Here is a 115,343-nt window from a genome sequence, read left to right as displayed (position 1 = left end):
AATTCACGTTGAAGTGCGGCCTTGTTGTCGTCGTCGCCAAAATCCCGACTGACGCGAAAAGCAGTTGCCGCCTGCTGCGCCGCTTCGGCATCCGCCTCCAGACTTTGCAGGCGCGCCGGAAGATCACCATCAGACCCATTCAGTTCCGCGCCACCCTGCAGATGATCGCGAAATGCCTGCACAACGGCATTGGCCAAAAGTGCTGCCATTTCTGGCCTGTCAGCCATAGCCTCGACATTGACCGTGCCGCTGTCGAGTGCCTGTGTAAAATCAAGACGCTGGCGCAGCAATTGCGCACCCGACATCTTTTTGTGTCCGTCCAGGGCCGGAGATTGCTGGTCTTCGGGCAACAATAGGGTCAAGCGAAAGTGCAATTCCTCCAGAAATGAAGGGGCGCCCAGATCGGCTGCACGTTCAATGCGCGCCATCTGTGCGGCGCGCTCAAGCACAGCATTCGAGGCAATTTCACTCCGCCGCTCCGGCGGGAAAACCTGCAAGGATGCTGTCGCGCTATATTGGGGCGGCTCCAGAACAGCATATGCGGTTCCGATAATTCCGCCCAGCATTGTGAAACCCGCCAGAAGCCCCCAGCGACGCCTGCGGCGTGGCAATTGTAGCGGCTTTTCAAGTTTCGGGACGATGGTTGATGTGGGGGCAGCTGGCGCGGGTTGCGTCTTGATCGGTGCACCGTCGAGATTGGCTTGCAGCGCCTCCCGCACGGCATTCATCCGGCCCTGCATATCCGCCTTCGGATCAACTCGCTCGCTCGCTTCAGCGTCTAACAAATCCTGTTTGCGGCGGAGCAACTCCTCGCGGCGCCTTTGATGTTCGCGCTCTTCGTCATTGTCTTCGGTCGCGCGAGCGGATGGCACAGGCACAAGGAATTCCGGCGCATAGGCCAGAAGTGGGCGCGCAGCAGCACGTCTCCTTTCTCCGTCCCTTTCCACCATCGCTCCGTCCCGTTTTTCACCCGTGGCTATTAATCCAGATTAGTATTCATCATGGCAAATAAATCGTTAAAATTGCAATTATATGTATTGATTCATACAGATAAATCAGGAGGCCGTTGTGAGCACCGAAACGGAATACCCGATCGATCCAGAGCGGCTGAGTAGCATAATCCAGTTTATCCAGAATGCAGAGCGGCTGAAAAGCACTTTGCGATCCGGTCATACCTCACAGGGCCGACCGGAAAGCACCGCCGAACATAGCGGCGGCTATGCCTTCTGGTTACGCTGTTTGACCGTGAGCTGGGCGATTGCGACCGGCTGAAACTCATCAAGATGTGCATCGTCCACGATCTGGGCGAGGCGATTTCCGGCGATGTGCCCGCAATCCACCAATCTGCCGATGACGGGCGAGCCGAGCGCGAAAAAGCGGACCTCATGACGCTGTGTGCCCCGCTGCCGGACGATCTGCGCGCAGAAATCATGGAGCTTTGGGCGGATTACAGCGAAGGCAAATCGACGGAAGCTATTTTTGCCAAGGGCTTCGACAAGCTCGAAACCATGATGCAGCATAATATCGGGCTCAATCCGCCGGATTTCGATTATGCATTCAATCTCGACTACGGCGTCAAGCAGACGGCGCGCCACCCGCTGCTACGCCAGTTCCGCGAAATCGTGGACGCGGAAACCCGGAGCAATGCTGAAAAGCGTTAGAGCATTTCCTGTTTTGATTGCACCATCGGAAATACTTTATCTCTTTGTTTCTACGCATGTCTTTATCCTATCGTTGCGGGATAAAGACATGCCCTAACTCAACGTCGCGAAGTGGCGCAGTGTGAAGGTGATCTGGTAAATCAGCGCGGCGGCGGCGAAAATCGCATGATAGCGCCGGTTATCCCAGAACACCGCAATCAGACTGAACAGGATAAAGCCTGCAACCTGAATCGGATATTCAGTGCCATAGAGCCGGTAGTGATCGGCTCCCTTCAACAACGTATCGATGAAATCGGCCACATAGACCAGCGCCAGAATGCCGAAAAACCACTTGCGCCGGGAAATGAAGTAATCGCGGTAGCCGGTATATTCTTCCATACTGTCGGGGAAGAGCAGCGTGCAGAGCAGGAAATACAATCCGGCATAAAAGATTACGAACAGATACTTCTCGAAAGTCCAGAGCGGAATGGTTCGCAAGTTGAACTCGAACCACCAGAAATGGATCACCGAAAGCAGGATGAAACCCACCCAAGCCAGATGGACCGGGTAAATTTTCTGCTTGCCGGGATGCTGGATAAAGCGTGCCAATCCAGTCAAAAGGCGTGAAACACACAGGCCGAGGATCATGCCTATGATGATGCGGACATGGCCAAAGGCTTCGGCTGGCGGCACACCCGTTGTCAAAGCCGGATCCATTCTTCCCCTCCGAAGCTTCACTCAACTTTGGTTCATATTGGTCGATATATTTTGGGCGATCAATGATTTAACCTCAGAAATTCGTGGATACGCCACATATACTTGCGGAGTGTAATAAGGCGGGGCTATACCATCGCGGGCCATGTCCAAATGAAATCCAAAGGTGGAACAATCAATATGCATGACACGGTAATTCTGGTCGGTTGCGGCAATATGGGCTTCGCCATGCTGAAAGGCTGGCTCGATAGCGGTATTCTCAAGGCAAAAGACGTTTATGTCGTGGAGCCCACCGAAGCACTTCGCGATCGCGCCACTGGTGCTGGCGTCCATGCCTTTGCCGATGCTGAAGCCCTGCCCGGCGATCTGAAGCCGCGCATGGTTCTCGTGGCGGTCAAGCCGCAGGTCATGGCACAGGTTCTGCCAGCCTATAAGCGCTTCGCACCCGCTGCCACTTTCGTCAGCGTTGCAGCCGGTATTCCGGTCGCCCTTTTTGAAAGCAAGCTTGGTCACGATGCAGCCGTGCTACGCTGCATGCCGAACACGCCTGCCGCCATCGGCAAGGGGATGCTCGTCACCTACAAGAACGCCAATGTGACCGACGAAAACGCAGCCTTCGTTGCCCGTCTGCTTAAGACATCCGGCAAGGTCGCAAGTGTGGACGATGAAGCGCTGATGGACGTTGTAACCGCCGTTTCGGGTTCTGGGCCTGCCTATGTGTTCCACTTCATCGAGGCGCTGACCGATGCCGGTGTGACCGCCGGTCTGCCGCAGGAAACGGCAGCTTTGCTGGCCATGCAGACGGTGATGGGCGCAGGCGCGCTGGCCGATGCCAGCACGGACACGCCGTCAAAGCTGCGCGAACAAGTGACAAGCCCGAACGGCACCACCGCTGCCGCGCTCGAAGTTCTGATGGGCGGCGACCGCCTCAAGACGCTGGTGGCTGAAGCGGTGGAAGCGGCTCGCAAGCGTTCCGTCGAGCTTGGCAAAGCCTAAACTATCAATCTCGGCACAGCCTCGATGAGCGCTTTGGTAACAGGCGCTTGCGGTGCCGTTATCAGCTCCCGCGTCGGGCGGCATTCGACAATCCGCCCACGCTCCATCACCGCGATACGATCCGCCATTTGCGCTGCCACTGCGAGATCATGCGTGATGAAAAGATAGGCCGTCTGTTCGGCTTTCTGTATATCCCGCAAAAGGTTGAGAATGGCGCCGCGCACGGTGACGTCGAGCGCCGAAACAGCCTCGTCCAGCACGATCAGCGACGGAGCAGTTGCAAGCGCCCGCGCAATCGCGACGCGCTGGCGCTGCCCACCGGAAATCTCATGGACGCCGCGCCGGGCCAGTGCTGGATCAAGCCCGACCGTTTGCAGAAGGCTGGCAACATCGCGTTTCAGCCCATGAATGCGTAGCGGTTCGCGTAAGAGATCATAGACGCTCGCACGTGGATTGAAGGCCGAGAGCGGGTCCTGAAACACCATCTGCATGCGCGCACGCTGCTTGCGGAGAACGGCTCCTTTGAGCGCCAGCCAGTCCTCGCCCTCAAAACGGATTGTACCGCTTGCAAGCGAGTGAAGCCGCAAAAGTGCCCGCGCCAGCGTGGACTTGCCGCTGCCAGACGGACCGACCAGCGCCAACGTCTCGCCCGGCTGGATCGTGAGGCTGACACCGTCGAGCGCAAGGGCGTCGCCATAGCGCAAAATGAGATTGTCGGCCTTCAAAAGCGGATCAGCCATGGGCCGCCTCCAGCACCGGCACGGCGGTGATCAGCGCTTTCGTGTAATCTGTTTGTGGGTCTGAAATGATCGTTCGAGCGGGTCCAAACTCCACTAGTTCACCCCGCCGGAAAACCGCGATGCGATCAGCCAGTCCCGATGCCAGTGCGATGTCATGGGTGATGAAGATCAGCGTCATTCTGTCTGCGCGCACCAGTTCCTGCAGAAGAGAGACAATCTCCTTCTGCACAATGGTGTCGAGTGCGCTTGTCGGCTCATCCGCAATCAGCAGGCGCGGACCGGCGGCAATGGCGAGCGCAATCGCGATGCGCTGTTTCTGCCCGCCCGAAAACTGGTGCGGATAGCGCGAAAAACTTGCTTCCGGTTGCGGAATGTGAACCCGCTGTAAAAGGCTGACTGCTTTGGCTTTCGCTGCTGTTTTGTCGATTTTCGCATGGGCGCGAATGGTCTCGACAAGTTGTGCGCCCACCGTCATCAGCGGGTCGAAGCTCGATGCCGGGTCCTGAAACACGCAGCCAATGTCGCGTCCCGGCAGCAGCCTACCGTCTGCCCATTCCATATTGCCCGAAATGCGAGCATTGCCCGGCAGGAGCGAGGCCAGCGCCAGCGCCAGCGTGCTTTTGCCCGAACCGCTTTCGCCGATGATTGCCAGAGTTTCACCGCGACGAACATCAAGAGCGATATTCTGAAGCGCTGTTTCACGGCCATAGCGCACGCAAAGCTGTTCCAGCCGGACAATCACCGTCATGACTGCACCTCGCGCCGGGACAAGGCGTTCGTCAGTCCCTCGCCCGCCAGATATACGCCCACAACAGTCAATGCCAGCGCCAGTCCCGGCAGGATCGAAAGCCAGGGTGCGGAACGCAGGACCGTACGCCCCTCGGCGATCATACCGCCCCAGGTGACGCGGTTCGGATCGCCCAGCCCCAGAAAGGACAGAGCCGCTTCAATCAATATGGCGGAAGCGACGATCACCGGCACCAGCGCCAGAACCGGCGGCAGGGCGTTGGGCAGTATCTGGCGGAAAGCGATTTCCATCGGATGCATGCCGATGACGCGAGCCGACGCCACGTAATCGCTTTCGCGGATTGTGAGCACCTGCCCGCGTGTGAGACGCGCAGCCTGCGTCCAGCTTGAAAGCGCAATCGCGGCAATCAGCACCGGCAGTGTCGGCCCGGCAATGCTAACCAGCGCCAGCGCCAGCAGAAAGCCCGGTACGGTCTGGAAGGCTTCGGTAATTCGCATCAGGACTTCATCGACGATACCGCCCGCAAAACCGGCCAGCGTCCCGATGATGCTGCCAAGGATAATTGAGGCCAAGGCAGCAGCCAGCCCAACGCCAAGCGATGTGCGCGCACCATAGAAAAGCTCGGCCAGAACATTGCGTCCCAGCCGGTCAGTTCCGAAAATAAAATCTGTATTGTCAAAGGGTTGCAGCAGCGGCGTTGAGACGATGCTTAAAGGATCGGCGGGAAAGAGCAACGGTGCGACAAGTGCCGCCAGCACGAGCAGCGCCAGCAGAACTGTGCCTGTTATACCTTCACCCGTTCTGAAATAACGTTTCATCCCGTTCATACCCCGTCGCCCCCGGTCGCGATACGCGGATCAAGCCAGAGATAGATCAGGTCGATCAGGAAATTGACCACGATTACCATGACGGCGCTGACCAGAATGACGCCGAGCAGAAGCGGCGTATCGCGGCTTGCGACGGCCTCCTGTGCAAGCCGCCCCAGCCCCGGCACGGCGAAAACGCTTTCGATCACCACGCTGCCGCCGAGCATGGATGCGGCCTGCAAGCCCAGCACGGTAACGAGCGGCAGCAATGCATTCCGCGCCACGTGACGCAGGACAATGCGCGAATGCGAAATGCCCCTCGCCCGCAAGGCACGCACGAAATCCATGCGCCAAATGTCGGCCATGGCGGCGCGCATGACCCGCAGGTAAAGCGCCAGATAAATCACCGCCAGCGAGACAACCGGCAACACCAGATGGACCGCAATGTCGCCTGCCCGCGCCAACCCGTGCTTGCCGGAAGCGATTGTTTCAATGCCGCTCGACGGCAACCAGCGCAGCCTGATCGAAAACAGGATGACCAGCACGAGCGCCAGCCAAAAACCGGGGATCGCATAAAGAACCAGCGACGCCACGGAAAGAAACCGGTCGCGAAAGCTTCCGGGCTTCGCCCCTGCCACGATGCCAAGGAGCGACCCCACGGCAAAAGACAAGGCAGTCGCCGCCCCCATCAAGAGAAGCGTGTTGGGCAGGCGCTCCAGAATAACGTCAAGAATGGGCCGGTTGAAACTGACGGACCAGCCGAGATTACCCTGCACAAGGGTTGCCAGATAGGCCCCGAGCCGATGCCAGACCGACTGATCCAGCCCCCAGCGCGCCCGCATTTCTGCAATCGTTGCCGCATCACCGCCGAATGTTACGGCATAAGCGTCGACGGCATCGCCCGGCGCGCTTTCCAACATAAAAAAGCAGCCGACAATGACAATCACCAGCACCATAATGCTGCCGACCAATCGTTTGCGGAAAAGGGCCAGAATCTGTTTCACGGTGGCAGGATACAATCAATCCACGAGGTTCGTCACTGTTCCAGCCACGTATCCGCCCAGTTGGAAACTGCCCAGCGCGGATTGCTGGAAACATTCTTCACGCGGTCGCTGGCGACGGTGATGAACCCCCATTCCGCAACATTGATGAGCGGCAAATCTGCGTCCACCATCTGCTGGAACTGATGATAGAGCGCCGTGCGCTTTTTCTCATCGATTTCGCGTGCGGCTTTGGCGATCAGCGCATCCAGTTCAGCATTGGCATAGCCGCCCTGATTGGAAAACGGCACGCCTGCCGGGATACCGCCCTCAACCAGAATTGTCGTGGATATGGCCGGATCACCACGATAAACCGTCGGCGCAATGGCCAGATCAAAATCGTGGTCAGTGTAAACTGCCTTCTGGTGCGCGGCGGAATCGTTGTTGACGATGCGCGCATCGATGCCGACTGCAGCGAGCGCCTGCCGCAGATAATCACCGAACTGTTTCGTTTCGTTGAAATAGGGCGCCGGAAGAAGCTTGAGCGTGAAGCGCGTTCCGTCCTTGCCCCGCTCGTAACCAGCCTCGTCCAGAAGCGCATTCGCTTTCGCGACGTCGAACGGATAGGACGGCACGTCATCGGTATAGAACTGGCTGTCATAACGCGGCACAGGACCCGTCGAGGTCTTGGCGTAACCGAGGAAAATTGTCTTCACCACGAAATCGCGATCGATAGCATGGGCGATTGCCTGCCGAACCTTCAGGTTCGCCAGTTCCTTGCGGCGATGGTTGATCTCCACCACGAGCTGGTAGGTCAGCGCCTCATAACCCTTGGAGATGACCGTCAGGCCCGAAACCTTCGAAATGCGGTCCAGATCGGCGAGCGGCACGGCGGAGAAAGCAGCCAGATCGACTTCTTCGGCCTCCAGCGCGCCAGCCGCTGCGGCGCGATCCGGCAGCACGCGATAGACAATCTCGTCCAGATAAGGCTCACCCTTGCCCCAATAATCGTCGTTGCGTGTCAGCCGGTAATATTCGCCGGTCTTATGTTCGGCATATTTGAACGGGCCGGTGCCTACGAGCTTTTCATTGGCCGGGTTGGCCATGATGTCACTACCCGCGAAGACATGCTTCGGCAGCACTGCCGTCAGCGCCGGCAGGGCATTGCGGATAAGCTGGAAGGGCGTCGGCTCGGAGAAATGGAAAACGGCAGTGAGGTCGTCTGGCGTTTCAACCTTTTCCAGCGCCTTGAACACAACACGGCCCAGGTTTTGCAGCGGTTTCCAGATTTCCATGGCCGAGAACGCAACATCCGCCGATGTGAACGGCTTGCCGTCATGCCATTTGACGCCTTCGCGCAGACGGAACCTCACCGTCAGCCCGTCGGCGGAGCCTTCCCAGCCTGTCGCAAGCCGTGGCGCGAGACCATTTCCGCCCTCGAAGGACGCTTCCGCCAGAGGTTCGATCACCTTGCTTGCGACAAAGAAAACGCCATTGGAGGCCACGATGGCCGGGTTCAGATTGCGTGGCTCTGAATCTGCGGCCACAACCAGCCGCCCGCCTTTCTGCGCTTCATCAGCCGCATTCGACCGTTGCGGCCAGACGGCGACAGCGGCCAAAGCGGTCGATCCCGCCAGAAAAACCCTACGTGACAGAACCAGTTGAGCCATATCCATTGCCCCGCAATCACATTTTCATTTGACGACTTTTTATACCAGTCACCCGTAAATGACAGGATCAAAACCTGTTACCGGAACAATAAATATCGAAAAACACTTCGCTTTCCGGCATCTTTAACCGTCAAGTAAAAATAATATTTCAATTATTTGCTAGCTTATTAATGAAGTATTTCAACCTATGCGTTTGAATTATTTTTTCGATTAAACCCAATTTAAAGAAAATCCCCTCTTGCCAAACAGGGCTTCTTCCGTAGATCATGGTTAATTATGTGTTGTCGTATTTCGTGAGCTTCATTTCGACACGGCACGCATAGACCACTGAAGAGCAATTCATGGCTCTTATTTGAATGCATTTGTGCGCCCCATTTCATTCATCTGGCGGCAAATGCCCCCTGAAAGCTGAACCCATTGGAAGAGAGGAAACAGAAATGTCTAGTTTGCTGCCCCCGCTTCATGACGGTCACGCACCGATCTATCTGCATCATGCATTCCAGGATGCGGTCGATGCTTATGAAGATTGGGCTCTGGAAACGACCGAACCGTCCGTTCAGGTCAACGGCAAGGTCACACGGATCAGTGTCATCTTCCGCCGCCTATGGAACTGCACCGACATGGTGCCGCGCCACACGCTGGAAGCGCTGAGGGATATCGTCCCGACCGGCATCATCCATGCTGAACACTGGAAGGAAACGCCCACATTTGCAGAAGCTGCCCGCATCATGCGTGCCGCTCTGGAAGGGCGCAAGGCACGACGGCTCCCGGTCGTGTGCTGATTTCCTGAAACCCATAAAGGAAACGGGCGGATTTTCCGCCCGTTTTGCATTCAACTGCTGATCCTTCGACAAGCTCAGGAAGAAGTTCGACGGTTCTGGATGAGGGAAGCCGAGCCTATGCAGCCACCAGCGCTTGAGAGCCTGAATCAAAAAGCTGCATGATCACCGGAACGCAGACAAATTGCCATTTGCAGCCACACAGGATGGCTTTTGGAACAGGTTCTAAACAACAGGATCAAGTTTGCGGAAGCGCACGCGGGCGCTGCGTTCGATGGCGGCAACGGTCAGTTCATCCAGTGTCCAGCGGTCACGCAGCATCTGGAGAAATTCCAGTTCTTCCTGCTCCACATGGAGATCGGCAGCAGCGACTTCGACAGCCAGCGCATAGGCCGTATCGTAGAGACGTTCCGGCAGTGCTTCATGAGCAAGGTCGAGAATTTTTTCCAGGCCGTCTTCATCGGCAAGAAGCGCATAGCAATCATTGGCAATCTGCGGCAGGCGCCCGGTATCGAAACCGCGGAAAACCGGCAGGCGCGTCACCACATTGCCGATGGATTCCAGCTCGGCATCGGTCATGGTGGTGTCGGCGGCAGACGTCGTAATCATAATATAGACGAGTGCATCCTGCTGGGTGATCTTTTTCATCGGGTACTCCTGCACAACAATAGCCGGAATCAACTTCAACGGCCCAAATTGTTTTGAAAGTTAGGAAGCCGCATCCCGTTGCGCAAGGAAATTCGGTCGCAACCGTTGACGGACAGTGGTTGCCGCGCCATAGAGCAGTATGCGCCTCCCTTGCGCGCAAGTTTTCAATGAATAAACTTTCTTCACAGGATTAAACCATGACCTCGCACCGCCTTCCCGAAATCACGCTGACCCCGGAACTGACCGCGGCGGCTGCGGAAGCGAAAGCATGGCCTTTTGAAGAAGCGAAGAAAATCCTCAAGCGTTATGCAAAGACCGGCCTGCCGGAAACGGTGATTTTCGAGACCGGTTATGGCCCTTCCGGCCTGCCGCATATCGGCACGTTCGGCGAAGTGGCGCGTACCTCTATGGTGCGCCACGCCTTTCGCATCCTGACCGAAGACAAGGTCAAGACACGCCTGATCTGCTTCTCCGACGATCTCGACGGCATGCGCAAAATCCCGGACAATGTGCCGGACAAGGCAGCCCTTGAACCCTATCTGCAGATGCCGCTTTCCGCCGTTCCGAACCCGTTCGGTGGCGACTACAAGAGCTTTGCGGACCATAACAACGCCATGCTGTGCCGCTTCCTCGACACTTTCGGCTTCGATTATGAATTCGCCAGCGCGACGGAATATTACCAGTCCGGCAAGTTCGACGCCGTGCTTCTCAAGGCTGTCGAGCGCTATGACGACATCATGAAGGTGATGCTGCCGACGCTCGGCGAAGAGCGTCAGGCGACCTACAGCCCATTCCTGCCGATCTCGCCGAAGTCTGGCCGCGTGCTTTACGTGCCGATGAAGAAGGTGGATGCCAAGGCTGGCACCATCACATTCGATGATGAGGACGGCGTTGAAACCACGCTGTCCGTCACAGGCGGCAAGGTGAAGCTGCAATGGAAGCCGGATTTCGGCATGCGCTGGGCAGCGCTCGGCGTCGATTTCGAAATGTTCGGCAAGGACCACCAGACCAATGCGGGTGTTTATGACCGCATCTGCGAAATCCTCGGCGGTCGCGCGCCGGAACATTTCGTCTACGAACTGTTCCTCGACGAGCTGGGCCAGAAGATTTCCAAGTCCAAGGGCAACGGCATTTCCATCGATGAATGGCTGGCCTATGCGCCGACTGAAAGCCTTGCGCTTTACAATTTTCAGAAGCCGAAGACCGCCAAGCGGCTTTACTTCGATGTCATCCCGAAGGCGGTGGACGAATATTTCACCTATCTCTCGGCCTATGAGCGTCAGGAATGGAAGGACCGGCTGAACAATCCGGTCTGGCACATTCATTACGGCAACCCGCCGAAGGTGAACCTGCCAGTCACTTTCGCGCTGATGCTCAATCTGGTCAGCGCATCGAATGCCGAAAATCCGGCTGTGCTGTGGGGTTTCATCTCGCGCCACGTGCCGGGCGTTACGCCGGAAAACAATCCGGAACTCGATGCGCTCGTCGGCTATGCGATCCGCTACTTCAACGATTTCGTGAAGCCGACCAAACAGTTCCGCGCGCCGGATGATGTGGAACGGGCAGCCCTTGAAGCATTGGATGCGAAGCTCGCAACGCTGCCTGCCGGCACTGATGGCAACGACATCCAGAACGCCATTCTTGACGTCGCCCGTGCCATTGAGCGTTATCAGGACCACACCAAGAAAAGCCCGGAAGGCGGTCCCGGCGTTTCGGTTTCCTTCTTCCAGATGCTCTATGAAGTGCTGATCGGTCAGGAACGCGGACCGCGTTTCGGCTCCTTCGTCGCGCTTTACGGCATCGACGAAACCCGCGCGCTGATCAAAAAGGCGCTGGCTGGCGAACTGGCCTAAGTGCCCAGACACGACAGGAAACAGCCCCGGTCTTCCGGGGCTTTTTTCATTGGATGACCGACGTTGCCCTGGGCCACATACCCATGCGCTGAACAAGTTCTTGCTGACAGCGCCTGATCTGTGGGCTCTGCGCGGTTTCAATACCCTCCGCCGCCTAGCTGCTATCTATCACTCGACCCCAATATGCCTGGGATGATGAGCCATGTTGGCACTCCCGGTCACCTATTCACTTCTGCGCTCCGGCGCCGGAGTATTTCAAAGTAAGTTTAAATATACTCTTGATTGTCATTTTCGACTTTTCTTGTATTAACATATGTTAATCTGGAATAATCTCTATTAAATAATGACACCGGAATATAAACCAAAGATTATTTGGTAATCCCACCATCATCTGTGATAGGATGTATGGATAGTATCCAATCTTCACACACAGTGCGAGCATCCCTTTACTCCATCGAATGCTAGATTCGATGGACATTCGGAACTGTCGAGAAGACCTCCGGCGATTGAAGAAACGGAGCCTGCAGTGTCAACCGAGTTTGAAAAGATACGGCGCACAGTGCGCAGACGTCGGACCATGATCATCGTGGCCAAACATACGCTCGTGCGGACATCCATTGTGAAATTCCTGGAATACGAACTTGCCGATTGTAATGTCGTTGGCATGGCCTCTTTAACAGAACTGGTCAAAGCCAGCAGACGTGACATAGCTCTCATTGCGTTGGATCTGGGAGGCAGGGCGATGGATAGCTCCGCACTGCGGGAAGAGCTCCTCACCGTTGAGAGCCACTTTCAAGCGGCGTCGATTGCCCTTTTTTCTGACAAGGACGATGTTCTGCTGGAGTCGCAAGCGATTAAAATGGGCGTGCGAGGGTTCTTTACGTCGTCCCTTCCGGTAGAGATCGCTCTGGCTGGCATTCGGCTGGTGCTTGCGGGAGGCATATTCTGTCCGCATCCGCAGGGCGCTCAGAGTACGATTCAAACAACGATCTCCCTCAAGGACAGATCAACGACTGAATTGACCGACGATGGAACCGATAGTGTGAACTACAGCTGGTGCCAGCCAGCCATTACCGGTTTCACACCACGGGAAGTTGACGTTCTGACGGAGTTGCAGCGCGGTCATTCAAACAAGGTCATTGCTGAGAAGCTCAATCTTTCCGGCAATACCGTGAAGATGCACTTGCAGCATATTATGCGTAAACTACATGTTCAGAACAGAACCGAAGTCGTTCTGTTGCTTGGTGCCAAAGCGACTGCCAATGGGAGCGCCATTCAATAGGCGCAGATAATTCAGTTTTCGCGGAAAGCCCGGTGAAAACTGTCCAGCAATGGCCTGACAGCATAAAGTGCGACACTGCTTTCCCCGGTTTCTATCAGGGCCTGCACAGGCATTCCAGGGATCATTTCCACGTCTCCGGCCTGCATCAGTTCATCGTCGGTCACGCGGATCGTCGCAGCATAATAGGGCTGCCCGGTCTGTTTATCGATAAGCCGGTCGGCAGAAACATACGTCACTTGTCCTTCCAGAAGAGGCACGCGTCGCTGATCATAGGGCAAAAGATGCACCTGAGCGTTCAAGCCGGGACGCACAAGGTTGATATCCTCGGGCCGAACATGCGCTGACACGATCATATTGCCATCCTGCGGCACCAGATCCAGCAACGGCTCTCCTGCCCCGATAACGCCGCCCGTCGTGTGGATGCGCAAATCCATGACAATCCCGTTTTCGGGCGCCTTGATATCCGTCCGGATCAGTTGATCGTTGATTGCGCGGTATCGTTCGCTTAACAGGAAAAGCTGATTTTCGGTCTCACGCAGTTCCTTTGCGATCTCGTTTTGGCGATCACTCTCCAGCTTCACGAGATTGGCCTGTGCTTCATTGATCACCTGATAAGCGCGGGACATCTGAGCTATGGTCTCTCCCAGCTGTCCGTCCAGATCAGCTTTCTCGCGTGCGAGATTCAATACGCTCGTTTTGCGCTCGAGCCCCTTTTTCACAAGCGGATTTATCATGTCCAGTTGCTGGCGCGTGATCTCGATGCGGGACGACAAGGCCATTTTTTGCGCTGCCAATCCGGTTATCTCTTCCTTCACCTGCCCCATTTTCTCGTGCGTTATGGCAATTTCAGATCGATAGACGTCGCGACGGGCTTCAAATATTCTTCGTTGTCCGACGACAATGGCGTTGACGGCCGGGTTATGCGGCGCGAGTTGTTCCAGCTCCGGTGGAAACAAAAGTTGCATCTCGTTCGCCTGTTCAGCGACCAGCCGAGCCCGGCTCGCCTGTGCGTCCCACAGCTGTCCTTGAATACCGACCAGCTCCGTCCTGGGCTTTGTATCGTCCAGCTTGATCAGAATCTGACCGTTGGAAACCAAATCGCCATTGTGGACATAGATCTGCTGAACAATACCGCCTTCCAGATGCTGAATGGTCTTGCGGCTGGATTCCGCTTCGACAATACCCACAGCGACCGCCGCACTTTTAAGCGGTGCGAAAACTGCCCATATTCCGAAGCCTGCAACGAATATCAATACGAGCAGGTTTCCTGTCCAGGCCACGCCGCGCAGCCTTGGCCGTGATGTAAGCGGCGTTGGCAAAGTATTTTTCCCAGGCAGCAACAGCGGTAAAGACGGGAGCTTCAGCTGTATTGCCCGCAAACGAGCCAGCAGCAGCGAATACTTCAACGCATTTGCTACCTTCACCGGGAGTTCGATGGGAACGAGGGTCATGACGAGGCATCCCTTACGGTCCAGTTTTCGCGGGGACGCGAAGGAAAGCATCGAAGATTTTCTCGCTATCTCCAAAAGCGCTCACCATACCGTCGCGCATCACAGCGATTTTGTCGGTCACGGGCAGAATGCCCATTCGATGCGTGATGATCACAATTGTAATTTGCCTGCACTTCATGCGCTCTATGGCGTCGAACAACAGCCGCTCACCCTCATAGTCGAGACTGGAATTCGGATCATCAAGGACCACAAGAGGAGGGTTGCCATAGGCTGCGCGCGCCAGTCCCAATTGCTGGCGTTGCGCCCGCAGAAGCAAGGCGCCACCTTCGCCGATATCGGTTTCGTATCCCTGCGGCAATCGCATGATCGTCTCATGCAGTCCGACGAGCTTGGCAGCTTCGATAACCTTACGCGGATCCGAGCTGTCGAGCCGACCGATGACGTCTTTGATCGCACCGCCGAAAAGTTCAATATCCTGCGGGAGATAGCCGATATGGCGGGCATTGTCGCAATGGCGAAGCAGTGAAATATCAATGCCACCCAGAAGAGCACACCCACACGTGGGCCGTGAAACGCCGGCCAGAATTCGTCCGAGCGTGGATTTTCCCGATCCTGAAGGGCCGATCAAGGCAACACAATCGCCAGGAGCGACCTGAAACGACACGCCTCGCAGAATGAACCGATCTGATGAGGGGAACCGATAGCCGACATTGTCGAGAACGAGCTGGCCTTTGGGCTCCGGTAGCAGAATGGTTCGCTTGTTGTCTCCGGGTGCAACCAGAGTGAGCATCTTGTTCAGGCGGTTGAATGCGCCGCGCACGAAAGCCAGTGCCCGCCACGCGCCTATGGCGCCTTCTACAGGTGCCAGTCCACGCCCCAGTAACAGACTGGCAACAAAAATAATCCCGGGGTTGCTGTTGTTCTGGAGGACGAGCCATGTCGCGGCTCCCATCATCAAAATTTGCGTCAACGCACGCACCGATTTCGAGAATGCCTGAAGCACCTCTGTTCGACGCGCCACACCGTCCTGAGCCGCCCTGACAGCCTCGGCATCCCGGTAAATGAGGTGAGCTGCGCCATGTTGCATCCCCATCGCGCGGATTACACCGATATATTTGAGAGCCATTGTGAAGCGGGAATAGCTTCGTGCCTGCGCAATATTTGCCTGTTCATTCAATTCGCGCGTCGTGAATTCATTCAACAAGGCCAAAAGCAGCAGGCACAATGCACTGCTCAAGCCGATAAACCCGAGGAGCGGGTGAACCAGAAAAAGCAGTACAAGAAAAACTGGGGCCCAGGGAATATCGAACAATAGCGCACATGATGGGGAATCCAGAAACTGGCGCAAAACGGAAAGGTCACGATAATTTTCAGCGGCTGTTCCGGCATCAGTGCGCGCCGCATATTCGAAGGATGCATTCATGACGACAGGACGCAATTGACGATCGAGCCAGCTACCGATCCGGGAAAGCGCGGCGCGGCGTACGATATCGAGCAGAGACCCGACAATAACGGCTATCGCGATGATGATCGTCAGCATCAGCAAAGTATCAACACTGCGGCTCGACAGAACACGATCATAGATCTGAAGAAGATAGAGGGAGGGAGCAAGCAGAAAAATATTATAGCCGCAACTATAGGCGAAGACCAAACCGAAGGCACCGGCACACCGACGCAAGGCAGCGACCAATGGGGTCACCGTATAGCGCGCTTGCGTAAATGCCGCTGTCATGTGTCGTCTCCGTCGAGATCTCCATTGTTATCGTAGGTTCACAATACCCATTGGCCTGTGAGGCAATGTCAGCGTATCGGCAATTCCGGGTAAAATGGGGAGCAACGATTTCAACCGTCGCTCCCAAGTCGGATTTCTCGACTACCCAGCAAAAGCCAATTGCCGATCACAGCGGCAAGTGGCTCAGATCGATATCGTGAAAATTGTCGTTAAAGCTGTCGATAAAGTTCGCTATATCGTTGGTCGTCGTAGTGGTTGTTGTGGTCGTCGTTTCCGGATTGGAGTGCACGAGCGCAGAGGAAATATCACCGCCGCGAGCCATGTTCCCATCGCCGCCGTTACCACCGACCCCTGCAAGGATCGTTGCGTGCTGGTCGGCCAGAAGTTCGGTATATTGAACGGCACTGGTGTCCGCCTGACCGGCTGCTACATTGCCGCCGCTCGAAGAACCCAGACTGCCGTTGGAATTCGCGTCGCCGCCAGCACCGCCTGCACCATTGTTGGTGATGTTGGCGAGAAAGCCATTCGCTGCATCGGCTCCGCCGCCATCTCCGGCATGGCCTGCGTCCCAGCTGGCGTTTAACCACGGGGAATCGCCACTATGCACATCAACGGCTGCGCCTGTTACGTTTTGCGTATTGGCCACGACTGCACTTGGATTGTAATTGATATTCCCAAAATTATAGCCATCAGCACCGTTACCGGCATTAGCGTCGCCTGCATAAACGTCACTGAGATGGATTGTGTCGGAAACTCTCGGAATAGGCATCGTTTAATTCCTCCCTGTTGAGCCCCAGCCCTGTTTCGGATTGAACATCAGTCTTGGTGGTCGGCATTCCCAGATAAGAGATTGGTAAAATCGCGTTACCGACCGCGTTCCAAAGAGTGCGCGTGTTGATGTTGCGGGACTAGCTAGAAATTCGGGTACCTACTTTAGGGTGGGCCAGACCGGAATGTATCAAGCGTGAAGAAGGCCAAGAATGTCGTTTGCAAGAAGCGCATCATGGCTTGTGTCGGTCAGATTATCGTAGCCGCCTGAACCACCGATACCGGCAATCTGTAAAGCATGCTGATCGACAAGCAGATGGTCTATCTGCTGGGCATCAGCGGTTCCGCCAGCGGGAACTGCAATATTGATCGGGTGGAAATACCCGATATTCACGTCCACCATACTGCCCAGGGAAACACCGTCACCACCGCTTCCTGCAGCTGTATTGCCGGTGAAAATTGTGTCCGAGGCCATGTTGAAGCCGCCGCCATTGCCGCCGATCCCGGCAATCTGCGTGCCGCCCTGATCGAAAATCACGTTGTTTGTCTGGTGCGCCTCTGCATTGCCGCCAGCGGCAGCGACAGCGATATTGATGGGGGAGAAGATCGCCACGTTCACATCGATCATGGTGCCGGCAAAAACACCCGCACCACCATGACCTGCATAACTATCACCGGTGAAATAATAGGAATTTCCAGCGTCTGTATGTATCGGAGAGGCTGAAACGGACCCGGCGGCATTATGGTCTCCACCCGAGCCTCCAATACCCGCCATCTGGTCCGCGCCTTGCAGGAAGGCAGCGTTGTTGGTCTGGTTGGCAGACGCTACGGAATTGGATCCGCCTGCAACCGCAGCATTGACGGGAGCAAAAACCGCGACGTCAGAGCTGACAAGTCCCCCGAAGAAAACCCCGTCGCCACCGCTTCCTGCATGATTGGAGGTCGCGCCTTCTGTACCTCCGATCACGGCGTTGCCGTTTCCGCCGTCTCCGCCCATTCCAGCCATTTCAACGACATGCTGATTAATCAATGCATTGTTGAACTGGTCCGCGCCCGCCCCGGCTCCCGGACCGGCAATTGCCGTGTTGGACGGAACGAACACAGCGGATGCGTCGCTGCTTATCACACCGACGCTCAGTCCCATTCCACCGCTTCCGGCGGAATTGCCAGTTGTGCCTGAAGCGACACCGAAAGGGAGCCATGTCGGCACGAGCGCCAGATGTCCGGCTGCGGTAGTCAAAGACGTACCTTGAACACCACCTGCAGTGAGGGTCTCGTTGGATATGGGACGTAGTTCATTCATCACCATTTCTCCTCGCCGGGCCCAATTCCCAATGGTGTTGAGAAATATTCGGCTCCATGGCTATTGTGCCGTCAAATGACGCAAAAGAAGAGCCGGTAATTTGTCTACATCTGTTTGGGTGTAATGCACCCTTCGGGTTCCGTGCGGGTAACTTGAGCTTATATGGATCCGCTGCTGGAAACGTGCTCTGCACGGACCATGGCTATACCGACAGCCACCATTTCACATGGCGCGCGACGGTCTGCCCACATTTCGCAAGTGAAACAATTATCTTCATTTGACTTTCTTTTTGTTTTCGATTTTCATTGTTTGGCTTTCACACTCGCAATGGCCGAACGTGTGAACAGGGGGAGGAACATGTCAGTTACGAGTGCGCATGCCCTCTTCTCGGACAGTGGCGATAACGGTGTTCGGCACCATCGCCAAAGCGACAAGCTGCGTGCTTGTCGAAGTCATCCAAACCAAGTTTGTTCAAGCGTTAAAGATCACGGTCGCGCCGCCGCATCTGCTGGCTCGCGCTCATTGAGCGCCGGGTTCGGTGTTGTGTTAAGCTGGATGAAATCCGTTGGGAAACATCCTGTTAACAGCGCCCGGATTGTCGTTGGAACTTGCATGTTTCCTGAGAAAGTGTGGAAGCGGTCCGCAGAACACGGATTGCTCATAAGGGATAAGGCACAGTCCCTGGAAGTTCATATTGAGAGGAATTGCCAATAAGCGCAATAATTCCGACGGTTGGAGGAGGCCTCGGGACATATGCTGGAATTGCGAAATATCTCGAAGACGGTTGGTGGAGCCACCCATATCCATCCGACAAGTCTGGTACTGCCTCGCGGGAGCCTGAATGTCCTGCTCGGACCGACCTTGTCCGGGAAGACCTCGCTCATGCGCCTCATGGCGGGCCTGGACAAGCCAAGTGAAGGCTCGATCCTGTTCGACGGACAGGATGTTACAGGCATGCCCGTGCAGAAGCGCAATGTGGCGATGGTCTACCAGCAGTTTATCAATTACCCGGCTCTGACGGTCTATGAAAACATTGCTTCGCCGATGCGCATCGCTGGCAAGGCACAGTCGGAGATCGACAGCGAGGTTCGCAAGGCGGCGGACCTTCTCAAGCTGACGCCTTATCTGGACCGCACACCGCTTAATCTCTCCGGCGGGCAGCAACAGCGCACTGCAATTGCCCGGGCCATTGTGAAAAAGGCCAATCTCGTCCTCCTCGATGAACCGCTGGCCAATCTCGACTACAAGCTGCGCGAGGAACTCCGTGAAGAACTGCCGCGCATCTTTGCCGAATCCGGTGCGATCTTTGTTTACGCAACAACCGAACCTTCGGAAGCCCTGCTGCTCGGCGGCAATACGGCGGCACTTTCGGAAGGCCGCATCACGCAGTTCGGGCGCACAATCGATGTCTATCGCCGCCCGCTCGACCTCATCACGGCACGAACATTTGCCGACCCGCCCCTGAACACAGCACGCATGGTCAAGTCAGGGGATCGTTTCCTGCGCGCCGACCGCCCGGCCATTGCCGTACCAAGCCAATTGGCTGATATAAGCGACGGTCCGCTGACGATCGCGTTTCAGCCGCATCATCTGCTGGTCCGTCCGGCGGAAAACGCTACGGTTCCCATTCGGGCCCGCACACTGGTATCCGAGATCGCCGGATCGGAAAGCTTCATCCATCTCGATTACGAAGGCGACCGCTGGGTCATGCTGGCGCACGGTATCCAGATCGTCGAGCCTGACCGCGAAATCGAGGTCTACCTCGACACGCGACACCTGATGGCATTCGATGAAACTGGCCGCGCGGTTGGCCGCACGGTTGGTTTGGCGGCATAGGAGGGCGACGATGGCACGTATCACTCTCGATCATATCCGCCACGCTTATAATGCGAAGGCGCAAGCCGCAGGCGAATACGCTCTCAACATGGTCAATTACGAGTGGGAGGACGGCAGCGCCTACGCGCTGCTCGGCCCGTCCGGTTGCGGCAAGACAACCCTGCTCAACATCATTTCCGGCCTTCTGCAACCGACTGAGGGGCGCATCCTTTTCGACGGGCAGGACGTAACCGGCCTTGCCACCGAAGACCGCAACATTGCGCAGGTCTTTCAGTTTCCCGTCGTCTACGACACGATGACCGTGTTCGACAATCTCGCCTTTCCGTTGCGCAACCGACGGATGCCGGAAGCGGAAGTGGAACGTCGCGTCAAGGACATTCTGGAAATGACCGACCTCGGCGGCATTGCCGGGCGACGCGCACGCGGACTGACGGCAGATCAGAAACAGAAGATTTCGCTCGGTCGGGGACTGGTACGCGCGAATGTGAACGCAATCCTGTTCGATGAACCCCTGACGGTTATCGATCCGCACATGAAATGGGTGCTGCGCTCACAGCTGAAACGCTTGCACCGCCAATCGGGTTTCACGATGGTCTATGTCACGCATGACCAGACGGAGGCGCTGACATTCGCCGACAAGGTCGTGGTGATGCATAACGGAGAAATCGTGCAGATCGGCACGCCTGCCGAACTGTTCGAGCGCCCGAGGCATACATTCGTTGGCTATTTCATCGGCTCGCCGGGTATGAACCTCATGCCCGCACGGATCGACGGCCAGACTGCCACAGTCGGCGCGCAGGCCATTCCACTGCCCGGCATACCGCAGATTGGCGATGCAAAAAGCATCGAACTGGGCATCCGGCCGGAATTTGTCAGGCTCGGTCGCGAAGGCCTGCCAATCCGCATCGACAAGATCGAGGATATCGGGCGCTACCGCATCGTGCGGGCAGGCTTCGAGGGGCAGAAACTCGCCGTCGTGATCGGCGAGGACGACGAGATACCAGCCGAACCGCGCGTGACCTTCGATCCGAAGGCAATCGGCATATTCGCGGATTCCTGGCGCGTGGGAATGGAGGGCTGACCATGGAAAAAAGCTGGAATAACAAAGCCTGGTTCCTGGTCCTGCCGGTGCTGGTGCTGGTCGCCTTTTCCGCCGTCATTCCGCTGATGACGGTGGTGAACTATTCGGTGCAGGATACGTTCGGCAACAACCAGTTCTTCTGGGCCGGGACGGACTGGTTCGAGCAAATTCTTCACTCCGGTCGTTTCTGGGATGCGCTCTGGCGCAATCTCATTTTCTCGTTCATCGTGCTGGCGATCCAGATACCGCTCGGCATCCTGATTGCGCTCAACATGCCGAAAAAGGGCTTCTGGGTCCCCGTCTGTCTGGTCACCATGGCATTGCCCCTGCTGATCCCGTGGAACGTGGTCGGCACGATCTGGCAGGTTTTCGGACGCAGCGACATCGGCCTGCTCGGCTACTACGCCAACTGGCTGGGGCTGGACTACAACTACGTCAACGATCCGTTCGACGCCTGGGTGACGATCATCATCATGGACGTGTGGCACTGGACCAGCCTCGTGGTGCTGTTGTGCTATGCAAGTCTCGTATCCATTCCGGATGCCTATTATCAGGCAGCCAGAATCGACGGAGCTTCGCGATTTTCAGTGTTCCGTTACATCCAGCTGCCGAAGATGAAGCGCGTTTTGCTGATCGCCGTCCTGCTCCGTTTCATGGACAGTTTCATGATCTATACCGAGCCCTTCGTGGTGACTGGCGGTGGACCGGGCAATTCGACAACATTTCTGTCGATCGATCTGGTCAAGATGGCGCTGGGTCAGTTCGATCTTGGACCGGCGGCGGCGATGTCGTTGATCTACTTCCTCATCATCCTGCTGCTGTCATGGGTGTTCTACACCGTCATGACCAGCCACGATCAGGAGGTGTGAGATGAACGCCATACAGGGAACTTCCGTGGGCAGTGCACCTGCAATTGCACCGGTCTCAAACGCAGTCCGACAAAAATCGAGCAGACGTGAGAGGTCGCGGTTCGGCTGGCTGATACCGACAATCTATATCGTTCTGCTTCTGATACCGATCTATTGGCTCATCAATATGAGCTTCAAGACCAATCAGGAAATCCTGACGTCGCTGACGCTCTTTCCGCATGAGCCAACATTGCAGAACTATCGCGCCATCTTCACCGACTCCGCCTGGTATTCGGGTTATATCAACTCGATCATTTATGTGGTCATGAACATGGTGATTTCGGTTTCGGTGGCGCTGCCTGCAGCCTATGCCTTCTCGCGCTACCGGTTTCTGGGCGACAAACACCTGTTCTTCTGGCTCCTGACCAACCGCATGGCGCCTCCGGCGGTGTTCGCCCTGCCGTTCTTCCAGCTCTATTCGGCATTCGGGCTCATCGATACGCATATCGCGGTCGCACTGGCGCATTGTCTGTTCAATGTGCCGCTGGCGGTGTGGATTCTGGAAGGCTTCATGTCGGGCGTACCGAAGGAAATCGACGAGACAGCCTATATCGACGGCTATTCGTTTCCAAAGTTCTTCGTGAAGATCTTCATGCCCCTGATCGCATCCGGCATCGGCGTGGCAGCCTTCTTCTGCTTCATGTTCTCATGGGTGGAATTGCTCATCGCCCGCACGCTCACGACGACAGACGCGAAACCCATTGCAGCCACGATGACACGCACCGTTTCTGCTGCCGGTATGGACTGGGGGCTGCTCGCTGCGGCGGGTGTTCTGACGCTGATACCCGGTGCGTTGGTGATCTGGTTTGTCCGCAATTACATCGCCAAGGGCTTTGCCCTGGGGAGGGTATGACGATGTTTCATATGCCCGACTTCTCATGGATGGCCTGGACCTGGCAGACGGCGGCGTTTTTCTGCGCCATAGCATTTCTGCTGCTGGGCATGGGCGTGTGGGAATATATCTCGCCCGGCGGCTCGCCGCGCAACGGTATCCTGCGCTTCGAGACAACACGCGGCGACCGCCTGTTTATCTCGCTGCTCGGCAGCGCATTCATCAATCTGGCATGGCTCGGGCTGGTTGGTCCGAACCTCTGGTGGGCTCTTGCCATTTCAGTGGTCTACGCCATCGGCGTATTCCGCTTTGTGTGAGAAATCCGGAGCGGAAACCTTCCGCTCCGCGCAAAATGGGCTCGGGGGACAAACCGCGCCCGGAAGTCGATATGCAATGCACTCGCAAGCTTTGGGAGGATCAACATGCGACGGCATCTAATGACGACTACAGCACTTATCGTGCTGGCAATGACAGGGGCAGCTTCAGCGGGAATGGATGAGGCGAAGCAATTTCTCGACAAGGAAATTGGCGACCTTTCATCCCTGTCGCGCGCCGATCAGGAAAAGGAAATGCAGTGGTTCATCGATGCGGCCAAGCCTTTCCAGGGCATGGATATCAAGGTCGTTTCGGAATCGCTGACCACCCATGATTATGAATCGAAGGTGCTGGCGCCCGCATTTACCGCCATCACCGGCATCAAGGTCACGCATGACCTTATTCAGGAAGGCGACGTCGTCGAAAAAATTCAGACCCAGATGCAGACCGGCCAGAATCTTTATGACGGCTGGGTCAACGACTCCGATCTGATCGGCACGCACTGGCGCTATCAGCAGGTCCGCAACCTCACCGACTTCATGGCCAATGAAGGTAAGGATGTCACCAATCCGGGCCTCGATCTGGACGATTTCATCGGCAGCAAGTTCACGACGGCTCCGGACAAGAAGCTCTACCAGCTTCCCGACCAGCAGTTCGCAAACCTCTACTGGTTCCGCTACGACTGGTTCAACGACGAGAAGAACAAGGCCGACTTCAAGGCCAAGTACGGCTACGATCTTGGCGTACCAGTCAACTGGTCTGCCTATGAAGACATCGCCGAGTTCTTCACCGGTCGCGATGTCGACGGCAAAAAGGTCTACGGCCATATGGACTATGGCAAGAAGGACCCGTCTCTCGGCTGGCGCTTTACCGATGCGTGGCTTTCCATGGCTGGCAACGGTGACAAGGGACTGCCAAACGGTCTGCCGGTCGATGAATGGGGTATCAAGGTTGATGATCAGTCGCGTCCGGTCGGCTCATGCGTAGCCCGCGGCGGCGACACCAATGGACCAGCTTCGGTCTACGCCATCCAGAAATATCTCGACTGGATCAAGGCCTATGCTCCGGCAGAAGCTCAAGGCATGACCTTCTCCGAATCCGGCCCGGTTCCGTCGCAGGGCAACATCGCCCAGCAGATTTTCTGGTACACGGCTTTCACCGCCGATATGGCCAAGCCCGGCCTGCCGGTCGTGAACGAGGATGGCACGCCGAAATGGCGTGTTGCCCCCTCCCCGCATGGCGTCTACTGGAAGGACGGCATGAAGCTTGGCTATCAGGACGTGGGTTCCTGGACCCTCATGAAGTCCACCCCGGATGACCGGGCCAAGGCTGCCTGGCTCTATGCGCAGTTCGTGACGTCCAAGACGGTCGATGTGAAAAAGAGCCATGTGGGTCTGACCTTCATCCGCGACTCGTCCATCCATCATCAGAGCTTCACGGATCGGGCACCGAAGCTCGGCGGTCTGGTCGAGTTCTATCGGTCGCCGGCCCGCGTCCAGTGGTCGCCAACCGGCACCAACGTGCCTGACTATCCAAAGCTGGCTCAGCTCTGGTGGCAGGCGATCGGCGATGCATCGTCGGGTGCAAAAACGGCACAGGAAGCGATGGATTCACTTTGCGCCGAACAGGAAAAAGTTCTCTCGCGTCTGGAACGTGCGGGGGTACAGGGCGACATCGGACCGAAGCTCGCCGAGGAACATGACATCGAGTACTGGAACAAGGATGCCGTTTCCAAGGGTAACCTCGCTCCTCAGCTGAAGATCGAGAACGAAAAAGAAAAGCCGGTTACGGTCAATTACGATGAACTGGTCAAGAGCTGGCAGAAGTAAGCCTTGCGCATAAACACTGTCGGGAAATCCGTGGGATGACACGACAGGCTGAACATTGAACCGCATTGCGTACATTCATTGCGCAATGCGGTTTTCATATCAACTTGAGGACAAGAAGAAGGGCGGCAGGTAATGCCGCCCTTTTGTATTTTGGTCACAATCAGCCACGCTGTGAATCGAGCTGTTCGTGGTTCTTTTCGACGTCCTGCGCCTTCAAGTAGCTTTCGATGAGAAGCTGGTAGGGAGGGAAAATCTTGGTGTAGACATTGGCCCATTCCTGCGCATCGTCACGATGCCATGTCTTCTGGAGTTCCGAAGCCACCGCAGCCGTATCCATCGGCACGACACCGGCCTGAACAACACGAGCGAGCGTAATTTCCTGCGCCATCTTGGAATAGGTTCCGGATGCGTCCACCACGGCGAAAACCTTATAACCGTCCTGAACGGCACTGATTGCCGGGAAGGCCATGCAAACGCTGGTGATGGTGCCTGCGATGATCAGGGTCTTGCGGCCCGTGGCCTTCACGGCAGCAACGAAATCCGGATTGTCCCATGCGTTGATCTCGCCACGGCGCGCTACATATTTGGCATGAGGGGCGTTCTCATGAATCTCGGGGATCAGCGGACCATTGGGGCCCTGCGGCACGGATGCCGTGGTTATGACCGGCATCTTGGTCAGCGTGGCCATCTTGGCAAGCGCGGTCGCATGATTGCGCAAAACAGGCATCGGCATGTCTGCGACGGTCTGAAACAGGCCGCTCTGATGGTCGATCAGAAGCATGACGGCGTCGTTGGGGTCGATAACCGGACGCTGGCCGTTAAAGTTAGCTGGGCTGCTCATTTTAAGTCTCCTTCTTCAGGCTTGGACGTATTCAGGGCCGAAAGCATTTCCGGTCCGGGGATACCCGTGGTTCATACTGACACCACGGGAATGGATCAGGCAGGAATGGCGCCGAATTTCCCTGTTCGGAAATCCGCGAAAGCATCCTGCAATTCTTCATTTGTGTTCATGACGAAAGGGCCACGCATGGCGACAGGCTCTTCAAGCGGTTCGCCGCTCAGCAGAAGAACGGTTGCGTCGCTGTCAGCCGTAACCTCGAAACTGCCACCTTTTCGGTCGAGCAGAACGAATTGCGCATCCCGTGCCGATCTGTTGCCGTTGACGGTGATCGTTCCGCGCAAGATTGCCAGGCCGGTCGTATGTTGATCGGGAAGATCAAACACAACGCTTCCGCCCTGTTTCAGGCGCAGGTCCCATAGATCAATCGGCGTGAAGGTGCGTGCCGGTCCGGCATGTCCGGCATAGTTCCCGGCTATGACACGGACAATTCCAGCTTCATCCGGCAGGGCCACGGTCGGAATATCCCGATCGAGCACCGTCTGGTAAGCGGCGGGCGCGGACTTGTCCCTGGCAGGCAGGTTGACCCAGAGCTGCACCATTTCCAGCGTGCCTCCCTGTTCGGTAAACGCCTTCGAATGGCGCTCCTCGTGCAAAATCCCGGCGGCAGCAGTCATCCATTGTACATCACCGGGACCGATCATGCCTCCGCTTCCAGTGGAATCGCGATGTTCAACTTCGCCCTGATAGACAATGGTCACGGTTTCAAAACCGCGATGGGGATGGCTGCCAACCCCGCGCGGGGTTGCCGTGGGTGCAAACTGTTCCGGCCCGGCATAATCAAGATGCAAGAAGGGGCTGATGTGTTCGCCCATTGTCGCATGGGAAACCATGGAGCGAACCGGAAATCCATCACCCACCCAATGGGGCGATGAGCTGCTGTAAATGCCGATAACCTGTCTCATCTCGATCTTCCCGATTTATTTCGTTGCCTTGCAGACACTGAATTGACTGTCTGGGAGCAAAATAAATCTGGAACAAATTGACCGGTAGATCGAAGTTCAGGCTATACTGTCCTGAAAACAGGACAATGAAAGGCCCGGCCATGGCTGATCTCAACGATATGCGGCTTTATGTGGAAGTCGTGGAGCAAGGCGGCTTTTCCGCTGCGTCACGAAAACTGGATATGCCGCGCTCCAGGCTGAGCCGCCGGATCGCCCTGCTCGAAGATAATCTCGGTGTCAGGCTTATCCAGCGCACCACCCGACAATTTGCCGTGACGGATATCGGCCAGGAATTTTATCGCCATTGTCTGGCGATGATGGTTGAGGCCGATGCCGCACTGGATGTGATCGACAGAATGCGCACAGAACCGCAAGGCACGGTGCGGGTGAGTTGCCCGGCATCGGTCATTTATTTCCAGGTCGGTGAAATGATCGCCCGTTTCATGGCGCGATACCCAAAGGTGAAAATACATCTGGAAAGCACAAACCGGCGCGTGGATGTTATCCGCGAAGGCTTCGATCTCGCTATCCGCGTCCGCTTTCCACCGCTCGAGGATAGCGATCTCGTCATCCGCAAGCTGGCGGAAAGCGAGCAACGACTGGTGGCAAGCCCTGTATTCGTCAAGGAGGGATGCAACGCCGTCCCCGCCGACCTCGTCGACATGCCCGGCCTTGCCTGGGGATCATCCCACAACAGTTTTGAATGGAACCTGCTTGGTCCGAACGGCACCACGGCTGAAATTCCCTATCAACCGCTGCTGATCACGGAAGATATGGTTGCGCTGCGGCTGGCCGCTCTTCAAGGCATCGGCGTTTGCCAGTTTCCCACAATGGTTGTCCGGGATGATATAAAGACTGGGCGGTTGGTTGATCTTCTGCCCGACTGGGCACCCCGCAGCGGCATCATCCATGCTGCTTTTCCCTCGCGGCGTGGCCTGCTGCCTTCAGTGCGCGCACTTCTTGATTTTTTGGTCGAAGAGTACGCGGCTCTATCCGCAAGCGAAAACAAAAGAGATGGATTTTGAAACGTAACGGCTTGGTCACACGTTGTATTCGACTGCAATGACGAACTGCTACCGCAGTGTACGAAAGATGACAGGACATTCAAGAAATGTTGCCGCTAACAATCCGATTGCCATACAGGAGACAGACCCCTTTCATGCCCTGAGTAGTTGCGAGGGATGTCGCCATAATGGAGCGGTTGTCGTGACCCACCTCCTATTCCCGATAAGCGGATGACATGACATCGCGTATAACGAGACCGGTGAACTTCTCATCCAGTGGCGCCCTGCGTACAAAGGTTCGGAACCAAATGGGTGAGATTATTGCTTCAAGAACTCTTTCCCGCTCTATGGTAGGCTTTACCTCTCGCCGCTCTATCGCACGGTCGATCATGATGTAAGCGTTGGTAAAGCGCTCGTTCCAGATTTCAGACAAGCTGGTTCGGATATCCTGATCGCCCTCCATCGATGCAGCAAAGAGTGCCTGCAGTAAAGGCATTACCGCAGGATCAGCCAGCATTGCGATGATACGTGCCATATACGCCTGCAAATCGCCGTCGAGGGTACCGGTGTCCGGTACTGGAACGAAACCGTCGGCAACATCAAGCACCATATCGACCACAAGACGGGCCCGTGTCGGCCATCGACGATAAACCGTTACATGATCGACTTCGGCGGCAGCTGCGACTCCCCGGTGCGAGATTCCATTGTAGCCCTTGATTTCCAATTCTTTTTTCACGGCTTCCATCACGGCTTCGCGTACGCGGCCACTGCGTCCCCCACGCCTCGATTTTACCTGATCAAATTCAGCCACTTTTGGTCGAGTTGACATTGCGTCCCTTTACTTGTAATCGTTAATGCAACAAATGTTGCAATAAGAGCGATATCATGAACATCCACTACATTCAAACAGGTGATGTGCAAATCAAGAGTTTGCACGCAGTGTCGCGCAAAATTGCGCGCCCAGCCCGCACGTGGGACGTTTTCAAAGACAAAGACTGGACTCCTCTCCTCCCGATTGGTTGCTGGCTGATCGAGCATCCAGAGGGCTTGATCATGGTAGATACAGGTGAAAGTTCTCACGCCAACTACTACCACTATCAACCTTGGTGGCATCCATTCATGCAGACCTGTGAACGCCGCTGGGTACGACCAGAGGAAGAAGCCGGAGCAAAGGTGCGTGCACTTGGCTTTGATCCGGCCGACGTGCGCTGGGTCGTGATGACCCACATGCACGGCGATCATGCGGGTGGCATTCCAAATTTCCCTAACAGCGAGTTTGTTCTAAGTGCGCCCGAGGCTGCGGCATCTCTCGCCTGGTCTGGCCCGATAAGCGGATTCTTGAACATGCATTATCCCAAGGGCTTCAATCCAACCCGGGTTGAACACAAGGATGGTCCATGGGAGAGCTTTGACCGCAGTACGAAGCTCACAAGGGATGGCCGGGTGCGCATCGTTCCGACCCCCGGACACACTGAAGGCCATCAGTCTGTTGTCATCGAGCAGGACGACCACTTGGTTATGATCGCAGGTGATGCAGCCTATAATGAGCGTGCCCTTATCGACGGTATCGTTGATGGCGTGGCAGCGAGCTATGATGTGCACAAGGATACCACGCGACGTCTCCGCGAACTCTGCAAAAGGCATCCTGTCATCACGCAATTCGCACATGATCAGCAATGTGAAACGCGGTTAAACGGGAAAACTTTCACCGTCATAGATTAATTTTGAATGATGACCGGTTGGGGCAATTCCACGGCAGGACGCCGTCAACCGGATGCGAGCTCGGACTTGTGATGCCGGGTATAAATCGGATAGCGATAGACCTTCCAGCCTGTGGTGATGGACCAGAGCCTTGCACAGGAAGCACTTCGCAGTTCGAGACGACAGCCATTGGGTCATTGTCGGCCCAAACCCCGCTTCATCAGATATCGACTGTCTGAACCTAACAGATGGTCGAAACCTCTTTAATGAGCCAGTCGTGGAAGAGCTGCAATGCCGGATTAGACGCAATGTTTTCGTGACTGCATATAAACTTATAGGATTTTTTGGGCTCAAAATATCGTTCGGACACGATACTGAGGCTTCCGCGCAGCACGTCGTTTTCGACCAATGGTCGATGAGAAAACCCAATGCCTTGTCCCGCACGCACGGCTGTCAACAATGTGTGCTGGTCATCAAAGAACAGGTTCGAATTTGCGGCTATCTCATCCAAATTGTGATGCGACAACCACCTTTTCCAGTCACTGACGTCCCTATAGTGTAGGCGGGGAACTTCGGGATTAAAGAGAAGCTCTTCTGGATTCGCCAATAAGCGAGCTTTGCTTGTCGGTTGGAGCATTGCAAGAGAACGCCGGGTTATAGCCCGGCGTTTTTGTCATTTCTGATGAGTCAGGCTTGGGAAGCTGTTATCGCTTCGCGCAGAACAGAGCGCAGCCAGGCAACAGCCGGATGCGCCCCGAAAGTATTGTGCGACAGCATGTTGATCTGTGTGGCTGGCAACGGATAGGGCGCTTCATGCAGAACAAGACCGTAAGTATCTTTGTATGTTTCCGCGACACTGCGCGGTAACAGGGCGATCATATTGGTCGCCGCGACAAGCGGCGGCACCGCAAGAATGAGGGAAACCGTTGCGCCAATACGGCGTGACAGCCCGACCTCCCGTAGCAGCCCCTCAAGAAATGGCGGATTGCTGGTTACAAACGCTCGCTCAAGGCCTTCCTGCTCTTGCATGCCGGCAGCTTCCATTGCCGCGCGGCCTGACAACAAGACATCAATGTGCGGATACTGCCCGAGTGTTTCAATTGTCAGCGGGCCGGAAGAAGCCGGATGGCCCTTGCGCATGATCCAGACATTATCGACGGATACCAGTGGCTCCCGCCTGAAACGGCTGGGAACGCGTCCGAAAGCACCGACAACGAGATGCAGGGTTCCGCGATCCAGCTCTTCGACCAGATTGAGATCATTGAACAATCGAAGCCAAAGCCGGATGCCCGGCGCTTCCTTTTCGAGCCGTTCCATGACGGCAGGAAAGAGCGTGCCGATATAGAAATCGGAAGTGGCGACCACAAAGCTTATATCCGCCGTGGCGGGATCGAACTGAACTGATGAAAGTGCTGCCGATATGTCGGCAAGAGCCGAACGCAGCGGCTGCGACAGCTCTTCGGCGCGTGGTGTTGGATGCATACCCTGTGGGCCGCGCACGAACAGTTCATCTGACAGCAGCTGACGCAATTTTCCAAGAGCATGACTGACCGCCGACTGGGTGAGATTGAGCCTCTCCCCGGCCTTGGTCACGTTCCGCTCTTCCATCAGAGCGTTGAAGACACGGATCAGATTGAGGTCGATATTATGAATGCTGCTCATAATTCAAATTATAACAAATCATTTCAATCATGAAAGGGGACGTACCATATTCGCTCCATCAAACGGCTTTGATTTTCACAAGCCAAAACAAAGTCCCAAGGAGACTGAAAATGAAAAAGATCGCTTTTGCTATTACCGCAATTGTTCTCAGCACCGGTGCCGCTCTGGCTGAAAACCCATTCGTCGGCCAGCCGGAAGCCATGGCCGCACAGGACAAGGCATTTGTTCTGCCCGGACGGGATGTGAACTCTTCGTTCCTCAAGCTCGACTTCACCAGCACGGCGGCGATCGTTCCTGCAAAAGAGGTCACAGAGAACGGCTCGGCACATCGCTTCGGCGATGCTTCACCTTCCAGCTTTCAGAACTAACGATACTCATCCCATGTCGAAACTGAAGGCGAAGCCGCGGCTTCGCCTTTTGGTTCTCACAGTCGGATATCAATTCAGACAATCAACTCAGGAACTGCGTGTTATGAACAAGCCAGTTGTTCTCTTTCAGCAGCCAGCTCCGGTCAAGGACAAGCCGGAGCCCCTCAAAGCAGCAGGAAAGCCCCGCCGCCGGGCCTATCTCAGTCTTGCCCGCGCATCTGTGATTGTCGCTGGGATCGGTCTTGCCATCGTCATTCCGCTTGGCTGGGGAAGCTGGGTGGCAGGCATGACCAACCAGACGACCGACAATGCCTATCTGCGTGCCGACACAACACCGGTCAGTGCTGAGGTTGGCGGGCGTATCGTGCATTTACTGGTGGAGGATTACCAGCACGTCAAAACTGGACAACTGCTGATGCAGATCGACCCGACCCAGTATCAGGCACAGGTGGATCAGGCCGGAGCTAGCGTAGCCGCCGCACAGGCCGCAATCCGTAATGCGCAGAGCAACATCACCTTGCAGCAGCGTGTGATCGAACAAGCAGAAGCCGGACTGGCGGCGCTCAACGCCGACCGCGAGCGCGTCGTCAGTGAAGGTCACCGACAGACATCTCTGACGAAAGACGGCTGGTCGACAGCGCAAAAGCTGGAAGCCGCGATTGCCGACGTCAAACGCATCGAAGCGCAGATTGCTGAAAAACAGGCCGAAATAGCAGCCGAGCGTCAGAAGCTGGACGTTCTTGCCACCCAATCCGACCAAGCCCAGGCTGAACTGTCCAATCAGCAGGCTGCATTGCGGCTCGCGCAGATCGACCTGGATCGTACCCATATCACAGCACCGATGGATGGCGTTGTGGGTGTCAGCGGCGCGCGCGAAGGACAATATGTACGGGCCGGGTCGCAGCTCGTTTCAGTCGTGCCTGTCTCAAAGCTCTATGTCGTCGCCAATTTCAAGGAAACGCAGCTGGCCAAGTTCAGGCCGGGTCAGGTTGTCAGCGTGACGGTCGATACATTCCCGGGCAAGGAGCTGCGCGGTCATGTTGAGCGACTGTCACCGGCAACGGGATCGGAATTCAGCCTGCTGCCGCCGGACAATGCGACCGGCAACTTCACCAAAGTAGCTCAGCGCGTCGGCGTGCGTATCGCCCTTGAACAGAATGGTGAACTCGACGGTCTGCTTCGCCCGGGCATGTCGGTCGTGGCAACCGTGCATACCGACCAGAGCATTGAGACGACAGCCAACCTGATCAAATAACCAACGAAGCCGTTTGTCCGGAAACTTCATTCTGAGCGGACAGGCGGCAGGAGTCGAAAAGCCATGTCCACCGCTACGACCGTTCAGGGTTCTGCCCAATCGCGCCCCACAAGCCTACCCAACATGCGGGCTTTGATCGGCGTCGCCGCCGTCCTGCTTGGCACGACGACATCCCTGTTGAACTCGCGCCTCACCGATATCGGGCTTGCCGATATTCGTGGAGCGCTTGGTGTTGGCATGGATGAGGCGAGTTGGCTGACTACGGCTTATGTCGTCGCAGAAGTGGCCGCCATACCATCCGCCGTCTGGCTACGCTCGATCCTCTCGCCCGCCCGCGGGGTCATGATCGGAGCGCTCATTTTCACGATCGCATCGATGCTGGCGCCGTTCAGCCCCAATCTCCAAACCCTGATCAGCATTCAGGCGGTACGCGGCCTGAGTGCAGGTATCCTGATGCCGATGGCTTATGCCGTGATCATGCGGCATCTGCCACAGCATTTGCGGCTCTATGGCTTGTCGCTTTATGCGCTGGCTTCGTCACTGACGCCAAATCTTGCTGTCAGCATCGAGGGATGGGTGATTACTCACTTGTCTTGGCAATATCTGTTCTGGATCAACATTATACCCGGCAGTCTTACACTGCTGGCGGGAGCCTACGGGCTTGCCAACGATCCTATCAAATTCCTGCGCTTTCGCAGGCATGACGGTTTTGGTCTGCTGGCGTTGTCTTTCGGGCTCGCCGCATTGGTAACGGCACTCGATCAGGGCAATCGCCTCGACTGGCTCGGATCGGGATTGATCGTGGGTCTGCTGGCGTCGGCCTTGTTCTTTCTGAGCATTTATCTCATCCATGCATTGTGGCATCCAGATCCGGTGGTCAGTCCGCGTCTGCTTGCCAGACGGAATATTGGCTTCAGTCTGTTCCTGATGTTCGCCATGCGCATCGGGTTGATGACCTCTGCTTATCTGCTGCCGCAATACCTGATCCGTATTCAGGGCTATCGCGCGCTGGAAAGCGGCACGATGTTCTGGGTCTCTGTTCTGCCGCAGATCGTTCTGACGCCATTCGTCGCCTGGCTGACCTACAGGATGGATCCGCGCAGTCTGGCAGCATTCGGGCTGATGCTGTTCGGCGCAGGCGTTCTTATGCTGTCCGGTCTCACGCATCTGTGGACCTCGGATCAGATATTGCCTTCGTTGTTCGTGCAGTCCATCGCCGCACCATTCACCGCCATACCTCTGATGGTTCTGATAACGGAAGACATCAGCGTCAGGGAAATACCGTGGATTGCGTCCCTTGTTCATATCGTTCGCACGGTTGGCACAGCCATCGGTCTTGCTGCGGTCAGCACATTTACACGCGTGCAGGAGCAGTTGCACTCCAATCTGCTTGGCCTGCATCTGGAACGGGGCGCTGCGGATGTGCAGGGCCACATCGACCGAACCGCAGCCATGCTGGAAGCTCACAACAGCGATCCGACGAGAGTGACTGCCCAAGCCACGGCCATGCTCGCCAGAACCGTTCAACGGGAGGCTTTCGTGCTGGCCTACAGCGACATGTTCGTCATGATCGGTCTTGCCATTGCTCTTGCAGCGCTCGCAACACTCTTCATGCGCCAGCCAAAGCTGCCAGGAAAATTCCTGTGATACCGGCTGTATCCGCTGCAATTCCCGCTTCAACGCAAGCAACCGTCCTATTTATAGGACATTGAGTACCGAAATCCGAACTACACAGCGTTGCGCCCGACAGCTACTTACAAAGGCATCGAAGCGATCACTGTATTCACGCTTCACGGCTAAATCTCGACAAGGAAATGGACATGAGAAAGTTCGTACTGCCCCTCTTAGCCTCGTTGCTGTCAGTCTCGGCTGCCCAGGCTGCGGATTACAAACTGGACCCAACACATACAAAAGCTGTTTTCTATATTGATCACTTCAATACATCGACAAACAGCGGCGGTTTCTATGAAATCAACGGCGATATCTCGTTCGATCCTGAAACCATGGATGGGAAGATGGATATTTCAATTCCCGTCAAGACGCTGAATACAGGCATGGCCGCATTTGATAAGCACGTGACAGGTGCTGACATGCTGGACGCGGAAAAGTTCCCGACCATTGAGTTCAAGTCGACCAAGTGGAATTTTGACGAAGACAAGCTGGTATCAGTGGATGGCGATCTGACCATGAAGGGAAAGACACTGCCAATCCAGCTCACGGCCACCAAGTTCGGTTGTTACCAGAGCCCGATCTTCAAGGCAGAAGTCTGTGGTGGCGATTTTGAAGCAACTATCGATCGCACCCAGTGGGGCGTGGACTTCCTTGTAAAAGAAGGCATGGCCAAGATGGTCAAGCTTGAAATTCAGGCTGAGGCTATCAAGCAGTAAATCAACTGCCCTGACCACGCATATAGTTCTTCGTCCCCATATGGCAGCCAGCGAGCCAAACGGCTCGCGTGGCCATGGGGACAATTTAGTGTCGATCAACCCGCCGCTTTAAACGCCGCGTCGTCGTTTCAGCTGAGGAGCAGTTTGACGAGCAGCGGAACAACGAGTGACGTTGCAATAGCGTTCAGGGCCATGGCAATCCCGGCGAAGAGCCCAGCCGTCTCATCGACATCGAAAGCACGTGCAGTTCCAATACCGTGCGACGTCAGCCCAACAGCAAATCCACGCGCAGCGTAGTCCTTTATCCGCATGGCATTCATGAAAGGTGTAACCACAAGTGCGCCGATAATGCCGGTAAGTACGACCAACACCGCAGTTAGCGACGGTGTGCCGCCAAGTGTGGAAGAGATCGCCATGGCAACCCCTGCAGTTGCGGATTTTGGCAGAAAAGAAATCAGCACTTCATTGGAGAGATTGGCCCATTTGCCCATCACCACTATGGAAAGAACCGCAAAGAACGAGCCGACGACGAGCGCTGCTCCCATTGGGATCAGCGCTTGCCGCACCTGATGCCATTGGCGGAATAGAGGCACGGCGATGGCTACTGTGGCTGGACCGAGCAGGAAGTGGATAAACTGGGCTCCTTCAAAGAATCGTCCATAGGGAACATCAAAAATCACAAGCAGGCTGGAAAGCAGCACGATGGAAATCAGTACAGGATTGGCCAATGGATGGCGCTTCAGTCGAACGGAAATATGCGTCGCCACGATCCATGCGCATAATGTGAGAGTGAGCCACAGCAAAGGTGATGCTGAAAGGTAAACCCATAGTTCCAGTGGATGTTTCATGACGCTACCTCCGCCCCATGAAGCGTTGCACAAGAATGAAGGTCCAGACCGTCACCGCCAATGTGAGAATTGCCGAGATCACCACGATAGCCAGAATTGCCGTGGCCTGCCCCTGAATCTGGCTCCACATAGCCACCACTCCGACCCCCGCCGGGACAAAAAGCAGGCCGAGATTACCGAGAAAACCATCGGCCGCCGTTTCTGCTTCGGCAAAGATACCCCAGTCGAATATCTTGCACAGTTGCATGGCAACGAACAGAAGCACGAGCCCCACAACGGGGCCCGGTATAGGAAGCCCGCTCATGAAGATAAAGCTTTCGCCAAGCAGCTGAAACAACAATAGCAGCGCTATACCCTTGATCATGAAGGCTTCATCTCCGGTTCAAATCTCAAGAGCCAAGGTAACCGACCGGCCGTCCTACCGTCTATACGGTCGGCAGTGATAGTGTTTCTGATTTGCAAGAACATATGCTCGCCGAGCAGGCCCCGGGGCTTTGCTCCCGGCACAGGCACGCCTGAGGTTGGCGGCGTGCAGCACCACAATCCAACCGGAAATTCAATATACGGGGTGCCGCCCGAGGCGTTTCTACCGAAGGATTATTGCGCGCGGCGCACGGTTTCCGATGGGAGATAGCCGAAGCGCTGTCGGTAATCCGCTGAAAACAAGCCCATATGATTGAAAGCCCAGGCCATGGCGATACGCGTGATATCCCCCGGCCCGGCGTGGCCACGGACAAGCTCCGCATGCACCTTGTCCAGCCGCATGTTCTTGAACACGCCGAGCGGCGTGTTGCCCCGGACACTGCGAAATGTGCGGTGCAAGGTACGTGCGCTGGTGCCCGTTGCATCGACAAGCTCCTGCAAGGTCAGCTGCTTGTCGAGATTGTCGAGCATGAATTTTTCAGCACGCTGGACATAGCTCGGAACCGCACTCGTCAGCGGCCTCGCGCGCGGCTGCGTGTCGAGCGCCGCCGCAAGCGATGCCATCAGGCTGTCTTCGAGCCGCTCCGACAGACCGCCATGGAAGAATGCTTCCTTATCCTTCTCGATCTCGTTTATGACGAAATGCGCCAGCTGATAGAAGGCATGACCCACCAGAGTATCGAAGGATACGACGCGCTTGTTATGGGTAAACTGTTCGATGAATTCCTTGCCCCCCAGAATATCGATCTGGGTATCGTTCAGGCTGAAGATCAGCATGCGCGTGGAAGGGTGAAATTCGAGATCAATCGCCGAATGCGCGTCGACCAGCTGCGCATTCATGCCGGACTGATACAACAGCTCGTCACCGCGCCGGTCGCGCGAGACGAAGATGCCCTGCAACGGAACCTGCAACAAAGTCATGTCGTTATGCGCTTCAACTTCGATGCGGGCATGGCCGCCAATGCGGATCGCAGTCAGGCCGAAGGGACGCATGCGCCCATGTGAAACTTCCGTCCGGTAGGTCCGGCTGGATTTCTTCGAGATGCGGCAAGGCCTGAGGAGACCCGACATAGTGTCCTGGAACGAATCGATGGACGGCGAAAGCCTGTGCATATAGCTCGTAGTCGGCATCACGATATTCCCCGTATCTCATTTAGAGAGCATTTTATTTTAAGATTAAAGTATCACGCTGGAGCGAGAGCGCAAGCGCCACGAAAATTTTGCACGAAAGCGCGTTTCTGGCGGTTTCCTGTTAGGAATGGCGTTTTGGTGATAGACAGCATTGTTCCCGCTTTTATCGTTGGTCCCAGGCGCCAAAGAGCAGCCACGAAAAAGGGAACCGCGAATGAAAGCGATTATCGTCGGAGGGGGCATCGGTGGCCTCACGATGGCATTGATGCTGCACGCACGAGGCATTGACTGCCAGATTTTCGAAGCAGCACCGGAAGTCCGTGAACTGGGCGTTGGTATCAATGTCCTTCCGCACGCCATCCGCGAACTGGCTGAAATCGGCCTTCTGCCCGCGCTGGACGCCACCGGCATCCGCACCCGAGAGCTGATTTACGCTACACGGCAGGGCCAGGAAATATGGCGCGAGCCCCGCGGCGTCGATGCAGGCTATGATGTGCCCCAGTTCTCAATCCATCGCGGCTATTTGCAGAAACTGCTTTATAATGCCGTCATCGAACGGCTTGGACCGGATGCCGTCATCGCGAACCAGCGCTGCGTGGGCTACACCCAGAACGAGGGTTCTGCCACGGTTCATTTTGCCGAAGGTTCAAAAATTACCTCGGCAACTGCCGACATCATTATCGGCGCGGACGGTATTCATTCCGTCATTCGACATCAGATGTTCCCGAACGAAGCCGGTCTCAAATGGAACGGCGTCATGATGTGGCGCGGCGCTGTTGAAAGCGATCCGTTCCTTGACGGTCGCACCATGATCGTGGCTGGCGGCTTTACATATAAGCTGGTGCTTTACCCGATAGCCAAGGGCACCACGCCCGGCAAGATTCTCAACAACTGGGTCGTCACCTATCGTCCCGGCGCCGACGGATCGCCTGCGCCGAAGCGCGAGGACTGGAGCCGTCGCGGCACGCATGAAGAGCTGATGCCCCATGTCGAAAAATTTGGCATCAATGTCGTGGACCTTGCCGCTTTGGTGCGCGCAACCGATACATTCTTCGAATATCCGATGTGCGACCGCGACCCCGCCCGCTGGTGGACGGATGGCCGCGTGGCGCTGATCGGCGACGCCGCCCATCCGATGTATCCGGTGGGGTCGAACGGCGCGAGCCAGGCGATCATCGACGCACGCACGCTTGCCGACCATCTTGCCGCTGCGGAGCACGGTCGCGCGGCGCTGGCGGCCTATCAGGCAATCCGGCTGCCCGCGACGGCAGAAATCGTCCGGCTCAACCGGCTGGGCGGCCCGGAAGGCGTCATCGATGAGGTTGAACGCCGCGCTCCATCCGGTGTTGCCGATCTGGACGGCGTCATCAGCTTTGCCGAGCGCGAGGCAATCGTTCGCGGCTATGCCGCAAAGGCTGGCTTTTCAACACAGCAAGTCAATCGGGGAGTGTCTCGGGCCTCTGCCTGAAACCTGCGTCTGAATATTTTTTAACGCGCATCTTTTCCGAAAACCGTTTCACACTTTTCGGGGTGCGCTCTAATGAAAGGGAATTAGAGTGACTGTTCTTCAAGCTGGCGTGACCAAATCCGGTTCCTCCGTCGACGGTGTTGTCTGGCATATTCTCGGTCAGACCTATGTGCCCAAGCATGTCTGCGAAAGCTCCATGTCCTGGCACGCAACCTTCCCTCCCGGCACTTTCGTTCCGCCACATATCCACACCACGCAGGAAGAATTCATCTACGTGCTGGAAGGACGCTTCGACCTGCTTCTCGACGGCAAGGAAGCCGTTGCCGAAGCTGGCGATCTCGTCTGCCTGCCACGCAACGTGTCGCACGGTATTTTCAACAAGACCGAGCAGCCAGTGAAGTGCGTTTTCTGGGTTTCGCCGACTGCAAAACTTTGGGATCTGTTCGTTCGCATCGACAATGTCGGTGATCCTGCTGAAATAGTTCGCATTGCACCGACACACGAGGTTGAATTTTTGCCCGCTCCAGCAGAATAATGCATCCGCCCGGCAGAAGTATGGGAGTACATCTGCCGGGTATCAGAGCATTTCCAGCAAAAGTGTGAAGCGGTTTTGCGCCGGATAATGCGAAAGAAAAATAAGACAAAGCAGAACGCTGCAATCGAGGTGGAACAATGAAAATTTCGACGAAAGCGGCCTTCGCGCTGCTCGCTGCAACCATGTTGAACGGAACCGCGCAGGCCGAAGAAGGCAAGATCAAGATCGGTTTGATCTATACGCTGAGCGGGCCAGCGGCCTTGCTGGGCGAACAATCCCGCGACGGTTTTCTGCTTGCCATGGACAAGCTGGGCAACAAGCTCGGCGGCCTCGATGCTGAAATCATCATTCAGGACGATGAGCAGAAGCCGGATATCGGCGTCAACAAGGTCCAGCAGATGATCCAGCGCGACAAAGTGGATTTTGTCGTAGGCCCCATCTTCTCCAATGTCCTGAACGCTATCGTCAAACCAGCGACCGATTCCGGCACGTTTCTGATCTCGACCAATGCAGGCACGTCCAATCTGGCCGGCAAGGATTGCAACCCCAATCTGTTCGTCACCTCCTATCAGAACGACCAGATGCATGAAGTTTCCGGCAAATATGCCGAAAAGCAGAACTACCAGCGCGTCGTGCTGATCGCCCCGAATTATCAGGCTGGCAAGGACGCTCTGGCCGGTTTCAAGCATTCCTACAAGAACGAAGTCGCGCAGGAAATCTATGTGCCGCTTGGCCAGCTCGACTATTCGGCAGAACTCGCCCAGATCGCAGCCGAACAGCCTGACGCGGTCTATGCTTTCCTGCCCGGCGGCATGGGCGTAAATTTCGTCAAACAGTATCGTCAGGCCGGTCTTGAAGGCACCCCGTTCCTCTCGGCATTCACCGTGGATGAGACCACCCTGCCCGCGCAGCAGGATGCGGCAGTTGGCTTCTTCGCCGGTTCGAACTGGGCGCCGGATCTTGATTCCGCACCAGCCAAGGAATTTGCCGCCGCCTATGAAGCCAAATTCAAGCGCATTCCGGCGACTTTTGCGGTGCAGGCTTATGACGCCGCCATGCTGATCGATGCGGCCGTCAAGCAGGTCAACGGCAATATTGCCGACAAGGATGCCTTGCGGGCCGCCATGAAAGACGCGAAATTCACCTCGCCGCGCGGTGAATTCAGCTTTGGCGACAACCACTTTCCGATCCAGAATTTCTACCTGACCAAAGTCGTCAAGCGTGACGACGGCCAGTTCGCCACGTCCTACGTTGAAACGGTCTTCAACGATTACAAGGATAATTACGCAGCTGAATGCAAGATGTAACCCGGTGGAAGGCGGGTGCTTCGATGAGCCCAGTCCTCTCAATTTCCAAGTCTGAAACAGTTCACGCCAGTTTGTCTGGCGTGAATCGGACTTCAGTACAACGAGTTCCGGACGTCCCCCATGCTCAATCTTTTTCTGCTGCAGTCCCTTAACGGGATTCAGTTTGGCATTTTGCTCTTTCTCGTCGCAGCCGGTTTGACACTGATCTTCGGCGTCATGGACCTCATCAACCTGGCGCATGGCGTTCTTTATATGGTCGGCGCCTATCTGACTGCGACTTTCACTGCCATGACAGGCAGCTTCTTTTACGGCATCCTGATCGCCCTCCCCGTCACCCTTGTCATCGGCATTGTGTTGGAAGTGCTGGTCTTTCGACGATTATACGAACGCAGCCATCTCGATCAGGTTCTGGCTACATTCGGGTTGATCCTGATCGTGAACGAACTCGTGAAGATCATCTGGGGCGCGGCTCCGCTCAGCGTGCCGATGCCGGATTCCCTATCCGGTTCCGTTCAGCTCTTTGGCAACCTGCGCTATCCCGTCTATCGCCTGCTGATCATCGCCGCTGGCCTCGCCACGGCGGCAGGTCTTTATGTCCTCGTCAATCACACGCGCATCGGCATGTTGCTGCGTGCCGGAGCGACCAATGGCGACATGGTCTCGGCTCTGGGCATCAATATACGCCGCCTGTTCATGGTGGTCTTCGGACTTGGCGCGATGCTTGCAGGTTTTGCCGGTGGCATGATCTCCCCCATTCTCTCCGTTGATCCAGGCATGGGCGATTCCATCCTGATCCTCACATTCGTCGTCATCGTGATCGGCGGCGTCGGTTCCGTGCGCGGTGCTTTCGTTGCCGCCATAACCGTTGGCCTCGTCGATACGCTTGGCCGCACCTTCGGACCGATGCTGCTCCGCAATCTGCTCGATCCGGCCGCTGCCTCCCAGATGGGCCGCACGCTGGTGCCGATGCTCACCTATATTCTGATGGCAGCCGTGCTCTATTTCCGTCCGACAGGTCTCTTCCCGGCGCAGGGAGGAACCCGATGAGCGAGATTACCCATAACAGCACCCGCGATACCGCCATGCCGGAAACGGTAAAGAGCCGAACCTCGCCTTTGCTGGATGCGGGCCCGTGGCTGGTCTTCGCCGCCTTTGCAATCGTTCCGCTTCTCGCATCCGTATTGAACGACAGCTTTCTTCTCGTGATCGTGACACGCATCATGATCTTCGCGCTGGCCGCGCTTTCGCTCAATTTCATCATGGGTTACGGCGCGCTCGTTTCCTTTGGTCATGCCGCCTATATCGGGATCGGCGCTTATGCAGTCGGCATCCTATCCAGCTATGGCATCGACGATCTGATCCTCCAGCTGGTTGCGGCCATCGTTGTTGCGGCGTTCTTCGCCCTCGTCACCGGCTATATCTCGCTGAGAACCAGCGGCGTCTATTTCATCATGATCACGCTGGCCTTCGGGCAGATGGCCTTCTTCTTCATGGTTTCCCTGTCAGCCTTTGGCGGCGACGATGGAATGACGCTGTCCACCCGCTCGACGCTGTTCGGCAATACGCTGCTTTCCAGCAATCTGGTGTTGTTCTACTTCGTGCTGGCGGTTCTGATGGGCGCATTTTTCATCTTCCGCATGCTGGTGCATTCACGGTTCGGTCGTGTGCTGCGCGGAACGCGGGACAATCCGGTGCGTATGCGCGCCATCGGTTTCTCGCCCTTCTCGTTTCAGCTCACCGCCTATGTCATCGCCGGTGTGGCGGCGGCCATTGCAGGTGTTCTGCTCGCCAACCAGATCCAGTTCGTTTCGCCTGCCTTCATGAGCTGGCAGCGTTCTGGCGAACTGATCGTCATGGTGGTGCTGGGTGGAATGGGCACGCTGATCGGCCCGGTCCTCGGCGCAACTGCCTTCATCTTTCTTGAGGAAGTGCTGGCGCATTTCTCAGAACACTGGAAACTCGGCCTTGGTCTTTTCCTTGTTCTCGTCGTGCTTTTCAGTCGCGACGGTATCGGCGGGCTGCTCCGCAAGCTGCGTGGAGGTTCCGATGTCGGATGAACTGCTTCAGGTTCATGACCTGCATAAAAGCTTCGGCGCACTCAAGGTTACGGATGGGGTCAATCTCACCGTCAAACGCGGCGAAATTCATGCGCTGATCGGCCCAAATGGCGCCGGAAAGACGACATTGATCCACCAGCTTTCGGGCAATCTCAAAAGCGACCGCGGTTCGGTCATCTTCGATGGCCGTGACATTTCCGGTCTGCCTATGCCCAATCGTGTCCATCTCGGCCTTGCACGTTCGTTTCAGATCACCTCGGTTCTTGAAGGTTTCAGCGTGCTGGACAATGTTGCACTTGCCGTTCAGGCACGATCAGGTTCGAGCTTCCGCTTTTTTCAGGCGGCAAACAAGGAAGCCGATATCAACGAGCAAGCCATGACTGCGCTTGCCCGCGTGCGGCTCGACGACCGCGCCCATCGCCGGGCCGGAGCGCTGTCGCACGGCGAAAAGCGCCAGCTTGAGATTGCCATCGCGCTCGCCACCGAAGCGCAGATGCTGTTGCTTGATGAGCCACTGGCTGGCACCAGCCATGAGGAATCCGTGGTGCTGGTCGAACTGATGCGCTCCCTGCGCCAGACCCATACGCTGGTTCTGATCGAGCATGATATGGATGCCGTTTTCTCGCTGGCGGATCAGGTGAGCGTCCTCGTCTACGGATGCGTCATCGCGTCCGGAACACCCGCTGCCGTACGCTCTGATCCGGACGTGCGCGCCGCCTATCTCGGCGAAGAGGAGGCCGCGTGATGCTGAAGGTCGAAGGACTCCAGAACGCCTATGGCCAGTCTCGCATTCTCTTCGGCATCGACTTTGAAGTCAGTGCGGGAGAAGTCGTCACGATCCTCGGCAGAAACGGCATGGGCAAAACGACAACCATCAAGTCGATCTTCGGCTTGCTGCCGCCCAAGGGCGGCAAGGTGTTCGTCAATGGCCATGACGTTACCGGCAAGCCGCCCTATGCGATTGCCCGCGAGGGGCTCGGTCTGGTCCCGGAAGGGCGGCAGATATTTCCGACGCTGAGCGTCGAAGAGAACCTGCTGGCCACCCGGCGTTCGGAGGCGCGTTCGTCCAAATGGACGCTAGAGAGCATCTATCGGATGTTCCCGCGCCTGAAGGAGCGGCGACGCAATATGGGCAACCAGCTTTCCGGCGGTGAACAGCAGATGTTGGCGGTTGGTCGCGCCCTGATGACCAATCCGAAAATGGTCGTGCTGGATGAGGCGACGGAAGGCCTGTCGCCGCTGATGCGCGAAGAGATCTGGTCCTGCCTGCGCAACATCAAGGATGAAGGCGAGGCGATCCTCGTCATCGACAAGAATGTCGATGCGCTAGCGCGTTTCGCGGACCGTCACGTGGTCATCGAAAAGGGCCGTGTGGTGTGGAGCGGCGACAACGCCGCCCTTTTGACCACCCCGGACATCAAAGAACGTTACTTGCACGTTTGACCCAGCAGTCGAACGCAAACTGGCATTGACAGGAGACGAGCATGCACCCCAGCGCTCATGTGGACACATTCGTTCTGGATAATCTCCCGGCTGCGGAATTTCTACCGGATATCATCAACCTCGACGCACTCGGCTACCCGGAACAGCTCAACGCCACCTACGAACTGGTGGATGCACATCTTGCAAACGGCAAAGGCGACCGCATTGCACTGCAGGCGCCGGGCGTACGCTGGACCTATAGCGATCTTGCCGCGATGATAAACAAGATCGCCAATGTGCTGACCGACAAGCTCGGCATGAAGACCGGCAATCGCGTGATGATCCGCTCGGGCAATAACCCGACCAAGATTGCGCTCTATCTGGCGATCATCAAGGCAGGCGGCGTTGTCGTCGCGACCATGCCACTCCTGCGCGCCCGTGAACTGGTCCAGATCATCGACAAGGCCGAAATCAGCATTGCCTTTTGCGATCACGCACTGATCGGCGAGATGCAGAATGCCGTGGCACAGACCGATTTCATTAAGACTCTGGTGACCTGGGAGGGCAATGCAGGCGGGGAACTTGGCGCATTGCTGGCCGGTGCCTCCAGCGATTTCGAGGCGGTCGCGACACGCGGGGATGATCCGTGCCTGCTCGGCTTTACATCCGGCACCACCGGCTTGCCGAAGGCGACGATCCATTTCCACCGCGACCTGCTGATCGTCTGTGATTGCTATGCACATCATATATTGAACGCGACCGAAGATGACATTTTCATCGGCTCGCCGCCGCTGGCTTTCACATTCGGGCTTGGCGGGCTGGTCCTGTTTCCCTTCAGGATCGGCGCTTCCACAGTGCTACCGGCAAAAACCGCACCGCACGATCTAGCCGTGGCTATCGGAGAATATAAACCGACTGTCTGTTTCACAGCGCCGACCGCTTACCGAGCCATGCTTTCGAAGATCGATCAGTACGATCTTTCGTCCCTGCGCAAATGTGTTTCAGCTGGTGAAGCCCTGCCGCTCCCTACTTTCGAAGCGTGGAAGCGTGCGACCGGGCTTTCGCTGGCCGACGGCATCGGCGCGACGGAAATGCTGCATATCTTCATCTCCGCGCCGGAAGACGACATCAGACCCGGAGCGACTGGTAAACCCATCCCCGGTTATGAAGCACGTGTCATCGATGACAATGGGCAGGAATGCCCGCCCGGCACGCCTGGACGACTTGCCGTTCGCGGGCCGCTCGGCTGCAAATATCTGGCAGACCCGCGCCAGACCAAATATGTCGAGAACGGCTGGAACATCACCGGCGATACCTATGTCATGGATGCGGACGGCTATTTCTGGTATCAGGCCCGCAATGACGACATGATCGTTTCTGCCGGATACAACATCGCCGGACCGGAAGTCGAAGCCAGCTTGCTTGCCCATCCCGCCGTGGCGGAATGCGGTGTCGTGGCTGCTCCAGATGAGGAACGAGGCTGCATTGTCAAAGCCTATGTCGTGCTGAACGAAGGATATCATGGCGACACGAACTTGCAGGAAACACTGCAAAGCCACGTCAAAAGCGAGCTCGCGCCTTATAAATACCCCCGCGTGATATGCTGGGTTTCAAGCCTGCCCAAAACAGAATCCGGAAAATTGCAGCGATCCGCCCTGCGCGCGCAGGCGGCAACCGAAGCCCACGCCTGACGTGCGGCTTCAAGCATGAAATACGCAGGAGACTTCTGTGCTGCACGACTACGATACCGCTTACGACAATATGAAGGCCATCAGCGATTCCGCCACCTATCCGCCGCGCTGGACGGAACTGGCATCCGGCTTTCGCGAGAAGATGCGCGATCAGGGTCGCTTGATCCCTGACATCGCCTATGCCGACGGCGCGCGGAACCATTATGACCTCTTCCTGCCGGAAGGTACGGCCAAGGGCACACTTGTTTATGTCCATGGCGGCTATTGGAAGGGACTGGACAAAAGCTTCTGGTCGCATCTGGCGCAAGGCGCGCTTGCGCGCGGCTATCGCGTGGCCATGCCAAGCTATACGCTGTGCCCCGAAGCGCGCATTTCCGGTATCACACGGGAAATAGGGCGCTTCCTCGACCATCTGGCGCAGGAAGTGGACGGTGATATCGCCTTGACCGGCCATTCCGCCGGGGGGCATCTGGTCAGCCGCATGGCGTGCGAAAATGCGCCCATTGCCGCCGCAACGGCGGAACGGATAAAGCGTGTTCTTTCTATCAGCGGGCTGCACGATTTACGCCCGCTTCTCAAAACCGCGATGAACAATATTTTCTCTATGGACGAGGCTGAAGCTGTCGCGGAGAGCGCGGCACTCCAGCGCCCGCGTACAGATATTGCCGTTCATTGCTGCGTCGGCGGCGATGAGCTGATGGAGTTCAGACGACAAAATGCGCTGCTGGCAAACATCTGGTACGGGTTGGGGATAGAAACCAGCGCTTGGGAAATCGACGGCACCCATCATTGCAATGTGATCGATACGCTGTGCGATCCCAAAAACCGCGCCGTTAAATTCCTCTGCCCTTAGTAACGCGGAAAGCGTTTTCAGAAATGCTCTATGGGAAGGCCGCGCCGTTCCTGTCCCGACAGGACAAATCCGACCGGCTCGGCTTTCCTCCCACCGCTCATGCGGTTGATCAGAACGGCCACTTCGGTTCTGTTACGAACACCGAAACGCTTGATCAGGTCGTCGACATAATCCTTCACCGTATGGGGCGAAAGCTCCAGATGTCGCGCAATCTGCTTGTTGGTATTGCCAGCTGCAAGCAACCGGGCGACCGTCGATAGGCGCGGCGACAAGCTGGTCAGATTGGCGTTGGGCGTCTTCGCCGGACGCGCTTCCTGAATGTTGCGCAAGGCAAGCGCCGACGAACGGCACAGCAGCGAAACCTGTTCTTCGAGCTGTGTTGCGTGCATCTCGAAACCGGCGGCATAGATCAGCGCCTGTATGTTGTCGCCGACGTAAACCGGACAGCACAAGTTATCGTTGTAGTTCCATCGATAGAGCAGCGTTCGCATCAGCGGCACATTTCCCGCCGCATTCTGGGGCAATCGCGAGCCCGCAATCGCGCCAGCATTCTGCACCACTGCCGCAATCATCGGATCCGAATCCGCAAGCCCATTCTGATATTCAAGAAGAAAGCCGGTGGGTGTGTTGATGCTGTGAAAAAGGCGCGGCCGATTATTCTCCAGCAAATAAATTCCAAGCGATCGAACCCGCAGGACATTCGCGGCAAAATAATCACAAGCTATTGTAAAATCGTCATAATTACGGCTCTCCGCAACGGAAAGCGCTGCAGATATCCGCTCGTCTGTCGATAATATTTGCCTGGGCATTCTCTCTCCCGAGTTCCCAAGCCCCCCATCTGGGGGGAATGTCCGTTCCCACTCTTATCCGTATCATTCCTGCTTATAACCACTAAATCAAGGGGAACTAACTTGGATACCAGCGTGCACCGGACTCACACGACCGACAACTATTCCGCAGTCCTTCAGGGCTTCAATGATCGCCTGCAAGCGATTCTACCCTTGATTGAAGAAAAGGCGGAAGAGGCAGAGACACTCGGACGGATGCATGACGACGTCGTGGACGCCATGCGCAAGGGGGGCTTCTACACAATGCTGTTTCCCAAGGAAGTCGGCGGCGCGGAATTGCGCCCAATCGATGCCATGAGATTAATGTCCGCGCTTTCCTATGCCCACGCATCATCGGGTTGGTGCACGATGGTCAACAATATGGAAGGTACCACCATGGCGATCTACCTCGATGACGAGGGGATTGCGAATGTCTTCAAGGACGGCGTCGACATCACCATTGCCGGCAATGGCGTGCCGCGCGGTTTTGCCCGCAAGGTCGATGGCGGCTACATGATCCGCGGCAACTGGGCTTATGGAAGCTCCATCTTCCACGCGGAATGGATTCATTCCGGCTGCTTCCTTCTCGATCCCAAGGACCCGAGCGGAAAGGCACTTCTTAAAGACGAAACCGGCGCACCGCAGATCATCGTCGCACATCACCCGCGCTCGACGATCCAGCTGCTTGGCAACTGGGATGTGCTGGGCCTGCGCGCCACGGGCAGCTTCGACTACACGCTGGCAACCGATGAAGACCTCTTCGTGCCGGATTCAATGACCTATAGTTTCACGCAGTCCGCACCGAAGCGCGGTCAGACACAGGGCCATCTCGGGCTGGCGGGCTACAGCGCCCTCACCCATACAAGCTGGGCCATCGGCGTCGGTCGCCGGATACTCGACGAACTCGCCAAGGTGATCCGTCAGCGACAGGATCCGTTCGGCAAGAGCGCAGACAGCGCCAGCCTGCGGTTCCAGTTTGCCAATGCCGAAGCCCGTTACCGGGCCGCACGGGCGCTGGCCATGGAAACATGGGAAGACGTCTCGCAGACCACCGCATCCGGCGGCGTCCCGTCCCTCGACCAGATGACGATGGTGAAGCTCTCGCTGCGCTATATGCACGACATCGTTTCAGATGTAGCGACATTCGCGCATCGGGCGGCTCGGGGAGCATCGCTGCATAACACGGCCATGCAGCGCTTCTATCGCGATATCCATTCCGGCACCCAGCATATTTTGCTTGCCGACCAGATCGTTGAGGAATGCGGCAAGGGGCTACTTGGCCTTTCAGGCGCCGATGCGCGATGGACCGTTTTCGGCATCAGCGAAAACTGAGACCGGCCATGGCGCGAAATATTGTCAGCTTCGTCGGGTGTGATCGCCCGACGAAAGTTCACCGGCTAACCCAGGCGATTGCCGCAAGGCTGGAAGCGGAAGACGATGTGTCGGTCACGCATCTGGACCTGTCGCATGCCGGGTCGAACCTGTTCACGGTCAATCGCAAGGCACTGGACCGGCAATCCGAAAGCCTCATTTCAGAGATCGAGCATTGCGATGCGTTGATCGTCGGTTGCCCTGTTTATCAGGGAAGCTATCCCGGTCTTTTCAAACACGTGTTCGATCTCGTGCATCCGCTCGCGCTGCGCGGTCGCCCGACCGTGCTGTGCGCAGTGGGCGGCGGGCATCGTCATGCGCTGGTCGTTGAACATCATCTGCGTCCGCTCTTCGGCTTTTTCGAAGCGGGAACCGTCGCAACGGGCATCTATGCCTGTTCGGCGGACCTGGAACCGGATGGGCTTCTGCCCCCGGCCTTGGAAGCGCGGATCGACAGCGCTGTCGATCAGATGAAAAAGCAATTGGTCCAGTCACACCAAGCCAGCGGCATAAGGTGGAAAGATGTTGAATTACTCGAGCAGTTTTGAAAAACGCACGGTCGAAATCCGAGGCAAAACCGTCACCTATCTTGTGAAGGGTGAAGGTAAGGATGTGGTCTTTCTGCATGGAACCGGGACATTTCCCGGCTTTGACAGCCTGGCCGACATTGCTTCGCGAAACCGGCTCATCATCCCGTTTCATCCGAATTTCGGTGAAAGCGACGACGACGCCGATATCGTGCAGATCGGCGACTATGTGCTCCATTACATGGATTTCTTCGATGCACTCGCACTGGATCAATTCAGCCTTGGCGGCTTCTCACTTGGCGGCTGGATTGCCGCAGAATTCGCGATAAGACAGCCGGAAAGGCTTGCCGCGCTGTTTCTCGCCGCACCTGCCGGTCTTGATCTTACAACAATCCCTCTCCCCGATCTGTTTCAGGTCGCGCCTGCCGATATCCCAGCCCATCTCACGCATGATCCGGCAGTTGCGCTCCGCTATTTCCCGACCGAGCCCGACAGCCGGTTCGATGCGGCGCTTGGACGCGAAATGGGTGCGCTGGCGCTGGTCCACGCAACTGACGGACGCGGCAATCCGAAGCTTGGACACTGGCTGCACCGGCTTCACATGCCGACCCTGATCCTCTGGGGCGAGGAAGACAGGGTCATCCCCGTGCAATATGCCGAAGAATGGCAGCGCGGGACCGATGAAGCACGGCTGGAGAAACTCGGCGCGACCGGACATTTGCTGTTTGAAGAGGCGCCAGCTGCGGCGACACTTGTGCGCGATTTCCTGTCTACGGTCTGAGATCCGACTTCAAACATTGGGCACCGCACGCTCCCGCGAGGAAGCATCATAACTTTGCAGGTAAAAATAAGGGGAACCAGCCATGCAATGGGAAAGCCTATCGGACTTCGATCAAACCAGAATAAAGCGCTGGCAATGGGGAATGCTGGCGCTGGCGCTTTTATGCGAAATGTTTCTCGCCGCTGACTGGTACGCCTTTGCGGCAGTGATACCGTTCATTTCAGAAACGCTCCAGCTTGATTCCGCGCAGGCCGGTCTGGCACAGGGGATTTTCGCACTGACCTATGGTCTCGGCATGATTGTCTGGTCGCAATTGAGCCGTCGCATGAATGCGCGGTCGTTGCTGCTGATCGGTCTGTTCTGCACCGCCATCGGCATGGTGGCGCAAGTCTATGTGCAAACCTACGCCCAGCTGATTGCGTTGCGCCTGTTCATCGGTTTCTTCGATGCCGCAATCTTCCTCGGCAACATGAAACTCATCATTGGCTGGTTCCCGCAGAAGCGGCGCGGCAGCATGATCGGCTTGATCCTCGCGGCCTATAGTCTTGCAATCACGCTGGACTTTGCGATTGGCATTCCGCTTTCCATCACCTACGGCTGGCGCACCTTCTTTGCCATTCTTGCCATCGGAACGCTGGCGACGGCGGCTGCCGTGCTGCTCTTCACCCGCAACAATCCGGCTCATATCGGCTATAAGGATTTCCGCTGGGAACCGGAAAAGCAGCAAACCTCCACGGCGTCTCTGGCCAGCATCTTCCGCTCGAAATGGATTATCGTCGGCAGCCTCGGCATTTCGGCCTGCACGATGGCCATTGCCGGAACCGCCACCTGGGTCATTCCCGGATATATTGCCGTGCATCAGATGCCGGTGGAAGACGCCGCCCTAATCGGCACCTTGATGGGACTGTCGCAGGTCGTGTTTCTCGTCATCGGCGGTTACGCCGCCGACCGCCTGAACAAAACAGGGATGATCAAGTTCGGAACAGTGCTTGCCGTCCTCGTCGCGGCAATGTTCACCGTCGGCATGGCCATACCGCTTGGCTTCGGCTGGCTCATCCTGATGGCGCTCCTGAGCGGCATGGCACTTTTCGGCGGCGGTGCGATCTTCGCCTTTCTCAGTGAAAAATACCCAGAAGAGCTGGCAACGGCAGCGGTTGGTTATGCCGAAATCTTCGCCATCCTTGCGACGTTCATTTCGCCCTGGGTCATGGGCGTGGTCATCAAGGTTTCGGGCGGGTCCTTTGTCAGCGCCTTCCTGACCTTCGCGATCATGGAAGCGATCATTCTGGTTATCGTTCTTGTAGTCACCCGCGAGAGTTTCAGCCTCAACGACGATAAGGTTGCCATTGCCACCAGCGGCAACGGCATCTCGGGTGAGGCCTCCCGCCCCTGATCCAGAAACAGCAGCGGATGCGATTGCAAGATCGCATCCGCCTTTTTCTCTGGCATCTTTCCACAACCGATATTAACACCGATGAGAGCGCCTTGTTGCGCCTGATGCCTCACCGCATCGGGCGCATGACTATTGTAACCATGATCTAAAGTGAGGGAATTCATGGAGGAACGCTTCTCAGGTACGGTTCTGGCTTCCGAACATCAGGAGGAGAACCCCGCGCGTTCGCTGGGCGAAATCGGCCTGAACAGTTTTGCGCCCTACCTGATGAACCGCCTGATGGCACGCTACAATGCGAACCTTGCGGAGGCGCTGAAAGGCCGCCAGATCACGACAGTCAAATTGCGAACGCTGGCTGTCCTGAGTGTCACGCCTTCGGCGACGATCAATGAGCTTGCGGTCTTTACCGTGACCGAACAATCAACGATGAGCCGCACGCTCGATTCCCTTGAGGAGCAGGGTTACATTCGCCGTCAGGCGCGCGCCGAAGATATGCGCATCCGCGATATTTCGATGACCGAAGAAGGCCGCAACATTTTTAACGAAGCATGGCCGGTCATGTATGATCTGCTGTTGCAATTGTTTGAAGGCATTGATGAAGACGAGCATCGCGCCTTTGTCGGCACCTTGCAGAAAATGCTGCGGAACATCCGTAAAAACGAACTTTGATAGTATGCTGAATAATAGGCCGATCCGCTCTTAAGTACGGATCGGCCTTTTCGTGGCTTAGTCCGTCGGGCGTGACGGGATCAACGCAGTTGCCACAGCGGCCAGTGCAGCGACAATGGCGAAGATATAGAAGTTCCATTGCGGGCCGACATTTAGGCTTGCGATCAATCCGCCCAGCAGCGGACCTGACAACGCACCAATGCGTGAGAAGCTCAGCGCCCAACCGGTTCCGGCAGAACGGATCGAGGAATCGAGCCGCTGGGCAAGAAAGCCCGTGAGAACCAGCGACGCGGACACGGTGCCAAAACCGGCAATCGCGACAAACACATAGTTCATCAGCAGCGAACCCTTGAAGGCGAGTGCCACAATGCCAAGCGCGCCCAGCGCATAGGAGCAGGCAACCGTGCGGCGCACGCCAAAGCGATCCGCCCATGTGCCCAATACAATACCGCCAATCGCCGAGCTGAGGCTGAAGACAGCGAGAAACAGCAGGCTGTTGCCAAGATCATAGCCATTCTTGCGCATGATCTGAGGCAGCCATTGTGCGAGACCATAGACCAAGAGCAGCCCCATGAAGAGTGCGATCCAGAAACAGGCGGTTTCGAACGCCTTTTTCGGGGAGAAGATTTCGCTGAAAACCGTGCGCCAGCCAACCTTGCCATGCTTGCGGACAATTGCCGCCGGAACGCCGACGCCCATGCGCGCTGCCGTCTTGCGTGCTGCATCATGCTTGCCGCGCTGGACCAGCGATTCCACGCTTTCTGGCAGGAATGCGAGGAAGATCGGAACAAACAGCAGCGGGATTGCGCCGATCAGCACGATAGTGCGCCAGCCATGGACTTCCAGAAAGCCACGACCGCACAAGGCGGCGGCAAGCAATCCCATTGAATAACCCGAATACATGAGACCGTAGTTGAAGCTCTTCTTCTTGATCGGGGAATATTCCACCGTCAGCGCGGCGGCGACCGGAATAATCCCGCCAAGCCCGATGCCGGAAATGAACCGGCTCAGCCCGAAGATGAAAGGCGACGGCGCCACGGCGCTGACGATCATGCACAGCGAAAACAGGGTGATACAGGCGACGAATAGCGGCTTGCGTCCATGAAGCTCGCTCAGCGTGCCCGCAAGAATGCCGCCGATCAGCATGCCGATCACCGTATAGCTGCCGATGGCGCCAAGCTCTATCGGCGTCAGTTGCCAGACCGGATCGACGGACAAGGCGGGCAGAATGGCCCCGATGACGCCGACATCATAGCCTTCCGCAAAAATGGCAAGCCAGCACAGGCCGACGACGAGCAGGCTTTTGCCTGCCGATATTTCCTTTCCGGCAACAGCCGGCGCATCTATGCTCTGCGCTTGAGACATAGTCCTTCCCCTTTTTTCTTTGAAATAGCGGCGCGCTTCTCTCAGAGCGTCGCGATTGTTTTCAGCGCGCCATCAAGCGCGATACCCTGTTCGTCCAGCAAGGCTGCCTGCCGCAGGCGCCGCAACCAGTCCGCGCCGTCGTCCCGCTCGGTCAGAACAGGCAAGGCGGACAGGACGCGGTCGAATTTCGACAAGCCGCGCGAATGCGTGTCGGAGTAGCCCTTGACCAGACGGCGGCAGCCAAGCACCTCGACCGCGAGATCGTAATTTTTGGGTAAGGCGGCCATCGCCTGTGCCAGCCAGGCTTCGCGATGTTCGACCTCACGCTGATGGCGCAGGCTGCCGCGTCGAAAACGCCGCAGCCCCGAAACGACATAAAGCCCGGTGAACCAGAACAACGTTCCCGTGTTTACCCGGCGACCTTTGCTGATGCGCTTGTCAAGCCAGGCAAAGAGTTTTGGCCGATTTTCGATCCAGGCGCCGATGCCTTTGGGCAAAGTGCCGCACACTTCTTCCATGCGCGGATGCATATATTCGGTCGTATAGGCAATCTGGTCTTTCTTGAGGCCGATTTCCTTACGCACCCGCTCAAACCGCGAGCCGCGCACCTTGATTTCGGCCACCCGGACCACATCGTCATAGGCCATGGCGATAGCGACATATTTTGCCGCCTGCTCGGTGAAGGCAAAGCCATGCGCCGTGCCGCCATTATCGCGATCGGCCTTGAGCAAGGCAGCGCAACGGGTCAGATATTCATCCGCATAGGCCGGATCCTGAAACTCGGTCAGTTTCTTGATGCCCGCAAAAAGCATCGGATGACATTCACCCGGGAATTCGCTGCGAATGCACTTGATAAGCCCGTCAAGTGCCGGATGATCGGACCGTTCGGGCAGAGGGTCGAGCCGCTTTGCGGGCGTTGCCGCAAGCTTGTCATTCGCGCCGCCAAGCGCGCGCTGATAGGCAGCTTCAAAAGCCCTGAGACTTGCCTTGATGCCCTTGCCGCCAGACTTGATGGTCGCTTCGAAGGCGGCCTTGTCGAAAGGCAAAGCGCCGGAAGCCGCAAGCGCGCCGAACAAAGCCGAAGACACCACGCTGCCGCTTTTTGTCGCCAGCGCTTCCATGTCAAAGGCAATGGTCTTGCGCGCAGCAAAAGCTGTCGCGTCCTCAACCACCACCGGATTGCCGATACCATCACCAGGCTTTTCCTTTTCGCCCACCGCGAAGGAGCGATGGGTGGAGGTGATGAGCAATGTCTTGTCGGGCGTCACGAGGCCGCGCAGCACCGAGCGTCCCGCTTCCATCAATTCAGCCGCGATGACGATATCGACGTCGCCGGGCGTGGGCATCAGCGACAGGATCGGATGCGCCCCTTCGCGGGCCCGCAACAGTTCGAGATAATAGATCGTCGCGCCGGTTCTCTGCGCCACGCCGGGCACGGAGGTGGTCTGCGCAACCCAGCCATTGTTTTCCGCCAGTGCCACAACCCAGTCGGCCAGAACGCCGCCGCCCTGACCGCCCATGGCGAGAATAGCAATCGATAGCGGCTTGTCCTGCGAAAGAGGGGCGGACGGCGATGCATTCAATGTAGACATGGCCTGTTCCTCAATCCGCAAAGACAATGCGCGACGCGCGGCGGCGCTTTTGCAGCCAGCCGATGACGCCGGAGCGCAGACGATGCACGAACTTGTCCCAACCCGTCGGGTTGTGGATGACATCGGCGCGATAGAAGGACGGGCATAGAACCGCCGCTTCCGAAACCTCACCGCAATTGCCGCAACCGACGCAGGAATTGTCGATGGCCGCGACCGGATCGTCCTTCAGCGGATCGTCGGTGTGCTTCACCGAAAGCGACGGACAACCCGACAGACGGATGCAGGCGTGATCACCGGTACACACATCCTCATCGACACCGAAACGCTGCTTGACCATCCGCTTGCCGTCCTTGACGGCCTTGGCGAATTGCGGCTTCACGCGGCGCTGCTTGTTGAGCATGCATTCCGACGACGCCACGATGATCTTTGGGCCTTTTTCTTCCGTCGTCAGCGCTTCCTTCAGCGTGTCGCGCATCTTTGCAACGTCATAGGTGTGGTCGATCTGGCGGACCCAGCCCGCACCAATTCCCTTGACCGCATCGACGATGGAATTGTTGGTCTTGCGGCGCGGATTGATCGCTCTGGAGGACATCACGTCCTGACCGCCCGTCGCCGACGAATAGTAATTGTCGACCACGAGGATGACGCCGTCCTGCTTGTTGAAGACGGCATTGCCGACCGAAGTGGCAAGACCGTTGTGCCAGAAACCGCCATCACCCATCACGGAAATGGAGCGTTTGCCCGCAGGCACGTTGAAAGCGGAGGCCGAGGCCGGACCAAGGCCGTAACCCATGGTCGTGCCGCCGAGATTGAACGGCGGCAGAATGGAAAAGAGGTGGCAGCCGATATCCGCTGACACGTGATGCTCGCCGAGCTCCTTTTCCACCAGCTTCATGGCGGCAAAGATCGGGCGTTCCGGGCAACCGGTGCAGAAACCTGCGGGGCGCGGCGGCACCACTTCGGCCAGCGCCTTGACGCGCTCATCGGCCAGAACCGGCGACGGATCGGGCAGCGGCGGACGGTTGCCGAGCAATTGCGGCGCATGCGCATCGAAGAACGCCGTCAAGCCCTTCAAAAGCACCGGCGTTGTGTATTCGCCGCCGAGCGGCAGCACGTCCTTGCCGGACAGTTTTGTCTGGATATCGCGGCGGCGCAGCAGCGTATGCAGCGCCTGCTCGATATATTCGGGCGCACCTTCCTCCAGCATCACCACGGCTTTTTTGCCGGCAACGAAGTCGATGACCTCGTCGTCTATCATCGGATAGGCGACATTCATCACATAGAGCGGAACCCGGCTTTCGCCGTAAACATCGGCCAGCCCCATTTGCTGCAAGGCGCGCATGGCGCTGTTGTAAAGCCCGCCTTGCAGGATGATGCCGACATCGCCCTCTTTCGGGCCGAAATATTCGTTGAGACGATTGGCTTTGACGAACTCGACGGCTGCGGGCCAGCGCTTTTCGAGCTTTTCCTTCTCATGCAGGAAAGATGCAGGCGGCAGGACGATGCGGTTGACGTCGCGCCTTGGATTTTCCAGTGCTTCGGCCAGCGTGTGGGCAGGCCGCTTGTTATCCTTCGCCACAAACTGACCATGCACGTGGCAGCTGCGAATGCCGACCTGCAACATGACCGGCGTGTTGGAGGCTTCCGACAGTTCAAAGCCTTTTTCAACGGCTTCCACAATCGAAGGCAGGTTGGGCCGTGGCGTCAAAAGCCACATTTGCGATTTCATCGCATAGGCATGGCTGCGCTCCTGCATGATGGAGGAGCCTTCGCCATAATCTTCGCCGATGATGACAAGCGCGCCGCCAGTCACACCGCCAGAGGCAAGGTTGGACAGGGCATCGGAGGCGACATTGGTGCCAGCCGTCGATTTCCACGTTACCGCGCCGCGCACCGGATACATCACGGAGGCGGAAAGCATGGCTGCGGCTGCGGCTTCCGACGCGGACGATTCGAAATGGACGCCCAGATCTTCCATCACGTCCTTCGCATCCGCGAGAACGTCCATGAGGTGGGAAATCGGCGAACCCTGATAGCCGCCGACATAGGACACGCCCGACTGCAACAGCGCCTTGGTGATGGCGAGAATGCCTTCACCACTGAAAATTTCGCCTGAGCCGAGTTTCAGATCCTCGACCTCGCGGGCGAATGACCGCTCCGCCATGATAGTTCCCCTTTTCCGTTTGCCGGAATATCAATTCATTTGCATCAGCATATTTTCCAATTCTAAACTGTGTCAATAGAGGTTTTTGGTGTGATTATAATTATTGCATTTGCATATTTTAGTTCACAGCCATTTCCCCTGTGTCGTAGGCGATATGAAAAAGATGGCGATTTTTTCACTTGACGCGTCGAAGTCGCCAATTATATTTTAAACTTAAAATAATTAACCGGCGCCGTTTGGCAGCATATCGGAAAGGGAACTCAACATGCGTATCGTGTGTATTGGAGGAGGTCCGGCCGGCCTTTATTTCGGCCTTCTGATGAAAAAACTCCATCCGGAACATGACATTACGGTCGTGGAGCGAAACCGCCCCTATGACACGTTCGGCTGGGGTGTGGTGTTTTCCGACGCGACCATGGAATCCATGAAGGTCTGGGACCCGGAAAGTGCGGCCGAAATTCAGGACGCCTTCAATCACTGGGATGATATCGAGGTGCTGTTCAAGGGCACGCGCCAGCGCACCAGCGGTCACGGCTTTGTCGGCATCGGGCGCAAGCGCCTGCTCAACATTCTTCAGCTGCGCTGCGAAGCGCTGGGCGTGAAGCTTCAGTTTGAAACCGACGTGGAAAGCGATCTCGATTTCCCGGACGCCGATCTCATCATCGCTTCGGACGGCCTGAACTCCCGCATTCGCAATCGCTATGAAGATGTGTTCGAGCCCGACCTGATCGTGCGGCCCAATCGCTATATCTGGCTCGGCACGGAAAAGCTGTTCGACGCCTTTACCTTCGACTTCCGCAAGACCGATCATGGCTGGTTCCAGGCGCATATCTACAAGTTCGACGACAAAACCTCGACCTTCATCATCGAAACCACCGAGGAAGCCTATCTGGCGCATGGCCTGGACCAGATGGACCAGACAGCATCCATCGATTTCTGCGAAAAGCTGTTTGCGGAAACGCTGGAAGGCGTGCCGCTGATGACCAATGCGCGCCATATGCGCGGCTCGGCCTGGCTCAACTTCAACCGTCTGATTTGCGGAAAGTGGAGCCACTTCAACGGCAACTCCCATGTGGTGCTGATGGGTGATGCGGCCCATACCGCACATTTCGCCATCGGATCGGGCACCAAACTTGCCATCGACGACGCCATTGAACTGGCCAACCAGTTCCAGAAACTCGGTCACGGCAAGGAAGGCATTCCTGAAGTCCTGCATGCCTATGAGGAAATCCGCCGCGTCGATGTCGCACGCATTCAAAACGCTGCGCGCAATGCCATGGAATGGTTCGAGGTCGTAGGCCAGCGTTATGCCGACACGCTGGAGCCGGAACAGTTCATGTATTCCATGCTGACGCGCTCGCAGCGCATCAGCCACGAAAATCTGCGCCTGCGCGACAAGAACTGGCTGGAAGGCTATGAGCGCTGGTTTGCCCGCAAACAGGGGTTGAACGTGACGGAAGACGAGCGTTGCCTGCCGCCGATGTTCACGCCCTATACGCTGCGTGGCGTGACGCTGCCAAACCGCATCGTCGTGTCGCCGATGGCGATGTATTCCGCGACCGATGGCCTGATCGACGATTTCCATATGGTGCATCTGGGCAGCCGCGCCATGGGCGGCGCGGGACTGGTCTTTGCCGAAATGACCTGCGTGTCTCCTGATGCGCGGATTACGCCCGGCTGTCTCGGCATCTGGAACGATGCACAGGCCGAAGGCTGGAAGCGCGTTGTGGATTTCGTGCACAACAACAGCAATGCCAAAGTTGCCATGCAGATCGGCCATGCCGGGCGCAAAGGTGCTACCAAGCTTGCATGGGAAGGGATCGACCAGCCGCTGGAAGAGGGTTCATGGCCGCTTCTGTCCGCTTCCGCCCTTCCCTATCTCAAGCACAGCCAGACGCCAAAGGCGATGGACCGCGCCGACATGGATCGGGTGAAAGCGGACTTTGTCGCCGCCACCAAGCGCGCCGCAGAAGCTGGCGTCGATTGGCTCGAACTGCACTGTGCGCATGGCTATCTTCTGTCGAGCTTCCTCTCGCCGCTCACCAACCGGCGCGAGGATGAATATGGCGGCGCTTACGAAAACCGTGCGCGCTATCCGCTGGAAGTCTTCCACGCAATCCGCGAAGTCTGGCCGCAGGACAAGCCGATCTCGGTTCGTCTTTCCTGCCACGACTGGTTCGAAGGCGGCAACACGCCGGAAGATGCAGCCATCTTCGCGGACATGTTCAAGGCCGCAGGTGCCGATCTGATCGACTGTTCGTCGGGTCAGGTCTGGAAGGAAGAAAAGCCGGTTTATGGCCGTCTGTTCCAGACCCCGTTCTCCGACAAGATCCGCAACGAAATCCACATTCCGACCATTGCCGTCGGTGCGATTTCGGAAGCCGATCATGCCAACTCGATCATTGCTGCCGGGCGCGCCGATCTCTGCGCCGTGGCCCGTCCGCATCTGGCCGATCCGTCCTGGGCGTTGCACGAAGCGGCAAAAATCGGCATCAACTCCATCGCATGGCCGAAGCAATATCGCTCCGCCAAATATCAGTATGAAGCCAATCTCGCCCGCGCCGCCACAGCGCCGCAAGGCGCGAAGTAACGGGAGATTGCGATGAACGATGCCGCTGTTGGCCTTGCCCTTTCCGGCAAGCATGCGCTGGTCACTGGCGCCGGTAGCGGCATCGGCGCCGCGATCGCCGTTGGTCTTGCGCGCGCCGGGGCGAATGTGACCCTGACGGGTCGCCGCCGCGAACCGCTGGAAGCAACTGCCGCCCTTCTGGACTGGCAGCGATGCTTCATTGCCGATGGTTTCGATGTGACCAACCGCGAAGCCATTGCAACCGGGCTGGACAGCGCGCGCGCCGCTTTCGGGCCGGTCAGCATTCTTGTCAACAATGCCGGGGAAGCACCGAGCGCACCTTTCGAGAAAACCAGCCTCGACATGTGGAGCCGCGTTCTCGATGTCGATCTGACCGGCGTTTTCAATGTAACGCAGGCGACCCTCGATGACATCAAGGCGGGCGGCAAAGGCGGGCGCATCATCAATATCGCGTCGACGGCGGGCCTGAGCGGTTATTCCTATGTCTCAGCCTATTGCGCTGCAAAGCATGGGGTCGTCGGGTTGACCCGCGCGCTGGCGCTGGAACTGGCCCGCAAGGGCGTGACCGTCAACGCCGTTTGCCCGGGCTTCACCGATACGCCGATCATTTCCCGCTCGATTGCGGCCATTGTCGCGAAGACCGGACGGTCGGAGGAAGATGTGCTGGCGGAATTCGTCAAGGCGAACCCGCAGGGACGCCTGATACAGCCGGAAGAAGTGGCTGAAACCGTGCTGTGGCTCACATCGCCCGGCGCGCAATCGATAACTGGACAGGCGATTGCAATCGCCGGTGGGGAGGTAATGGCAGGATGAGCGACAGCACTGTTTCGATGGCGAGCAATCTGAAGCCTTTCAAGGATTATCAGGCCACGCATTTTCTATGGCAGACGAGCGAAGACGGTCGCGTTGCCACGCTGACCCTGAACCGCCCGGACCGGAAAAATCCGCTGACGTTTGAAAGCTATGCCGAGCTGCGCGACCTGTTTCGCAATCTCGTCTATGCCTCCGACGTGCGCACCATCGTCCTGACCGGCGCTGGCGGAAACTTCTCGTCGGGCGGCGATGTTTTCGAGATCATCGAACCGCTGACCCATATGAAGATGCCCGATCTTCTGGCTTTCACGCGCATGACCGGCGATGTCGTCAAGGCCATGCGCAAATGTCCGCAGCAGATCATTGCCGCCGTTGACGGCATTTGCGCAGGCGCTGGCGCCATTCTGGCCATGGCATCGGATTTGCGCATCGCCACGCCGGAAGCCAAGACGGCCTTCCTCTTCACCCGCGTCGGCCTTGCTGGTGCCGATATGGGCGCATGCGGCATTCTCCCGCGACTGATCGGCCAGGGCCGCGCGTCGGAACTTCTTTATACCGGACGCTTCATGAGCGCCGACGAGGGCGAGCGCTGGGGCTTCTTCAACGCGCTGCATCCAAAAGGCGATCTTCCGGGTAAGGCCGAAGCGCTGGCGCGTAGTATTGCCGACGGTCCATGGTTCGCGCATGGCATGACCAAAACCATGCTCAATCAGGAATGGGCGATGGGCATCGAAGAGCTGGTGGAATCGGAAGCGCAAGCACAGGCGATCTGCATGGCAACGCAGGATTTCCGCCGTGCCTTCGAGGCTTTCGCAGCCAAGCAGAAGCCCGTTTTCGAGGGGAACTGACGATGGATAGTTCCGCAGCACTACCGCTGACGCGGGAGCATCTCGACTGGCCGTTTTTTGGCAAAGCCCACACCGACTGGGCCGCAAAACTGGATGCCTTTGCTAAAAGCCCGGCGCTGGCCGGTGTCGACCACAGCGACACGGACAAAGCCTGCCGCGCGCTGGTGAAGGCACTCGGCAAAGCCGGGCTGTTGGAAGCAGCAGTCAGCCTGACGGGCGGCGAAGGTATCGATTCCCGCAAGCTTTGCATTGCCCGCGAGACACTGGCCTACCACGATGGTCTCGCTGATTTCGCTTTTGCCATGCAGGGCCTTGGCACCGGTGCGATCAGCCTCACGGCATCGGACGAACTGAAGCAGACCGTGCTGCCGAAAGTGGCAGGCGGCGAATGGATTTCGGCCTTTGCCCTGTCGGAAAAACTGGCGGGGTCCGACGTGGCGGCAATGAGCTGCGCCGCCAGAGCCGACGGCAATGACTATGTGCTCGACGGTGAAAAGACGTGGATTTCCAATGGCGGCATCGCCGATGTCTACACCGTCTTTGCCCGCACGGGCGAAGCACCGGGAACACGGGGCATTTCGGCCTTTGTTGTTTTCGCCACCGATCCCGGCTTTTCCATTGCGGAACGCATCGATGTGATCGCGCCGCATCCATTGGCGACAATCCGCTTCGACAATTGCCGTATCCCGGCCTCGCGCCGCCTCGGCGCGCCGGGCGAAGGTTTCAAGATCGCCATGCGCACGCTTGATATTTTCCGCGCATCGGTTGCGGCGGCCGCACTTGGCTTTGCACGCCGTGCAGCCAGCGAGGCGCTGTCCCATGCACGGTCGCGCCCGATGTTCGGCGGCGCATTGGCCGACTTGCAACTGACGCAGGCGACGCTTGGCGACATGGCGACCGATATCGACGCCGCAGCACTTCTGACCTATCGCGCCGCATGGCGGCGCGACGTTCAGAAGCTGAACACCACCAAGGAAGCCGCGATGGCCAAGATGGTTGCGACGGAAAACGCCCAGCAAACCATCGACAAGGCCGTGCAGATGTTTGGCGGTCGCGGCGTGAAAAGCGGCGAAATCGCCGAGCGGCTTTATCGCGAGATACGCGCACTTCGCATCTATGAGGGCGCAACGGAAGTGCAGAAACTCATTATCGCGCGCGAACTGCTGAAGGCCAACTAAGCCTTTCCCGCACGTATTTTCTGGAGATACAACATGCATAAGACACTTCAGCCGCAAGGCTGGGCCCGCCCCATCGGATATGCCAATGGCGTTGAAGCGCGTGGGCGCACCGTCTATATCGGCGGCCAGATCGGCTGGAACGAACAGCAACAGTTCGAGACCGACGATTTTGTCGAGCAGACCGAGCAGACATTGAAGAACATTGTCGCCATTCTGGCGGAAGCTGGCGGCAGGCCGGAGCATATCGCCTCCATGACGTGGTACTTCACCGACAAGGCGGAATATAACGCCAATCTGAAAGGTATCGGCCGCGCCTATCGCGATGTGATCGGCAAGCACTTCCCCGCCATGGCGGCGGTGCAGGTGGTCGCGCTGGTCGAAGATCGGGCCAAGATCGAAATACAGGCTTTTGCCGTTATACCGGACTGAGACCACCATGGCCGATAGACGCGAATTCTCCCCCGTTGTGACAGGCATGGTTGTCGATGGCATTCTTGTCGTCACGATCGACAACCCGCCGGTCAATGCCACCTCTGCCGAGGTGCGCAAAGGGCTTGCCGCAGCCATTCACCATGCTTCCAGCGAAGTGGCGATACGCGCGACAGTTCTCAACGGTGCGGGCAAGATCTTCATCGGCGGAGCGGACATTCGCGAATTCGGCAAACCGCCGGTTGAACCGACATTGCCGGATGTCATCACGATCATCGAAAACGCCGACAAACCCGTGGTGGCCGCAATCAACGGCCCCGCTTTGGGCGGCGGGCTTGAAGTAGCACTTGCGGCTCACGCCCGCATCGCATCGACCAGCGCCTCCTTTGCCTTGCCGGAAGTCAAGCTTGGGATCGTGCCCGGCGCTGGCGGCACGCAGCGCCTGCCCCGATTGATCCGGCCGCTCGCAGCACTGGACATGATCGCCACGGGACGCCAGATTGCCCCGGACGAAGCGCAGCAACTGGGCCTGATCGACCGGATATCGAGCGGCGATCTTGTGGCCGACGCCGTTGAGCTTGCCAAAGCGCTAGTCGGCACGTCCTTGCGCCGGACCGGCGATCTACCCGTTACCGCACCCGATGCTGCCGCCTTTGAACAGGCCAAAGCCAAATTACTGAAAAAGGCGCGCGGCGCGACCGCTCCCGGAGAAGCGGCGCGGCTGGTGCAACTTTCCACCACGATCTCGATTGCCGAAGGTCTGGCCGAAGAACGGACAACCTTCATCCGCCTGCGCGACAGCGAAGAGGCAGCCGCCTTGCGGCATCTTTTCTTTGCCGAACGCGCCGCTGGAAAAGTCGAAGGCATGGAGGCAAAACCTCTGGCGCTTTCCACTATCGGCATTGCCGGGACCGGCCTGATGGGATCAGGCATTGCCGTCGCCTGCCTTGCCGCTGGCTATAAGGTCATCGGCTATGAAACGACTGTGGAAGCAGCCGCCAAGGGCCATGCGCGGATCAGCGACATGATCCAGAAGGCCGTCAATGCGGGCAGGCTTTCCACCGAAGCCGCAGACGCGCAGCGTGCAAAGCTCTCCGTCAGTGCCGATATGGCTGCGCTTGCCGATGCCGATCTCGTCATCGAAGCCGTCTTCGATGATTTCACCGTCAAGGCATCGCTGTTCCGCGAGCTCGACGCTTTGCTGTCTCCGGCAACCATACTGGCAACCAATACCAGCTATCTCAATCCGGATGAACTGGCCGCCGTTACGAACCGCACCGACCGGGTGCTGGGATTACATTTCTTCTCGCCAGCCAATATCATGCGGCTCCTGGAAGTGGTGCGCTGTGCGAAAACCTCCGACGAGACGCTTGCAACGGGTATCGCCTTTGCCCGCAAAATCAAGAAGCTGCCCATCGTCACCGGTGTCTGTGAAGGCTTCATCGGCAACCGGATGTTTTCGGCCTATCGCACGGAAGCCGAGAAAATGCTGGCTGAAGGCGCCTATCCCGAAGATATCGACCGTGCCATGGAAGCCTATGGCTTTCCGATGGGACTCTTCGCGGTTTACGACATGGCCGGCCTGGAAATTGCCTGGGCGCGGCGCAAGAGAGCGGCGGCAAGCCGCGATCCAAACCTTCCCTATTTCGACGTTGCCGACAAATTATGCGAAGCCGGACGTTTTGGCCGCAAGGCCGGTCTCGGCTGGTATCGCTATGCGGACGGTGTCCGCACAAACGACCCCGATGTCCACGCGCTGATCGTCGATTACCGCGCGCGCAACGCCATTGTTCCTCGCAGTTTCAGCGATGAAGCGATCATGCAGCGCCTGCTCGCCGCCATGGCGCATGAAGGGCAAGCCCTGCTTGAAGAAAGCATTGCGCGCCATTCCGACGACATTGATCTCGTTCTGGTCAATGGCTACGGCTTTCCCTCGATCAAGGGCGGCCCCATGTTCGCGACACGCCAGACTGGAGAAACCCGATGACAGAAGCTTTCATCTGCGACTACATCCGCACCCCCATCGGACGTTTTGGCGGGGCGTTGTCCAGCATCCGCACGGACGATCTTGCCGCTATTCCGCTCAAAGCACTGGTCGAGCGCAATCCGGCACTGGATTGCGAGGCGATTGAGGACGTGATTTTCGGCTGCGCCAATCAGGCAGGGGAAGATAACCGCAATGTTGCGCGCATGGCGGCACTGCTTGCCGGTTATCCCGTTACCGCCACCGGTACGACGATCAACAGGCTTTGCGGTTCCGGGATGGACGCCGTGCTTGCCGCCGCGCGCGCCATTCGTGCAGGCGAAGCAGAACTTATGATTGCGGGTGGTGTGGAAAGCATGAGCCGCGCGCCCTTTGTTTTACCTAAGGCAGACAGCCCGTTCTCCCGCCGCGCAGAAATTCACGATACGACAATTGGCTGGCGTTTCGTCAATCCGGTGATGAAAGCTCAATATGGCATCGACTCCATGCCGGAGACCGGGGATCACGTGGCTGTCGATTACGCGGTCACACGCGCCGATCAGGATGAATTCGCCTCGCGAAGCCAGAAGAAGGCTGCTGCAGCACAAAGCAACGGCCGACTGGCGCAAGAAATAACGCCCGTTTCCATTCCTCAGCGCAAGGGTGATCCCGTGGTCGTCGGTGCTGACGAACATCCGCGCGAAACCACGCTGGACGCACTGGCCAAACTGAAACCAATCAACCGGCTGGAAGGTGCCACGGTTACAGCTGGGAATGCGTCGGGCGTCAACGATGGAGCGGCAGCGCTCATCATTGCTTCGGAAGCCGCTGCCCGCAAGTTCGGCCTCACGCCTGTTGCTCGAGTTCTGGGTGGTGCTACGGCAGGAGTTCCTCCACGCATCATGGGTATCGGCCCAGCGCCAGCCAGCCAGAAATTGATGGCACGGCTGGGAATGAAGCAGGAGCAGTTCGATATAATCGAACTGAATGAAGCCTTCGCCAGCCAGGGATTGGCCACGTTACGTCTTCTTGGAATTGCCGACGACGACATCCGCGTCAATCCGAATGGCGGTGCCATCGCTCTCGGACATCCGCTCGGCATGTCCGGAGCCCGTATCACCGGCACGGCAGCACTGGAATTGAAACTTGGCGGCGGTCGCTTTGCGCTCGCCACGATGTGCATCGGTGTGGGGCAAGGTATCGCCATCGCGCTTGAAAGGGTTTAACGTCCATCGCAACGATCAGCCCTTTAGAGCGCGTCAGTCTGCGATCAAGGCAAGCGTATCTCGATGCCTAACAAAGTTTCTGCAAAAGTCGTTGCGTTGCTTCAATGTCCTGGATCATCAGACTGCCCGCTTTTTTTGCGTCGCCGGCACGAATGGCATCCAGCATTTCGTAATGATAGGCTGAATAAGGATGGATAATACCCTGGTCCACTTGCTGACGGACATGATTGGAAAGAAGGCGCATATAGGGTCCAAGTCGCAGCCACAGCGTTTCAATCATCTGGGGCAATGTTTCCGATCCCGATAGTTCGTAGATCGTGAAATGAAACTCCTGGTTCTTGCGCAGCATCTCATAGATCTTGCCTTCTTGACCGAGAGCTTCATGCTCCCGCGCGAGCGTCAAACAGCGGTCAATATCGGCAGCCGTCATCCGCGGCGTTGCAAGTTCGGTGGCGAGCCCCTCAAGGGCAACGCGGACCCGACAAATGTCATCCAGCCGTGTCCGCGAAATATCAGGCACACGTGCCGATCCATTGCGGGCGATTTCCAGTCCGTTCTCCGCCGCCAGCCGTCGCAGCGCCTCACGTACGGGCATATGGCTTGTGCCGAACTCCTCGGCAAGTGAAGCGATCGTCACCGCCTGCGACGGCTCGAATGAGCCCCACATCAAAGCCTGGCGAAGCTGTTGGTAGACACCGTCCTGCACAGTTACGCGCGAGGATACCTTCAACAGACGGGTTTCACCGATCATTTGCTTCAAATCCCTTGTCTCCGTGTTCCTCAGTTATAGCATTTTACCACCCGATAGGATCACCGGGTGTCGCATAAATACGGTGAAAACAACAGGTTCGAGCAGAAATCGGCATGGAACCAAAAGGTTTAATCGAGCGCCAGCCTATCCAGCGCATCACACAAGGCTTCCGTTTCCATCAGGGAGGTCACCGACCCAGGTGAAAACCGCAGAATACGACTGCGACAATCACAGTAAAAATTTTCAGCCTTCAGTGCGGTCACGATCGCCGCCGCCCTTTCAGCCGAAACCGCTTGCACCATCACACTGCCGCCGCGCTCTTCAGGCCTTTCTGGAGAGACCAACGACAGTGCAGTGTTGGCAGCGACCCGTTCCACAATCTTGCCGGTCAACAGTTCGTTGTGCCGGGCCAGCACGTCGACACCTGTCGCGGAAACAAAATCAAGGCCGGGTTGCGAGGCTATAGCCGCCAGCACGGCAGGCGTGCCATGGTCGAAGCGCCGCGCATCGTCGGCATAGGCAAAAGTATCAAGATCCCAGGAAAACGGATTAGGTTGACTAAACCAGCCACGCAATTCCGGCTTGCAAGTCGTCAATAGTCCCGGACGCACATAGATTGCCCCTGCTCCCGAACTTCCACAAAGCCATTTGAGAGACGATCCCACCACGACATCTATCTCTCCGACGGAAAAGGGGCGGATGCCTACGCCCTGGGTGACATCTGCAACGATGATCGTGCCGTGCTGCCTGCCGTGTTGGGACATCAGGTCCAGGTCGGCGCGCTTCGATGTCGTGGACGACACCCATGTCACCAACGCAATCGCAACATCGCTGCCCCAAGCATCGATGAAATCCTCGTCGCGTACAAAACTCTCGCCCTGTCTCATGGGTACGGTTTCGAGCGTAAATCCGAACCGCGCCTGCAACCCGGCCAGCAAAAAATGCAGACTCGGGAAGCAATCGGCGGCGGCCAGAATTCGGCGGCCGCGCAATAATTCCTCAGGCAGTGCACCGATCAGACTGTAAAGGGCCAGTGTCACATTCTCTACGGTAGTCATGGAGCCTGCGGGGGCGCCAATCAGGTTCTCCCAGCTTCGGATGAAATGCCCGCGCTCCGCCAGCATTGCCGGCCATTGAGAGTCATTTTCTGCCGACCAGATATCCGAATAACGACTAAGTGCCGCTTTCACCTTTTCCGCTTTACCCGGAAAGGTACCGATCGAGTGATAGAGAAAATAACCGCTCATATTATGCCTGCCATTGCTGTTGCCGATATCCGTCGATGAAACCGAAATTGGAACTATCGGACTCTTTCCTTTTTGAACCGCGCCTCAAGAAGCGCGACCAGGCGCACAAGCGGCAGCAGGAGGATGAGATAGATAAGCGCTGCGCCGATCAATGGTGTCGGATTGGCATAAAGCGCCTGCGCGTCCTGCGCTTCCTTCAAAAGCTCGGGCAGAGCCACAGTAGACGCCAATGCGGTGTCCTTGAACATGGAAACACAATTGCTGGTAGTCGGCGGAATGATGATACGGATCGCCTGTGGCAAAACCACTTTCCACAGAGTAACCGGGAATGGAATTCCAAGCGCAGAAGCAGCTTCGAACTGGCCGCGTGGTACACTTTCGATGCCGGACCGGAACACTTCCGCCGAATATGCCGCCATAACCATGGAGAAAGACATGATGGCAGAGGTCCAGGCAGAAAAGCGTATCCCGATGAATGGCAGTGCATAATAGATCAGGATCAGCACGACCAAAACCGGCATGGCGCGGAATACATCGATATAGGCGATCGCGAGATAACGAAGAACCTTCGGTCCGTAGATACGGACAATACTGATCAGCAAGCCCGACAGAACACCAAAGAAAATGCTGGCGATACCGATGAGAAACGTATTGAGCAGGCCACGTCCAAGCGCTGGCAGGCTCGAAACGAGAACATCGGTGTTCAAGAAGGTTTCGACGAATGTCATATTGGCGTCCTTCGCAGGCAAATCCTGGGAGCGCACGACCGGTCAGTCTGAGAAGTAACGGTCGAAGATGGGCCGATCCTGCAAATGCGGCCCATCTGTCACCAACGTCAAAAGATTACGGCTGCGGGATCGGCACGACGGTGACTGTCGAGGAATTGGCAGCAGGGTCCGTACCGAACCACTTTTTGTGAATAGCCGCAGTGGTCCCATCCTGCTTCATGGCGGTAATCGCATCGTTGAGCTTGCCAAGCAACGGATGGTCCTTCGCCATCATCAGACCATATTGCTCCCCGGTCTGAATTCGGTCTTTCACGGCAAACCCCTTCATCTTCAGAAAGAGATGTTCCATGCCGGGTATGTCGGAAATGACGGCATCTATGCGGCCTGCACCGAGATCAAGAAACAGATCCTGTTGCGAGTTATAGCCTTTGATATCGGCGAAGCCTTTGGCCTCTTTGTTTTCCTTGACCCATTTTTCGCCGGTAGAGCCGGAAAGGGCACCAACGGTCTTGCCCTTCAAATCGGCCAGTCCGGTGACAGCGCTATCGGTCTTGGTCGCAACCCCGATATCTGAATCGTAGTAAGGCTGGGTGAAGGACTGTGATTTCAGGCGTTCCGGCGTGATTGTTATGGACGAAACCGCCACGTCGATACGCCGGGAAGTCGTTGCGGCAAACAGGGCCTGAAACCCGTAATCAGCGATTTCCGGCTCCAGTCCGGCCCGTTTGGCTGCCTCGGTCGCGATATCGATTTCGAAGCCTTCGAACGTCCCATCGGCATTTTTCAACTCGAAAGGAGGGTTGCTGGGATAGGCACCGATATTAAGTGCGTCGGCAGCCAGAGATGCAGATGTCATGGCAAAGGAGCTCGCAGCCAGAGCGCTTGCAAGGCCTGCCATAGCCAGAAAATTACGGCGACAGATCATCATGTTGTTATTCCCTCTATGGGTCGTTTCTTTTCGGCAGAAGTCCCTGCTCCTACCTGCGTCGACCTATTTGATTATTTGATCATATGGAATTTTAAGTTTCAACTAAAATCGCATTGGTCTGAGCAACCAGACCGCAGCGAAGATGCTCCAGTCATTCAAAGGGAACCAAAGAACCGCTGAAGGCGATCCATGGCTTCATTGACACGTGCAAGCGATTGCGAACCGAAACAGACACGCAAATGCCCTTCACCGCCCGCTCCGTAAAAACTCCCCGCTTCCAGCACAACGCCCGCCTCTGTCATGATGCGTTCGGCCATGTCCTGCGACTTAAGACCCAATGCAGCGATTTTGGGAAACGCGTAGATCGTGCCTTCCGGCCAGTCGCACGTGACACCAGACATTTGATTTAACCGCGACACGACAATGTCGCGCTTTACTTTGTCTTCCGTCACCAGTTCGGCCAATATCTCCTCCGGCCCTGAGATCGCCGCCAGCGCCCCCGCCTGAATGAATGTGTTCACGTGAGTGACGTCGTTGGTCGTGATCTTCAAGATACCTTCGATCATATGCTGCGGTGCTGTGAGATACCCAAGTCGCCAACCATCCATGGCAAAACTCTTGGTAAAAGCGAACATTGAAATCGTTCGCTCCTTCATGCCGGGCAACGAAGCGATCGAAACATGGCGCGCGCCATCGAACAGTATCTCTTCGTAAACCTCGTCAGAAACCACCACCAGATCGTGACGGCGAGCAATATCCGCCAGAACTTCCAGCTCCTCGCGACTGTAGACCCGTCCCGTCGGGTTACACGGATTGATCAGAACAATCATTTTTGTGCGGGCCGTGATCTTGGGTTCGATCAGTTCCGCCTTGATCGAGAAACGGTCGCTGGCATCCAGCGGCGCCAGAACAGGTTTGGCTCCGGCGAGTTCTATCTTGCCGATATGCTGAGGATAATAAGGTTCCAAGAGGATTGCCTCGTCGCCCGGGTCAAGCAGCGCCATGAAAGCGGCAAAGGACGCATGGGTCAGCCCGTTAGTGACAACGATATCGGAGGCTGAAACATCCATGTCATTCTTCTCACGCAGACGGGCGGCCAGGGCTTCGCGCAATTTTGGGATTCCCTGAAAATGCGAATAATGGACATCGCCTGCCATCAATGCATTGACCGTCGCCTGCTTGATATGCAGTGGCGTATCGGCATGGGGGCTGCCAAGCTCCATGTGGATGAGGTCACCGGCATCCGCTCCGAGTGCCGCTGCCCGGGCATACATGCCAAAAGATTTGCTGGAACTTTCGGTGATGCGTCTGGCAAGGCGGATCATGAATCTATCTCTCCTGTTGTTTTCCGTCTCAGCCCCGCCCCTCAGCGAGTGTAAAAGCCGGCCTTCCGGGAGCCTGGTCAGCTTGGCGTAATCAAACCAGCACCGTCCTGTCCCTTTGTTTTCACATCTTCGTCGTGAGCACACTGCATGAACGCAGCTTCAACCTGGATTGGCTTCCCAACATGCGCGCATCTAAAGATCATTTGATCAAATAAGCAAGTGAAATATTTCCTGATAATTTCTGCAAGTGCAGGAATTATATCATTCCTCATATCCAATTGTTATTGTTGTGTTTTTTATCGTATCTCAACGCGAAAGCAGAGAGTAGATCAGTCATCCATATCGAATGGCGGAGCTGGGAATGCTATTCCTCATTGTCATCCATGAGGTGATTGCCGGCCGATTTTTTGAGACGCTTCATATCTCTCAGCAACGAAGCGATGGTGTCGCGATCGACCTCGGCCATCAGATCACGTAACCAGCTTTCATGGACCCGCGCCATTTCTGCGAACACCGTCTGCCCAGAATCAGTCAATCGCGCGACGGTAACGCGTCTGTCGGCACCGGGTGTTTCACGACGCACAAGACCGTCGGCTTCCAATCGCTCAATCAAGCCGGTGATGTTGCCATTCGTCACCATGGTCCGGCGCGAGAGTTCCCCGAGCCGTAACCCGTTCGGTTCCCGGTAAAGTTGGGCAAGAATGTCGAATTGTGGCAGCGTGACACCAAATTCTTTGCGCAGACGGCGGCGGATTTCCTGTGAAACCAGTCTGGTTGTTGCAAGCATACGCAGCCAGAGGCGCAACTCCTGCTTTTCGCTCTCATCGACTTCGGTGACTATAAATTCGAGATCCATTATCCGCCCGGTGCATATCGTTGCGCTGCAATCAATGAGAATTGCGCCAGACAGCCGATATTTCAAGCCTAAATTAACCTGACCGCTACACCCCTGCCCTTTATTGGTCGGCAGATCACACAAAAACCTTCCCTTAAAGCAATCGAACTGTGAAGAATGCCGTCGACATGCGAGCCCAGTTTTTACAGATGACCGATATTATACTTGAATGCATATAACTGCATTACCTTGCACGAGGTTTCACTACCAGTCACGGCAGGACGCATGGACAAAAAAGTCCAGAAAATTCGGTTTATTGGCGAACGCTCTTCTGCCGCGAGAAAATTCCTGGAAGATTCTGTAAAAGAGATACTTGCAAGAGCATATTCCCTGCCATAGGCTTCGAGTGAACGTCCGAAAGAGACCGGTTCATCAAGGACCGCACAATAATGCCGGCGCCGGCTCAGGGCGAAATGGGGATTTCATGAACGATACATCTGCTCTTTCCAGCCTTGCGTCCGGACTGCTGTCTGGCGCCGTCAGGGTCGTTGACATCACCGCACCACTCGGTCCGGATACGCCCGTCCTTTACCTTCCCCCACAATTCGGCAAAAACACACCGAACGTTAAAGTTCACACTATCAGCCAGTACGATCAGGACGGTCCGTTCTGGGCCTGGAACTGGATAGAGCTTGGCGAGCACACCGGCACCCATTTCGATGCCCCGTGCCACTGGATCACCGGCAAGGATCACTCCAACAACACCACCGATACGATCCCGCCACAGAACTTCGTTGCTCCCGTAAACGTAATCGACCGTTCCGCACAAGCCGCCGCCGACGCTGATTATCTGCTGACGGTTGATAGCATCAGGGAATGGGAAGCAGAGCATGGCGAAATTGAAGCCGGGTCATGGGTTTTGATGCGCACCGACTGGTACAAGCGCAATGGTTCAGCCGATACATTTCTGAATGCCGATGAAAACGGTCCACATTCTCCGGGACCAACGGTTGAAGCAATCGAGTATCTGCTTTCCAAAGGCATTATCGGTTGGGGTCAGGAAACAGTCGGTACGGATGCAGGATCCGCAGGAGCCATGACCCCTCCATTTCCGGCACACAACCTCATGCACAAGGCAAACCGATACGGACTGGCAAGCCTGAGCAACCTTGATCAGCTACCAGCCAAGGGGGCGATCCTGATCGCAGCACCCTTGAAATTCGTGAAAGGAACCGGCTCGCCGGTCCGTGCACTCGCACTCGTCGTCGGAGAAAAAACGACCGGACAGTAGCATCTGCGACAAGGAAGTCCTGCACCGAGCCAAGAAAGGCTACGTCACATACTATAAAGTATGTTGCGTTTCACTGTCTCCAGCGATTGGAGGCAGTGAAAGCGCGCTTTGATTGAACTGATTTCGAACGGTCGGTGATTGAACCACTTCTTCCGACCACAGTGCGCGGCAAACCTCATGTCGATGAACAGCACATTTCGAACGGTATTCTCTGGCATCTGAGAACAGGTGCACCCGCATTCCAGTTCGGTACGATCCTCTTCTTGGAGGCTTGCTTTAGGAGTTTTTGCCTCTTTCGTCATTGCGCAGGCGGTGCGGGCGGAAAATCGCCTTGCAACTGTGGCGACGGCGACGGCGACGGCGAGGATGGTTGCGGCTCCGGTTCAGGGGCCAGCGGCGACGGATTATCCATCATATTGCCGCTATCTGGCTCCGGATTGGGCAGAGACGTATCGGGTTTGTCACCGAAGATGCCGAGACGCGCTTCCACAGCCTTACGACCCGCTTCGTCATAGGCACCACCCGGAACAGCCTTCGCCCAGCCATTGGCAACCAGCCATGCGGCTGCATCTTCATTGCCCAGCATGCATTCGGTCGCGACCGCAGCACCGCTGTCATTTTGCGGCAGGCGGCACATAACGGCACGGGAACGCAACCATTGCCGGAAGGCAGTGCGCGCCTGCATGCCGCACGGCCAGCTTTCACCGGAAGCGGTCTGGCAGGTCTGTTCTAAGGGTACGATTTCGATGCCCTGCAATTCAATCATACGGCCCTGACTTTCAAGCCGTCCGGCCGCCACAGCGACAGGTCGCTGCAAAAGCTGCATCTGTTCGCCCGCATCGACAGGCGTGGCCGGTGCCGGTGGCTCTGGCGGTTTGGGCGTGGATGCAAGACCGAGATCGCTCAGCGGTGGACGCGGTGCCTCGCGTTCAATGCCGTTGTCATTCACCTGGTCGTTGACCTTGCCGTTCTCTTTCCACGCAGGCGGCTGCCCTTCAACGGGGGCGGTTTGGCCCGGTTGCGGCGACGTCTCCTCCGAAGCATTGCCCGTTTCAGGCGATGTCTCCGGCTCGTTATAGTCAAACTGTTCGACGACGATACCGTTTCCCGTACCGGATTCTGTCTTCGTATCACCGGAGTTGATGACGACCACCGGGCGATCCAGTGCACCATAGAACGGCGCCACGAAGGCTGCGATCAGAACTGCGCCTGTTATGCCAGCCAGACCGCCGAAAACGGCGCGTGCATGGCTTCTATCCTGCGATTGCGCCATTACTGGCTCGCCCATAAAATGCGGGCGACCCATTCGATATCCTTGGACTCGAAAATGCGGTTCGGATGTTCGGGATTGAGCGAATGAAGCTCAATGGTTCGTGGCGTCTGGCGATGCAAGATCTTGGCCATCACTTCTCCGTCTTTCGTCCGCACCACTACGCGATCGCCCCGGCGAATGGCGGTATTGGGTGCTACGATCAGCGTATCGCCATCACGGTAAAGGGGCAACATTGAGTCGCCCGAAACCTCCAGCGCGTACACACCTTCCCCCGATCCGGCCGGGAATTCCACAATGTCCCAGCCTTGTCCAGCCGGGAAACCGGCATCGTCGAAATAGCCGCCAGCGCCCGCTTCGGCCATGCCGAGCAATGGAATGGACTGCATGTCCTGCGTATATTCGCCGAATTGCGGCGTGCGATTTTCGCCACGGATGAGCCGCGTGAATTCATCGAACGTCGAGCCGGTTGCTTCCATCACCTTGGCCAGCGATTCCGTCGAAGGCCAGCGCGCACGCCCATCGGAAGCATAGCGCTTGGATTTGTTAAAGGTCGTAGGGTCGAGCCCTGCACGACGCGCCAGCCCGGACGCGCTCAGGGAATGACGTTCAGCCAGGGCATCAATGGCCGCCCACACGCTCTCGTGAGAAAACATAGTAATGATCCGCCACCTAGGTTCCGACATATCTTCCTGAATAATCCCCATCAGGAAAGATATGTTTCAAAGGATTTTAAACCTATTATTCCGTCCCATCTTCGGCTTCAACCTACCGAAAAAGCAGTAATTGCGCAAGACGGCTGAATTAACAGGGAAAATTTTCTTATCCGGGAATGGTGCAGTTCAGCTATGGCAAGGAGCACAAACAAAAAGCGCGGCATGAAACATGCCGCGCCTGATAATCTTGCGAAGGATTAAGCTTACGCTGCCTTCTTTGCTTCCGTCTTGTACGGGTTGAAACGCTGGTAGAAGCTTTCACCGTTTTCGGCCATGTCGAGCAGAAGTTTCGGCGCCTTGAACTGCTGGCCGTACTTCTTCTGCAACTCCTTGGCAAGCTTGACGAATTTCTTCGCACCCATGCCATCGATATAGGACAGCGTACCGCCGGTATAAGGCGCGAAACCAAAGGCAAGAATGGAGCCGACATCGGCTTCACGCGGATCGGTGACAATGCCTTCTTCCATCACGCGGGCCGCTTCCAGAGCGATGGTGACGAGGAAGCGCTCTTTAAGCTCCTTCACATCGATCTTGTCCGGATTCTGCTGCGGATACAGATCCTTGAGGCCCGGCCACAGCTGCTTCTTGGCGGGCTTTGCCGGATAATCGTAGAAGCCCTTGCCGTTCTTGCGGCCCTTGCGGTCGAACTCGTTGACGAGACGATCCACCAGTTCCACATGACGCGGATCGACCGCCTTTTCGCCAAGATCGGCAAGCGTTGCCTTGAGGATCTTCTGTGACAGGTCGATAGCGGTTTCGTCGTTGAGCGCAAGCGGACCAACCGGCATACCGGCCATACGGGCGGCATTTTCGATCATGGCCGCCGGAACACCTTCAACCAGCATGTTGTAGGCTTCCGACATATAGCGCAGCACGCAACGATTGACGTAGAAGCCACGCGTGTCGTTGACGACAATCGGCGTCTTCTTGATCGCACGAACGTAATCAAGGGCTACGGCCAGTGCCTTGTCGGACGTCTTCTTGCCGAGGATCACTTCCACCAGCATCATCTTGTCGACAGGCGAGAAGAAGTGGATGCCGATGAAGTTCTTCGGACGCTTAGAGACTTTCGCAAGACCAGTGATCGGCAGGGTCGAGGTGTTGGAAGCAAAGACTGCGGAAGTCTTGAGCACTTCCTCGGCCTTCTCAGTCGCAACACGCTTGACTTCGCGGTCCTCGAACACGGCTTCGATCACCAGATCGGCACCTTCGAGAAGCGCATAATCAGGCGTTGCGGTGATGAGCGACAGGAGCTTTTCCTTGTCTGCTTCCGTCGCGCGGCCCTTCTGCATTTCCTTGGCGATGAGGTCAGCCGTATGCGCCTTGCCCTTGTCGGCAGACTCCTGATCGCGGTCGATCAGCACAACCGGGATGCCTGCCTTGGCCGTCACATAGGCGATGCCTGCACCCATGAAGCCAGCGCCGATAACGCCGATCTTCTTGAGCTTGGTCGGCTTTTCATCGACCGGACGGCGTGCGCCCTTGTTCAATTCCTGCAGCGACACGAAGAGCGAACGGATCATCATGCCCGCTTCGGTCGTCTGGAGAATTTCGGTGAAATAGCGCTGCTCGATCTTGAGGCCGGTATCGAACGGCACCAGCAGGCCTTCATAAACCGACTTCAGAATGGCAAGCGCTGCCGGATAATTGCCGGATGTTTCGCGACGCAGGATTGCCGTTGCGGCAGGCCAGAGATTCGCACCGGCAGCCGAATAGATCGCGCCACCCGGCAGTTTGAAGCCTTTTTCATCCCATGGCTGAACCGGCTTGAGACCGCCCTTGATGAGCTTCTTTGCGGTTTCGACCAGCTTCTTGGCCGGAGCAATCTCGGTGACGAGACCCATTGCCTTGGCGCGCTGAGCGGTCAGGCTGGAGCCGGTCGTCATCATCTGGAGCGCATCCTGCTGATTGGCAAGGCGCGGAACGCGCTGCGTGCCGCCAGCGCCCGGAAACAGACCGACTTTCACTTCCGGCAGAGCCATCTTCACGCCCGGTGCATCCGACACCACCCGTGCATGGCAAGCGAGCGACATTTCAAATGCGCCGCCCATGCAGGTGCCGTTGATAGCCGAAACCCAAGGCTTGCCGCAAGTTTCAAGCTTGCGGAAAAGACCGCTCATCTTGCCGACATTGTCGAACAGGGTCTGGACCGCGCCCTGCGGGTCTTTGGCCTTCTGCTTCTGGAATTCCTTGAACATGCCTTCCAGCATGGTCAGGTCCGCGCCGCCAGAGAAGCTGTCCTTACCTGACGTAATAACAACGCCCTTGATCTTATCATCGGCAGTCACCGCGTCGATGATGGAATTCAGTTCCTGCATCGCCTCGACGGTGAAGACATTCATCGACTTTTCAGGCATGTCCCAGGTAATGAGAGCGATGCCGTCGGCGTCGGTTTCAACTTTGAAATTTACATAAGCCATTCGTAAAACCTCCCTCGCCTTAAACGCGCTCAATGATTGTCGCTGTGCCCATGCCGGCACCGATGCACAAGGTCACCAGTGCCACGTTGAGATCGCGGCGTTCCAGCTCATCCAGCACCGTACCGAGGATCATAGCGCCGGTTGCACCAAGCGGATGCCCCATGGCAATGGCGCCACCATTGACGTTGATCTTGTCGTGCGGAATGTCGAAGGCCTGCATGTAGCGCAGAACAACGGCAGCAAAGGCTTCATTCAGCTCGAACAGGTCGATGTCCGAGATTTTCATCTTGGCCTGCTTGAGAAGCTTTTCCGTCACATCGACCGGGCCGGTCAGCATGAGCGCTGGTTCAGAGCCGATGTTGGCGAAAGCACGAATGCGCGCACGCGGCTTGATATCGAATGCCTTGCCAGCCTTCCTGGAGCCGACGAGGACGCCAGCTGCACCGTCGACGATGCCCGACGAGTTACCGGCATGGTGGACATGGTTGACGGTTTCGATTTCCGGATGCGCCTGAATGCCGACCGCATTGAAGCCGCCCATTTCGCCCGGCATCACGAAGGATGGATTGAGCTGGCCCAGCGCCTGCATATCCGTCGTCGGCCGCATGTGCTCGTCATGGTCGAGAATGGTCAGGCCATTCTGGTCCTTGATCGAAATGACCGAATTCTTGAAATAGCCCTTTTCCCACGACTTGGCAGCGCGCTTCTGGCTTTCGACAGCATAAGCGTCGACGTCATCGCGGCTGAAGCCGTATTTCGTGGCGATCAGATCGGCAGAAACACCCTGCGGCATGAAATAGCCGGGGAAGCCGACCGATGGGTCCATGTACCAGGCACCGCCCGACATGCCCATGCCGACACGCGACATGCTTTCCACGCCGCCGGCAATCACCAGATCGTCGGAACCGAAGGCGACCTTGGCTGCTGCCAGATTGACCGCATCGAGGCCCGAGGCGCAGAAACGCGAAATCTGGATGCCCGGCGCTTTGAAGTCGTAACCGGCTTCAAAAGCCGACGAACGCGGGATGACCGCACCAGCTTCGCCGACCGGGTCGACGCAGCCGAAAATAATGTCATCTACCTTTGCCGTGTCGATACCGTTGCGGTCGCGCAGGGATTCCAGAACCTTCGCACCCAGACGAACGGCAGGCACTTCGTGCAGGCTGCCATCCTTCTTGCCACGTCCGCGCGGTGTGCGCACGTGATCGTAAATATAAGCCTCAGCCATGTTGACTCCTTCCCGCTAAATTCGAAATTTAGCTCAATCCCTAACTCAGAATGTGTCCGCGTTGAGCGCCATCATCGAATCCGCGCCCGACTGGATGCGTGCGAGATGTGCTGCGCTTTCCGGCATGATCCGCTCGAAATAATAGCGCGCGGTAACAAGCTTAGCTTCAAGGAACGCCTTGTTGCCTTCGCCACTGCCAAGCTTTTCTTCCGCGATCTTGGCCATGCGTGCCCACATGAAGCCGAGCGCCACCAGTCCGAAGAGATGCATATAGTCGTTGGAGGCAGCACCGGCATTATCAGGCTTGGCCATCGCATTCTGCATCAGCCACATGGTGGCGGCCTGAAGATCGTTGAGACCCTTCTTCAGATGCTTGGTGAAGAAGGAAAGCTTCTCGTTCTCGCGATTGGCTTCGCAGAAATCGCCCACTTCCTTGAAGAAGGCGGTGATTGCGCGGCCACCGTTAAGCGCCAGCTTGCGACCGACGAGATCAAGCGCCTGAATGCCGTTTGCACCTTCATAGATCATCGCGATGCGCGCATCGCGCACATACTGGCTCATGCCGTGTTCTTCGATATAGCCATGGCCACCGAAGACCTGCTGCGCCATGACGGCGTGTTCAAAACCCTTGTCGGTCAGAACGCCTTTCAGAACCGGCGTCAAAAGACCAACGAGATCATCTGCTGCCTGACGTTCCGCCTCATCGCCTGCACGATGGGCGATATCAGAGTTGAGCGCCGTCCATAGGATAAGCGCACGACCAGCTTCATTGAAAGCACGGATATTCATGAGGTTGCGGCGGATATCCGGATGCACGATGATCGGATCGGCCTTCTTGTCCGGTGCCGCGGCACCCGAAAGCGCACGACCCTGAATACGTTCGCGCGCATAGATGGCGGCATTCTGGTATGCGGTTTCGGCAATCGAAAGGCCCTGCAAAGCCACACCAAGACGCGCTTCATTCATCATGGTGAACATGGCGCGCAAGCCCTTATGGGCTTCGCCGATCAAAAAACCCTTTGCCTCGTCATAATTCATGACGCAGGTGGAATTGCCGTGGATACCCATCTTTTCTTCGATGGAACCGCAGGACACGCCATTACGCTCGCCGGGATTACCGTTTTCATCAAGAATGAACTTCGGCACGATGAACAGCGAAATGCCCTTCACGCCCTCCGGCGCGCCGTCGATACGAGCCAGCACCAGATGGATGATGTTTTCGGACATGTCGTGTTCGCCAGCCGAGATGAAAATCTTCTGGCCGGAAATCTTGTAGGAACCGTCTTTTTGCGGCGCGGCGCTGGTGCGCAGCAAGCCCAGATCCGTACCGCAATGCGGCTCGGTCAGGTTCATCGTGCCGGTCCAGGTGCCTTCCACCATCTTCGGCAGATAGGTGTCCTTCTGCTCATCGGTGCCGTGGGTCAGGATTGCGGCAATCGCACCCTGCGTCAGGCCCGGATACATGGTGAGCGCCATATTGGCTGACGACATATATTCGCCGACAGCCGTGTGCAGGAGATAAGGAAGCCCCTGCCCGCCATATTGCTCCGGCACGGCAAGGCCGAGCCAGCCGCCTTCGCGATAAAGGTCGTAAGCCTGCTTGTAGCCTTTCGGCGTCGTCACCGAACCATCCGAATGACGCTTGCAGCCTTCGCGATCAGCGGTCTGGTTGACCGGAAACAGGGTGCCCTCGGCGAGCTTCGCACCTTCAGACAGGATTGCCTCGACGACATCGGGCGACGCGTCGGCAAAGCCCGGCAGATTGTTGTAGCGCTGATAATTCAGAACGTCATTGAGAACGAAATTCGTATCCTCAACTGGCGCGCGATAGCTCGGCATAGAAATCCTCCAAATTCACCACCTGAGCCGTTCCGCGATGGCTGGAACGAGCCCGTAACCGCGTTTCATGCCTGCATGCCACATTATAGCAAAACGTTGTGACAGCGCGCATGTTGCAACAAAAAGGGATGATTTTCTGCGAAAACAGCCATTTTTGCCGCTTTTTTGACTGACCACATCACGGAATTCGCGCTCGTCCAGTCAATTTCGGCTCGAAGCTAACCTACTTTGACGTTTCCGTAAACGTCAAAAATTACACAAGTTCGTGCGGGACGGGGAAATGTTCATGTATGTAAACGCCGCCTTGGTTTGTCCCCCTACGCCTTGGTATGGGCATTTCGTTGCGTTTGATTTGTCCAGTTCGGGAAAATCATCGAATTAATGGGAAGCAGACCGTTTGCATTCCACAGTTCAACTTCACGATCTACGCGCGTGTCAGTGAAGTTCGATATTACGATTGCCCTCAAAAACTGATGGCCAAACTATATGGCGACCATGAACTCGGTATCGTTTTCATTAATAGACGGTAAGCCGCACCCTTGTTAGGCTATAGGTAATGGGGGTGATTCTAATGTCGTCTGCGCCAAAGGCATGTCTTCACATGCGAGCTAATTGGCTCGGCCCTGTCGGTAGTTTGGATGCTGACCTAAGTAAGTATGCTCAAAACCTAATTTATGCCCGGAACGGTACGGGGAAATCATTTCTTACTCGTGCACTCAGGTACCTTGACCTTCACGGGGATGGCGAAGATATCCAAGAAGCGCTGATTAATCTCCTTGCCGAAGAATCCACGAACGGCGATGGTTTTTTCGAGCTTTCACAGGGTGGCGTCAATATCGGCAAACTCATGTTGAGCTCAACCACATCGCGGGTCACTCCGGACGTCAGCGACCGCATTTTCCATGTCTTCTCCGATGATTTCGTTCACGCTGAACTTCGACAATCAAACTTTGTCGTCAACGGAAATATCGAGAGCAAAATAAGCCTAGACCAGTCGATAATCAGTACCAAGGATGCAGAGGAGACTCTGGCGCGGGCGGAATCGCATTTGAAAGAAATAAGAGAACGGCTAGAACAGCGAACGCTACAGCTCAAAGACCAGCAACTCGCTTCGAAGGCTAGCGTAAATAAGCGCCTCAGAGAATACGGCGACATAGAGTTGGCCACCCTTTTAACGACGCACACAACTTTACCAGAGCAGGCTGCGCGATCTTTCGGGGATGTTCTAAACGATCTTGATAGACTCAAAAGCGTCCCCGCCGAACCTGACTATCCGGATAATATAAGCAAACCGCTTTTCGACCCCGCGTTTTTAAATGCCACCTCCGAAAATATCGCTAAGATCACCTCTCCCTCGACAGTGGCCGAAGAAATCAAATCCAAGATCGCCGCGAACCCTGAGTTTATCGAAGCTGGAGTCGACATCATTCAGAAGGATGCGCACGATTGCTGCCCTTTCTGTGAACAATCCATCGCGCACCCCCCCGCCAAAGACCTAATCGCCTCGTACATAGCTTTCTATGCAGATGCAGAAGGTGGGCATAGAGCAGCACTTCGCAAAGATTGGACGTGGATTAAAGGCCTTAGAGATGCCCTTTCTCAATGTGAAAGGTCTGTAGCCAGAAACCTAATCAAATACGACCGGTTAAGGAAGTTGGTACCGTCACAAGCGAGCGTTTCAGTACCCAATATTTCAACCCAAATCGAGGCTATAGACAAATATCTGGGCGAATTGGCTGATACCATTGAGCAGAAGGGAAGAAACCCAAGCAAGGAAGTCGTCCTTCCAAAAGGTGATCCGCTTTCCTTATTCCAGACGCTGCATACAATGATCGATGAGATCAATAAAACGTTCTCCGCACTGGCGATGGCGATCAAAGCTTCTGACACGGAACGACGAAATCTTCATCGGGAAGCTTGCTCTGTTTTCGTTATCGACTTTGTGCGATCAAACTGGACTTCATTCGAAACTATTCGAGCACGAGAGGGTGATGTGCGAGTAGCCTCGGAAGACCTCGCTTCGCTTAAGAAATCTCAACTTTCGGATAGCGCTCGCGACCGGGTCGCTGCGACATTCGAAGCCCTCGTGACTAGCTTCTTCGGTCATAAATATACTTTCGACAAGGCATCATTCACTCTTCGGCGAGAGAACCGCGAGATGGCGCGAGGACCAAGCAGAACCCTGAGTGACGGCGAAAAGACTGTGATCGCCTTCTGCTATTTTATCGCCTGTGTTCATAAGAAAGTAAAAGCGACCTCCGACTACGCAAAAATTTTTCTGGTGTTCGATGATCCGATTACGTCGATGTCTTATGACTACGTCTTTGCAATTGCACAGACGCTTAAGCACTTGAGCATTTCTACGATAGGTGAAGTCTCGATCAATCCAGCGGATATAAACAAAGGCCACCTGAGACCTGATCTATTGGTTTTTACCCATAGTAGCTATTTCTACAATATCTGCGTCACTAACCGGGTCATAAAAGATGAAGCCGCCTTCTTCCTGTATAAAACTGGAGCATTTCACCAGTTATCGAGGCTGAAGAAGTACGTCGCCCCCTTCGAAGAGCATTTGCGGGAGATAGTCAACGTACATCAGGGAGCAGATCCCTCTCATACGACAGGACACGCTATACGTTGCGTTTTGGAAGCCGTAGGTCGCTTCTGCCACCCCGATAAATGTGACAGCCTGTCCAACTACATCAGTTACCTCGCGGGAGAAGAAGGCTTCGAGATCAAGAGCGTCCTCATCAATAATCTATCTCATGGCACTTACTATGATGAAACTCCTAGCCCGGATGAACTGCGTGACGCCTGTAATGAAACGATCCGGATCGTTGAGAAATACGCCAAGGGACAGCTCGGGGTAATTGGAGTACGTACCAACTGAAAATGTTAATGCGTTAGTAATCCAATGGCTGGCGCAGCCAAAAGCAGTCTCATTATTCCTGCAACTCCAAGATCTCGCTGGATGCTTGACAATACTTCTCTACAGTTGTGTTCAACCAAGTCGCAGCAGTATCATCGCTAATATGACCTAACTTTTCAGCTCTAACCACCAACGATGCAAACCGCCCTCGTCTATTTAATGGAGTTTCATTAATTGGAAAGTAGTCAAGTGTTAAGTTTTCGCGAGCTACCCATTCTTGTGACTGGTCCTTAATATCTCGAGGATGGACACTCGAAACATCAAGCTTCGCTATGTTTTGAATATGGTACGCAGCAGCTGTCATACTGACGCCAAAAGTGTTCATGACCGTTTCTAAAATATCTAGGCTAGTAGACTTCTGTTGAGCAATGGCACGAACAGCACTGGGCGGAGCAAGGAACGCGACCGCAAAGCCGTTCGCTCTACGCTCAACATTATCAGCTTCGTTTGCCAATCCCTTGAGGCTGTCGTATGAATCTACACGTAGTTTGTTCAATCTTTGATCAGGGTCCCCTACCAAATGTCCTATTTCATGAGCTAGTGTCATTCTTCGGACCCAGACCTTTTCGTTCTGCCCGGCTTCGTTCACAACAATCCCACGATTGGAACCGTTTGCGATTGTAGCTCCAGCAAAACGAGAAGTCAGCTTATCCTGCACTAATGGAACGCCCAACTTTCTTTCAAGAAGCTCGCGGATACTCACGATAGGCTCATCAGGTTTTAAACCAAGCTCAGCTCGGGCCTTCTCGGCAAGTGCATATCCCTTTTCTGCACTAACATAGCTATAATCATCCGACTGTAGCGTTCCTTTTGCTACTATCGGATGCACATCTATCTTCAAAACGCGCCCAAGTTCATTCTGCCTAGAAACGATCCATCCCGCCTCAGCTAGCTTCAGAACTGAGGAAGCATCAAACGTTTTAGCATCGACAGTACTGCGCAATTCTCGCAAACGTACTCCGAGTTCTCGATCTCCTCCGGCTTGCTCTCGAAAACCCACTATCCGCTCGTCTAACGCGAGTAGCGATGCAACTCGTTCGATATCACGAATCTTCGATGCTTTTCCTGGCGTCTCTAAGTTTTTTAAAACCTTGGTGTCGAGCCCTGAGAGCTTTTCAATATCGCGAATATCTAGTTTGAGATCCTCTCTCCTACGACGCAATGTATTGGCAGGTTCATCTCGACTACTCACAAGCGGAGCACTACCATCAACTGCAACTTTTTCGAGGATATCCAATCCGTAAAGGTCTAAGGCCTCTTTTGCCGTAATTTTTCGGCCTTTTGCCTGTTCGCTTGCGATAGCAAGCTGAACCTGACTCCTCACATATTTGTTTTCGCTGTTTGCTGCGTATTCCTCTAATGTATCGCCCCTTGCATTAGACCCAAATATTTTTACCATTTTTTCGTTATCTATCATTTTAAATAATCCATTCAGGGTCCACACCGATGAAAGGGTAAGGTCTGCCAGCCTCTTCATCAAAACCTGATGACCATACGTGGTAACCTGATTTTTGAAACGCGAGCGCAACATCTTTCATTTCGTCTGCCGTGCGCGGACCATATCTTCCAGAAAAGCCATTAACAATAATTGTACTTTCGGCAACAAAGATCAACTCCCCTGCGCAATAAGCACTGCCGCCGCCTGTTAGATTTGTATGCTTAATGACACCAGTTTCAAGTCCTCGACCAAAAGGGCAAGATTCATCCGCATGCACAACATTTTCATCCCGGACCGCCCAAAGCTTCAGGCCTACTGTCATCGTATCGTCTATCCTCGGTACGCTTGGTTGAGATGACAAGGCTGCAGCAGCTCCATCTTTCCAAATACACAAACCATCGGCCTCAGACATCTGGGTAACTTCGCCCGAGTTTTTCACCAAGCCATCTCGCGGCGGCCTTGGTGGATTGTACTTGGTACGAAATTCAGAAAATGCGGCATCTGTGAGTGTCATATCGCCCCCAATAATGTTCACTCGATATGCTAAAAATAATTCTCTGTCTACAATTTGGTTGATTGTATCATTCACTATAATGAAGTTACTCACGAAAGATTATCCGCTACCCTTCGAGACCAAAGCATAGGGGATTTTGCTTCACAGTTAGTTATGGCTTAGGCGTAAACCTTTACACTTCAATCGAACCGACCCTAACCAACATGAGTGACGATGGATAGGTCAGCATGCTCGACGCGACTAAGGATTTTTCTGGGGGAGAGGTTTATCATTGCACCTCACGCCGTCGCTAAGCAAAGTCGAAAGACTTACTTTCAGAACGAAGTTAGTCAGCCGCCGGAAAATCCAGCTAGACTCCTGCTCATGATTGTTCCATTTATTGCTGATAATTGGGTGGGTTAAATCATGGATCAGCAGCGTTCGGAATCGGCTAATTTGGCCGAAAATTCCGCTTTTTCAGGTAGTTTATCGGTCGAAGACAAGATCGAACGAGCTCGAACAGAGCTTTTAGATCTTTCAGCTCGAAATCGCTTGTTGAACGTGCCGCGTTTTTCGAAGAGCGCGAAGACTGTCGATATCATCGATGAAAAAGCGGCTGAAGTATTTCGTATTCTCGTGACCGAAGGGAAGGCAATGACCTTCCTTGCAGGCGCGAAAGGACGCGAGAAGACCGGAGAAGATGCTGATGGCGAGGAGCTTATAGAGCTTGCACTGCCGGATGATGACGAGCGCGATGAACAAGGCAAGCTGGTCCGGCACGGTGATACCAAGCTACAGACCAAGATGACGCCGAATGCTTTGCAGAAACGTCTGCTGGACCTCTATTTCGACGCGCGCACACTCGAAGAAGAGCAAGGCGTCAATATTCTATTTCTTGGTCTCGGAACGCTGAAATGGATCGACCCTAACAATAAAGAGAATATACGATATGCTCCTTTGATATTGGTGCCGGTCATATTGGAACGCGGAACCGCCGGTGAACGCTTTAAGCTCCGGGCACGGCAAGAAGATTTCTCATCCAATCTGTCCTTGGAAGCCCTACTTGATCGTGTCCATTCGATCAAAATGCCCGAGTTCGAGGCAACAGACGATTTTTCATTTGAAGATTACGCGCAGAGAATTGCCTCTTGTATCGCGGTTAAGCCGGATTGGTCAGTACAGCCTGACGACATCGTTCTTGGCTTCTTTTCATTCGCCAAATTTCTGATGTATCGGGATCTCGATCCTTCTCTTTGGCCCGTGCACGCCAAGTTTACAGATACGCCTCTTATTAGATCTCTTGTCTCGGATGGGTTTGAACGCGATGACGACCTGATTTCTGACGAGGCTAATATTGATTCCGTCATCCAGCCATCTGAGATGACGCATATCGTCGATGCAGATAGTTCTCAGTCTGCAGCCATTCATGAGGCTAAACGAGGCAAGAACCTTGTGATTCAGGGGCCTCCCGGAACAGGGAAATCGCAGACAATTGCTAATATAATAGCTTCGGCAGTTGCTGATGGAAAAACCGTACTGTTCGTAGCTGAAAAGATGGCGGCGCTGGAGGTGGTGAAACGCCGCCTGGACGCCGCTGGTGTCGGCGAAGCCTGCCTTGAGTTGCACAGCAATAAAGCGAACAAGAAAGCCGTTCTGCACGATCTTCAAAAAACTTGGGATCTAGGTTCGCCACGAGGAAATTTCGATGGCGCGATAGATAATGTCCTGCTCGATCTTCGTGACAGGCTCAACGATCATCCCAAGAGGCTACACCGCCTGTATGAACCATATCGACTTTCAGCATATACGGTCATCGGCCATCTGTCTCGGCTTCGTAGGGAGGGAATGGCACCGTCAGATATCGAGCTTCATAATGCGGTGGATTGGACACCTGGTCATCGTGACGAAGTGTCAAAGTTGCTTATGGAGCTCGCCGAACGCATTCGCGACATTGGACTGCCTTCTCGACACCCTTGGCGTGGTGTCGGGATAACGGGTATCTCACCTCTCGATCTTGAACGACTGGCCGTACGTATCCTGAACTCAAGCACAGCATTCGCGGAACTGCTCGAAAGGATGCAAAAAACGACGACGGCGCTTCAGCGTGCGGATGTCGTCGATCTTGAAGACTATCAGATCTGCAAGGAGCTTGCAGAACGGCTCGCTAGCTGTCCCGATACCATTTCGAATGACGCGCTTTCAAATGATGTATGGGCGCGTTCGATCAATGACATCGCTTCCTTAGTTCAAGATGGAAAGAAGTTAGCGAATGTTGCTGAAAGAATTAATGAAATCTTAAGATCGGAAGCTTGGGGATCTGAACCTGCAGGACTCGTTTCGCAGTTCTCGCGAGTACCTGCAAATTTCTCCGATGCAGCTTTTACGACCGTTGAACAATTAAGAACCCTTCTACCGCGATTGCTGACAGCGGTGCGATCATTGCAAGCATTGCTCGGGGTAGACGATATAGGCTCACTGGCTTCGATTGAGCGGATGGTCGTAATCGGCCAACGCGTGGCAAATGCCCCAGACGCAAGTCCGGACGCGTTTGTTGCAGCTATTTGGGAACGAGGGCTCGATCAGGCCGGTGATCTTGCTGAAGCCGTAGCCACACTACAAAACGCGCGATCAGAACTTACAGGAAAGGTTACCGATCACGCCTGGGAAGTGGATCTCATTGCGGCGAGAACCGCTTTGGCGGTTCACGGAAAGAGAATGCTCAAATTCCTGAGCGGGGATTGGCGTTCTGCCCGATCATTGCTCAAAACGGTATTGGTTGGTGAGCCTTCCGTCGACGAAACGTTGCGTATTCTCGACTTGCTTCAAAAGGGCAAACAGGCCAGATCGACTATACGAGACGGAGATGCTCTTGGCCGTTCCGCCTTTGGAGCGGACTGGCGAGGTGAGAAGACAGACCCGAAGCCGCTTGAAGATCTGGTGCTTTGGATGCGTAGCCTGCGCGGTGTCAGCACTGAGGCGCGGCAGATCGCAAGCCGTCTCTCGAACAAAGCCGCAGTTGGTACTAGCGCAGAACAAGTACAAGGCATCTTGGAAGAAGCCCGCAGACTGACTCATGCTCTGTGGCTAGAACTGTCTGATAAAACGCAGATTCTTTTCCCTGGCGCTACCGGAGCAGAAGACGCACATTTATCGCAAGTCCTTAGATTGGTGGATGAGCTCGGCCAAGCTGAGCAGGAAGCCAAGACGCTCCTTAAGCGCGATCTGGCAACAGCAGGCGAACGTTCGAAAATTTTCCAAGTGTTAGGCCTCGCCCTTGATCTAAAAGCAAAGGTAGACGGTCAGGGAACGCTTTTAGCTTCAGCATTTGGTCAACGTTGGGAAGGCATTGGATCCGATTGGGATGCACTCTCTCTTCTGGTCGATTGGGTTCAGCAAAATGCAGACATACGTCCTTTAGCTGCGACAATAGCTGATCGGGGAGACCTGGCCAGAAAAACGGGAGCGACGCTTGACGATGCCGGTACCTGGGTCGGCGAATTCTCAGCGATCCTTGATTACCTACAGACCGATCCGGAAACACTTTTTGGAGCCAACAGGGTTGAGGAAGTTCCCTGCTCCGAATTGCAGGAGCGGTTGCAAGTTTGGTTGACCTCACGGGAACAGCTGTCCAAATGGACCGCCTACCGTAATCGCGCCAATGCCGCAAATGATGCAGGCGCAGAACAAATTGTTGAACGTCTGGAAGACGGTCGTGTCACTCCAGACGGCGTAATGTCATATTTTGAGATGGCATTTTACGAAGCCATCCTACGTGATCAACATAGACACGATCCGGAGTTAGCTCGTTTCGACGGCGAAGTTCACGGAAGGCTTGTAAATGAATTCGCGCGTCTTGACATGGACAGGATGGGACTGTCGCGACTGGAAGTCGTTCGTTCACACCATAAACGTATTCCGGGCAAGAGCGGTGTTGGCCCCGTAGGTGTCCTCAGATCTGAAATGGCGCGTCGCCGTGGTCATATGCCAATTCGTCAGCTGATGACGAGGGCGGCTCCAGCAATTCAAGCGCTGAAGCCGGTCTTTATGATGAGCCCGCTGTCCATTGCACAGTTTCTGCCACCTGCACAACTCACCTTCGATTTGCTTGTAATGGACGAAGCCAGTCAGATCCAACCTGTTGACGCCATTGGCGCTGTTGCCAGAGCGCGGCAGGTTGTTGTTGTAGGCGACGAAAGACAGTTGCCGCCAACGCGCTTCTTCTCGAAGATGACTTCAAGCGGCTCGGAGGACGACGACGAACTTGAAGGCGCACAGGTTTCCGATATCGAGAGCATTCTAGGCCTGTTTTCTGCGCGTGGTCTGCCCGAGAAAATGTTGAGATGGCATTATCGTAGCCGTCACCAGTCACTCATTGCAGTTTCAAACAGCGAGTTTTACGAAAACAAGCTGTTTATCGTTCCCAGTCCGTATACGCACGAAGCTGGAATGGGGCTCCGATTCCATCAAGTTCCAGGCGGCACCTTTGAAGAAGGCGTAAACAAAACCGAAGCCAAGGCCGTGGCCAAAGCTATCATCAAACATGCTCTTGAGAACCCTAACCTGTCATTGGGTGTTGCTGCTTTTTCGATCAAGCAACGTAGGGAAATACAGGACCAGCTTGAAATTCTGCGTCGGCTTAACCCTGAAACCGAAGCCTTCTTTCATTCGCATCCAACAGAACCGTTCTTCATCAAGAACCTCGAAAACGTTCAGGGTGACGAACGTGATGTCATCTTCATTTCAGTGGCCTACGCCCGCAATGCCCAAGGGTACATGGGGATGAGGTTCGGCCCACTTGGAGCAGAGGGTGGTGAACGACGTTTGAATGTTTTGATTAGTCGCGCCAAGCAACGCTGTGAAGTCTACGCGTCCATAACCGATGAGGACATCGATTTGGAGCGCGCCCGAGGCAAAGGCGTAGCTGCATTCAAGCTCTTCCTTCATTTTGCAAGAACCGGACGGCTTTCGCTTTCAAAGCGTACTGAACGCGAGATGGACAGCGTTTTTGAAGAACAGGTCGCTGCGGCATTGACCGAGCGTGGCTATCAGGTGCATCCGCAAGTGGGGATTGCGGGGTTCTTTATTGATCTTGCGGTCGCCGATGATGCCGTTCCTGGGCGGTATTTGCTCGGTATTGAATGCGACGGTGCGGCATATCATGACTCTCGCTCAGCTCGCGACCGTGATCGTTTGCGACAAGCTGTTCTCGAAGCGCATGGCTGGAATATTCATCGCATATGGAGCACCGATTGGTTTCAACGCCCAAATGCGGAACTCGAAAAGCTGATTGCCGCGATAGAACGCGCGAAGGCCAATACCCTTGAACTCGAAGGTGACACAGAGAAGAAGCGCAAAGCAGTCAATGTGGAGATCATCACTATTGATCGTGAGGACGTGACTGAAATCGGGATACTGCCGAAGGATGTGATCGAAAACGCAACTCCTCTTTATAAAGAAGCGTCAATCAAGCCAGCGATCCATGTTGAACTTCATGAAACGCCTCTTGGCATTCTGGTTGAACACATTAAGGAAATTGTGGAGGTCGAAGGCCCCCTTCATCAGGATGAACTCGTCACTCGGCTTAGAAGCGCGTGGGGATTACAAAGAGCAGGCCAGCGCATCAACAGCCACGTAACCGTGGCAATCTTGGCGGCGGCCCGAAACAAGCACATCAACATTGAAGGCCAATTCCTGCTATGGCCAAATGGAGAAATAAAGCTCCGTGATCGAAGTGAAGTCGCCTCGCTCAGTTTGCGTCGTCTCGATATGCTACCTCCAATGGAGATCGATCAGGGACTTCGACAATTGGTCGAGGCGAGCTTCGGTGCAACGCCAGATGAAGCGATCAATGCGATTTCCAGAGCGCTTGGGTTCAAATCAACAAGTGGTCAATTGAGGGAGCAGATCCAAGCGAGAATTGGCTATTTGAAAAAAGCCAATATACTTGAGGAACGAGATGGGCTTCTCACACTCAAGACAGCTTAAAACCGAAGAAACTCCGCGCCTGCTTCTGCCCCGATTTCGGCAGAAGCAGGCGCTCTTAACGTCGCATCAATTATTTGGTTTCTGGATCGCTTAAAGGGCTACGCTTGGCAATGTTTTAGGGCATCAGTTCTAAAATGTTTAAATATCTAAGCGCCGACCGGGTTCAGAGACCTGTTTTTACATGGGGGCAAAATGCAAAAATATTTAGCTTTAGTCGCGATCCTGATTGCGGCTCTGTCGATTTCCAATTTCGCGGATGCACGCAACACACCCTGCTCTGGGAAGAAGGGCGGCGTTGCGCGTTGTACCGCCGATGGCAAGTTTCTCTGTCAGGACGGCTCAATCAGTAAATCTAAGCGACTGTGCACTAGAAAGTAGCAGTCGTATGGTTCGAATGATAATGGCCGCGCTTCTCTGTGTAAGCGCTATAGCAGCTCATGCCGCTGATATCACTGGAAGAGCCTCCGTGATCGACGGTGACACAATCGAAATACAGGGCGCACGCATTCGACTGAGCGGGATCGATGCCCCAGAAAGCACGCAGACCTGTAAGAATATGGAAGGCAAGTTATATCGTTGCGGCCAGAACGCGGCCCTAAAACTGGATGCATTCATTCAGAATGCACAGCCGGTCACTTGCTTCCCAGCGGATCGAGATCGGTACGGTCGAACCGTTGCGTCATGCCAAACAAGCCAAGGCCAAGACATCGCAGCATGGTTGGTGGAGAACGGTCTGGCATTGGATTGGCCAGTTTATTCCAAGGGAGCATACGAACACGTGCAAGACATTGCTATGCGAGCCTCTTCAGGCCTTTGGCAAGGCGATTTCATTGTGCCATGGGAATGGCGAAAACTGCCGAAGGCACAGCGTCGATGAGCCAGGGAAACTCAATGAAATCGAGCAGGCTCACTTACGCTATCGGCGACGTTCACGGGCGCGCAGATTTACTGGAAAAGATGCTGGATCAAATTCAGACTGATGCTGATCAGCGAGCGGCCGAGTATCGCATTGTCTTTTTAGGAGACATCATTGATCGCGGTCCTGATAGCAGGAAGGCAATGGATCTCGTCTCCAAGAGACTTGATGCCTGCCCAGACAGCCGCCTGATATTGGGTAATCATGAGGAATACTTTTTACGAGTATTGGATTGCAGTGAGGACAGTCAGGAAACGGCGCACAGCTGGATAAAACACGGTGGTTACCAAACATTGGATTCTTATGGTCTGGCAGATTGCTCGAATATCCAGCATCTGGCCGAGGAATTTAGCAGACGCTTTGCTCAGCATTTGGAAATGATGCGAAAAGCTGAGTCTATTATCATAGACGGTAATTACGCGTTCGTTCACGCAGGCATTAAACCAGGTGTCCCATTGGCCGAGCAAGATGAAGTTATCTCACGCTGGATAAGGGGTGATTTCCTCAATTATACGGATGCGCATGAAAAGATCATCGTTCACGGCCACACAATTACTGCATCACGTAGGCCCGAAATTTATTCAAACAGAATAGCACTGGATACTGGAGCCTATGCTACCGGGGTGTTGAGTGCAGCCGTGATAACTTCCGAAAACAGTCCGGACTGCACTGACTTTGTACTGGTATCCTAGCTATTTATCCTCACCCGAACCACTGAACTACCTCGTTTTGATATTGTTGTAGCTCAAATGATATTGAGTGATCCACTGCTTAACCAAGAGAATCTCATTGACGATCAATCCCCTTATTGTAATTTGGAAAATGCAAACTAGTCGCGCAGGGGGATTTTATGAGTAAACTTATGCTTGGGATAATCTTGGTTGTTTTCTCGGCCGGAACGGCCTTGGCACATAGCGGCGGAACAGACGCCAACGGTTGCCACACGAACCATAAAACGGGCGGCTATCACTGCCACTAATCAGCAATATGAACGACGCATTTATCTTGCTTACGGGATTTTTGCGTCGTTCGAAAACAACTATTCGTATTGCTTCTCGATCAAACATGATCGCTCGGCAAAGTAATTTGATGCTATTCACCGTCTAAACAACATCCAGATGAACTAGTTTACGTTTTCACTTCACCTAAAGGGTTATGCGCCTACTACCGCTCCGATCTCGACGTCGTTGCCAGCCAATCCTATTCTAGCGCCTCAGATATCAGGCGCTCGGTGCAAGGGAATGGAGTTTCGATTCTTCAATTATTTTATGAAAGGCGCAATTTTCACCGCGCTTGCAATAGCTATTGCTTTAATTCAGCCATCATATGCGTCTTCATTGAACGTCGATTTTACGTCCACTGTTGAAAGTACAGTATCCAAAACCGAGAAAACTGAACAACACTGCCATTCAGATTGCATCAAGTTTCCTTCCGGCGAGCATTCTCCCTACCTCTCACATGAGGTTCCCTCTCAAGCGAGATTGAATAGCTTCAGGTCTATACCTGTCAGCCATGCAGTTAATGCCGCTGAACCAACCGTCTCGTTGTCGAACACTATTTTTAAGCTTAAGCGTCCACCACGCGCCTAGATTGCTGTCAGTTTGAACCCTTTCAAAAGACACTTTCAAAGGCAATCTAATGTATGGATCATCCGTATTGATCGTGCAGTTCGCATTATCGCGCGCCGCACAAGCTCCTACCGATACTAGCTTATCAGACGACACGCCTCACGAGCAGGATTCAGAACGGAATTCGCTAGTTGAGCGGTACGCTATGGGAGAGCAACGATGAAAATCGCACTCCTTGGCCAGTTCGGGTCTGGCAACTCCGGCAACGACGGTTCTCTGGAAGCAATGATCAAGCTTCTGCAGTCCCGAATCCCCGATGTAGAATTGCATTCAATATGCGCCAATCCGCGCACCATTACAGATCGCTATCATATAGCGGCGAGTTGGCACGGACGGCTGGTTCTGCGAAATCCTCTGCTTCGCAAACTGAGCAAATTACTCGGGGACGTTCCGCGTAATGTACTGAGCATTTACATTATGATCAGAACCTTGAAGCAAGTACGCTGGCTCATAATCCCAGGGACAGGAATCCTTGATGATTATCAGGATTCTGCTTTTGGTTGGCCATTTGTGGTGTTTCGATGGTGTCTCATCGCGCGGTTGCTCCGCGTTAAGATCGCATTCGTAAGCATCGGTGCTGGCCCACTACATCATCCTTTCGGTCGATGGGTTGCCAGATCAGCGTTGAAATGGGCTTCCTATCGAAGCTATCGTGATGAATTTACAAAGAATTTTCTCGGATCAATCGGGGTTGAGGTAAAGGGCGATTTTGTCTTTCCCGACATCGCATTTAACTTGCCGCCTCCACCGATGCATCAGATCAACAGCAAAGCGCATAAGACGGTAGGCGTAGGCGTGATGAACTATCGAGGCTGGTCAAAAGCCGATCCAGACGCAGAGCTGATCTATAGAACTTATCAAGAAAAGCTGTCCCAGTTCATCATTTATTTGATTAATCGGGGATTTCGAGTGCGTCTTCTGACTGGTGATATCGGCGATCAGGTAGCCGTCTCAGAAATGACCCAGAAAGTCCGTGGTTCGATGAGTAAGGATGACACCGCTAAAGGCGCGGTCTTTTACGAAGAGACAACTGATCTGCATGAACTGATGCAGCAGATTGACAAAACCGACATGGTTGTCGCGTCGCGTTACCATAACATTGTTTGCGCTTTGAAAATGGGAAAGCCCCTTATCTCAATAGGCTACAATGACAAGAACGATTTTCTGATGGCCGAATTCAGCCAGATTCCATTCTGCCAGCGTATCGAGTCACTCGATTTGGATCGGCTGCAGGAACAATTCGATAGGCTGCTTCAAAACTATGATTCTATTAAATCGGATATCAAAGCTGCCAACGTGAACTTTAGCGTTCGGAGCAATGAACAAAATTGCATTCTCCTGGAGAAAATTCAGGCATTCACACCGATAACTTCAGGAACAGAAGTAGCCGCTACAACACTTTGATCAATTATGGAACTGGTTTCGTCGGGCTGGCTCAATGCCAACTCTACGGCTCCCATTTATAAGTTGAGGCAATAAAAAATTAATCAAAATTTTACCATTAGATCGTGATAATCCGTCGTTATGATTAACCTGTCGATGAATCTGCGCCGTTTTCTGGTTGCTGCAATATCTGTCGTGGTATTGCTTGCGACGTTGGCCGTTCATCAAGCATCATCGGCAACACCAGACCATCCACAAACTGTGGCTACACACGTTCATGACAAGGACGGGAATGACGCCGCAAACGGATCGCACTCCGCTCAACAGGTTCATCACGACCATCATAACGAAATTGTCGCTGAATGCATGGTTTGCGTGCCTAATTCGAACGAAGCCCTCTTCATTCTGGACCAGTTCGAGTTCGTAAAAGCTCATTCTTTCGGATTCGACCGCCCTCCACGAGCCATCTGAGACCGGGCACCAAGTACACGCCAAATTGCGCTTTCCTTGGTGCATGAGCCGTTTCTTCTGAACGAAGAGACGACACGGACACTCATGTGGACTCCTGAAAATGTTTAAAGAAGCTGCAGACGCGCGGAGTGCGATTGAGCACACGTTCCGCCATGATACCTACATAACTAAACCCGCTTGCTGGAAATCCCTGAAAAAGGGGATTAATCGGGATTTGCAGGCAAAGCGATTACGTCCCAACGTGCCTGTCCCCTCGCGTCGGGCACTGATCCCGTATCTCGCGATGATGTACAGAGAGACCGGTTCAATCACGGATTCACTCACATCTCTTCTTTACGATGGATCCTGGACGTCCAGCGGTGGCTCATTCAAGCTGGCTAAGCTGCTGAACATTGATATTCCTGCCGAAATATCGAGTCGTTTATCCGAACAATCAGAGTGCAGATTCCTTGAGATCGGCGGCGGTTGGGCAGGCTTTGCAGACGCCGGTACAAATAGTTCTTCTAATCAGAGTATCGCAGGCATTGCGAAAACACTGGAGCACGAGCTCGGCAAACGGCTCTTCCTTGACTTTACCAATCTTACCCAATGGCACGACAACTTGCCAAAAGGCGTCCGAGAACACCCATTTTTTACTGCTGCCTCTATCGGCGCTCTTACCCAGAGAGAAGTTCCTGCTGGTACTGTTGATATCATATTCTCGCAGGCAGCAGCCTACTTCGAAACGAACCCCGTGCGTTTCATTCGTGCTTCGGCATATTTGCTAAGACCGGGCGGTCTTCTGATCTTCAATCATCAGGAACGGTTCTCAGACGACATAAAACGCGCAACAGAAACCTTTGAACTCGTTCAAACCAGCAGTTTACAGCTTGGCGGAATGAACGGGGTAGTCGTCGCACTTCAAAAGACACCTTGTGCAATTGAAGGTGGGTGGACATCCGCTCACCTCACCATGCGCGAAGCGCCTTTGCTCGAAGGAGTGCTCTGATGATCAAAGCGACAAAACAAATAACGCGACATGTTCTGGTGTCGGCCTTGATGGCGATGAGCATCGGTTCGTCTGCTCAGACGGCCCTGGCCATGTCAGGTGGCTCTGGGCCTTTCCTAGATACGCTTTTCCAAGAATCTGCAAAGAATGGCGTATCTCAAAAGGTGTTTGAAGAAGCATTTCGCGAATTCAAACTTGATCCGACCATTCGACGGCTACGAAATACCCAACCTGAATTCGTCTCACCGATTGGCGACTATATTTCCAAGCGCGTGACCGAAAATCGTATCGAGACAGGGCAGTTAAAACTGCGCCAATTCAAAACCACTCTTAGCGATATTCAAAGGCGGTATGGCGTACCACCTGAAATCATACTCTCCATCTGGGGTAACGAGACCAACTACGGAAGTTTTGTCGGTGGAAGAAACGTCATCCACTCAATCGCATCTCTCATTCATGAGGGATACCGCGAAAAATTCTTTCGGAAAGAATTGATTGCGGCTCTTCTAATTACCCAAAACGGCCATATCAGATCGAGGGAAATGCAGGGATCCTGGGCGGGCGCGATGGGACAAACCCAGTTCATGCCTACCAGTTTTAAAGCCTATGCTGTCGATTACGACGGAGACGGCCGCAAGGATATATGGACTTCGTACGAAGATGCTTTTGCATCGACCGCAAATTATCTCCAGCGAAGTGGATGGCAAAAGGGTCAGCCCTGGGGCTGGGAGGTGCGCTTGCCCTCCCGCCTCGACGTGGCCAAGGCCCTGAAGTTAAATCAAGCTGCTCTCATCGAATGGGAGAAGCTTGGTATCCGCAGGGCGGATGGTCAGCCATTTCATTCTAACACAAGAACAGCCAGACTTTTCCTGCCTGCAGGATTAAACGGCCCCGCCTTCCTTGTTTTAAAAAACTTCGACGTTATCAAGCGTTATAACAACTCGGATAGTTACGCACTGGCAGTAGCGTATCTGGGTGATCGAATACGAGGGTCTGCCGAACTTCGCCGAACCTGGCCAGTGGATGCCATCCCAATTTCAAGAAGTGAAACAAGAGAGCTTCAAACCAGACTCGGCCGCCTGGGATATCGCGTTGGCGATCAAGATGGCCGGGTTGGGCCTCTAACCCGTATTTCAGTCCTGCAGTTCCAGAAAAGAAACGGCCTGATCCCAGATGCTTTTCCCGGCAGAGAAGTACTGGAGCAAGTAAGACAACGAAGCCTTCCAACCACAGGAGGCAATTAGGATGAAACGACGTACCTTTCTTGTCGGGTTTGGAACCCTTTTTTATTACGGGTCAGCGGGAACATCGACGTCAGCAGCGGCTACACTTTCACAAAGAGTATCAGAACTCTCTGCTGAGATTCAAATTCGGCGTGAAAATGGAAGAACCGTAACAATTGACTGGATTGCGCAAATCGCGGGCTCAGATCTGAGCGAAACCCACAAAAGGATCGTTGCTTTTGAACTGGTCCGCAACGTTCCGTACAAGTTAACTGCGTGGAATGGCAATCCTGATGCGCTTTTTGACCTTGGACGTGGTGATTGTCGGCATAAGTCGAAAGCCCTCATCAGACTATTGCGAGCCTGGAAGTTGGAGGCGAGACCAGTTCAGGTGCCGTTCGATTGGGCCGATCTTCCAATCCCTGAAACAGTATTACAGCCGCTAAGCGAGACACGAGGAATTCATGACAGCGTCGACGTCAAAATCAACGGGAAATGGACCTTGGTTGATGCCACATGGGACCCTGCACTTGGAGCTGTGGGATTTCCCGTCAACCCCGCATGGAACGGTCTTTCCGAAACATTGCCAATTACGCCAAAAGCAACGACGATCATCCGCTCCGGAGATTTGAAGGCGGGCGAAAACCCATATTCGCGGTTTAAAATCAACTGGCCAAAGCGCAGTGAAATTCTCGCATTCAATCGTCTGTTCAATCGCTGGAGTGACGACGTCAGAAGCAATGCATCCACTGAGGGACGTCGACCATGACGGCCCTTCGAATTGTAACCCGAGGAAGATCGTTTTCTCACAAGTCGAGAATGCTCGTGATCATTGCTATATTTGTAGCAATTTACGGAGTGATCGGCGCTCGTCTTTTTTATTACGGCACACTAGAACTGCCAATTGTAACCTATGCCCAGGTTCCTCCTTCTGTCGCACGTCCAAATATTGTGGATCGAAATGGGCAAATACTCGCGATGGATATTCCTAGCGTATCAATCTTCGCAGAACCTCGACGCATCGTTGATGTTGACGAAGCTGTCGAAAAGCTAACAGCGGTCTTCCCGGAATTGGACAGTGAGGATCTGCACAGACGTTTAAGTTCCGACAGTGGTTTTGCATGGATTAAGAGAACAGCCACAGTAGCAGAAAAAGAACGCCTGTGGGCTCAAGGTATTCCTGCAATCGGATACAGGGATGAAACAAAGCGCCTATACCCGAATGGTCTTCTGGCGGCACACGTGTTGGGTGCGGTGAACATCGACAATGTCGGGATCGCGGGCATCGAGAGGTGGATCGATAACCAGGGATTGGGTGATCTGAGAGCAGCTGGAATAGCCCCCAGCAATGCAGCGCTTTCACCTATTCGTCTGTCTTTGGACATCCGGATTCAACACGCATTAACGCTGGAACTAAACACCGCAATGACCAAGTTTCAAGCTATGGCCGCTGCTGGATTGGTTCTTGATGTGACAAATGGCGAAATATTGGCATTAACGTCGCTTCCTGATTTCGATCCGAATTCGCCAGCTGATGCTTTAAAACCGGATCGCATCAACAGAATTAACGTTGGCACTTACGAAATGGGGTCGACGTTCAAAGCGATGACGACCGCGATGGCCTTGGATAGTGGTATGTTTAATATTAATTCTGTACTTGATGCCAGCCAACCCCTGCGTTTTGGAAGAATGTCCATCAGGGATTACAGGGGCCAAAACAGGCCGCTGAATATTCCGGAAGCCTTCATCCACTCGTCAAATATCGCTATGGGCAGAATGGCGATGACAATCGGACCTGATCGACACCAACAGTTTTTGCGTAAACTGGGGCAATTCGACAGGCTGACGACCGAACTTCCGGAAAGTGCCAGACCAATCCTGCCTGCAAGGTGGGCAGAATTAACTACAGCTACCGCGTCTTTCGGGCATGGCATCGCGGTGACGCCTCTGCAAGCCAGCATGGGGATAGCATCATTAATAAATGGTGGAAGTCTGATCAAACCGACTTTTTTGAAAGGGGCGACTGTCGATGATCGTGTAATTCAACAGAATGTTGTTTCTGATGAAACGGGAGAAGCTATAAGATTCCTGTTACGACTGAATGCAGAAATTGGATCTGCCAAAAAAGCGGACGTTGAAGGTTACTATATTGGCGGTAAAACCGGGACTTCTGAAAAGGTTGTTGAAGGTCGATATTCGAGTGACCGCGTATTAACGGCATTTATGGGTGTCGTTCCAATGACGAAGCCAAGATATCTGTTCCTGACGATACTGGACGAACCTAAACCGTTGCCAGAAACATTTGGCTTTCGAACATCTGGCTGGAATGCCGTGCCGGTCACAGGCGATATCTTCAGGCGTACGTTATCAATGCTGAACGTAAGTCCGTCCTTCGTTCCTCCAGACACCCCCTTTCCGCGCATCCTGGCGCAGGGAGCGTGGGGATCCGAACGTTTCGCTCCACAGACCGAAGTTTTGACATCTGGCTATGCCAACTGAGGTTTAAAATGTAATCAGACGCCGTAGGCTACGGCGTCTGATTAAGTACCTTACATTACTTGCTTGATGTCTGAATACTGGCCACTGGTTCTCAACGTAATGGTCACATCGTTGTCGGTTCGGTTGCGCCAGAACCAGCCGTGATTGCCTGTGAATGCTGCTTCGAGAACGCCCGAGTCGTCGCCGACGCCTCTTCCTTTCTCGTAGGAAATCTTGTTTCCACTGCCATCCCCGTGAGCATCGAAATTTACAACAGCGCCATTCGCCGTCCAGGCGAAATCTACTTTTGCTCCCTCCTTCATGACCAGTTTGACTTCAATCCCTTTTCCAGGCGAGAGTGTGAATGACACTTCATCGGTTCGGCCAGAAGGTGCGGCAGTTACTGCCGCCGTGGTCTCGGTTGTGTCAACATTGCCGAACCTCTCGACAGACGGTGCCGGATCAGCAGTTGTTTGCGGTGCCGGTTCCAACTGGACGGGATCATTGGGGGCTTCTGCGGCGGGTGTTCCTCCCATCGAAACGATCATCATTTCGATACGATCCAGACGCTGGGATATGGCTTTCATTTCACCATTCGCCGACGCTTGGCCTTTCACACCAGACTGTGCAGCTGCGTCGTCTGCAGCTTCCTTTGCCAGCTGGGTCTTGATTTCACCCATTTCCGTCAGACCGAGTACCCGACCGACTCCGAGTGGATCAATGGCATATTCGGAAGGCAGAACGACTGTAACAAGAATAGCAATTGCGCTCAGTCCCGCCAGGAATGTGGAGCGCTTCAATTGGGCCGAGGTTGGCAGATCAACCCTGTTTGGAAGATCAGTATTATACATTGAAAACTCCTCAGGCAGCTACGAATAGTCCGGTCAGCTGATATCCGATCAGCACAAACCCGGCGCACATCATCATTACATTTGCGGTATAGGCGTATTTCCAGAAGCTGCGCGTCCCGCGCCAATATCCCATCACGATGAGGATCATGCTGAGAGCCAGCAATTGTCCGATTTCCACCCCGACATTGAAGGCGAGCAAATTCGGAACGAGGCCATCAGGAGAGATATTGTACTCGATAATCTTGGTTGAGAGACCGAAGCCGTGGAAGAAGCCGAAGATCAGTGTTGCAACCTTGGTATTCGGCTGAAAGCCGAGCCAACGCTGAAATGCGCCCATATTATCGAGCGCCTTATACACCACGGATAGGCCGATGATGGCGTCGATAATGTAACTGTTAATCCCGATATTGAAGTACACACCGAGCAACATGGTCGTCGAGTGACCAATCGCAAAAAGGCTTACGTAAATACCGATATGCTTTAGACGGTACAGAAAGAAAATAACGCCAAACAGAAACAGGATATGATCGTATCCCGTTACCATGTGTTTTGCACCGAGATAGATAAACGGCAGGATGTTGACGCCGCTTATTTCCTGAATATAGCCCTTATCGCCTTCCGCGACAGCGTGTGCGAAAGAACTGCCTACGCCTGCGCAAAGCAACAGTGTTGTTAAAAATGGCAAAAGCCATGGTCTTTGCCACAGCATGGCAAAGGGTCCATTTCGGATTTCCGAATGGTACATTGTGAACTCCAGAGTCCAATTATCGTGAAAATGCCGCCTTCGCGGTCCTTCGAGCGATTTAAATGGATCTGGGCGGACGTTCCAAAATTGGGCGATTGTCTATGACGCCGCGATCAGTCAATGAGACCATCCATCGCTGGCCGCCATCTATAAAGCCAATCATGGGCCGCTCAAGAAATGCAGGCACTTCATGAGAGTGATCCGGACTATGTCCGTGACTGTGACCGACGAAGCCCTCGGATGAAGAAGCGTCCTCATGCGAGTGCTCGGACGAGGAAACGTCTGAACGCATGTCTAAATGGTGATGGGCTTGTGCTGACAAGTCAACGATAGGTGTCGAATCTACAGATGAACCCATGCTCACCGTCGAGAAGACAAGCGCTATCGCAACTGCAAAAGCAGCTATAAGGCAGCAAAGGTTTCTCGTTAATCCGGTTAACATGCCCATTTCATAGTCACCAATTCGTTAACGGTCCATTATTCAATTGTCCTGATAGCGAATTTAGTTTCTTGATATATCCCCTCCAGGGGGATAGGATAAAGGCATGAGCGAACATTTACACAGTCACGAAACCCATCCTGAGATCGTAAAGCGACTGAAACGCGCCAGCGGTCATCTGAAAAGCGTTATCGAGATGATTGAAGCAGGACGTCCCTGTCTCGATCTCGCTCAGCAATTGCACGCTGTCGAGAAAGCGATCAGTCAGGCCAAGCGAACACTCATTCAGGATCATTTGGACCATTGTCTGGAAGACGTCGTCGGGCCGCTCGAAAAAGACCAACGAAAATCCATCGACGATTTCAAAGAAATCACACGCTACTTGTGAGCCAATCCAATGCCCTCGTTTGCAGAACTTTTACAGCAAGGCTCCGGCCATGCATGGCTCTTCATTCCCAGCGCAATCCTCCTGGGCGCATTGCACGGTCTTGAGCCTGGCCATTCCAAGACGATGATGGCCGCCTTCATCGTTGCAGTACGCGGCACCGTAACACAGGCAATTCTTCTGGGGCTGGCTGCGACTGCTTCGCATACGGCAGTCGTGTGGGGTATCGCGCTTGGTGGAATGTATCTCTGGCAAGGTGTCGATGCAGAAACGTTCGAACCCTATTTCCAGCTCGCCTCGGCGGCGATCATCATTTTTATCGCGCTCTGGATGTTCTGGCGAACCTGGATTGATCAAAAGAGAGCGAAACTCGCTTCGGGCCATGATCACGGTCATCATGATCATAGCCATGCCGAAAAGCGAGAAATCGACACGGGGCATGGGCGCATTATCGTAGAAATATTTGAAGTCGGTGTGCCTCCTCGTTGGCGCTTGCAATCGATGCACGGCCATCAATGGGCATCAGATGAAGTTACGCTGGAAACAGAACGTCCAGACGGCACCCGTCAGACATTCTATTTCCTCGACAAGGGCGATTACATCGAATCGCTGGATGAAATTCCCGAGCCGCATGAATTCATGGTGCGCCTTGAACTAACCCACGATCATCATAGCCATGCTTATGATTTGTCGTTTGTCGAAGGGCACGATCACAGCCACGACCATATACATGAGGAATTGCGCGGTCTCGAAGTTACCACGGGTGAATATCAGGACGCCCACGAATTGGACCATGCGAACGATATCAGGCGAAAATTTGCTGATCGTAACGTGACGACGTGGCAGATCGTTCTGTTTGGCCTCACTGGTGGCCTGATCCCGTGTCCCGCTGCAATCACGGTGCTTCTTCTTTGCCTTCAGCTGAAAGAGCTCACTCTCGGTTTCACTCTCGTGCTCTGCTTCTCCATCGGGCTTGCGATCACGCTAGTAACTGTAGGTGCGCTTGCCGCTCTTAGCGTTCGGCAAGCGACCAAACGCTGGAGCTGGTTCTCGACGGTTGCTCGCAAGGCTCCCTACTTCTCCAGTCTCCTGATCATAGCTGTCGGCCTGTATGTCGGCTATCACGGCTGGGTCGGGCTTGCTCAACAAGCCTCAGGTACTCCGCCTGTCTAACTCGGAAGATCCGAAACATGCTGAAAATTCTGGGAAACCGTACATATCGACATTTGTTTCTCGCCCAGGTCATAGCCCTTATTGGCACTGGGCTTGCAACTGTTGCATTAGGCCTTCTCGCATTTGATCTGGCGGGCAATGAAGCAGGCGCAGTACTAGGTACTGCATTGGCTATCAAAATGATCGCCTATGTCGGCGTCGCTCCAATCGCGGCCGCATTTGCTGACCGTTTGCCACGAAGGACAATGCTCGTTTGTCTCGATCTTGTTCGAGGAGCGGTCGCACTGTTATTGCCATTCGTCACTGAAATCTGGCAGATATACGTCCTGATCTTCGTGCTTCAATCAGCGTCCGCAGGTTTTACACCAACGTTTCAGGCAACCATCCCGGACGTTTTGCCCGACGAAAAAGAATATACACGTGCCTTGTCATTGTCGCGACTAGCCTACGATCTGGAAAGCGTCGTTAGTCCAATGCTGGCCGCCGCTCTATTGACCGTCATCAGTTTTCACAGCCTGTTTGCGGGGACTGTCGTCGGATTTCTGGCGTCAGCCGCCCTGGTTGTTTCCGTTGTTCTTCCAAGTCCCAAACCAACAGAAAAACGCGGTATCTATGACCGCACCACGCGGGGGATGCGAATTTATCTCGCCACTCCACGCCTGAGAGGTCTTCTCGCGCTTAATCTGGCGGTTGCCGCAGCGAGTGCTATGGTGATCGTCAATACAGTTGTTCTTGTCCAGGGCATCTTTGGTCTCGATCAAAGATCCATGGCAGTTGCACTCGCCGCCTTCGGAGGCGGTTCGATGATCGCGGCGCTCGTTCTTCCTCGACTGCTCGAAGATGTTGCTGATCGTCGTGCTATGTTTGCAGGGGCAACAATTCTCATAGCAGGACTGTTCGTTGGAACCTTCGTTTCCAATTATTGGTACCTGTTACCACTCTGGTTTATCCTTGGGCTAGGCTATTCCCTGACCCAGACGCCATCCGGGCGATTGTTGCGCCGATCTGCCCACCCTGAGGATCGTCCAGCCATATTTGCAGCGCAGTTTGCTCTTTCACATGCTTGCTGGCTTATCACCTATCCTGTTGCCGGTTGGTTTGGTGCGAAAGCTGGTATGCCAGTTACATTTGCCATCCTTGCAAGCGTCGCCGCTGTCGCGCTGGCAATCGCGACCATTGTCTGGCCAGCCTCCGATCCTGACGAGGTCGAGCACACCCACACCGGGCTTGATGATGATCATCCTCATCTCACCGATGCAACACCAGTGGGTCAGGGTCACAAGCACTCACATACTTATGTGATTGACAGCCATCATCCTCAGTGGCCAAGCTCCCCAATGAGAGATGACGCAGTCGGATGACAGAGCTGCTATCCTATGCCGGGCTGTTCTTCAGTGCGCTTGTTGCCGCAACTATTCTGCCGATGCAGTCTGAAGCAGTTCTGGTGGGCTTGCTTGCCAGCGAAAAGCTTTCGCCGATTCTGTTGGTGGCGGTCGCGAGCCTTGGAAATATACTTGGCGCACTGATTAACTGGATGCTTGGTCGAGGTATTGAGCATTACAAGGATCGTTCCTGGTTTCCAGCGAGTGAGAACTCGCTGGCTCGGGCACAAGGCTGGTACGGTCGATACGGGAAATGGTCATTGCTCTTCAGTTGGCTCCCGGTTGTTGGCGATCCTCTGACTGTAGTTGCAGGCGTAATGCGTGAACCGTTGCCTTCTTTCATTATTCTTGTGGCTATAGGAAAGGTTGGTCGTTATGTCGCTCTGAGCGTGGCGACCTTGAAGCTGATATGATGGGCCTGTTCCAGGATCTGGTCAGTTTTCAGCGCGAGATTTATTTCGCGTTCGCCAGACACATCCAGACGTTTGCCGATGCGCGCGACTGGGCATCGTTCATAGTTTATCTGCCCATGGGCATCTTGTTTGGCGCGGCCCATGCGCTGACGCCTGGTCACAGCAAAACTCTTCTGGCCACTTATCTGACCGCGTCTCCGTTGAGTGCCTTGAGGGCGCTGGCAGTTTCTGCCGCATTGTCGGTTACGCATGTGGGACTTTCCGTCGTAATTGCGCTTTTGTCATTGCCGCTCATTTCGGTCACGCTGGGGAGCGTAGGACGCGCACCACTTCTGGAAGGAGTAAGCCGAAGCCTGATGGGTCTTATTGGCGCGTGGATGATATTCCGCGCGTTGAGAGGACGCCCCCATAAGCACGATCAGGGTGAAGGATTGGCATTTGGGTTTTTCGCAGGCCTGATCCCCTGTCCCCTGACGCTTTTCATAATGACCTATTCGATCACGCGTGGCGTCCCCGAGGCGGGAATAGCCTTTGCTTTCGCGATGATGATCGGAATTTGCATCGTACTATCACTGCTCGCCTTGATAACGGTGCTATTCAGGCACGGCGTCGCCCATCTCGTGGAGAACAAATCCCATCTACTGGAAAGATTATCGCGCGCCATTGAGATTCTGGTTGGCTTAATACTTGTTCTCGTCGCAGTTCGTGAGATCGCGAGCTAAAAATGGCCCGGTTCTCACACTACCTGTTTCTATGGGCGACACTGCTCTCAATCTTTTTTCATGCGCCACAGGTCATTGCACAAAACCATAGTATGGATATCGAACACCGCGCCGCGACCGAAATCTATAGCGTCGAGCAGTTAATTTCAGAAAGAACCCTCAACCCGGCACCTACTGTTAAAGTGCACCATCATGATGGCGATCACGAACAGCAACGATACCCGCTGGGCGAATACTCCATAGGCCGCTCTTGCCATTTTCCTGGACAGTACGTTGATTTTTCGGAGTTTGAACTCCTGGCTGACATCGACAGACCCCCCAGCGTCCTGCCTTGAGCAATTTTTAATCACGTAGTTCCGTTTCCAAGACGCCAGTCTTTCCATGGGAAACGAATTACGAGGCAAAGCTGACTGAATTTCTCGCTGATGTACATCCAGATGACATCTCATTCTGGGCGAGAATTCGTAGATAAAGATTTCCCCCATGAAGAACATTGAAGCCTTTATTATTCATTTATCGAGAGCAATCGAACGAAAATCTCAGGTCGAAGCGCTGATAGATGCGCTTTCTTTCAAAACAGAGATAATTCCGGCATGTGATGGACGAGAGATCGGTTCGTCCACGCTTCGCCATTCGTATAGCGAGAGACTTCACAAACCTCATTATCCGTTCAAGTTAAACAACAACGAAATTGCTTGCTTTCTTTCACATCGAAAGGCTTGGCAAGCTATCGTTGATCGTGGGCTGGACGCTGCTCTTATATTTGAAGACGATATTGGTGTCACAGACCAGTTCAACCACGCTTTGAAAGTAGCAATCACTCACTGTCGACCAGGAACGATGATCCGCTTTCCTGTACGCGCAGATCGAGAACACGGCGACGTCCTGTTTCACGACGATGACGTGAAGCTAATTCGACCACGTGTAGTTGGGCTTCGAATGATGGCGCAGCTAATTAGTAATAAAGCAGCGGTCAAGCTTCTCGCCGCCACAGAACGCTTTGATCGTCCCGTCGATACGTTTCTACAAATGCGATGGATTACTCATATTGATATCCTTTCTGTCGTTCCGGCTGGCATAATTGAGCGTTCCAAGGAACTTGGCGGATCAACGATTCAGCGTAAGAAGACGATACCCCAGAAAATAATGCATGAGCTACTTCGACCGATTTATCGGGCGCAAGTAAGCCATTACTCTTCAAAAACGTGGTGATCTTATTTACCCGCTCGGCATTATGCACGGACCATCATCCAGCGACACACATCCGGGCGGGTAAATTTAGCAAATTCTCTCGTTGATCTGATGAATCATTTGCCGCTGCAGTACTATTGCCAGTGGATCCGCAATGGTGCTAAAATTTCATCCAAGGGGTTGATCGCGGTTACCCCGTGAGGCGGCAGCCCAAATATCGCGTCCTCTGACCCTTTTGAGGGAGTGGACGTTTATGCCGTCAAATACAGAAATTACCACATCGCAATTAATCCGTCTGATCGGGATGCCTGACGCACCGAGGATAGTCGACGTTCGCAACGACGACGATCTGAGGCGAGACCCACGTGTCATTCCAGGCGCAGTCAATCGAGACGCTCTTGCGGTCGAAAACTGGGCTGATGAGTTTCAGGACAAACAGGTCATCATATATTGTCAGAAAGGCCAAAAGCTCTGTCAGGGAGCTGCTTCCTGGCTCAGGCACAAAGCAATCGAAGCAGAGACGCTCGAAGGCGGCTATGAGGCCTGGATCGCGTCAAATGCTTTTGTGGTCAACCTTGAACGGTTGCCAAACCGCGATCATCAGAACAGAACCGTATGGGTAACACGCGCACGCCCAAAGATTGACCGTATTGCCTGTCCATGGCTGATAAAGCGCTTCATCGATCCCGACGCGGTATTCCTGTTTGTTGGTGCGCAGGAAGTCCTTGAGGTAGCAGACAAGTTTGACGCGACCCCTTTTGATATCGAAGGGGTTTTCTGGAGCCATCGCGGGGATTTGTGCACTTTCGACGTTATGATCGAAGAATTCGGGCTGAAAACACCTTCATTGGACAGACTGGCGACAATTGTACGAGGTGCAGACACAGCGCGGCTTGATCTGGCCCCCCAGTGTTCAGGTCTTCTTGCGGCCTCTCTTGGTCTGTCTCGCATGTTCAAGGATGATCTGGAGCAATTGAACGCAGGATTGTTGCTCTATGACGCATTTTATCGATGGGCGCGTGATGCTGTTGACGAAACCCATAATTGGCCCTCTGGCAAGCCGGGAGGTCAATAATGAACGTGTCTGTGAACCAATCCCGTATCCAAACGCCACCATCTACTCCTGACCATGGAATTCCGTTCGGCGAGGCATTGGGTGTATGGGCGCGAGTAGCGGCACTGAGCTTCGGCGGACCTGCAGGCCAAATTGCCGTAATGCATCGGGTTATCGTCGAGGAAAAGCGGTGGATCGGCGAAGACCGATTTCTGCACGCGCTCAATTACTGCATGCTTTTACCTGGGCCCGAAGCGCATCAGCTTGCCATCTATATTGGCTGGCTTCTTCATAAAACCAGAGGTGGTCTGGTCGCTGGAATTCTCTTTGTCCTGCCAGGATTCCTGTCCATCCTGATTTTGAGCCTGACCTATGTGGCGTTCGGCCATATCACAGCGATTGCAGGTTTCCTTTTTGGATTGAAAGCAGCCGTGCTGACAGTCGTGATCCAGGCTGTCCTGCGTATAGGTCAAAGAGCCCTCAGAAATAATGCGCTGATTGCCATCGCGGTCTCTGCGTTTCTGGCGATATTTCTGTTCAGTTTTCCTTTCCCGTTGATCGTAGCTATGGCGGGAACAATCGGCTTGATCGCGGCACATTTTGGATCGAGGAGCTTTCAAACGGGCGGTGGTCATAAGCGTGCGGTCAACGCGCTTGCAGACAAGGATTCGGTCATTGGAGAAAACACTCCGGACCACGCGGCACCCAATTTGCGATGGTCGATCAGCATTTCTCTGGTGTTTTTGTCTTTGTGGGTCGGCCCGGTGCTCGCCTTATACATCGGTCTGGGCCCGCAAAACGTCTTTTCCCAGATCGCAATTTTCTTCAGCAAAATGGCGATGGTCACGTTCGGAGGAGCCTATGCTGTTCTCTCTTACGTTGCTCAGGAAGCCGTCCAACGTTTTGGCTGGGTCACAGCAGGCCAGATGCTCGATGGTCTCGGCATGGCGGAAACGACGCCTGGACCGTTGATCCAGGTCGTTCAGTTCGTCGGATTTCTCGGCGCTTATCGTTCTCCAGGCGACCTGAATCCATACATGGCGGCAACATTGGCGGCTGTTCTGACCACATGGGTGACGTTTCTGCCCTGCTTTCTCTGGATATTCCTCGGTGCACCATTCATCGAAACATTACGCGGGAACAAGGCAATTTCGGCGGCGCTCACAGCCATAACCGCATCCGTCGTCGGCGTAATAATGAACCTTGCTATCTGGTTCGCCATCCATGTGCTGTTTCAGGAGGTCGTGGAACACCATTACGGTTGGATCGGTGCATGGGTTCCGGTTTGGCAGACGCTAAATGTACCAGCCCTCCTGCTGACCGTTGCAAGTCTCATATCAGCATTCGTATTCCGGATGAAAATGATCCCTTTGCTGTTGCTCAGTTCGTTCGCTGGAATGTGTTGGTATCTATTTACATAGTCGAAAGCAGTAAGAACCTAACGCTTCTGAGCACTGTTCCTTTTACAGATCACACCTCAAACTGACAGCATGACAAGCATAGCAAGACAGCAACGATTTTGGGATGACTGGAACGCGCGTACTCGCGAACACGAGCTCACGGAAATTTCAAATCGCCAAGCCGAAGTTGTGTTGAGTTGGCTTAAATCGCTCAACCGCAAGGACCTGAATATATTGGAGGTCGGGTGCGGTACAGGTTGGCTCTGCAACGAACTTTCGCAATTTGGAAATGTTCATGGGACGGATCTTGCCGAAACCGTTCTTCAGAGATCACAACAAAAATGGCCACATGTGAAATTTACGGCGGGAGATTTTTTCGAACTCCCCTTTGAAATGAATTCCTTTGACGTCATCGTAACCTTGGAGGTCCTCTCCCACGTCGCAGATCAACAATTATTCCTGAGCAGAATATCGGAGCTTTTAAAAACAGATGGCTCATTGTTCCTGGCAACTCAAAACCGTCTGGTATTGGAAGAATATTGCAGCCTCCCACCACCGGGAGAGGGACAGATCAGACGATGGGTCGACCGCCAAGAACTTACCAAACTCGTCGAAGCGCGGTATTCAATTTGCGAGCTGCGATCCGTTACGCCGATTGCACATAAAGGTTTCCGCCGTGTACTAACGTCCAAAAAACTAAACGCAGCAATTCGGCCTTTGGTAGGACATTCCCTGCGCGATTATCTTGAGAAAAATGACTGCGGATGGACTCTGATGGTTAGTGCAAGAAAAAAATCACCCGCTTGATGAGACCGTCAAATAGAAATTTGATCCATTTAACAGCCTCTTGTCAGAGCAAAGTTAAGAACTCAAGCCCCATCTTCGGGCAACGTAAAAACACGGAGAGCCAAGGCAATCGAAAACCCGCTCAATCCAGTCTGTCGCCGTCCTCCAAAGGACCACCGTCGCTCAGTATATCTCTGACCTTATCAGCTTCAGCGTCTTCGACGGCTTCTATTCTATAAGTTTTACCATTCGCCACTAAAAACTGCGGCCCATTTACAGCCGCAGAAGACAAAACATTGCTCGTATCTGAAATAAACTCATCAATCGTCCAAATCTTTCCAGTCTTCATCTAGACGCTATCCAATGTTTGATAACGGCAGCTGTACGAGCCACCGTTCGGTTTACTAATCCTTATTTTACCAAATTCTTGTCAATTGCTTCGACGAAAATATCCAGCTAATCAAGCTTGCGAGTGCAGTATGAACACGCATGAGCGACTGCTTCTAGATACATGTATCCTAAGTCAATTTGCTTACAAGAATCCGCCAACCGAACTTATCACATGGGTAAAGACATTTCCGGATATTTATTTCGCCATTTCGATTTCAACGGTCATCGAAATCCAGAAAGGCATTGAAAATCTGCGGTCTTGCGGCTCCTCTCGCGCAAATGCACTTGAGGAATGGCTTGAGCAACTGCTCGCTAGTGACCTTATGTGTTTGGATCACGATGCTAAGACTGCCCGGATAATTGGTCGAATGCTTTCTGTCCCTGCCTTGAAATCGCTGTGGATCCCTGACCCCAACTCAAAGAAACCCAAGCTGGGACAAGACCTTCAGATCGCAGCAGCTTCCATACGGTATGGAATTCCCATCGCGACGGCGAATGTTAGCGATTTCTTGCAAATCCACGAATGGTTCAAACTTCCTGGCTTATGCAATCCGATAACGGATACGTGGCATGTGGGCCATTTTAATCCAAACGTGAAGGCTTGACTCTCGCAGTTTGTTCCTGTTATGTTCTTCGTATGAAACACGCGCTCAACCCCTCCCCGAAGCTAACATCGCGCTCTGCAGAGCGCGATGTTAGCTGCGTGCTTCGAATACGTTTCATCTGATTGCCGAACCAGTTGTTCATTGACGGCTGACATTTAGCCGTCGCGATCAGAGGAACTCTTTTCAATGTTCCAATCCATTACCGACCGTATTCTCGCAGACGTCCGACTAAACGCGTCTGCTTATAAATTCCCACCGTCGCAGGTTCTGAAGTGCCATGGCGAACCCCTTTTCCGTTCGCAACAAGCACGCAATCTGGCATGCCTATTTGACCTAGATCCCAATGTGCATGCCTGGGCCTGTTTGCCTGTATTGCTGCGATTTGGCGACGGTTATCATGTTCCTGATTTCGCAATTCAACGAAATGACGGTGATTATCTCGTGGACGCGACATCACTGCCAGATTGGGTAATCAAAGCCGCCGAGACTGATGGCTGGCACTACGACTGCGTCAGTTACAAGCACGACGATAAAGCTGAAGTCATTGCGAATGCGGTCGATCTGTTGCCCTATGCGCTCAGATCGACGGTTTCACTTGCTGATCGCCTACGCTTACTGACTGCCCTCGATGAGGACGGCTCACTTCCGCTCAAATATTGTATCCAATTGGTACGCGGAACCGCCGATCCGATGTCGACCATTGCGACCCTGTATTTTTCCGGCGAGATCAGCTTCGATCTCACTGAGAGAATAAGCCCAGAAACCCGAGTTTCCCGAGCCTAATTCACCTGCACGAACCTGAATGATGCAAATCGGCGTTTTCGCGCCCGATAATGAGGAATCTTACCTATGAACAATCTGAATTATTTAACTGAAACGATCAGTACGCTCGACAAATTGGTCAACGATCTCAAGCTTTTACGTGAGGGGAAACAACCTGACCTTAATCTTCTGGATAACAGCCCGCTTCTTAACGATTGGGTTCGAACGACCCGCGCCTTGCCTTGCCTGGAGGGAATGGTTCTAGAGCATCCGAAACTGGGTAGCCGCAGGCTGATTACGACCAGCGAACTGTTTTATGTCGATCCGCAACTGCACTTTGCGCGTACGTATTCGCGATTTTATCGACTTGGTAAGCCCGCCAAAGTCAGAGGCCTGCGATAATTTTTAGAGGCAACGCCCATGACAATGTTTCGAATATCGCACTGCAACTGCCGATCTCCATCTTTCAATACTGTGAAACCTTGTGAGAAAACAGAATGCAGAATTTTCAACAGACGCCAGAAGGCCTGGCTTTGCGCCTTGCGGTGGCGCACATTACTCGGCAAATCCGAAGGCGCGGTCTTCATGATTTGCTCGCGGGCCGAGTGTTCGACCTAGTTATCACATGTGAACATCCAGATGACTTGGAGCTCTTTGAGAAGGCCCTTGGTCGGTTGGACTATTACAATTCGAAACGGCCATCACAGCGAAGCGTCATCCAGTTAACCGCCCAAAAGCGAGATCATTTTGATTTCGGTGATGACCATGTCACATACAAGCAGACGGTCTATTTCGCACCGCACGTAACTTCCTTACCACAACAAGTATTGGACTCCGCTGACGATATCATCGAAATGAAACTCGATGGCTCCCTGTGTGAATCGATTGCGAAAGAAAGTCTTCGAACTCCGCCTCGATTTTCCGATCTGCCTGTCCCTGCCCCATTCTCGTTACGCATCCTGGCTTCGATGATCTGTCAATCATGGAGCGATCAGGACGTTCAACGCAAGCTTGATCGCGTGACCAGAGGATCAAAAGCGATCTGCACAAAAAGCGAGATCAACCTCGACAATATCGCAGGCTATGGGGAAGCAGCGTCTTGGGGAAAAATGCTCGCAGAAGATCTTGCTCTTTTCGCCAAGCGAGAATTGGACTGGGAGGATATTGATCGCGGCGTGTTACTCTGTGGCCCTCCAGGTGTAGGCAAAACGCTTTTTGCTCGCGCATTAGCTGGAACGTGCCGAGTCCCCTTGTTTGCGCACTCTCTAGCCCAATGGCAGGCCAAAGGTAGCTTAGACGACCTCCTCAAAGCGATGCTTCGTGCATTTGAGCAGGCGAAACGGCAAGCGCCATGCATCTTGTTTGTCGACGAAGTTGACAGTTTCGGAACACGATCCCAGCTTTCTGGAAGAAACTCCAATTACGCGCGGCAGGTTATCAATGGATTTTTGCAGTGCCTGGATGGGCTGGATGGTAGAGAAGGTGTCGTCGTAGTTGCAGCGACCAACGATATTAATGCAATTGACCCGGCGATCATTCGTTCTGGAAGAATTGAACGGCATGTCCACATCCCCCTCCCCGATGCAGTCGGAAGGGAGCAAATCCTCAAATACCATTTGCGAGACGCATTGCCAGGGGAAGACATTTCTGAAATCGCGGTTAGGCTTGAAGGTGCGTCTGGTGCAGACATTGCCCGACTGGTGCGAGAAGCACGGAGCCGTGCACGAGCGAGGAAAGCCCCTCTAAGTGCGTCAGACCTTGCCATCAATATTCCTTCTCCGCGCCCGGTATGTATTCAAGACATCCGTCGAACAGCCATTCACGAAGCCGGGCACGCTGTCGTTGCAGATGAATTGTTTGATGTGACAGGCATCAAACCAGTTTCGGTTCATCTGAGGCGAACCTTCCGAGACAGTGATCGCAACCTTGGTGGC

General features: G+C 54.8%; 103 protein-coding genes and 2 pseudogenes (2 of these 105 only partly in view). 65 read left to right on the top strand and 40 right to left on the bottom strand.

Translation table 11 applies throughout. The features are described 5' to 3' along the window. On the bottom strand, nucleotides 1-950 hold the 5' portion of the coding sequence (locus OHI65_RS06700) for a lipopolysaccharide biosynthesis protein (protein ID WP_125300961.1). It extends 751 nt beyond the left edge of the window; the window shows 950 of its 1,701 coding nt (coding positions 1-950); its start codon is at nucleotides 948-950; its stop codon lies off the left edge, out of view. Nucleotides 951-1,068: 118 nt separating this feature from the next. Between OHI65_RS06700 and OHI65_RS06695 the strand changes: the two are divergent. Further along, a pseudogene (locus OHI65_RS06695) lies at nucleotides 1,069-1,661 on the top strand (HD domain-containing protein). A gap of 93 nt (nucleotides 1,662-1,754) precedes the next feature. Here OHI65_RS06695 and OHI65_RS06690 read toward each other — a convergent pair. Beyond that, nucleotides 1,755-2,357: a hypothetical protein gene (locus OHI65_RS06690; protein ID WP_094515604.1), complete on the bottom strand. Its 603-nt coding sequence runs from the start codon at nucleotides 2,355-2,357 to the stop codon at nucleotides 1,755-1,757. A 177-nt stretch (nucleotides 2,358-2,534) separates the two neighbouring features. Here OHI65_RS06690 and proC point away from each other — a divergent pair, with 177 nt between their 5' ends. Then, complete coding sequence (gene proC / locus OHI65_RS06685; protein ID WP_094515603.1) at nucleotides 2,535-3,350, top strand: pyrroline-5-carboxylate reductase; 816 nt, start codon at nucleotides 2,535-2,537, stop codon at nucleotides 3,348-3,350. On the opposite strand, the gene OHI65_RS06680 is transcribed toward proC, so the two are convergent. From OHI65_RS06680 to OHI65_RS06660, 5 genes are read right to left on the bottom strand one after another with little or no spacing between them, the layout of a single operon-like run. Continuing rightward, nucleotides 3,347-4,090, bottom strand: a complete 744-nt coding sequence (locus OHI65_RS06680) for an ABC transporter ATP-binding protein (protein ID WP_125300963.1) — start codon at nucleotides 4,088-4,090, stop codon at nucleotides 3,347-3,349. The two genes, proC and OHI65_RS06680, sit on opposite strands and share 4 nt — an antisense overlap. Continuing rightward, the gene (locus tag OHI65_RS06675) at nucleotides 4,083-4,838 is read right to left on the bottom strand and encodes an ABC transporter ATP-binding protein (protein WP_264358549.1); all 756 of its coding nucleotides are present in this window, start codon (nucleotides 4,836-4,838) and stop codon (nucleotides 4,083-4,085) included. Before OHI65_RS06675 ends, OHI65_RS06680 begins: the two co-directional genes overlap by 8 nt. Continuing rightward, a complete protein-coding gene (locus tag OHI65_RS06670; RefSeq protein ID WP_125300965.1) occupies nucleotides 4,835-5,665 on the bottom strand; it encodes an ABC transporter permease in 831 nt (276 codons plus the stop codon). The genes OHI65_RS06675 and OHI65_RS06670 overlap by 4 nt, the downstream gene beginning before the upstream one ends. Continuing rightward, nucleotides 5,662-6,663, bottom strand: a complete 1,002-nt coding sequence (locus OHI65_RS06665; RefSeq protein ID WP_125300966.1) for an ABC transporter permease — start codon at nucleotides 6,661-6,663, stop codon at nucleotides 5,662-5,664. Before OHI65_RS06665 ends, OHI65_RS06670 begins: the two co-directional genes overlap by 4 nt. A gap of 17 nt (nucleotides 6,664-6,680) precedes the next feature. Then, the gene (locus OHI65_RS06660) at nucleotides 6,681-8,294 is read right to left on the bottom strand and encodes an ABC transporter substrate-binding protein (RefSeq protein WP_125300967.1); all 1,614 of its coding nucleotides are present in this window, start codon (nucleotides 8,292-8,294) and stop codon (nucleotides 6,681-6,683) included. A 437-nt stretch (nucleotides 8,295-8,731) separates the two neighbouring features. Here OHI65_RS06660 and OHI65_RS06655 point away from each other — a divergent pair, with 437 nt between their 5' ends. Then, nucleotides 8,732-9,076, top strand: a complete 345-nt coding sequence (locus tag OHI65_RS06655) for a hypothetical protein (RefSeq protein ID WP_010659156.1) — start codon at nucleotides 8,732-8,734, stop codon at nucleotides 9,074-9,076. A gap of 222 nt (nucleotides 9,077-9,298) precedes the next feature. On the opposite strand, the gene OHI65_RS06650 is transcribed toward OHI65_RS06655, so the two are convergent. Continuing rightward, nucleotides 9,299-9,721 carry a tellurite resistance TerB family protein gene (locus tag OHI65_RS06650; protein WP_010659157.1) on the bottom strand — a complete coding sequence of 141 codons (423 nt, stop codon included), beginning with the start codon at nucleotides 9,719-9,721 and terminating at the stop codon, nucleotides 9,299-9,301. Nucleotides 9,722-9,918: 197 nt separating this feature from the next. Here OHI65_RS06650 and OHI65_RS06645 point away from each other — a divergent pair, with 197 nt between their 5' ends. Together OHI65_RS06645 and OHI65_RS06640 are read left to right on the top strand one after the other, a co-directional pair. Beyond that, nucleotides 9,919-11,574 (top strand): lysine--tRNA ligase, encoded by a 1,656-nt coding sequence (locus OHI65_RS06645; protein WP_125300968.1) that lies wholly within the window; start codon nucleotides 9,919-9,921, stop codon nucleotides 11,572-11,574. 577 nt (nucleotides 11,575-12,151) lie between these two features. Further along, nucleotides 12,152-12,856 carry a LuxR C-terminal-related transcriptional regulator gene (locus OHI65_RS06640; RefSeq protein ID WP_010659159.1) on the top strand — a complete coding sequence of 235 codons (705 nt, stop codon included), beginning with the start codon at nucleotides 12,152-12,154 and terminating at the stop codon, nucleotides 12,854-12,856. Between the two features lie 11 nt (nucleotides 12,857-12,867). On the opposite strand, the gene OHI65_RS06635 is transcribed toward OHI65_RS06640, so the two are convergent. From OHI65_RS06635 to OHI65_RS06620, 4 genes are all read right to left on the bottom strand, one after another. Continuing rightward, on the bottom strand, nucleotides 12,868-14,307 hold the full coding sequence (locus OHI65_RS06635) for an HlyD family type I secretion periplasmic adaptor subunit (protein ID WP_125300969.1): 1,440 nt from the start codon (nucleotides 14,305-14,307) through the stop codon (nucleotides 12,868-12,870). A gap of 13 nt (nucleotides 14,308-14,320) precedes the next feature. Continuing rightward, a complete protein-coding gene (locus OHI65_RS06630; protein WP_052174248.1) occupies nucleotides 14,321-16,039 on the bottom strand; it encodes a type I secretion system permease/ATPase in 1,719 nt (572 codons plus the stop codon). Between the two features lie 166 nt (nucleotides 16,040-16,205). Beyond that, nucleotides 16,206-16,808: a hypothetical protein gene (locus tag OHI65_RS06625; protein ID WP_029926710.1), complete on the bottom strand. Its 603-nt coding sequence runs from the start codon at nucleotides 16,806-16,808 to the stop codon at nucleotides 16,206-16,208. Between the two features lie 189 nt (nucleotides 16,809-16,997). Continuing rightward, entirely contained in the window at nucleotides 16,998-18,110 is a 1,113-nt protein-coding gene (locus OHI65_RS06620) for a hypothetical protein (protein WP_125300970.1), read from the bottom strand. Between the two features lie 753 nt (nucleotides 18,111-18,863). On the opposite strand from OHI65_RS06620, the gene OHI65_RS06615 reads away from it, so the two are divergent. From OHI65_RS06615 to OHI65_RS06590, 6 genes are all read left to right on the top strand, one after another. Continuing rightward, the gene (locus OHI65_RS06615) at nucleotides 18,864-19,946 is read left to right on the top strand and encodes an ABC transporter ATP-binding protein (RefSeq protein ID WP_029926708.1); all 1,083 of its coding nucleotides are present in this window, start codon (nucleotides 18,864-18,866) and stop codon (nucleotides 19,944-19,946) included. A 10-nt stretch (nucleotides 19,947-19,956) separates the two neighbouring features. Continuing rightward, nucleotides 19,957-21,027: an ABC transporter ATP-binding protein gene (locus OHI65_RS06610; protein ID WP_012093315.1), complete on the top strand. Its 1,071-nt coding sequence runs from the start codon at nucleotides 19,957-19,959 to the stop codon at nucleotides 21,025-21,027. 2 nt (nucleotides 21,028-21,029) lie between these two features. Further along, on the top strand, nucleotides 21,030-21,896 hold the full coding sequence (locus OHI65_RS06605; RefSeq protein WP_010659165.1) for a carbohydrate ABC transporter permease: 867 nt from the start codon (nucleotides 21,030-21,032) through the stop codon (nucleotides 21,894-21,896). 1 nt (nucleotide 21,897) lies between these two features. Continuing rightward, the gene (locus OHI65_RS06600) at nucleotides 21,898-22,788 is read left to right on the top strand and encodes a carbohydrate ABC transporter permease (RefSeq protein ID WP_010659166.1); all 891 of its coding nucleotides are present in this window, start codon (nucleotides 21,898-21,900) and stop codon (nucleotides 22,786-22,788) included. Nucleotides 22,789-22,790: 2 nt separating this feature from the next. After that, on the top strand, nucleotides 22,791-23,084 hold the full coding sequence (locus OHI65_RS06595) for a DUF2160 domain-containing protein (RefSeq protein ID WP_012093317.1): 294 nt from the start codon (nucleotides 22,791-22,793) through the stop codon (nucleotides 23,082-23,084). 105 nt (nucleotides 23,085-23,189) lie between these two features. Further along, nucleotides 23,190-24,911 (top strand): ABC transporter substrate-binding protein, encoded by a 1,722-nt coding sequence (locus tag OHI65_RS06590; protein WP_010659168.1) that lies wholly within the window; start codon nucleotides 23,190-23,192, stop codon nucleotides 24,909-24,911. A 160-nt stretch (nucleotides 24,912-25,071) separates the two neighbouring features. On the opposite strand, the gene OHI65_RS06585 is transcribed toward OHI65_RS06590, so the two are convergent. Both OHI65_RS06585 and OHI65_RS06580 read right to left on the bottom strand, forming a co-directional pair. Next, nucleotides 25,072-25,752, bottom strand: a complete 681-nt coding sequence (locus OHI65_RS06585; RefSeq protein WP_012093318.1) for a hydrolase — start codon at nucleotides 25,750-25,752, stop codon at nucleotides 25,072-25,074. A gap of 95 nt (nucleotides 25,753-25,847) precedes the next feature. Then, nucleotides 25,848-26,714: a pirin family protein gene (locus OHI65_RS06580; RefSeq protein ID WP_125300972.1), complete on the bottom strand. Its 867-nt coding sequence runs from the start codon at nucleotides 26,712-26,714 to the stop codon at nucleotides 25,848-25,850. 140 nt (nucleotides 26,715-26,854) lie between these two features. Between OHI65_RS06580 and OHI65_RS06575 the strand changes: the two genes are divergently transcribed. Then, nucleotides 26,855-27,778: a LysR family transcriptional regulator gene (locus tag OHI65_RS06575; RefSeq protein WP_210211194.1), complete on the top strand. Its 924-nt coding sequence runs from the start codon at nucleotides 26,855-26,857 to the stop codon at nucleotides 27,776-27,778. A gap of 193 nt (nucleotides 27,779-27,971) precedes the next feature. Here OHI65_RS06575 and OHI65_RS06570 read toward each other — a convergent pair whose 3' ends face one another. After that, nucleotides 27,972-28,568 (bottom strand): TetR-like C-terminal domain-containing protein, encoded by a 597-nt coding sequence (locus OHI65_RS06570; RefSeq protein ID WP_264358548.1) that lies wholly within the window; start codon nucleotides 28,566-28,568, stop codon nucleotides 27,972-27,974. Nucleotides 28,569-28,642: 74 nt separating this feature from the next. Here OHI65_RS06570 and OHI65_RS06565 point away from each other — a divergent pair, with 74 nt between their 5' ends. After that, a complete protein-coding gene (locus OHI65_RS06565; protein ID WP_208620235.1) occupies nucleotides 28,643-29,479 on the top strand; it encodes an N-acyl homoserine lactonase family protein in 837 nt (278 codons plus the stop codon). 220 nt (nucleotides 29,480-29,699) lie between these two features. Here OHI65_RS06565 and OHI65_RS06560 read toward each other — a convergent pair whose 3' ends face one another. Together OHI65_RS06560 and OHI65_RS06555 are read right to left on the bottom strand one after the other, a co-directional pair. Beyond that, nucleotides 29,700-30,095, bottom strand: coding sequence for a LysR substrate-binding domain-containing protein (locus OHI65_RS06560; protein WP_235824416.1), 396 nt, complete (start codon nucleotides 30,093-30,095; stop codon nucleotides 29,700-29,702). Between the two features lie 50 nt (nucleotides 30,096-30,145). Continuing rightward, nucleotides 30,146-31,120 carry a LysR substrate-binding domain-containing protein gene (locus OHI65_RS06555; protein WP_264358547.1) on the bottom strand — a complete coding sequence of 325 codons (975 nt, stop codon included), beginning with the start codon at nucleotides 31,118-31,120 and terminating at the stop codon, nucleotides 30,146-30,148. Nucleotides 31,121-31,230: 110 nt separating this feature from the next. On the opposite strand from OHI65_RS06555, the gene OHI65_RS06550 reads away from it, so the two are divergent. The 4 genes from OHI65_RS06550 (at nucleotide 31,231) to OHI65_RS06535 (ending at nucleotide 35,130) form a co-directional block, all read left to right on the top strand. Next, nucleotides 31,231-31,488, top strand: a complete 258-nt coding sequence (locus OHI65_RS06550; RefSeq protein WP_094515591.1) for a hypothetical protein — start codon at nucleotides 31,231-31,233, stop codon at nucleotides 31,486-31,488. Nucleotides 31,489-31,591: 103 nt separating this feature from the next. Then, nucleotides 31,592-32,743, top strand: coding sequence for an HlyD family secretion protein (locus OHI65_RS06545; protein ID WP_185757999.1), 1,152 nt, complete (start codon nucleotides 31,592-31,594; stop codon nucleotides 32,741-32,743). Between the two features lie 63 nt (nucleotides 32,744-32,806). After that, nucleotides 32,807-34,390 (top strand): DHA2 family efflux MFS transporter permease subunit, encoded by a 1,584-nt coding sequence (locus tag OHI65_RS06540; protein ID WP_125300977.1) that lies wholly within the window; start codon nucleotides 32,807-32,809, stop codon nucleotides 34,388-34,390. 167 nt (nucleotides 34,391-34,557) lie between these two features. Then, entirely contained in the window at nucleotides 34,558-35,130 is a 573-nt protein-coding gene (locus OHI65_RS06535) for a YceI family protein (protein ID WP_210211195.1), read from the top strand. A 128-nt stretch (nucleotides 35,131-35,258) separates the two neighbouring features. On the opposite strand, the gene OHI65_RS06530 is transcribed toward OHI65_RS06535, so the two are convergent. The 3 genes from OHI65_RS06530 to OHI65_RS06520 form a co-directional block, all read right to left on the bottom strand. Next, a complete protein-coding gene (locus OHI65_RS06530) occupies nucleotides 35,259-35,978 on the bottom strand; it encodes an LrgB family protein (protein ID WP_094515587.1) in 720 nt (239 codons plus the stop codon). A gap of 4 nt (nucleotides 35,979-35,982) precedes the next feature. Then, on the bottom strand, nucleotides 35,983-36,342 hold the full coding sequence (locus OHI65_RS06525; protein ID WP_010659175.1) for a CidA/LrgA family protein: 360 nt from the start codon (nucleotides 36,340-36,342) through the stop codon (nucleotides 35,983-35,985). Nucleotides 36,343-36,575: 233 nt separating this feature from the next. Then, a complete protein-coding gene (locus OHI65_RS06520) occupies nucleotides 36,576-37,532 on the bottom strand; it encodes an AraC family transcriptional regulator (RefSeq protein WP_010659176.1) in 957 nt (318 codons plus the stop codon). A gap of 214 nt (nucleotides 37,533-37,746) precedes the next feature. Between OHI65_RS06520 and OHI65_RS06515 the strand changes: the two genes are divergently transcribed. The 9 genes from OHI65_RS06515 (at nucleotide 37,747) to OHI65_RS06475 (ending at nucleotide 46,865) form a co-directional block, all read left to right on the top strand. Continuing rightward, entirely contained in the window at nucleotides 37,747-39,000 is a 1,254-nt protein-coding gene (locus OHI65_RS06515) for a flavin-dependent oxidoreductase (protein ID WP_012093333.1), read from the top strand. 88 nt (nucleotides 39,001-39,088) lie between these two features. Then, nucleotides 39,089-39,535 carry a cupin domain-containing protein gene (locus tag OHI65_RS06510; RefSeq protein ID WP_125300978.1) on the top strand — a complete coding sequence of 149 codons (447 nt, stop codon included), beginning with the start codon at nucleotides 39,089-39,091 and terminating at the stop codon, nucleotides 39,533-39,535. A 137-nt stretch (nucleotides 39,536-39,672) separates the two neighbouring features. Continuing rightward, on the top strand, nucleotides 39,673-40,842 hold the full coding sequence (locus OHI65_RS06505; protein WP_010659179.1) for an ABC transporter substrate-binding protein: 1,170 nt from the start codon (nucleotides 39,673-39,675) through the stop codon (nucleotides 40,840-40,842). Nucleotides 40,843-40,962: 120 nt separating this feature from the next. Continuing rightward, a complete protein-coding gene (locus OHI65_RS06500; protein ID WP_125300979.1) occupies nucleotides 40,963-41,889 on the top strand; it encodes a branched-chain amino acid ABC transporter permease in 927 nt (308 codons plus the stop codon). Next, the gene (locus OHI65_RS06495; RefSeq protein ID WP_125300980.1) at nucleotides 41,886-42,899 is read left to right on the top strand and encodes a branched-chain amino acid ABC transporter permease; all 1,014 of its coding nucleotides are present in this window, start codon (nucleotides 41,886-41,888) and stop codon (nucleotides 42,897-42,899) included. Before OHI65_RS06500 ends, OHI65_RS06495 begins: the two co-directional genes overlap by 4 nt. Beyond that, nucleotides 42,889-43,644, top strand: a complete 756-nt coding sequence (locus tag OHI65_RS06490) for an ABC transporter ATP-binding protein (protein WP_125300981.1) — start codon at nucleotides 42,889-42,891, stop codon at nucleotides 43,642-43,644. Before OHI65_RS06495 ends, OHI65_RS06490 begins: the two co-directional genes overlap by 11 nt. Next, nucleotides 43,644-44,342, top strand: coding sequence for an ABC transporter ATP-binding protein (locus tag OHI65_RS06485; RefSeq protein WP_012093337.1), 699 nt, complete (start codon nucleotides 43,644-43,646; stop codon nucleotides 44,340-44,342). Before OHI65_RS06490 ends, OHI65_RS06485 begins: the two co-directional genes overlap by 1 nt. A gap of 41 nt (nucleotides 44,343-44,383) precedes the next feature. Further along, a complete protein-coding gene (locus tag OHI65_RS06480) occupies nucleotides 44,384-46,012 on the top strand; it encodes a benzoate-CoA ligase family protein (protein WP_125300982.1) in 1,629 nt (542 codons plus the stop codon). 37 nt (nucleotides 46,013-46,049) lie between these two features. Continuing rightward, nucleotides 46,050-46,865 (top strand): alpha/beta hydrolase, encoded by an 816-nt coding sequence (locus OHI65_RS06475; protein WP_125300983.1) that lies wholly within the window; start codon nucleotides 46,050-46,052, stop codon nucleotides 46,863-46,865. A gap of 17 nt (nucleotides 46,866-46,882) precedes the next feature. Here the strand turns inward: OHI65_RS06475 and OHI65_RS06470 are convergent, their stop codons facing one another. After that, nucleotides 46,883-47,437: a response regulator transcription factor gene (locus OHI65_RS06470; RefSeq protein ID WP_231771544.1), complete on the bottom strand. Its 555-nt coding sequence runs from the start codon at nucleotides 47,435-47,437 to the stop codon at nucleotides 46,883-46,885. A 351-nt stretch (nucleotides 47,438-47,788) separates the two neighbouring features. Here OHI65_RS06470 and OHI65_RS06465 point away from each other — a divergent pair, with 351 nt between their 5' ends. The 5 genes from OHI65_RS06465 to OHI65_RS06445 all read left to right on the top strand — a co-directional run bounded on the left by OHI65_RS06465 (nucleotide 47,789) and on the right by OHI65_RS06445 (nucleotide 52,433). Next, nucleotides 47,789-49,024: an acyl-CoA dehydrogenase family protein gene (locus OHI65_RS06465; protein ID WP_235824417.1), complete on the top strand. Its 1,236-nt coding sequence runs from the start codon at nucleotides 47,789-47,791 to the stop codon at nucleotides 49,022-49,024. A gap of 8 nt (nucleotides 49,025-49,032) precedes the next feature. Beyond that, nucleotides 49,033-49,611, top strand: a complete 579-nt coding sequence (locus OHI65_RS06460; RefSeq protein WP_012093342.1) for an NAD(P)H-dependent oxidoreductase — start codon at nucleotides 49,033-49,035, stop codon at nucleotides 49,609-49,611. Next, complete coding sequence (locus tag OHI65_RS06455) at nucleotides 49,586-50,371, top strand: alpha/beta fold hydrolase (protein WP_264358546.1); 786 nt, start codon at nucleotides 49,586-49,588, stop codon at nucleotides 50,369-50,371. Before OHI65_RS06460 ends, OHI65_RS06455 begins: the two co-directional genes overlap by 26 nt. Before the next feature lie 82 nt (nucleotides 50,372-50,453). Continuing rightward, complete coding sequence (locus OHI65_RS06450) at nucleotides 50,454-51,764, top strand: MFS transporter (RefSeq protein WP_125300985.1); 1,311 nt, start codon at nucleotides 50,454-50,456, stop codon at nucleotides 51,762-51,764. A gap of 162 nt (nucleotides 51,765-51,926) precedes the next feature. Beyond that, a complete protein-coding gene (locus OHI65_RS06445) occupies nucleotides 51,927-52,433 on the top strand; it encodes a MarR family winged helix-turn-helix transcriptional regulator (protein ID WP_010659191.1) in 507 nt (168 codons plus the stop codon). A gap of 57 nt (nucleotides 52,434-52,490) precedes the next feature. On the opposite strand, the gene OHI65_RS06440 is transcribed toward OHI65_RS06445, so the two are convergent. From OHI65_RS06440 to OHI65_RS06430, 3 genes are read right to left on the bottom strand one after another with little or no spacing between them, the layout of a single operon-like run. Next, nucleotides 52,491-53,798 (bottom strand): MFS transporter, encoded by a 1,308-nt coding sequence (locus OHI65_RS06440; RefSeq protein ID WP_264358545.1) that lies wholly within the window; start codon nucleotides 53,796-53,798, stop codon nucleotides 52,491-52,493. A 41-nt stretch (nucleotides 53,799-53,839) separates the two neighbouring features. Beyond that, nucleotides 53,840-55,390, bottom strand: coding sequence for an indolepyruvate oxidoreductase subunit beta family protein (locus OHI65_RS06435; protein WP_125300987.1), 1,551 nt, complete (start codon nucleotides 55,388-55,390; stop codon nucleotides 53,840-53,842). 10 nt (nucleotides 55,391-55,400) lie between these two features. Beyond that, a complete protein-coding gene (locus tag OHI65_RS06430) occupies nucleotides 55,401-57,554 on the bottom strand; it encodes an indolepyruvate ferredoxin oxidoreductase subunit alpha (protein ID WP_012093348.1) in 2,154 nt (717 codons plus the stop codon). A 265-nt stretch (nucleotides 57,555-57,819) separates the two neighbouring features. On the opposite strand from OHI65_RS06430, the gene OHI65_RS06425 reads away from it, so the two are divergent. The 7 genes from OHI65_RS06425 to pcaF are packed head-to-tail and all read left to right on the top strand — an operon-like array spanning nucleotide 57,820 to nucleotide 66,601. Then, a complete protein-coding gene (locus tag OHI65_RS06425; protein WP_012093350.1) occupies nucleotides 57,820-60,144 on the top strand; it encodes a bifunctional salicylyl-CoA 5-hydroxylase/oxidoreductase in 2,325 nt (774 codons plus the stop codon). Between the two features lie 12 nt (nucleotides 60,145-60,156). Continuing rightward, the gene (locus tag OHI65_RS06420; protein ID WP_125300988.1) at nucleotides 60,157-60,957 is read left to right on the top strand and encodes an SDR family NAD(P)-dependent oxidoreductase; all 801 of its coding nucleotides are present in this window, start codon (nucleotides 60,157-60,159) and stop codon (nucleotides 60,955-60,957) included. Then, on the top strand, nucleotides 60,954-61,805 hold the full coding sequence (locus OHI65_RS06415) for an enoyl-CoA hydratase family protein (RefSeq protein ID WP_125300989.1): 852 nt from the start codon (nucleotides 60,954-60,956) through the stop codon (nucleotides 61,803-61,805). Before OHI65_RS06420 ends, OHI65_RS06415 begins: the two co-directional genes overlap by 4 nt. Before the next feature lie 2 nt (nucleotides 61,806-61,807). Further along, nucleotides 61,808-62,983 carry an acyl-CoA dehydrogenase family protein gene (locus OHI65_RS06410; protein ID WP_264358544.1) on the top strand — a complete coding sequence of 392 codons (1,176 nt, stop codon included), beginning with the start codon at nucleotides 61,808-61,810 and terminating at the stop codon, nucleotides 62,981-62,983. Nucleotides 62,984-63,016: 33 nt separating this feature from the next. Next, nucleotides 63,017-63,412 carry a RidA family protein gene (locus OHI65_RS06405; RefSeq protein WP_012093354.1) on the top strand — a complete coding sequence of 132 codons (396 nt, stop codon included), beginning with the start codon at nucleotides 63,017-63,019 and terminating at the stop codon, nucleotides 63,410-63,412. Between the two features lie 7 nt (nucleotides 63,413-63,419). Then, nucleotides 63,420-65,399 carry a 3-hydroxyacyl-CoA dehydrogenase NAD-binding domain-containing protein gene (locus OHI65_RS06400; RefSeq protein WP_125300991.1) on the top strand — a complete coding sequence of 660 codons (1,980 nt, stop codon included), beginning with the start codon at nucleotides 63,420-63,422 and terminating at the stop codon, nucleotides 65,397-65,399. After that, nucleotides 65,396-66,601 (top strand): 3-oxoadipyl-CoA thiolase, encoded by a 1,206-nt coding sequence (gene pcaF / locus OHI65_RS06395; RefSeq protein ID WP_012093356.1) that lies wholly within the window; start codon nucleotides 65,396-65,398, stop codon nucleotides 66,599-66,601. The genes OHI65_RS06400 and pcaF overlap by 4 nt, the downstream gene beginning before the upstream one ends. Nucleotides 66,602-66,668: 67 nt before the next feature. On the opposite strand, the gene OHI65_RS06390 is transcribed toward pcaF, so the two are convergent. From OHI65_RS06390 to OHI65_RS06365, 6 genes are all read right to left on the bottom strand, one after another. Beyond that, on the bottom strand, nucleotides 66,669-67,352 hold the full coding sequence (locus OHI65_RS06390; RefSeq protein ID WP_010659202.1) for a GntR family transcriptional regulator: 684 nt from the start codon (nucleotides 67,350-67,352) through the stop codon (nucleotides 66,669-66,671). Between the two features lie 128 nt (nucleotides 67,353-67,480). Further along, on the bottom strand, nucleotides 67,481-68,599 hold the full coding sequence (locus OHI65_RS06385) for an aminotransferase class V-fold PLP-dependent enzyme (protein ID WP_094515574.1): 1,119 nt from the start codon (nucleotides 68,597-68,599) through the stop codon (nucleotides 67,481-67,483). Nucleotides 68,600-68,652: 53 nt separating this feature from the next. Then, entirely contained in the window at nucleotides 68,653-69,327 is a 675-nt protein-coding gene (locus tag OHI65_RS06380) for an amino acid ABC transporter permease (RefSeq protein WP_012093358.1), read from the bottom strand. Nucleotides 69,328-69,442: 115 nt separating this feature from the next. After that, nucleotides 69,443-70,255, bottom strand: a complete 813-nt coding sequence (locus OHI65_RS06375; protein WP_012093360.1) for an ABC transporter substrate-binding protein — start codon at nucleotides 70,253-70,255, stop codon at nucleotides 69,443-69,445. A 155-nt stretch (nucleotides 70,256-70,410) separates the two neighbouring features. Beyond that, the gene (locus tag OHI65_RS06370) at nucleotides 70,411-71,580 is read right to left on the bottom strand and encodes a pyridoxal phosphate-dependent aminotransferase (RefSeq protein WP_012093361.1); all 1,170 of its coding nucleotides are present in this window, start codon (nucleotides 71,578-71,580) and stop codon (nucleotides 70,411-70,413) included. A gap of 364 nt (nucleotides 71,581-71,944) precedes the next feature. Then, nucleotides 71,945-72,559 (bottom strand): MarR family winged helix-turn-helix transcriptional regulator, encoded by a 615-nt coding sequence (locus OHI65_RS06365; RefSeq protein WP_012093362.1) that lies wholly within the window; start codon nucleotides 72,557-72,559, stop codon nucleotides 71,945-71,947. A 340-nt stretch (nucleotides 72,560-72,899) separates the two neighbouring features. On the opposite strand from OHI65_RS06365, the gene OHI65_RS06360 reads away from it, so the two are divergent. Beyond that, nucleotides 72,900-73,706, top strand: coding sequence for a cyclase family protein (locus OHI65_RS06360; RefSeq protein ID WP_125300993.1), 807 nt, complete (start codon nucleotides 72,900-72,902; stop codon nucleotides 73,704-73,706). A 134-nt stretch (nucleotides 73,707-73,840) separates the two neighbouring features. Beyond that, a pseudogene (locus OHI65_RS06355) lies at nucleotides 73,841-73,942 on the top strand (IS5/IS1182 family transposase); the annotation flags it as partial. Between the two features lie 62 nt (nucleotides 73,943-74,004). Here OHI65_RS06355 and OHI65_RS06350 read toward each other — a convergent pair. The 5 genes from OHI65_RS06350 to OHI65_RS06330 form a co-directional block, all read right to left on the bottom strand. Then, nucleotides 74,005-74,979, bottom strand: coding sequence for a thermonuclease family protein (locus OHI65_RS06350; RefSeq protein ID WP_125301046.1), 975 nt, complete (start codon nucleotides 74,977-74,979; stop codon nucleotides 74,005-74,007). Then, complete coding sequence (locus OHI65_RS06345; protein WP_029926626.1) at nucleotides 74,979-75,632, bottom strand: helix-turn-helix transcriptional regulator; 654 nt, start codon at nucleotides 75,630-75,632, stop codon at nucleotides 74,979-74,981. The genes OHI65_RS06350 and OHI65_RS06345 overlap by 1 nt, the downstream gene beginning before the upstream one ends. A 263-nt stretch (nucleotides 75,633-75,895) precedes the next feature. Then, a complete protein-coding gene (locus OHI65_RS06340; protein ID WP_125300995.1) occupies nucleotides 75,896-78,112 on the bottom strand; it encodes an FAD-dependent oxidoreductase in 2,217 nt (738 codons plus the stop codon). A gap of 19 nt (nucleotides 78,113-78,131) precedes the next feature. Next, entirely contained in the window at nucleotides 78,132-79,340 is a 1,209-nt protein-coding gene (locus tag OHI65_RS06335; protein ID WP_125300996.1) for an acetyl-CoA C-acetyltransferase, read from the bottom strand. A 45-nt stretch (nucleotides 79,341-79,385) separates the two neighbouring features. Further along, complete coding sequence (locus OHI65_RS06330; RefSeq protein ID WP_012093367.1) at nucleotides 79,386-81,179, bottom strand: acyl-CoA dehydrogenase C-terminal domain-containing protein; 1,794 nt, start codon at nucleotides 81,177-81,179, stop codon at nucleotides 79,386-79,388. A 571-nt stretch (nucleotides 81,180-81,750) separates the two neighbouring features. Between OHI65_RS06330 and OHI65_RS06325 the strand changes: the two genes are divergently transcribed. After that, a complete protein-coding gene (locus OHI65_RS06325; RefSeq protein WP_158295676.1) occupies nucleotides 81,751-84,069 on the top strand; it encodes an AAA family ATPase in 2,319 nt (772 codons plus the stop codon). A 52-nt stretch (nucleotides 84,070-84,121) separates the two neighbouring features. Here the strand turns inward: OHI65_RS06325 and OHI65_RS06320 are convergent, their stop codons facing one another. Further along, nucleotides 84,122-85,525 (bottom strand): ImmA/IrrE family metallo-endopeptidase, encoded by a 1,404-nt coding sequence (locus tag OHI65_RS06320; RefSeq protein WP_183508443.1) that lies wholly within the window; start codon nucleotides 85,523-85,525, stop codon nucleotides 84,122-84,124. A 1-nt stretch (nucleotide 85,526) separates the two neighbouring features. Next, the gene (locus OHI65_RS06315; protein WP_140018862.1) at nucleotides 85,527-86,153 is read right to left on the bottom strand and encodes a hypothetical protein; all 627 of its coding nucleotides are present in this window, start codon (nucleotides 86,151-86,153) and stop codon (nucleotides 85,527-85,529) included. 312 nt (nucleotides 86,154-86,465) lie between these two features. Here OHI65_RS06315 and OHI65_RS06310 point away from each other — a divergent pair, with 312 nt between their 5' ends. From OHI65_RS06310 to OHI65_RS06270, 10 genes are all read left to right on the top strand, one after another. Beyond that, the gene (locus tag OHI65_RS06310) at nucleotides 86,466-92,024 is read left to right on the top strand and encodes a DUF3320 domain-containing protein (RefSeq protein ID WP_123218492.1); all 5,559 of its coding nucleotides are present in this window, start codon (nucleotides 86,466-86,468) and stop codon (nucleotides 92,022-92,024) included. A 256-nt stretch (nucleotides 92,025-92,280) separates the two neighbouring features. After that, the gene (locus OHI65_RS22955) at nucleotides 92,281-92,901 is read left to right on the top strand and encodes a thermonuclease family protein (protein WP_319636858.1); all 621 of its coding nucleotides are present in this window, start codon (nucleotides 92,281-92,283) and stop codon (nucleotides 92,899-92,901) included. Next, nucleotides 92,862-93,632 carry a metallophosphoesterase family protein gene (locus tag OHI65_RS06300; RefSeq protein WP_123218495.1) on the top strand — a complete coding sequence of 257 codons (771 nt, stop codon included), beginning with the start codon at nucleotides 92,862-92,864 and terminating at the stop codon, nucleotides 93,630-93,632. The genes OHI65_RS22955 and OHI65_RS06300 overlap by 40 nt, the downstream gene beginning before the upstream one ends. Nucleotides 93,633-93,790: 158 nt before the next feature. Continuing rightward, entirely contained in the window at nucleotides 93,791-93,919 is a 129-nt protein-coding gene (locus OHI65_RS23015) for a YHYH domain-containing protein (RefSeq protein WP_123218496.1), read from the top strand. Between the two features lie 808 nt (nucleotides 93,920-94,727). Continuing rightward, nucleotides 94,728-95,972 carry a polysaccharide pyruvyl transferase family protein gene (locus OHI65_RS06295; protein WP_123218497.1) on the top strand — a complete coding sequence of 415 codons (1,245 nt, stop codon included), beginning with the start codon at nucleotides 94,728-94,730 and terminating at the stop codon, nucleotides 95,970-95,972. Nucleotides 95,973-96,092: 120 nt separating this feature from the next. Next, the gene (locus tag OHI65_RS06290) at nucleotides 96,093-96,422 is read left to right on the top strand and encodes a hypothetical protein (RefSeq protein ID WP_140018861.1); all 330 of its coding nucleotides are present in this window, start codon (nucleotides 96,093-96,095) and stop codon (nucleotides 96,420-96,422) included. 100 nt (nucleotides 96,423-96,522) lie between these two features. Continuing rightward, nucleotides 96,523-97,410 carry a hypothetical protein gene (locus OHI65_RS06285; protein WP_123218499.1) on the top strand — a complete coding sequence of 296 codons (888 nt, stop codon included), beginning with the start codon at nucleotides 96,523-96,525 and terminating at the stop codon, nucleotides 97,408-97,410. Next, nucleotides 97,410-98,654 carry a lytic murein transglycosylase gene (locus OHI65_RS06280; protein WP_123218500.1) on the top strand — a complete coding sequence of 415 codons (1,245 nt, stop codon included), beginning with the start codon at nucleotides 97,410-97,412 and terminating at the stop codon, nucleotides 98,652-98,654. The genes OHI65_RS06285 and OHI65_RS06280 overlap by 1 nt, the downstream gene beginning before the upstream one ends. 1 nt (nucleotide 98,655) lies before the next feature. Beyond that, a complete protein-coding gene (locus OHI65_RS06275) occupies nucleotides 98,656-99,402 on the top strand; it encodes a transglutaminase domain-containing protein (RefSeq protein WP_123218501.1) in 747 nt (248 codons plus the stop codon). Nucleotides 99,403-99,452: 50 nt separating this feature from the next. Continuing rightward, entirely contained in the window at nucleotides 99,453-101,132 is a 1,680-nt protein-coding gene (locus tag OHI65_RS06270; RefSeq protein ID WP_235894801.1) for a peptidoglycan D,D-transpeptidase FtsI family protein, read from the top strand. Between the two features lie 50 nt (nucleotides 101,133-101,182). Here the strand turns inward: OHI65_RS06270 and OHI65_RS06265 are convergent, their stop codons facing one another. Next, a complete protein-coding gene (locus OHI65_RS06265) occupies nucleotides 101,183-101,962 on the bottom strand; it encodes a hypothetical protein (RefSeq protein WP_123218503.1) in 780 nt (259 codons plus the stop codon). A gap of 10 nt (nucleotides 101,963-101,972) precedes the next feature. Continuing rightward, nucleotides 101,973-102,707: a HupE/UreJ family protein gene (locus OHI65_RS06260; RefSeq protein ID WP_123218504.1), complete on the bottom strand. Its 735-nt coding sequence runs from the start codon at nucleotides 102,705-102,707 to the stop codon at nucleotides 101,973-101,975. A gap of 545 nt (nucleotides 102,708-103,252) precedes the next feature. Between OHI65_RS06260 and OHI65_RS06255 the strand changes: the two genes are divergently transcribed. From OHI65_RS06255 to OHI65_RS06210, 10 genes are all read left to right on the top strand, one after another. Further along, the gene (locus OHI65_RS06255) at nucleotides 103,253-103,534 is read left to right on the top strand and encodes a metal-sensing transcriptional repressor (protein WP_123218505.1); all 282 of its coding nucleotides are present in this window, start codon (nucleotides 103,253-103,255) and stop codon (nucleotides 103,532-103,534) included. A 9-nt stretch (nucleotides 103,535-103,543) separates the two neighbouring features. Next, nucleotides 103,544-104,704, top strand: coding sequence for a nickel/cobalt efflux transporter (locus OHI65_RS06250; RefSeq protein WP_123218506.1), 1,161 nt, complete (start codon nucleotides 103,544-103,546; stop codon nucleotides 104,702-104,704). Between the two features lie 17 nt (nucleotides 104,705-104,721). Further along, nucleotides 104,722-106,065, top strand: a complete 1,344-nt coding sequence (locus OHI65_RS06245; RefSeq protein WP_123218507.1) for an MFS transporter — start codon at nucleotides 104,722-104,724, stop codon at nucleotides 106,063-106,065. Next, complete coding sequence (locus OHI65_RS06240) at nucleotides 106,062-106,499, top strand: YqaA family protein (protein ID WP_123218508.1); 438 nt, start codon at nucleotides 106,062-106,064, stop codon at nucleotides 106,497-106,499. Before OHI65_RS06245 ends, OHI65_RS06240 begins: the two co-directional genes overlap by 4 nt. A 5-nt stretch (nucleotides 106,500-106,504) precedes the next feature. Further along, nucleotides 106,505-107,221 carry a sulfite exporter TauE/SafE family protein gene (locus OHI65_RS06235; protein ID WP_123218528.1) on the top strand — a complete coding sequence of 239 codons (717 nt, stop codon included), beginning with the start codon at nucleotides 106,505-106,507 and terminating at the stop codon, nucleotides 107,219-107,221. A gap of 2 nt (nucleotides 107,222-107,223) precedes the next feature. Further along, nucleotides 107,224-107,556: a hypothetical protein gene (locus OHI65_RS06230; protein WP_140018858.1), complete on the top strand. Its 333-nt coding sequence runs from the start codon at nucleotides 107,224-107,226 to the stop codon at nucleotides 107,554-107,556. A gap of 148 nt (nucleotides 107,557-107,704) precedes the next feature. Continuing rightward, nucleotides 107,705-108,433 carry a glycosyltransferase family 25 protein gene (locus OHI65_RS06225; protein ID WP_123218510.1) on the top strand — a complete coding sequence of 243 codons (729 nt, stop codon included), beginning with the start codon at nucleotides 107,705-107,707 and terminating at the stop codon, nucleotides 108,431-108,433. A gap of 232 nt (nucleotides 108,434-108,665) precedes the next feature. Further along, entirely contained in the window at nucleotides 108,666-109,487 is an 822-nt protein-coding gene (locus OHI65_RS06220; RefSeq protein ID WP_123218511.1) for a chromate resistance protein ChrB domain-containing protein, read from the top strand. Continuing rightward, nucleotides 109,487-110,887, top strand: coding sequence for a chromate efflux transporter (gene chrA, locus OHI65_RS06215; protein WP_123218512.1), 1,401 nt, complete (start codon nucleotides 109,487-109,489; stop codon nucleotides 110,885-110,887). The genes OHI65_RS06220 and chrA overlap by 1 nt, the downstream gene beginning before the upstream one ends. Nucleotides 110,888-110,956: 69 nt before the next feature. Further along, nucleotides 110,957-111,673: a class I SAM-dependent methyltransferase gene (locus OHI65_RS06210; RefSeq protein ID WP_123218513.1), complete on the top strand. Its 717-nt coding sequence runs from the start codon at nucleotides 110,957-110,959 to the stop codon at nucleotides 111,671-111,673. Nucleotides 111,674-111,794: 121 nt separating this feature from the next. Here the strand turns inward: OHI65_RS06210 and OHI65_RS06205 are convergent, their stop codons facing one another. After that, on the bottom strand, nucleotides 111,795-112,001 hold the full coding sequence (locus tag OHI65_RS06205) for a hypothetical protein (protein ID WP_123218514.1): 207 nt from the start codon (nucleotides 111,999-112,001) through the stop codon (nucleotides 111,795-111,797). 130 nt (nucleotides 112,002-112,131) lie between these two features. Here OHI65_RS06205 and OHI65_RS06200 point away from each other — a divergent pair, with 130 nt between their 5' ends. From OHI65_RS06200 to OHI65_RS06185, 4 genes are all read left to right on the top strand, one after another. Further along, nucleotides 112,132-112,647, top strand: coding sequence for a type II toxin-antitoxin system VapC family toxin (locus OHI65_RS06200; protein ID WP_123218515.1), 516 nt, complete (start codon nucleotides 112,132-112,134; stop codon nucleotides 112,645-112,647). Between the two features lie 186 nt (nucleotides 112,648-112,833). After that, nucleotides 112,834-113,430, top strand: a complete 597-nt coding sequence (locus tag OHI65_RS06195) for a hypothetical protein (RefSeq protein WP_123218516.1) — start codon at nucleotides 112,834-112,836, stop codon at nucleotides 113,428-113,430. Nucleotides 113,431-113,496: 66 nt separating this feature from the next. Further along, complete coding sequence (locus tag OHI65_RS06190) at nucleotides 113,497-113,811, top strand: DUF6634 family protein (protein ID WP_123218517.1); 315 nt, start codon at nucleotides 113,497-113,499, stop codon at nucleotides 113,809-113,811. Nucleotides 113,812-113,906: 95 nt separating this feature from the next. Next, a protein-coding gene (locus tag OHI65_RS06185; protein WP_123218518.1) for an AAA family ATPase crosses the window boundary here: on the top strand, nucleotides 113,907-115,343 show its 5' portion. It continues 426 nt past the right edge of the window; 1,437 of the gene's 1,863 nt are visible here — the first part of the coding sequence; the start codon lies at nucleotides 113,907-113,909; its stop codon lies off the right edge, out of view.

Origin of the sequence: Brucella sp. MAB-22, from assembly GCF_025908475.1 — a bacterium.
Classification (GTDB): Bacteria; Pseudomonadota; Alphaproteobacteria; order Rhizobiales; family Rhizobiaceae; genus Brucella; species Brucella anthropi.
The sequence above is the reverse complement of the archived record's forward strand: the minus strand, read 5'-3'. Positions and strand labels throughout refer to the sequence as shown.

Bases quoted from the DNA above. Each gene is read 5' to 3' on its own strand.
- OHI65_RS06540 (WP_125300977.1), top strand. From the start codon at position 32,807: ATGTCCACCGCTACGACCGTTCAGGGTTCTGCCCAATCGCGCCCCACA.
- OHI65_RS06485 (WP_012093337.1), top strand. From the start codon at position 43,644: ATGCTGAAGGTCGAAGGACTCCAGAACGCCTATGGCCAGTCTCGCATT.
- OHI65_RS06200 (WP_123218515.1), top strand. From the start codon at position 112,132: ATGAACACGCATGAGCGACTGCTTCTAGATACATGTATCCTAAGTCAA.
- OHI65_RS06340 (WP_125300995.1), bottom strand. From the start codon at position 78,112: ATGGCTTATGTAAATTTCAAAGTTGAAACCGACGCCGACGGCATCGCT.
- OHI65_RS06655 (WP_010659156.1), top strand. From the start codon at position 8,732: ATGTCTAGTTTGCTGCCCCCGCTTCATGACGGTCACGCACCGATCTAT.
- OHI65_RS06300 (WP_123218495.1), top strand. From the start codon at position 92,862: ATGGGAATGGCGAAAACTGCCGAAGGCACAGCGTCGATGAGCCAGGGA.
- OHI65_RS06405 (WP_012093354.1), top strand. From the start codon at position 63,017: ATGCATAAGACACTTCAGCCGCAAGGCTGGGCCCGCCCCATCGGATAT.
- OHI65_RS06370 (WP_012093361.1), bottom strand. From the start codon at position 71,580: ATGATCCGCCTTGCCAGACGCATCACCGAAAGTTCCAGCAAATCTTTT.
- OHI65_RS06600 (WP_010659166.1), top strand. From the start codon at position 21,898: ATGAACGCCATACAGGGAACTTCCGTGGGCAGTGCACCTGCAATTGCA.
- OHI65_RS06330 (WP_012093367.1), bottom strand. From the start codon at position 81,179: ATGCCGAGCTATCGCGCGCCAGTTGAGGATACGAATTTCGTTCTCAAT.
- OHI65_RS06325 (WP_158295676.1), top strand. From the start codon at position 81,751: ATGTCGTCTGCGCCAAAGGCATGTCTTCACATGCGAGCTAATTGGCTC.
- OHI65_RS06460 (WP_012093342.1), top strand. From the start codon at position 49,033: ATGGCGCGAAATATTGTCAGCTTCGTCGGGTGTGATCGCCCGACGAAA.
- OHI65_RS06400 (WP_125300991.1), top strand. From the start codon at position 63,420: ATGGCCGATAGACGCGAATTCTCCCCCGTTGTGACAGGCATGGTTGTC.
- OHI65_RS06220 (WP_123218511.1), top strand. From the start codon at position 108,666: ATGCCGTCAAATACAGAAATTACCACATCGCAATTAATCCGTCTGATC.
- OHI65_RS06390 (WP_010659202.1), bottom strand. From the start codon at position 67,352: ATGATCGGTGAAACCCGTCTGTTGAAGGTATCCTCGCGCGTAACTGTG.
- OHI65_RS06450 (WP_125300985.1), top strand. From the start codon at position 50,454: ATGCAATGGGAAAGCCTATCGGACTTCGATCAAACCAGAATAAAGCGC.
- OHI65_RS06615 (WP_029926708.1), top strand. From the start codon at position 18,864: ATGCTGGAATTGCGAAATATCTCGAAGACGGTTGGTGGAGCCACCCAT.
- OHI65_RS06630 (WP_052174248.1), bottom strand. From the start codon at position 16,039: ATGACAGCGGCATTTACGCAAGCGCGCTATACGGTGACCCCATTGGTC.
- OHI65_RS06470 (WP_231771544.1), bottom strand. From the start codon at position 47,437: ATGATTGCGGCAGTGGTGCAGAATGCTGGCGCGATTGCGGGCTCGCGA.
- OHI65_RS06675 (WP_264358549.1), bottom strand. From the start codon at position 4,838: ATGACGGTGATTGTCCGGCTGGAACAGCTTTGCGTGCGCTATGGCCGT.
- OHI65_RS06490 (WP_125300981.1), top strand. From the start codon at position 42,889: ATGTCGGATGAACTGCTTCAGGTTCATGACCTGCATAAAAGCTTCGGC.
- OHI65_RS06430 (WP_012093348.1), bottom strand. From the start codon at position 57,554: ATGGCGGAGCGGTCATTCGCCCGCGAGGTCGAGGATCTGAAACTCGGC.
- OHI65_RS06375 (WP_012093360.1), bottom strand. From the start codon at position 70,255: ATGATGATCTGTCGCCGTAATTTTCTGGCTATGGCAGGCCTTGCAAGC.
- OHI65_RS06435 (WP_125300987.1), bottom strand. From the start codon at position 55,390: ATGTCTACATTGAATGCATCGCCGTCCGCCCCTCTTTCGCAGGACAAG.
- OHI65_RS06560 (WP_235824416.1), bottom strand. From the start codon at position 30,095: ATGCTCCAACCGACAAGCAAAGCTCGCTTATTGGCGAATCCAGAAGAG.
- OHI65_RS06670 (WP_125300965.1), bottom strand. From the start codon at position 5,665: ATGAACGGGATGAAACGTTATTTCAGAACGGGTGAAGGTATAACAGGC.
- OHI65_RS06190 (WP_123218517.1), top strand. From the start codon at position 113,497: ATGAACAATCTGAATTATTTAACTGAAACGATCAGTACGCTCGACAAA.
- OHI65_RS06380 (WP_012093358.1), bottom strand. From the start codon at position 69,327: ATGACATTCGTCGAAACCTTCTTGAACACCGATGTTCTCGTTTCGAGC.
- OHI65_RS06590 (WP_010659168.1), top strand. From the start codon at position 23,190: ATGCGACGGCATCTAATGACGACTACAGCACTTATCGTGCTGGCAATG.
- OHI65_RS06335 (WP_125300996.1), bottom strand. From the start codon at position 79,340: ATGGCTGAGGCTTATATTTACGATCACGTGCGCACACCGCGCGGACGT.
- OHI65_RS06260 (WP_123218504.1), bottom strand. From the start codon at position 102,707: ATGTACCATTCGGAAATCCGAAATGGACCCTTTGCCATGCTGTGGCAA.
- OHI65_RS06625 (WP_029926710.1), bottom strand. From the start codon at position 16,808: ATGCCTATTCCGAGAGTTTCCGACACAATCCATCTCAGTGACGTTTAT.
- OHI65_RS06225 (WP_123218510.1), top strand. From the start codon at position 107,705: ATGAAGAACATTGAAGCCTTTATTATTCATTTATCGAGAGCAATCGAA.
- OHI65_RS06285 (WP_123218499.1), top strand. From the start codon at position 96,523: ATGTTTAAAGAAGCTGCAGACGCGCGGAGTGCGATTGAGCACACGTTC.
- OHI65_RS06550 (WP_094515591.1), top strand. From the start codon at position 31,231: ATGAAAAAGATCGCTTTTGCTATTACCGCAATTGTTCTCAGCACCGGT.
- OHI65_RS06455 (WP_264358546.1), top strand. From the start codon at position 49,586: ATGTTGAATTACTCGAGCAGTTTTGAAAAACGCACGGTCGAAATCCGA.
- OHI65_RS06255 (WP_123218505.1), top strand. From the start codon at position 103,253: ATGAGCGAACATTTACACAGTCACGAAACCCATCCTGAGATCGTAAAG.
- pcaF (WP_012093356.1), top strand. From the start codon at position 65,396: ATGACAGAAGCTTTCATCTGCGACTACATCCGCACCCCCATCGGACGT.
- OHI65_RS06520 (WP_010659176.1), bottom strand. From the start codon at position 37,532: ATGCCGACTACGAGCTATATGCACAGGCTTTCGCCGTCCATCGATTCG.
- OHI65_RS06635 (WP_125300969.1), bottom strand. From the start codon at position 14,307: ATGACCCTCGTTCCCATCGAACTCCCGGTGAAGGTAGCAAATGCGTTG.
- OHI65_RS06610 (WP_012093315.1), top strand. From the start codon at position 19,957: ATGGCACGTATCACTCTCGATCATATCCGCCACGCTTATAATGCGAAG.
- OHI65_RS22955 (WP_319636858.1), top strand. From the start codon at position 92,281: ATGCACGCAACACACCCTGCTCTGGGAAGAAGGGCGGCGTTGCGCGTT.
- OHI65_RS06415 (WP_125300989.1), top strand. From the start codon at position 60,954: ATGAGCGACAGCACTGTTTCGATGGCGAGCAATCTGAAGCCTTTCAAG.
- OHI65_RS06535 (WP_210211195.1), top strand. From the start codon at position 34,558: ATGGACATGAGAAAGTTCGTACTGCCCCTCTTAGCCTCGTTGCTGTCA.
- OHI65_RS06320 (WP_183508443.1), bottom strand. From the start codon at position 85,525: ATGATAGATAACGAAAAAATGGTAAAAATATTTGGGTCTAATGCAAGG.
- OHI65_RS06360 (WP_125300993.1), top strand. From the start codon at position 72,900: ATGAACGATACATCTGCTCTTTCCAGCCTTGCGTCCGGACTGCTGTCT.
- OHI65_RS06505 (WP_010659179.1), top strand. From the start codon at position 39,673: ATGAAAATTTCGACGAAAGCGGCCTTCGCGCTGCTCGCTGCAACCATG.
- OHI65_RS06680 (WP_125300963.1), bottom strand. From the start codon at position 4,090: ATGGCTGATCCGCTTTTGAAGGCCGACAATCTCATTTTGCGCTATGGC.
- OHI65_RS06645 (WP_125300968.1), top strand. From the start codon at position 9,919: ATGACCTCGCACCGCCTTCCCGAAATCACGCTGACCCCGGAACTGACC.
- OHI65_RS06245 (WP_123218507.1), top strand. From the start codon at position 104,722: ATGCTGAAAATTCTGGGAAACCGTACATATCGACATTTGTTTCTCGCC.
- OHI65_RS06240 (WP_123218508.1), top strand. From the start codon at position 106,062: ATGACAGAGCTGCTATCCTATGCCGGGCTGTTCTTCAGTGCGCTTGTT.
- OHI65_RS06480 (WP_125300982.1), top strand. From the start codon at position 44,384: ATGCACCCCAGCGCTCATGTGGACACATTCGTTCTGGATAATCTCCCG.
- proC (WP_094515603.1), top strand. From the start codon at position 2,535: ATGCATGACACGGTAATTCTGGTCGGTTGCGGCAATATGGGCTTCGCC.
- OHI65_RS06280 (WP_123218500.1), top strand. From the start codon at position 97,410: ATGATCAAAGCGACAAAACAAATAACGCGACATGTTCTGGTGTCGGCC.
- OHI65_RS06640 (WP_010659159.1), top strand. From the start codon at position 12,152: ATGATCATCGTGGCCAAACATACGCTCGTGCGGACATCCATTGTGAAA.
- OHI65_RS06250 (WP_123218506.1), top strand. From the start codon at position 103,544: ATGCCCTCGTTTGCAGAACTTTTACAGCAAGGCTCCGGCCATGCATGG.
- OHI65_RS06210 (WP_123218513.1), top strand. From the start codon at position 110,957: ATGACAAGCATAGCAAGACAGCAACGATTTTGGGATGACTGGAACGCG.
- OHI65_RS06290 (WP_140018861.1), top strand. From the start codon at position 96,093: ATGATTAACCTGTCGATGAATCTGCGCCGTTTTCTGGTTGCTGCAATA.
- OHI65_RS06580 (WP_125300972.1), bottom strand. From the start codon at position 26,714: ATGAGACAGGTTATCGGCATTTACAGCAGCTCATCGCCCCATTGGGTG.
- OHI65_RS06555 (WP_264358547.1), bottom strand. From the start codon at position 31,120: ATGAGCAGCATTCATAATATCGACCTCAATCTGATCCGTGTCTTCAAC.
- OHI65_RS06525 (WP_010659175.1), bottom strand. From the start codon at position 36,342: ATGATCAAGGGTATAGCGCTGCTATTGTTGTTTCAGCTGCTTGGCGAA.
- OHI65_RS06445 (WP_010659191.1), top strand. From the start codon at position 51,927: ATGGAGGAACGCTTCTCAGGTACGGTTCTGGCTTCCGAACATCAGGAG.
- OHI65_RS06385 (WP_094515574.1), bottom strand. From the start codon at position 68,599: ATGAGCGGTTATTTTCTCTATCACTCGATCGGTACCTTTCCGGGTAAA.
- OHI65_RS06530 (WP_094515587.1), bottom strand. From the start codon at position 35,978: ATGAAACATCCACTGGAACTATGGGTTTACCTTTCAGCATCACCTTTG.
- OHI65_RS06205 (WP_123218514.1), bottom strand. From the start codon at position 112,001: ATGAAGACTGGAAAGATTTGGACGATTGATGAGTTTATTTCAGATACG.
- OHI65_RS06230 (WP_140018858.1), top strand. From the start codon at position 107,224: ATGGCCCGGTTCTCACACTACCTGTTTCTATGGGCGACACTGCTCTCA.
- OHI65_RS06660 (WP_125300967.1), bottom strand. From the start codon at position 8,294: ATGGCTCAACTGGTTCTGTCACGTAGGGTTTTTCTGGCGGGATCGACC.
- OHI65_RS06650 (WP_010659157.1), bottom strand. From the start codon at position 9,721: ATGAAAAAGATCACCCAGCAGGATGCACTCGTCTATATTATGATTACG.
- OHI65_RS06690 (WP_094515604.1), bottom strand. From the start codon at position 2,357: ATGGATCCGGCTTTGACAACGGGTGTGCCGCCAGCCGAAGCCTTTGGC.
- OHI65_RS06310 (WP_123218492.1), top strand. From the start codon at position 86,466: ATGGATCAGCAGCGTTCGGAATCGGCTAATTTGGCCGAAAATTCCGCT.
- OHI65_RS06350 (WP_125301046.1), bottom strand. From the start codon at position 74,979: ATGGCGCAATCGCAGGATAGAAGCCATGCACGCGCCGTTTTCGGCGGT.
- OHI65_RS06195 (WP_123218516.1), top strand. From the start codon at position 112,834: ATGTTCCAATCCATTACCGACCGTATTCTCGCAGACGTCCGACTAAAC.
- OHI65_RS06620 (WP_125300970.1), bottom strand. From the start codon at position 18,110: ATGAATGAACTACGTCCCATATCCAACGAGACCCTCACTGCAGGTGGT.
- OHI65_RS06575 (WP_210211194.1), top strand. From the start codon at position 26,855: ATGGCTGATCTCAACGATATGCGGCTTTATGTGGAAGTCGTGGAGCAA.
- OHI65_RS06295 (WP_123218497.1), top strand. From the start codon at position 94,728: ATGAAAATCGCACTCCTTGGCCAGTTCGGGTCTGGCAACTCCGGCAAC.
- OHI65_RS06605 (WP_010659165.1), top strand. From the start codon at position 21,030: ATGGAAAAAAGCTGGAATAACAAAGCCTGGTTCCTGGTCCTGCCGGTG.
- OHI65_RS06440 (WP_264358545.1), bottom strand. From the start codon at position 53,798: ATGTCTCAAGCGCAGAGCATAGATGCGCCGGCTGTTGCCGGAAAGGAA.
- OHI65_RS06265 (WP_123218503.1), bottom strand. From the start codon at position 101,962: ATGTATAATACTGATCTTCCAAACAGGGTTGATCTGCCAACCTCGGCC.
- OHI65_RS06585 (WP_012093318.1), bottom strand. From the start codon at position 25,752: ATGAGCAGCCCAGCTAACTTTAACGGCCAGCGTCCGGTTATCGACCCC.
- OHI65_RS06595 (WP_012093317.1), top strand. From the start codon at position 22,791: ATGTTTCATATGCCCGACTTCTCATGGATGGCCTGGACCTGGCAGACG.
- OHI65_RS06545 (WP_185757999.1), top strand. From the start codon at position 31,592: ATGAACAAGCCAGTTGTTCTCTTTCAGCAGCCAGCTCCGGTCAAGGAC.
- OHI65_RS06565 (WP_208620235.1), top strand. From the start codon at position 28,643: ATGAACATCCACTACATTCAAACAGGTGATGTGCAAATCAAGAGTTTG.
- chrA (WP_123218512.1), top strand. From the start codon at position 109,487: ATGAACGTGTCTGTGAACCAATCCCGTATCCAAACGCCACCATCTACT.
- OHI65_RS06270 (WP_235894801.1), top strand. From the start codon at position 99,453: ATGCTCGTGATCATTGCTATATTTGTAGCAATTTACGGAGTGATCGGC.
- OHI65_RS06410 (WP_264358544.1), top strand. From the start codon at position 61,808: ATGGATAGTTCCGCAGCACTACCGCTGACGCGGGAGCATCTCGACTGG.
- OHI65_RS06515 (WP_012093333.1), top strand. From the start codon at position 37,747: ATGAAAGCGATTATCGTCGGAGGGGGCATCGGTGGCCTCACGATGGCA.
- OHI65_RS06275 (WP_123218501.1), top strand. From the start codon at position 98,656: ATGAAACGACGTACCTTTCTTGTCGGGTTTGGAACCCTTTTTTATTAC.
- OHI65_RS06500 (WP_125300979.1), top strand. From the start codon at position 40,963: ATGCTCAATCTTTTTCTGCTGCAGTCCCTTAACGGGATTCAGTTTGGC.
- OHI65_RS23015 (WP_123218496.1), top strand. From the start codon at position 93,791: ATGAGTAAACTTATGCTTGGGATAATCTTGGTTGTTTTCTCGGCCGGA.
- OHI65_RS06495 (WP_125300980.1), top strand. From the start codon at position 41,886: ATGAGCGAGATTACCCATAACAGCACCCGCGATACCGCCATGCCGGAA.
- OHI65_RS06345 (WP_029926626.1), bottom strand. From the start codon at position 75,632: ATGTTTTCTCACGAGAGCGTGTGGGCGGCCATTGATGCCCTGGCTGAA.
- OHI65_RS06420 (WP_125300988.1), top strand. From the start codon at position 60,157: ATGAACGATGCCGCTGTTGGCCTTGCCCTTTCCGGCAAGCATGCGCTG.
- OHI65_RS06425 (WP_012093350.1), top strand. From the start codon at position 57,820: ATGCGTATCGTGTGTATTGGAGGAGGTCCGGCCGGCCTTTATTTCGGC.